Here is a 115,343-nt window from a genome sequence, read left to right as displayed (position 1 = left end):
CCGGGTGCGTGCTGTCGACCGTGCCGACCGGCTACGACTACTCGTGCGGAACGTCGATGGCGGCCCCGCACGCGGCCGGGGTGGCGGCGCTGATCGCGTCGACGCATCCCGAGGCGGACGCGGTGTCGCTGGGGCGCATGCTGAACGCGCAGGCGGAGACGCTGGCGTGCCCGGCCGACTACGACCTGAACGGCACGGGCGTGCAGGACGCGTTCTGCACCGGCTATTCGGAGTACAACTCGTTCTACGGGCACGGGCTCGTGGACGCGCTGGCCGCGGTCACGAAGTAGGCCCCGCGAACGAAGCAGGGCCCGCTTTCGCGGGCCCTGACCTCGTGCGACTCGGAGGAGCTACGGCGTGAGCGCCGGGTTCTTCACCGGCGAGCCGACACCGACCGGTGAGATCGGCAGCAGCTTGCGGCCCGTCGGACCCACCTCGATGTCCGTGCCCATCGCCGGGCAGACACCGCAGTCGAAGCACGGCGTCCAGCGGCAGTCGTCCTGCTCGCGCTCGTCGAGCGCGTCCTGCCAGTCGGCCCAGAGCCACTCCTTGTCGAGGCCCGAGTCGAGGTGGTCCCAGGGCAGGACCTCCAGCTCCTCGCGCTCGCGGGTGGTGAACCAGGCGAGGTCGACGCCGAGCGGTTCGAGCTGCTCCGCGGCCTTCGCGGTCCAGCGGTCGTAGCTGAAGTGCTCGCTCCAGCCGTCGAACCGGCCGCCGTCCCGCCACACGGCCTCGATGACCTTGCCGATGCGGCGGTCACCGCGGCTGAGCAGGCCTTCGATGAGGCTCGGCTTGCCGTCGTGGTAGCGCATGCCGATGTTGCGGCCGAGGCTGCGGTCGGCGTTGACGGCCTCGCGGAGCTTGCGCAGCCGGTCGTCGACGACGTCCGGGTCGCACTGCGGGGCCCACTGGAACGGCGTGTGCGGCTTGGGCACGAAACCGCCGATCGAGATGGTGCAGCGGACGTCGTTGCGGCCGCTGGCCTGGCGGCCGGCGCGGATGACGTTCTTCGCCATCTCCGCGATCTGCAGGACGTCCTCGTCCTCCTCGGTCGGCAGGCCGCACATGAAGTACAGCTTCACCTGCCGCCAGCCGTTGGAGAACGCGGCCGACACCGTCCTGATGAGGTCTTCTTCGGACACCATCTTGTTGATGACGCGGCGCATCCGCTCGCTGCCGCCCTCGGGCGCGAAGGTGAGGCCCGAGCGCCGCCCGTTGCGGGACAGCTCGTTCGCGAGGTCGATGTTGAACGCGTCTACGCGGGTGCTCGGCAGGCTCAGGCCCGTGTTCGTGCCCTCGTAGCGGTCGGCGAGGCCCTTGGTGATCTCGGCGATCTCGCTGTGGTCGGCGCTCGACAGCGACAGCAGGCCGACCTCTTCGAAGCCGGTCGCCTCCAGGCCCTTCTGGACCATGGCGCCGATGCCCTCGATGGACCGCTCGCGCACCGGACGGGTGATCATGCCCGCCTGGCAGAAGCGGCAGCCGCGGGTGCAGCCGCGGAAGATCTCGACGCTCATCCGCTCGTGGACGCTCTCGGCGAGCGGCACCAGGGGCTGCTTCGGGTACGGCCACGCGTCGAGGTCCATCGTGGTGCGCTTGAACACGCGGTACGGGACCCGGTCGCGGTTCGGCACGACGCGCTGGATGCGGCCGTCCGGCAGGTACTCCACGTCGTAGAAGCGCGGGATGTACACGCCGCCGGTTTCGGCGAGCCTGGTCAGCACCTCGTCGCGGCCGCCGGGGCAGCCCTCGGCCTTCCACGCGCGGACGATGTCGGTGATCTCGAGGACGGCCTCCTCGCCGTCGCCGAGCACCGCCGCGTCCACGAAGTCCGCGATCGGCTCCGGGTTGAACGCGGCGTGCCCACCGGCGACCACGATCGGGTCGTCCTCGGTGCGGTCGGCGGCGTGCAGCGGGATGCCGGCGAGGTCCAGCGCCGTCAGCATGTTCGTGTAGCCCAGCTCCGTCGCGAAGCTGATGCCCATCAGGTCGAACGCCTTCAGCGGGCGGTGCCCGTCGACCGTGAACTGCGGGACGTCGTGCTCGCGCATGAGCTTCTCGAGGTCCGGCCACACGGCGTACGTGCGCTCGGCGAGCACGTCCGGCAGCTCGTTGAGGATCTCGTAGAGGATCATCACGCCCTGGTTGGGCAGGCCGACCTCGTACGCGTCGGGGTACATCAAAGCCCAGCGCACGGACGCCGCGTCCCAGTCCTTGACGGTCGCGTTGAGCTCCCCGCCGACGTACTGCACCGGCTTGGAGATCCGCGGCAGCAGAGGCTCCAACCTGGGGAAAACAGACTCGACACTCACGCGACCAGAGTAACGGCCCCTCCGGGGAGGGGCCGAATCGCGTGCCGGGACCGGTTTTCGATCAGTCCAGCAACAGCTTCCCCAGGCGCCGTGCCGCCACGACCGTGCCCGCGGCCGCCATCACCGCGAAGTAGGCGAGGTGGCCGAGCACGCCCCAGCCGACGACGCCCAGCGTGAGGCCGCGCATCAGCTCGATGGCCTGGTAGAGCGGCGTCCACGTGACCACGGTCTGCAGCCAGCCCGGGTAGACCGACAGCGGGTAGAACGTCGTCGAGAACAGGAACAACGGCAGCACCGCGAGCTGCACGAGGTCGAAGTCCTGCCACGACCTCATGAACGTCGTGGCCGCCATGCCCACCGCCGCGAACGCGAACGCCACCAGCAGCGCCGCGGGCAGCGCCAGCAACGCCCACGGCGAGGCGATGAGCCCCATCCCGAGCATCACGCCGAGGAACCCGGCCGAGTAGAGGCCGCCCCGCAGCAGCGCCCACGAGATCTCGCCGATGGCGATGTCCATCGGCCCCATCGGGGTCGTGAGCATCGCGTCGTAGAGCTTCGCGTACTTGAACTTGAAGAACACGTTGAACGTCGCGTCGTACACGGCGCCGTTCATCGCGCTCGCCGCCAGCAGCGCGGGCGCCACGAACGCCGCGTAGCTGATCGGCTGCCCGTCCGGCCCGGCCACCGACGACACCATCTGCCCGAACCCGAGCCCCAGCGACCACAGGAACAGCAGCGGCTCGAACGCCCCGCCGATCAGCACGAACCACGCCCGCCGGTTCGCCACCGCGGACCGTTCGACGAGCATGCTCGCCTTGCGCCCGTAGAGCCCCGGCGGGATCACGCGCCACAGCAACCCCACGCCGGCGGGTTTCGCCTGGCCGGCGCGGTCGAGGGTCTGCGTCATGTCACATCGCCAACCTTCGGTGGAAGAACTTCACGCCGAGCGCGACCCCCACGGCCACCAACGCCCCGAGGTACGCGATGTGCCCCAACGCCGGCAACACACCCAACGTCCCGAACGTCGCCCCGCGCGCGAGCTCGATGCCGTGCCAAGCCGGCGTCAGCCACACCAGCGGCAGCAACCAGTCCGGCAGTTGGCTGACCGGGAAGAACGCGCCGGTGAACAACGTCATCGGCATCAGCACGAACCGGAAGATGTTGTTGAACGCGTCCGGCTTGTCCAAGGTCGCGCTGTACGCCACCAGCGGCACGCTGAACGCCAGCCCCGCCAGCGTCGCCAGCGGGATCGCCAGCAGGATCCCCGGCCCGGCCGCCGCACCGAGCAGCGCCGCGATGCCCACGAACACACCCGCCCGCAGCAGCAGCTGCGAACCGATCCACATCACCTGCGAGTAGAGCACCTGCGCCGGCGTGATCGGCGTGGCCACCATCGCCACGAACGACTTCTGCCACATGAACTGCGACATCACCGGGAACGTCGACTCGAACGCCGCCCCCTGCACCGCCGTGACCACGATCAGCGCGGGCGCGAGGTACTGCAGGTACGGCACGCCCCCGATCAACGCCGTCGACTGCACCTGCGACCCGAACCCCAGCCCGAGCGCCAGCAGGAACAGCACCGGCGTCAGGAAGCTCGACACCGCCGTGGCCCGCCAGTTGCGCCGGTACCACGTCCAGGTCTTCTCGAACCCGAACCAGGAAGCCCTCAACGTCTCCATCAGTCCACCAGCGTCCGGCCGGTGAGCCGCAGGAACACGTCCTCCAGCGAACTGCGCCGCACCAGGCTCTGCACGGGCTGAACCCCTTGCTCGTGCACCTTCGCGAGCGTCTGCTCCCCGTCCGGCGTGTACAGCAACAACCGGTCCGGCAACACCTCGACCCTGTCGGCGAACCGCGCCAGGTCCGGTTTCTCCGCCCCGGGCCGGAACCGCAGCTCCAGCACCTCCTTGGTGGAGTACCGGTTGATCAACTCGCTCGGCGACCCCTCCGCCGCGATCCGCCCGCCGTCCATGACGACGAGCCGGTCGCACAGCTGCTCGGCCTCGTCCATGTAGTGCGTCGTGATGATCAGCGTGACGCCGTCCTGCTTGAGCCGGAACAGCCTGTCCCACAGCAGGTGCCGCGCCTGCGGGTCCAACCCGGTCGTCGGCTCGTCGAGCAGCAGCAGCTCGGGGTCGTTCACCAGCGACCGCGCGATCGTCAGCCGCCGCTTCATGCCGCCGGACAACGGCTCGACCTCGTGGTCCGCCCGGTCCGACAGCTGCGCGAACTCCAGCAACTCCTCGGCCTTCTCCCGGCACCTCGCCCGCGACATCCCGAAGTACCGGCCGTAGATCTGCAGGTTCTGCCGCACCGTCAGCTCGGTGTCGAGGTTGTCGAGCTGCGGCACCACCCCCAGCCGCGCGCGGATCTTCGGCCCCTGCGTGGCGGGGTCCATGCCGAGCACCTCGAGATCCCCGCCCGTGCGCCCGGAGACGCAGGAAATCATCCGCATGGTCGACGACTTGCCCGCCCCGTTGGGCCCGAGGAACCCGAACGCCTCACCCCTGCGCACCCCGACGTCGATCCCGCGCACTGCCTCGAACGATCCGAAGTGCTTGGTCAGAGCTTTGGCCTCAACGAGGTTGTCCACCCACCCGACGTTAACGAACCCCTCCGACAATTTTCGACGCAATTACGATCGCCCCATGCCCACCCCGGAACTGCACTGGCTCACCGAAGCCGACGACCACCTCCGCGCCGAGATCCACGCGGTGGTGCATGACGTGGTGGCGGCAGGCGGTGCGGTCGGCTACCACGAGCCCCCTACCTACGACCGCATCTCCACCTGGCTCGACACGGTCCTCAAGCAGGTCCGCGACGGCGACGCAGCCTTCACCGCGGCCCTCGTGGACGGCGTCGTACGAGCAGTGGGCCTGTGGCGCCGGGGCCCGACCGCCGTGTTCCAGCACCGGGCGGAGGTCCAGCAGGTGATGGCGCACCCGTCCGCCCGCGGCCTGGGACTCGGCCGCCTGGTGGTGGAGGGCCTGGTCGACAACGCACGCGCCAGGGGCATCGAGATCGTCATGCTCGGCGTGCGCGGCAACAACCACGGCGCGATCGAGCTCTACGAGAGCATCGGCTTCCGGGAGTGGGGACGGATGCCGAACGCGATCGCCGTGGGCACCGAACGGTGGGACGACGTGCGGATGTACCTGCCGCTCGGCTACCCCGAGGGCACGATCCTCAACGGCGCCAAGGCAGGCGGCCTGGGCAGCAGCCCCCGGCGAGCCTGACCACGACGTCGCGGCCAGGTCACGCGACGCCGACGGCGAGCCGCCAGGAGAACCCGCCAGGGGGAGCCGCCAGGGGGAGCCGCCAGGGCGAGCCGCCGGCCATAGCCGCACAGGGATCACCCGCGAAGGCGACAGCCCGCGACCGCCGAAAGGCGGCACCGCAAGCTGACGCAGGCGTCCCCCCGATCCGGGAACCCCTGCATCTCAACGTACTCAGGTGGTCCGACAAGATCAGAAAGCAAAGGGGCCCCCACCGAAACCGGTGAAGGCCCCTTCGACTCCCCGACCCCACTCAGAGGTTCGGGAACCAGATCTTGATCTCGCGCTCGGCCGACTCGGCGGAGTCCGACCCGTGCACCAGGTTGTACTGGACCTCGGTGCCGAAGTCGCCGCGGATCGTGCCGGGCGTGGCCTTCTCGACGGGGTCGGTGCCACCGGCCAGCTGGCGGAAGGCCGGGATCGCCCGGACACCCTCCACGACCAGGGCGACGAGGGGGCCACCGGTGATGAAGTCGACCAGGTCGCCGTAGAACGGCTTGCCGTCGTGCTCCGCGTAGTGCTGCTCAGCGGTGGCGCGGTCGGCGGTGCGCAGCTCGAGGGCGGCGAGCTTCAGGCCCTTGCGCTCGATGCGGGCGATCACCTCGCCGACGAGACCACGGGCGACGCCATCGGGCTTAACGAGAACCAGGGTGCGCTCGGACACGACGGTGTGACTCCTTGGGGAACAGGTACGGGATGTGCGAGCAAGGGTAGCCGCGCACGGCGAGCGCAGTTCGGGAGGGCTGTGACCGGCGGTACCCCCGGCACCGGGTGCGTGACCCGCCGCGGAACCGGCCCGGCCGGTGCGTGTTCTTCACAGAACCGGCTTCGTCAAGGAGCCGGAAGCACGCAATCCCAACTTCGCAATTTTGCGCATCGATCTCGTCGCCCGCGCGAAAAACCAGACGCGATTTCGATAGGCACTCGATAAATACAGAATGCACATTGCCACACGAACTGGAATCGTTCACTCGATCGTGTGGTACCTAGCGCAGTTTTCCGACACCTCCAGGTAGGAAGTAACGGCGCCGATCGCTCTTTCGATGAGGAAGAAGTGCTCGATCGGGTGATCATTCGTCCTGATCCCGTCCTGCAAGACCGAAATAACCCGGAGTGACTTCTGCCAGGCGACCATCGAGCCGCATTCAGCGCCCTCGCCGACGCGTTGACGCAGTGCCACGCGGATCGGACCACGGGAGCGTTGTGCGTTTCCGGTAATGCGGGCGGGCTGTTCCACCTGCGACGCGGTGTGGTGATCGCGGTCGGCAGCGCCGGCTCCCCCGGGGTGGAGACGCTGCTGGTGAAGTCGGGACGGGTGAGCGCGGAGGACTGGGAAGCGGCACTCGCGGAGAGCGCCGGGCCCCGGTCGCTCGCGGCGGCGCTCGTCACCCGGTGCGGGCTCGAGGCCGCCGAGGTCCACGCCCTCGCGAGGGCCGCGCTGCGGGACGCGGCTTTCGCGGTCGCCGCCGGTGACGTCGAGAAGTGCGCCGTCGTCGGCGATTCCGGTGAGACACCCCTGCTGACCACGGGCGGAGGCGTTGCCCCCGGCCTGGTGCTGGCGGACGTGGCGGACCGGCTCCACGAGATCGCCGCGCTCCCGTTCCCGCTGTCTCCCTACCGGGACCGGGTGGTGGCCGCCGGCGGGACCGACCCGTCCGGGCTGCCCGCGCCGCGGCGGGAGATCGTCGCGCACGCGACCGGGAGGCGCAGCGCGAGGGACATCGCGTTCGCGGTCGGCAGGGGCCTGCACCCGGTCACCGTCGAGATCTCCCGGATGCTCGGTGAGGAGCTGCTGGAAATCGCTCCGCTCGCGACCGCTTTCAGTTTTTCACACCGGGGACTGCCCTCGCTGCGCCCTCGGGTCGCGGCGGGGCGGACCAGCGGAAAGGAACAACATTGGACTACGACGCCCTGGCCGCCGAACTGCGGAAGCTCCGGGAGAACGTCGCCGGGGTGACCGACACGGTACTGGCCGCGTCCGACGGGATTCCCATTCTCACCGACGTGGCGAAGAACGTCGAGCCCGCGCACATCTCCGCACTCGCCGCCGCCGATCTGGGAATCGCCCGCCAGGCATCGGAGGTGATCGGTCTGGGCAAGCTCAGCCAGACCGTCGTTTTCGGCAGCGAAGGCTACATGGCCGTGTACTCCATCAGCAGAACGGCTCTGATGGTCGTGCTCGGGGACAAAGGACTGAACCTCGGACGCCTTCTCCACGAAACACGTCCGGCGATCGAGCGGATCGGCTCGATCATGACCACCTAGCGCACCGTCCACCGAACAAAAAATGGTCGCCGCACATGTCCGCCCTTGGCTCGTTGCTCTCGTCCATGTGGAGACGTGTCCGCCCCCGGCCGGAGCCCGGCGAATCGATCACGTCGTCCCGGTCACCAGTTGACACAGAAAAGTGGAGTCTGATGAACATCGATATCGCGATGAAAGAGGCCATGTCCATCTCCGGCGCCGTCGGCGTCGCGCTGGTCGACTACGACAGCGGGATGTCGCTCGGCACCGGCGGTGGAGGCGACTGGCTGAACCTGGAGATCGCGGCGGCCGGCAACACCGAGGTCGTCCGGTCGAAGCTCCGGGTGATGCAGACCCTCGGCCTCAACGACACCATCGAGGACATCCTGATCACCCTGCACCGCCAGTACCACCTGATCCGGCTGATGAGCGGCGTGAAGGCCCGGGGGTCGCTGTTCCTGTACCTCGTGCTGGAGCGCGACCAGTCGAACCTCGCGCTGGCGCGCCACCAGCTCAAGCGCATCGAGAACGAGCTGCAGGTCTGAGCGGCTCGGGAAGGGGTGCGGGCCGGGGGAACCGGCACGCACCCCTTTCCGCGTCAGTGCACCAGAACGGGCTTGGCGTCGCGGGACACGGCGACCTGCCGCAGCACGAACACCGCGAGTGCCAGCGCCACCGCCACGAGCACGGCGGAGATCCAGAACGCCAGGTGGAAGCCCGAGGTCAGTGCCTCGAGCCGGTCGACACCCGACGCCAGCAACGACGACGTGTAGGTCGTCGAGGTCGTGGCCAGCACCGCGAGCCCCAGTGCGCCGCCGACCTGCGCGGTCGTGTTCACCAGACCGGACGCGAGCCCGGCCTCGTCGTGCGCCGCACCCGACATCGCGAGCGTCATCAGAGCCGGGAACGACAGGCCCATGCCGATGCCGATCGGCGCCACGGCGGGCAGGATGTGCGCCACGTACGAGCCGTCGACCGGCACCTGCGTGAACACCAGCATGCCGACGAGCATCAGGGACAGGCCCAGGATCAGCATGTTCCGCTCGCCGAACCGCGCGTTCAGGCGTGCCGAGAGCGACACCGAGAACACCGCGATCGCCACCGCCACGGGCATGAACGCGAGGCCGATCTGCAACGGCGTGTACTGCAGCACGAGCTGCATGTAGAGCGTGCCGAGGAAGAACAGCCCGAACATGCCGGCGACCATCGAGATCTGCACCAGGTTCGCGCCGCTGACGTTGCGGGACTTGAACACCCGCAGCGGCAGCAGCGGCTTCTGCGCGGTCCGCTGGCGCAGCACGAACCCCGCCAGCAACGCCAGTGCGACGGCACCCAGTCCGAGGGTGTGCGCGGAGCCGAAGCCGTGGTGCTCGGCCTTGACGATCGTGTAGACGCCGAGCATCACCGCGGCGACGATCAGCAGCGCGCCCAGGACGTCCGCACCCTCGCGCAGGCCCAGCCCGGCGGAGTCCGGCACCAGGCGCACGGCGGCGACGGCGGCCACGATGCCGATCGGGATGTTCACGAAGAAGATCCAGTGCCACGACATGGCGTCCGTGAGCACACCGCCGAGCAGCAGGCCGATGGACGCACCGGCCGCCGCGACGAAGCTGAACACGCCGATGGCACGCCGCTGCTCGTCGGGCTCGGGGAACATCGTCACGACCATGCCCAGCGTCACGGACGTGGCCAGCGCACCGCCCGCGCCCTGCACGAACCGCGACACGATCAGCATCTCGGAGCTCACGGCCAGGCCGCACAGCAGCGACGCGACCGTGAAGACGCCGAGGCCGATCAGGAACACCTTCTTGTGCCCGATCAGGTCACCGAGGCGACCCGCGAGCAGGAGCAGACCGCCGTAGGCGATCAGGTACGCGTTGACGACCCAGGCCAGCCCGGCCTGACCGAACTTCAGGTCCTCCTCGATCGCGGGCAGCGCGACGTTCACGATCGTCTGGTCCAGCACGATCATCAACATCCCCGCGCACAGCACGACCAGCGCGAGCCAGCGCGCGTCGGTCTTCGATCCCCCTGTAGTCATAAGAGGAACCGTAACAGATAGTTTTGTACGGGACTATCTGTTACCCGATCGCATGACGCAGAGCACGCTTGCGAGGCGGCTTTTCACACGGCATCGGGGTGCTGAGACGGCCCTCGACCAGCCTCGTGAGGCCGTTGACCATGCCGAGGCGCTCGTCTTCCGGCAACGAGCCCAGCACGCTGCCCACGACCTCCTCGTACAGGTCGTCGGCCTTCGCCACGATTTGACGGCCCAGTTCGGTCACGACCACGACACGGGCGCGGCGGTCCGTCGCCGACGGCTTGCGCTCGGCGTACCCGGCGGACTCCAGAGCGTCCATCGTGACGACCATGGTCGTCTTGTCGATGCTGACCATGTCGGCGATCTCGGTCTGCGTGAGCCCCGCGTCCAGCGCACTGGACAGAACGCAGCGGGCTCGCGGAGTCAGTCCGATCTCCGCGAACCTCGCCGTCAGTTCGGTCTCCAGCGCGTGTCCCGTCCGATGCAGCAGCATCATCAGGTCAGTACACCCCGTCGTGCCCATGGCACCACGGTACCAAACTAATCTAGAACCAAACTATTTCTTTGCGGAACTATCGCTCCAGGACAACCACCGAACGCGCCGCTCCCGCCTTCTTCTCGCTGGTCAGCGGCCTCCAGTCACCGGCGGGCAGCGTCACGGCCTTCTCGGTCGGGTACGGGTTGATCACCACGACCAGCCCGCGCCGCGCGCTGTCGACGTCCGGTCCGACCGTGTCGTCCACGTGCATGACGATCACGCCCGGCTCGGCGGCGGGGAACGAGACCTTCTGCTGCACGAGGTCGGCCGACCCGAGCGAGAACAGCGGCGAGAGCTGCCGGATCCGCAGCAGTTCCAGGGTCGCGTCCAGCGAGGCCCTCATGTCCGCGGAGGCCGGTTTCGCCAGGCCCAGCAACGGCTTCGCGTACGGCCACTTCGCCTCGTTGTCGGCCTTGGGCGGCAGCCCGCGGCCGAACCCGTTGTCGCGCAACGACGGGTCGTAGGCGTTGAACCAGTCCCCCGAGTCGTAGCTGTTGCGGTCCAACGACTTCGAACGCAGGAACTCCGTGCCCGCGTGCGCGAACGGCCGCCCCTGGCCGAGCAGCGCCGGCGCCAGCGAGACCGTCTGCATCTTCACCCGGTCGGCCATCGAGGTCTCCGGCTTCAGCTTGTACATCAACGCGTCGAACAACGCCTCGTTGTCGTGCGCGTCCACGTACGTGATCGCCTCCAGCGGCTGACCGGTGTAGCCCGCCGGGGAGCCGTTGTACCGCACGTCCCGGCCGGAGACGACCGGCCCGGCGGTCGACTGGAAGCGGTACGACGCCATGTTGCCCGCCATGCCCAGCTTCACCAGGTCGCTGTAGTTCTCCAGGCGCGCGGCGACGTCGCCGTTCGCGGGCGAGGAGTTCACGTCCCCGGCCAGACCGGAGCCGAGGCCCTGCACGCGCGGGTCGTCGTCGAACGGACCGCCACCGCGCACCGCGTCGCGGAGCCGGTCGCTGAACGTGCCGATGCCCGTTCCGGCCATGTTGGCCTGGGTGGCCTGCTCGAACCGCGCGTTGCCCGCGACCTCGCCGAAGTCCCAGCCCTCGCCGTAGACGCCGATCTTGCGGCCGTCCACGCCGTCCTTCTCGACGGTCAGCGCGTCCAGTGCCGCGCGCACCGCGAGGATGTTCGCCTTCGGGTGGTGGCCCATCAGGTCGAACCGGAACCCGTCGACCTTGTAGTTCTTCGCCCAGCGCACGACCGAGTCGACGACGAGCTTGCCCATCATGGCGTTCTCGGTCGCGGTGTTCGCGCAGCAGGTGGAGTTCGCGACCGAGCCGTCGAGGTCGAGCCGCTGGTAGTAGCCGGGCACGACCTTGTCGAGCACGGACGTCGGTGCGTCGCCGAACGCCGCCGTGTGGTTGTAGACGACGTCCACCACCACGCGGTTGCCGTTGTCGTGCAACGACTTCACCATTTCGCGGTACTGCTTCGAGCGCGCCCAGCCGTTCTGCGCGTCCGCCGTGGCGTACGAACCCTCGGGCACGTCGTAGTGGAACGGGTCGTAGCCCCAGTTGAAGCCGTCCTTCGCCGCGACCGCGCCGACGCAGGCCTGCTGCCGGTCGGAGTCCGCGGGCAGCGAGGGCAGGTCACAGGCCGGGGTGGCCTGCTCGGAGCGCTTCTCGGGAATCGTGGCGATGTCGAACGTCGGCAGCAGGTGCACGGTGTCCATGCCCGCCGCGGCCAGCGTCCTCAGGTGCTTCATGCCGGTCGAGTCGCGGTGCGTGAACGCCTTGTACGTGCCGCGGTCCACCTCCGGGACGGACTGGTCGTTGATCGAGAAGTCGCGCACGTGCAGCTCGGTGATCGCGCCGCCGATGCCCTTCGCGACGTCCTTCGACCAGCCGGCGGGCATCGTCCGGCCGTCCCGCAGGTCGGCGAACTGGGAGTGCGTCGAGTTCACCGACAGCGCGACGGAGTACGGGTCGGTGACCACGACCGTGCGCTGCCAGTCGGTGACCTCGAACTGGTAGTACCTGTTCTTCCAGTTGCCGTGCCCCGACCACGATCCCGACGCGTCGTCGCGCTCGAGCTGCACGACCTTCCGAGGCTCACCGGACGGCTCGTCGAACAGGCGCAGCTTCACGTTCCGCGCGGTCGGCGCCCACAGCCGGACCGACGCGCGGTCGCGGTGGAACTCCGGCCCGAACGTCAGCTTCGTCGCGGCGGCGGCGTAGCGGTCGTCCAGCACGCCCGCGATCTGCACGCTCGTGCGGTGCCGGATCGCCCCTCCCGCGTCGACGTGGACGGCGGAGAGCCTGTCCCGCAACGCCTCGTCGACGAACCCGCGCACGGCGAACACCGGCTTGCCCTTGAGGTGCGGGAACCGCGCCGGCACCTCCTCGGTCGTCGGCGAGAGCCGCAGCACGCGAGAGCCGTACTCGAGGCGGTAGCCGTCGGACTGCACGGACGGCACGTCCCAGACGACCCTGTCCTTGGAGATCCAGATCGCCTTGGCCTTGGTCAGGTCGTCGTCGGCGGCCGGACCGGCGTTCGGCGGGAGCAGGTAGGTCTCGTCACCCTGCAACTGCCACACCTCGTTCCCCTTCTGGCCCAGGTCGAGGAACTGGTCCGGGCCCGGGTCCTTGGTGTCGCCGCGGTGGAGGAGGTAGCTCAGGCCCGCCGCGCCGGCCGCGAGCGGCACCGACCAGTACACACCGAACTGGTCGCGTCCGTCCGGCACCCGCGACTGGTTCCACCCCGGTGAGGGTTCCGCGGAACCCGTCCAGTGGTACATCGTCCAGTCGGTGTAGTCGCCGTCCGGGCGGTGGTAGTGGATCACCGCGCGGTTCTCGGCGGCGGCCCTGGTGGCGTGCACCGCGCCGTTCGCGACCCACGCGTGACCGCTCGTGAACTTGCCCGTGGCCTCGACGGTCGTGCCGCGCACGACGGAGAAGTCCGTGGTCGGCGGGAGTTCCGCGATGCCGTTCGTGAACGGCACGTCGCCCCGTCCGGCGACGCGGACGACGGCTCCGGACGCGTCACCGGCGTAGTGCACGACCGCCTTGCCCGTGGCCGCCTGCTCGGACGGGTGCACGGCCGGGTCGCCCTGCTCCAGCCACACCTCGGGCGTGACGCTCGGGTCGACGACCCGGTCGGCGGACGTGTCCTTCTCGTCGCCCTTGTGCGCGATGATGCCGACGGACTTGGCCCCCGGCTTCAGCTTCACCCACGCGAAGCGCCCGTAGGCGTCCTCTCCCGCGAACGGCAGAGGAGCGCTCCACTCGGTGGGCGTCTCGACATCGCCCCAGACGTGCAGGCCCCAGCCGTCGTGGTTGTCGCGGGCGTAGTGCACGACCAGCCAGTCCGGGTTCTTCGTCCCGGGGTCCGGCAGCGGCGGCGCGGCCACGAGCGAGACGAACGCGCCGTCCGCGCCGATCTCGCCGGACTTCGCGACCACGCGCAGTTCGACGCGCTTGCCGGCCGCGGCACCCGGAAGCGCCGACAGGTCGGCGAAGACCCGGTACGGAGCGGCGTCGTCGGTGCCGAGCACGGTCCACTCGCGGGTGCCCTCGACGCGCGCGGCGAACGTGGCCGCCGCGTGGGGGGCGCTGATGCCGTCCGCGCGGAGCTCGACGCGCTCGTCCAGCACCGTTCCGGCGGCCGGGGCGACCAGCGTCGGCGACGGCTTGGACCGGGCGACGTCACCGGTGCCCTCGAGCACCACCGTCGACAGGGCGGGCACGGTCACCGTGACGCGACCGTTCTGGACCTGCGCGTTCTCGAAGCCCGAGGACGACACGGGAACGGTGACGGTCGCGGGCGAGGTGCCGGCGTTGGCGACGACGAGGTGCTCGCGGCCGAGGATGCGGCTGAACGCGAACACGTCCCCGTCGGCGTACCGGAGGACCTGGTTGCCGTCCCGCCACACCGGGTCCTCGTCGACCTGCGCCGCGAGGGCCTTGAGCTGCTGGTAGAGCGGATGTGCGGTGTTGAAGTTGTCCACGGCGCCCGTGCGGTCGGAGCCGACGAGCTCCTCCGCCATGTACTCCGGCGTCTTCGAGGCGAACATGTCCTGGCGCGCCAGCTTGTCACCACCCGTGCCCGCGAACCCCTGCTCGTCGCCGTAGTAGACGACCGGGTTGCCGCGCCACAGGTACATCAGGGAGTTGCCGAGCTTGAGGCGCTCCAGCAGCTCGGCGTCGGAGATGCCGGGCTTGTCGTTGCGGATCATCCACGCGATGCGGCCCATGTCGTGGTTGCCGAGGAACGTGGGCAGCGACGAGGCGTTGGAGTCGGCGTCGGTGTAGCGGTCGTCGTCCAGCAGCACCTCGCCGAGGCGCTGGGAACCCTTGCCCGACAGGAAGCTCAGGGCGCTGCTCTGGAACGGGAAGTCCAGCGTCGCCTGCATCCTGCCGGCGGTCGTGTACTTCGAGGTGTTCTCGGGCGAGGAGTCGAAGACCTCGCCGAAGACGAAGAAGTCCTTCTTGCCCTTGCGGTTCGCGTACTGCTTCACGTGCGGCGCGAGCGCCTGCCAGAACTCCAGGTTCACGTGCTTGACGGTGTCGACGCGGTAGCCGTCGATGTCGAGCGTGTCGATCCAGCTCGTGAAGATGTCCTTCATGCCCTTGACCACGCGCGGGTGCTCGGTCATCAGGTCGTCGAGGCCGGAGAAGTCGCCCTGCTCGCTCGACTCGCCGGAGAACGTCGAGTCGCCGCGGTTGTGGTAGAGCGTGGAGTCGTTGAGCCACAACGGGAACTTCGTCGGTCCCTGCTTCACCGGCGTGTACGGGAACGACTTCGCGGCATCGAGCCGCGGGAAGTCCTCGCGACCCGCGTGGTCGGCGAGGTCGAACGGCTTGCCGTCGGCGTCCAGGTACGGCTGCGCGCCGGTCGAGACGTACTGCGTCTTGCCCTCGGCGTACTTGATGACGTCGGCGGTGTGGTTCGCGACGATGTCGAAGAACACCTTGATGCCGCGGCGGTGCGCGTCGCGGATCAGGTCGCGCATCTCCTGCGTGGTGCCGAAGTGCGGGTCGAGCTTGGTGAAGTCGGTCGTCCAGTAGCCGTGGTAGCCGGCGCTGTCGCCCTGCACCCAGCGGTTGAGGAACATCGGCGTCATCCAGATCGCCGTGATGCCCATGCCGTCGAGGTAGTCGAGCTTCCCGCGCAACCCCTTGAGGTCACCGCCGTGGTAGAAGCCCTTGTCGGCGGGGTTGAACCCGTGTTCCGCGGTGTTCGAGCGGCCGCGGTCGTTGCCGGTGTCGCCGTTGGCGAACCGGTCGGGCATCACGAAGTAGAAGCGCTCACCCCGCAGGTCGTCGCGCCGGGGCGGCAAGGCGAGCCTCGCGTCCCCGTCGCGCACACCGGGCGCGACGTCCACCACCTCGCCCACGGCAAGGCGTTGCGGTGGAGCGGCAACGGCCTGGGCCGGTGTGAGGGGGAGCAGAACCAGTGCAGCGAGCGCGGCGACGACCCGACGCATCGCGACCTCCTTGTCGCAACTTCTTGCAGGGTTGCTGCACGAAACCACGACAAACAACGGGAAACAATACGTCGCGCTCTGCAAATATTTGCAGTCAGCTTGCTCAACGCCGGTAGGTGATCGCCATCTTCAACGGATGAGAGCGCCACTCGTTGACCGCGAGCCCGGCCAGCACACCGATGCCCTCGACCGACTCCGCGGTGGCGGGAGCGGTGCGGCTCGTCGCGCCCGCGAGCGGTCCCCCGGACGGCGGCGGCGAGAACTGGGCGATCACCACCTGCCGGCCCTCGTGCGGCTGCACGGCCAGGAGGACGTGCGGATCGGCCTGCTCGCCGTCGTTCTCGATCGGTTCCAGGGACAGGAACTCACCGCGTTCCGCCGCGGCACCGCACATGCGGCCCGCCCACTTGAAGGCGTCCATGACGTCGTCGTCGGAGAGCGCCGCGTCCGCCTCCTGCAGCGTGACCTGCTGCAGACGCGTGCTGTGCGCGGTCATCTGGCCGTTGGTGGTGAAGCGGTCGGGGATCATCGCGTCACCGGTCTCGACGTCGATCAGCAGCATGTCGCGGAACCGGGTCTCCGCGAGCGGCGAGCGACCCATCAGGCCGCGGCCGAGCACCTCGGCGAGCTTCGGGTCGGTCATGCGCCAGTACGTCGTCCGCTCCCCGATCCGCAGGCCGATGAAGTCCTTGACCGGCAGGCTCGGCAACGCGGTCGACAGCGTCTGGCCCGGTTCGACGGGAGGCGGCGGCGCCTGGACGCGGAACGGCGGCAGCGAGGCGAATCCCGGATCGACCTGGGCTGTGCGGACCACGTGGTGCGCCCACGCGCGCACACGCGTTAACGGGTGGTCGGGGAACCGTGGGTCGTAACGCGGGTCGTCGCCCGCGTGGAACGGCAGAACGCCTTCCAGCTCCGGCGCGTACGGGTGGGGCCTGACCCAGTTCTCGAACCCGATCTCGGCGGCCAGCACGGCCTCGCGTGCGCCGGTCATGCCGCGTTCCGGCGCCACGAGCAGCAGCACGGCGCTGCTGCGTTCCTTCGGCACCGTGAAGGAGGCGACGAACACCTGCCCGTTCGGCTGGTCCGGCAACGGCATCTTGATGATCCGCAGCAGCGCCGGCGTCCCGCCGAGCTGGACGACGTGGGCCTCGACCAGGCACCCGGTCTCGCCGTGGACCAGGGCGAGACCGTGCCTGAGCTCCGGCAGGTCGTCCAGTCCGGCGGGCAGGTCGGGGACCACGCCGTGGTAGGTCAGCCGGACCTGGTCACCGTTGCGGTGCTGCCAGGTGTTCTGGTCGATCTGGTGGAAGCCGGTGGTGTCGAACGAGATGGGCACGCGTCCGACACTACGGCTCCGGTCAGGCGGCGCTGAGCGTTTTGGACCACAGCGAGGCGCCCGTGGCGTCGCGCAGCCACACCGTGAGCTCGTGCCGCGTCGCCTCGACCTCGCCGAAGTGCTGGAACCCGTCCAGCGGCGAGGTGTTGGCGGCGGGCGGGGCGTGCACGAACACGGCCTGCGGCCCGAACGTCGGGTCGAGCGCGTTCGGGCCGAACGCGCCGGAGTGCAGCGGTCCGGAGACGAACTCCCAGAACGGGTCGAAGTCGCCCACGGCCGCGCGGTCGGGCGAGTAGTGGTGCGCGGCGGTGTAGTGCACGTCCGCGGTCAGCCACACGGTGTTCTTGACGCGGCGCCGCTTCAGCTCCCTGAGCACCCACGCGATCTCGTGCTCACGGCCGTTGGGCGCGCCCGGCAGGCCGTTCGCGACGCCCTCGACGTCGGTGCCGTCGGGGACGGTCAGGCCGATCGGCAGGTCCGCCGCGATGATCTTCCACGTGGCGGTGCTGCGGCTGAGCCCGTCGACGAGCCACTTCGCCTGCCTCGCGCCGAGGACCACGCCCGGCTGGTCCTTGGGCGAGGTGTTGCGGTCCTTGTAGGTGCGCATGTCGAGCACGAAGACCTCGACGTTGCGACCGTAGGCGAACTTCCGGTAGACGCGACCGTCGACCGCGCGCTGCCGGTCGATCGGCATCCACTCGTGGAACGCCTGGAAAGCCCGCTGGGCCAGCACGTCCACGCGCTTCTCGGTGTAGAGCGGGGAGTCGAGGATCTCGCCGGGGTACCAGTTGTTGGTGACCTCGTGGTCGTCCCACTGCACGAAGCTCGGGACCTGGGCGGCGAAGCGCTTCACGTTCTCGTCGAGCAGGTTGTAGGCGAACTGGCCGCGGTACTCGTCGAGCGTCTCGGCCACCTTGGCCTTCTCCGGCGTGACGACGTTGCGCCAGATCCGGCCGTCCGGGAGCGCCACCGACTCCTTCATCGGGTTGTCGGAGTAGACGGTGTCGCCGCTGTGGATGAAGAAGTCGGGCCTGCGGTCGGCCATCGCCTTGAAGATCGGCATGCCACCGAGGTCGGGGTTGATGCCCCAGCCCTGGCCGGCGACGTCACCGGACCACACGAACCGCACCCCGTCGCGGCCGAGCGGGGCCGTGGAGAAGCTGCCGGTGAGCGGTTCGCTGCGGGTGCGGCCGCTCAGGTCCTCGGCCGTGACGCGGTAGTAGGCGGGACGGCCCGGGAGCAGACCGGACACCCTGACCTGCCCCGTTCCGCCGGTTTCCGGCGTGAGCAACGGGCCCCGGAAGCGGTGGGAGAGGCGGAACCGCGGGTCGTTGGACACCTCGACGAGCATCCGGGACGGGCGGTCGGCGCGCGTCCACACGATGCCGCCGTCCCAGGTCACGTCGCCGGACTGCACGCCGTGGGTGAGGATCGGGCGGTCGGTCTTCGCGAGGCCGGTGCCCGAGGGCACCAGCGCCGCGGCCGTGCCCAGTGCGCCTGCCTTGAACAACGTGCGACGGTCGAAGGTCATGCGCGGTTTCTAGTCCGCCGTTCTGACCGGCGGCCGAACCCGGGGTGAACTCCAGCGGGCCCACTCCGGGCAGTGCTGGTCACGTCAGGCGCTGGAGCCAGTCGGTGATGATCTGCCGCGACGCGGGCGTGGCGTGGACCCACGTCTGGTGGTTCTCGTCGGTGTAGCGGACCACGAGCCAGCGGCCGTCCTCGAAGTCGATCGTGGTGAGGAAGGTCCTGGCCCGCTGCCTGCCCTCGGGACTGCCCTTGGCCGCGTACAGCTTCGCCGTTCCCCTGCGGGGCTGGGCGAGCAGCTGGCGCAGCGAGGTCGACGGCGACGCCTTGCCGGGCTGGTGGACGTGGAGCTCCGACGCGTGCACGTTGATCGACGCGCCCTTGCCGGGCGGGACGTCCGGCAGCTGCATCGCGAGGACCTCCGGCGCGTTCTCCGGACGGATCGGGTGCAGCTGCACGTACCCGTTGTCGTGCACGGCGAGCACGCCGTGCTGCGCGTTCGCCGCCACCACGACGGGCCTCGTCTCGTCCGGCGTGAGGGCGATCCACGCCGAATAGTCGTTGTCCGCCTTGGCGATCAGGTGCAGCGTGCCCCGGACGTCCGGGTGGTCGAGCCCGACGCGGCGCAGCTCACCGATGACGTCGCGCTCGATGAGCACCCGCTCGTCCTCGGTCTCCCCGGGCGAGTCGACCGACAGCGCGGGGTGGTACGCCCCCAGCTTCTCCTGCTTCCACAGCACGTCGAAGGCGAGGTCGGACAGTTGGACGGACGAGCGCAGCACGTCACCCCCCGATCGTCGGCGGTGCGACCATCGGCATGTCACCGATGATCTCGTTCGTGTTCTCCTCGGTGATGAGGTAGTCGGCGGACTTGTGCTCCAGGTCGTCCTCGCCCTGGCCCTTCTGGCCGTGACCACCCATCGCGCCCATGCCGGCCGCACCGGCACGGCCCGCGGCACCCGCCGCGGCGCCACCACGCGCACCGGCGTTCGGGCCCTCGCCCACGCCGCCGAACACACCGGCCTTGCCGCCGGGCTGCTGCGCGGACGTGCCGCTGCCCGTCGCGGTGCCGCTGCCGCCACCGAGACCGCCACCGCTGCCGAACCTGCCCGCGCCACCCGAGCCGCCCGCACCCCCACCGCCGAACCTGCCGGTGCCCGCTCCGGCGGGACCGCCGGGGCCACCCGCCGTCCCGCGGCCGCCGCCCCCGCCGAGACCGGGACCGACCGGCACGCCGATGGGCGGCAGGCCGGTGTTCGGCGGCCGCTCGATCACGCTGCCGACCGGCGGCTTGCCGATGCCGGGGGTGTCACCGGGCTTGCCGGTGCCACCCGTGCCGGACGTGCCCGTGCCGTCGGCCCAGCTGGCGGTGGTCTGATCGCCACCGGTGCTGCTCGGCGGCGTCCAGGCGGAGCCGGTCGGGCTCTGGGTGGAACCGGTGGAGCTCGTGCCGGTGTTCTTGCTGCCGACGCTCGAGTTGCTGACGTCGGCGCTCTTGTCGTCGCCGTTGTCGCCGCCGGTGTTGATCACCTCGACGTTGAGCGTGTCGGCCGTGACGCCGGGGAACTCCTTGGGGAGCTCACCGCGGTTGGTGTTCGAAGCGCTCTGGAACTCGCTGTAGATCCGGCGGTTGTGGGCTTCCTGCGAGTTGTAGCTGTTGACCGCGTCCTCGGTGTCGGTGTCCCAGGGCGTCACGTCGTCCCAGAAGCCCGTGTCCGGCTTCTGCTCCGGCATGTCCTTGAGCTGGTTCTTGTTGTAGTTGAACTGGTAGACCTGGTTCGACAGCGAGGTGTCGGCCTGGCGCAGCGCGTCCTGCATCTGCACCATCGCCTGGTTGATCGGGTTGCCGGCGGCCTGGGCGGCGTCCGCGCTGGCACCGGCCCACGCCTCGCCGAGGGTTTCGCCGACCCGCTTGAGCCTGGCCTCGATCGAGGCGTAGGCGGACTCCAGGGCGGCTGCGGCGTTGGCACCGGCCTGCGCGCTGCCCGTGCCGGGTCCCGTGGTCATCAGGTGGTGGATCTGGTGCCCCGAGAGGCCGTCGGCTCTCGTGTTGTCCTGGGTGTGGCAGCTGGGCGCGGGCTGGGTCATTTCGCACCTGCCTTCATGGTGGTGAGGACGAGGTTCGCGAACTCGGTGACCGCGCCGCACGGGTCCGCGAGCCGGGAACTGCCCTTGACGCTCTGGAAGTCGAAGAGAACGGCCCTGGCGTCGGACACGCCGACGACGATCGTGCAGCTGCCGCTCGGGCGCTGGTCCACGGGGAGGGTGAGGACGGCGGGGTAGCCCTGGACGTCGGGGCGCGGTTCGAACACCGCGTAGGTCCCGTTGTCCTTGTTGCCGTACACCGACTCGAGGTTCGTGCCCTCGGGGAGGATCACCAGGCCGGGTGACGCCTTCGCCGGGGTGCTCGCGCCGAGCCAGTCGCACCCCGGGCCGGGCGAGGTCGGGTTCTTCCTGCCCGCGACGCCGGGCAGGCCGTAGGCCTCCGCCTGGGCGGGCGTGAACGCGCTGCACGGGTCGGCCTCGAAGGCCTTCAGGTCCAGCGGGTTCCGCACCTCCGGCGCCCCGGCGGCGGAGCTCGGCGGAGGGGTGGCGCCGGTGGGCGTGCCGGTGGTCCCGCCGCTGGTGCCGCACCCCGTCAGCAACGCGAGTGCCGCGGCTCCGGCGACGACGGATCGGATGCGCAACTGCTCAGTCCTCACGGCTTGAAGTTCGCCTGGTTGCCCTGCTCGGTCTGCTCGTACTGGGCGAGGGTGGCCTTCAGGTTGTCGATGCGCGTGGTCAGCGTGTCCTGCAGCTGCTGGTTCGACTGCTGGTGCATCGCGCCCGCGTTGACGGCCCAGTTCGCGTAGACCTGGCTCGGCACGTCACGGCCCGCACCCTTGACGGCGATCAGCGCCTGGCCGGTCGTCTTCGCCTGGATCAGGTCGTCGCGGATGGACTCGTACTCCTTGACGGCAGCGCGCAGCGTCTCGAGATCGACCTTGGTTCCGCTCATCCCCAGTGCCCTCCCCTGCAGATTCGTGCGTCTCGGAGCATAGCGCCAGGCCACAGGCCTCGTCCCGGTTTCACAGCACGTTCGAGTGAACGGCCGGAGTGCGGTTCGCGCCGTTCTCCGGCGTCGAACAATTCGTCACCGACCGCGCGTGCGTGCTGTCTAGGGTGTGCCCGTGCGCGCACTCGCCTTCCTGCTGGCCGCGGTCCTCGCCTTCCTGGCGCTCGCCACGACGATCCGGACCACCGACGTCCTGCTCGGCGCGGTGGAGGCGCGGCAGACCGGCACCGCCGCGGTCGTGTCCTGCACCGAACACGGGCCGGTCGGCAGATGGGGCGTCGGCACGAGCCACGGCTGCGACGCGGACGTGCGGTGGGAGGACGGGAGCACTGAGCGGGTCGCGTTCCCGCCGGGGCAGCTGCAGCCCGGCGCGCGCGAGGTCGCCGTCTTCCGGTCCACCAGGGACGCCGGGGTGAACGACAGCGCGCGGTGGTTCCTCGCGGGACCGCTCCTGGCGGTGGCGCTCGGGTTGCTGGCGCTGTGGTTCGCCGTGGCCGCGGTGCTGTCCCTCGTTCCCATGCGCACGACGCCGAAGCCGGACGAGAAGTGGCCTCTGACCAAGGAGGACGTCAGGAACACGCCGGTCACGCGGCGGGTGCGCAGGTTGCGGTTGCTCGCGTGGCTCGGGCTCGCGACGGCCGCGGCCGAGGGGCTGGCGTCGATGCCGTTCTTCGACGCGCCTCGGCTGGTGGGAACGTTCGTGTCGCCGTGGCCCCAGCTCGAGGAGGCCTGGCTCGTCGACCTGCCGTCGGGGGTGCTGGCCGGGTTCGCGGTGCTGGTGGCGGCGGTGATCGGGCTGATCGCGGAGAACGTGCACAGGGACGCCGCGCGGGTCGTCCGGTATGGACAGTCCTACCTCGACGCGAAGAAGCCGGTGCCCGGCGGCGCGAGCAGCTGGGTGCCGACGGCGTTGCTCGCGGCCCTCGCCGTGTGGGCGGTGGTGGAAGTGGTGCTGGCCATGGGAGACGCGCCGCCGCTCGTGTGGCTCGCGGGCAGCCGGGACGCGCTCGTGCTGCTGGCGGTCCTCGCGGTCGTGGCCGCCACCCGGCAGTCCGCAAAGGACATGGTCGCGCAACTGGTCCGCGAGTAGCGGGAACCGGGAGGCGGTCGCGGCAGTCTCACGTGGCATGACTTCCGCAGAACTGGGTGCTGGGCAGCAGCGTCTCGAGGAGTACATGCGCCGGGTGGGCGACATCCAGCGCAGAGCCGAGGAGACGCAGGCCCAGCTCAAGGCGTTGCGCGCGGACGTGAGCAGCCCCGACCGCGCGGTCACGGTCAGGATGGCGCCGGGCGGCCGACTCGAGAAGCTGAGCCTGACGCCCGCGGCGATGCGGATGTCGCACGAGCAGCTCGCCGCCCTGATCACCGAGACGGTCGGCAGGGCGCACGCGGCCGTCGCGGGGCAGATGGAGGCGACGATGCAGCCGTTGATCGGCGGCACGTCCGCGATGGACTTCCTGCGCGACCAGGTCACCGCGGCGCAGCAGCCGGAGGAGACCGAGGAGCAGCAACCGCAGCAGCGTCAGCGTCCGGCGCGCCCGGACGACGACGAGCCGTTCGGCACGATCTACCGGTAAGGGGTCCCGGTGTCAGAATTCGCAATGGTGCCCGCCGACGTGGTGAACCACGCCGGCAACGTGCAGTCGATGGGCATGGAGCTCACGAACGCCGCCGCGCGCGGTCAGAGCGTCGACCTCGGCGTCGAGACGTACGGGATCATCGGCCAGGTCTTCAGCGTGCCGGTGCGCATCCACATCGCGGCGATCGCGAACTCGATCAACGAGCTGGCGAACGCGCTGCCCGACGTCGCCGACGCGTTGCGCGACTGCGCCGACGCCACCCGCCAAACCGACGACGACCACGCGAAGCTCTTCGCGAAGTACCAGGGGTGAGTGATGGTTCTCGACGTCAGTGCGGACAACGCGACCGACGGTGCGCGGATCGTCGACACCGTCTGGAAGTGCGCGGAAGACTTCAACAACCCCAGTGACTGGGCCTTCGACGGCGTCGCGCTGGGACTCGACGTGCTCGGCTTCGTCGCGAACCCGCTCGGCACGCTCGTCGGCGCGGGCATCGGCTGGCTGATCGAGCACGTGTCGTTCCTCAAGGAGCCGCTCGACGACCTCGCCGGCGACCCCGGCGCGATCAACGTCGTCGCGGCCGCCTGGGGCGAGGTCGCCAAGGCGTGCGCGAAGGTCGGCAACGACTACGCGCAGGCCGCGACCAGCCAGACCGGCACGTGGACCGGCCAGTCCGGCGACGGCTACCGCAAGGCGGCCGCCACCCTCGCCGAGCAGGTCAAGGCGCTGGAAGGTGCCGCGAACGCGGTCGCCACGGGCATCCGCGGCACGGGCGTCCTGGTCGCGGCGGTGCGCGGCATCATCCGCGACATCGTGGCGGACGTCGTCGCGGAGTTCATCATCGCCGCCGTGACCGCGCTCGCGACGAGCTGGTGCAGCTTCGGCGCCTCGATCGCCGCCTTCACCGGCTGGGCCGTGGCCCGCGCCGCGTCGACCGCGGGCAAGATCGCGGGCAAGGTCAGCAAGCTGCTCATGAAGCTCGCGCAGGCCGTCCGCAAGTTCGACAACCTCAAGGGCGTGTCCGACGCGCTCGCGAAGGCCGCCGTGAACATCGGCCGCAAGGCCAAGGACGTCGGCCGCGCGATCGGCAAGAACCACTCCTCGGTCAGGCAGATCGAGGACGGCTTCTCCAGCGCCAACAACGCCGTCCGCGACAAGCTGACGTTCGGCAACGACGCGGCGAAGAACGCGGCGAACCGGGTCGACGACATCATGTCGCCGCGCGGCCGTGACGGGTTCGCGGACACCATCAAGCCCATCTCGCTCGGCCGGACCGGTGCCTCCGAGGCTTTCAAGGAAGGCGCGAACTGGGACGAGAGCTACGAGAAGGGGCAGGAGGAGCTCAGCAAGAAGTAGGCGCGGGGGGCCTGGCCACGTGGGCGCGGGGTCAGGCCCCTCCAGGGGTGCGAGGAGCCGGACCGGCTCACTCGGACTTCGGCGCCTGCTCCGACTCCTGCTGCTGTTGCTGCGCCGGCAACCGCCCCTGCGCCATGCGCTTGAGCAGATCCCGCCGCAGCCACAGCAGATAGGCCCACACCAGCCCGAAGATCACGCCGATCACGCCCATGGCCGGCAACAGCAGCCACGAGGCGATCAGCAGCACGTGCAGGCCGACCACGGTCGGGATGGCCCACGGCTTGCGCACGAACGCGCACATCGCGATGAACACCGCGATGAAGCCGAACGCCACCCAGCCGACGAGCGACGTGACGCCGCCGTGCAGCTTCGCGATGACCGGCAGGGCCAGGGCCACGACGATGACCTCGAGGATCAGCGTGCCGGCCATGATGCCGCGGAACGCCTTCATCGGGTCTTTCTTCAGAGGTGCCGGGGTGGTCATGCCGGCTCCTTCCCGAACAGCGCGCGGGCCTCGCCGGCGGTGACGACCGAGCCGGTGATGATCACGCCGCCGCCGGACTGCTCGTCCTCGATGAGGTGAATGGCCTCCTCGACGGCGTCGACCAGGCGGGGACGCACCTCGAAGCGGTCCTCACCGAAGATCGGGACGGCCAGGCCCGCGAGGACGTCCGGATCCATCGCGCGCGGGGACGAGTTGGTGGTGATCACCAGTTCCTGCACCACCGGTTCCAGCGCGGACAGGATGCCCTCGGCGTCCTTGTCGGACATGACGGCCACGACGGCGACGAGCTTGCGGAAGCCGAACTCCGACTCCAGGGCTTTCGCCAGTGCGGTGGCGCCGTGCGGGTTGTGCGCGGCGTCGACGAAGACGTTGGGCGCGGAACGCACGCGCTCCAGCCTGCCCGGCGTGATCACCGAGGCGAAGCCCTCGCGGACCACCTCGATGTCGATCTTGCGCTCGGGGCCGGCGCCGAAGAACGCCTCGACGGCGGCCAGCGCCAGCGCGGCGTTCTTCGCCTGGTGCTCGCCGTGCAGCGGCAGGAAGACGTCCTCGTAGACGCCTCCGAGGCCCTGCAGCGTGATCATCTGGCCGCCCACGGCGACGGCCCTGGTCAGGACGCCGAACTCGCTGCCGAAACGGGCCACCATCGCGTCCACCTCGGCGACGCGTTCGAGGATCACCCTCATGACCTCGGGGGTCTGCTCGGCGACGATCGCGACGGAGCCCGGCTTGATGATGCCGGACTTCTCGACCGCGACGTCCTCGGGACGGTTGCCCAGGTACTCGGCGTGGTCGACGCCGATCGGGGTCAGCACGGCGACGCGGGTGTCCACGATGGACGTCGCGTCCCACGTGCCGCCCATGCCGACCTCGACCACGGCGACGTCGGCCGGCGCTTCGGCGAAAGCCGCGTAGGCCATGCCGGTGAGCACCTCGAACTTGCTCATCCGGATCTCGGACCGGGCGTCCACCATCGCGACGTACGGCTCGATGTCGCGGTAGACCTCGACGTAGCGCTCCGGCGAGATCGGCTGGTTGTCGAGGCTGATGCGCTCGGTCGCCAGCTGCAGGTGCGGGCTCGTGTACCGGCCGGTGCGCAGGCCGATGCGCGTGAAGAGCGCGTCGACCATGCGCGACGTCGACGTCTTGCCGTTCGTGCCTGTCAGCTGCACGACCGGGTACGACGTCTGCGGGTCGCCCAGCACGTGGGCCAGCGCCTTGATCCGCTCCAGCGACGGCTCGAGCTTGGTCTCGGGCCACCGCTGGTTGAGCTCGTTCTCGACGTCGAGGAACTCGTCGAGGTTGGTGTCCACCGTGCTCACGCCTCCGGCAGCGCGGCCAGGCGCTCGTTGATGCGGGCGATCTCGGCCTCGGCCACGGCCTTGCGCTCCTCGATCTTGGCCTTGACGTCGGCGGGCGCCTTGGCGAGGAACGCCTCGTTGCCGAGCTTCTTCGTCGTGCCGTCGAGCTCCTTCTGCGCCGCCGCGAGGTCCTTCGCGAGCCGCTTGCGCTCGGCCGCGACGTCGATCGCGCCGGACAGGTCCAGCTCGACCTTCACCGCGCCCTTGGGCAGGCCGACCTCGAGCGTCGCCGAGACGGTGAAGTCGTCGCCCGGCTCGGTCAGGCGCGTCAGCGAACGCACCGACGGGACCTGGTCGGTGAGGCCGACGCAGCACGCGCCGCGGACCTTGCCCGCGACCTTCTGCCCGGGCTTCAAGCCCTGCTCGGAGCGGAACCGGCGGATCTCGGTGGCGAGCTTCTTCAGGCCCTCGACCTCGGCCTTCGCGTCGAGGTCGCGCTCGGCGCCGGAGGCCTTCGGCCACTCGGCGATGACGAGCGACTCGCCGCCGGTCAGCGACGTCCACAGCGTCTCCGTGATGAACGGGATCGCCGGGTGCAGCAGGCGCAGCAGCGTGTCGAGGACGTGGCCCAGGACGGACTGCGTGGCCTCGGCGCGGCCGTCCGCGATCTGGACCTTCGCGATCTCCAGGTACCAGTCGCAGAACTCGTCCCACGTGAAGCTGTAGAGCGCCTCGCAGGCGCGCGAGAACTGGAACGCCTCGAAGTTCGTGTCCACAGTGGACACCAACGCGTCGAGCTCGTCGAGGATCCAGCGGTCGGCCGCCGTCAGCTCGTCGCGCGCGGGCAGCGGACGGGCGACCGTCGCGCCGTTGGCCAGCGCGAAACGGGTGGCGTTCCACAGCTTCGTGGTGAAGTTGCGGGACCCGGCCGCCCACTCCTCGGCGACGGCCATGTCCGAACCGGGGTTCGTGCCGCGCAGCAGCGTGAACCGGGTGGCGTCCGCGCCGTAGCGCTCCATCCAGTCCAGCGGGTCGATGCCGTTGCCCTTGGTCTTCGACATCTTCTTGCCGAACTGGTCGCGGATCAGACCGTGCAGGAAGACGTCGTTGAACGGCTGCACGCCGTCCATCGCGTACAGGCCGAGCAGCATCATCCTGGCGACCCAGAAGAAGATGATGTCGTAGCCGGTGGACAGCACCGAGGTCGGGTAGAACTTCTTCAAGTCCTCAGTGGACTCCGGCCAGCCGAGCGTCGAGAACGGCCACAGGCCCGAGGAGAACCACGTGTCGAGGACGTCCTCGTCCTGGTGCCAGCCCTCGCCGGTCGGCACCTCGTCGTCCGGTCCGACGCAGACGACCTCGCCGTCCGGACCGTAGAAGACCGGGATGCGGTGGCCCCACCACAGCTGGCGTGAGATGCACCAGTCGTGCAGGTTGTCGACCCAGTCGAAGTACCGCTTGTTCATCTCCGGCGGGTGGATCTTGGTGCGGCCGTCGCGAACGGCGGCGGAGGCCTCGGCGGCCAGCGACTCGACCTTGACCCACCACTGCAGCGACAGGCGCGGCTCGACGACCGTGTCGCACCGCGAGCAGTGGCCGACGGCGTGGACGTACGGCCGCTTCTCCGCGACGATCCGGCCTTCCGCGCGCAGTGCGGCGACGATCGCCGGGCGCGCCTCGAACCGGTCGAGACCGAGGAACGGGCCGTTCGCGGTGATGGTCGCGCGCCCGTCCATGATCGTGAGGTTCGGCAGGCCGTGGCGCTGGCCGATCTCGAAGTCGTTCGGGTCGTGCGCGGGCGTGACCTTGACGGCGCCCGTGCCGAACGCCGGGTCGACGTGGGTGTCGGCGACGATCGGGATGCGGCGGCCGGTCAGCGGCAACTCGACCTCGGTGCCGATGAGGTGCCGGTAGCGCTCGTCGTCCGGGTGGACGGCGACCGCGGTGTCGCCCAGCATCGTCTCGGCGCGGGTGGTCGCGACGACGATCGAGCCCTCCCCGTCGCCGTAGCGGATCGAGACGAGCTCGCCGTCGTCGTCGCTGTGGTTGACCTCGACGTCGGAGAGCGCCGTCTGGCAGCGCGGGCACCAGTTGATGATCCGCTCGGCCCGGTAGATCAGGCCGTCGTCGTACATCTTCTTGAAGATCGTCTGGACGGCGCGCGACAGCCCCTCGTCCATGGTGAAGCGCTCGCGCGACCAGTCGATGCCGTCGCCGAGCCGCTTCATCTGGTCGAGGATCTTGCCGCCGTACTCCTCTTTCCACTCCCAGACGCGCTCGACGAACTTCTCGCGCCCGAGGTCGTGCCGCGACAGGCCCTGCTTCGCGAGGTCGCGCTCGACGGAGTTCTGCGTCGCGATGCCGGCGTGGTCCATGCCCGGCAGCCACAGGACCTCGTAGCCCTGCATGCGGCGGCGCCGCGACAGCGCGTCCATGACGCTGTGGTTCATGGCGTGGCCCATGTGGAGGCTGCCGGTGACGTTCGGCGGGGGCAGCACGATCGTGAACGGCGGCTTGTCGCTCTTGACGTCCGCCTCGAAGTACCGCCGGTCGAGCCACCGCTGGTACAGCTCCGCCTCTACCTCCGCCGGAGTCCACGCGGCGGGGAGGTCGGGACGCTGGGGTGCGGTGTCGAGTTCAGTCACAGCGCAGAAGTCTACGGAGGGCTGGCTATCGACTTACACCGAGATACCTGCTAACGAGCCGACGGCCGCGGGTTCGGGGCGGAGCGCCTGACCGCCGCGACCGATCACTCGTTCAGAGGTGCCGGGAACGAGTGACGGCGATCACAATTGACCGTCACGGACCGTTCAACCCCTTGGGGCCCGTGGCGACGGCGCCGCCGCGTTCTTCGGGGGCGCTGGCGGCGCCGACGTCGATCGGCGTTCAATGGACGTATGAGCAGCAAGCCCCCGCAGCACGACGTCGACGAGTCCGCGATCGAAGTCAGCACCCCGAAGACCTGGGCCGCGGGGATTCCCGGTGTGCTCGTGTCGCTCGACCGCGCCGTCGAGCAGATGGGTGTCGGGCGCACGGTCAAGACGTTGCGGCTGCTCAACCAGCGCGAAGGTTTCGACTGCCCCGGCTGCGCGTGGCCCGAGCCGCAGGGCCACCGCAAGATGGCGGAGTTCTGCGAGAACGGCGCGAAGGCCGTCGCGGAGGAAGCCACGAAGCGGCGGATCGGCCGGGAGTTCTTCGCCGAGCACTCCGTCGCGAGCATGCGGACGAAGACCGACTACTGGCTCGGCCGGCAGGGCCGGCTCACCGAACCGATGGTGCTGCGGCCCGGCGCGACGCACTACGCGCCGATCGGCTGGGACGAGGCGTTCACGCTCATCGCCGACGAGCTGACAGCGTTGCCGTCCCCGGACGAGGCGATCTTCTACACCTCCGGCCGCACCAGCAACGAGGCCGCGTTCCTCTACCAGCTGCTGGTCCGCTCGTTCGGCACGAACAACCTGCCGGACTGCTCGAACATGTGCCACGAGTCGTCCGGGTCGGCGCTCAACGAGACCATCGGCATCGGCAAGGGCTCGGTGTCGATCAAGGACTTCGACCTCGCGGACCTCATCGTGGTCATCGGCCAGAACCCCGGCACGAACCACCCGCGCATGCTCAGCGCGCTCGAGGACGCCAAGAAGAACGGCGCGAAGATCATCGCGATCAACCCGCTGCCGGAAGCCGGTCTGATGCGGTTCAAGAACCCGCAGAACGTCGCCGGTGTCGTCGGGAGGGGCACCGCGCTGTCCGACGAGTTCGTGCAGATCAAGGTCGGCGGCGACCAGGCGCTGTTCCAGGCGGTCGGGCACCTGCTGCTGCGGTGGGACAAGCTCGACAAGGCGTTCATCGAGGCCAAGACGCACGGGTTCGAGGCCTACGCCGAGAGCCTGCGCGAGCTCGACTGGGACCGCGTGCTCACCGCGACCGGCCTCACCCGCGAGCAGATCACCCGCGTGGCCGGCATGTTCGTCGACTCGAAGGCCACCATCGCCTGCTGGGCCATGGGCCTCACGCAGCACAAGCACAGCGTGCCGACGATCCGCGAGATCACGAACGTCATGTTCCTGCGCGGCATGATCGGCAAGCCGGGCGCGGGCCTGTGCCCGGTGCGCGGCCACTCGAACGTGCAGGGCGACCGCACGATGGGCATCTACGAGAAGATGCCGGAGAAGTTCCTGCAGGCGCTGGAGAGCGAGTTCAGCATCTCCGTGCCGCGCAAGCACGGCTACGACACCGTCGACGCCATCAACGCGATGCGCCACGGCCGCGGCAAGGTGTTCATCGCGATGGGCGGCAACTTCGTCAGCGCCACCCCGGACACCCCGGTGACCGAGAAGGCGCTGGAGCAGTGCTCGCTCACGGTCCACGTCTCCACGAAGCTCAACCGCTCGCACGTGGTCCACGGCCGGACCGCGCTGATCCTGCCCGCACTGGGCCGCACGGAGAGCGACGTCCAGCACTCGGGCGAGCAGTTCGTGACCGTCGAGGACTCGATGTCGGTCGTGCACCGCTCCCGCGGCCGGCTCAAGCCCGCCTCGGACCAGCTGCTGTCCGAGGTCTCGATCGTCTGCCGGCTCGCGCGCAAGACGCTCGGCGCCTCGCACCCCGTGGCGTGGGAGGAGTTCGAGAAGGACTACGACGTCATCCGCGAGCACATCGCGCGCGTCGTGCCGGGCTGCGCCGACTACAACACGCGCGTGCGCCAGCCCGACGGCTTCGTGCTGCCGCACCCGCCGCGCGACTCGCAGGAGTTCGCGACGGCGACCGGCAAGGCGAACTTCACGGCGAACGAGCTGACGGTCATCGAGGTGCCGCAGGGACGTCTGCTGATGCAGACGCTGCGCAGCCACGACCAGTACAACACCACGATCTACGGCCTGGACGACCGCTACCGCGGCGTGAAGGACGGCCGTCGCGTGGTGTTCGTGAACCCCGACGACCTCAAGGAGCTCGGGTTCTCCGACGGCCAGATGGTCGACCTCGTGTCGGAGTGGGAGGACGACCCGACGGGTGTCGTCGAACGCCGCGCCGAGTCGTTCCGGATCGTCTCGTACCCGACCGCGCGCGGGTGCGCGGCGACGTACTTCCCGGAGGCGAACCCGTTGGTGCCACTGGACTCCAAGGCGGACATCTCCGGAACGCCGACCTCCAAGTCGGTGATCGTGCGCCTGGAGTCCGCGGCCTGATCAGGCGTGCCGGACCCGGACGGACAGCCGTGAGCGGCGTCGTTCGGGTTCGGCCTTGACGTCCTCCTCGATCTTCTTCACGAGCCGGCGCGCGGCCGCGTCGGCCTCGAAGTCCTGCTGCCGGTACTTCGCGATAGCAAACGCCTGGTGGTGCGGGATCACGTGGGTTCTCCTTCGGGTTGGTTTCCGCTACTCGGGCGAGACCGTGTGGCTCAGGAAGAACCGGACCGCCCGTGCCCCTTCGGGACGGAGTTCAGGGTTCAGCCGGCGCTCGTCGTACTTGTCCAGCAGCGCCTGAAGCTCCTTGACGAGGGCAACGGCCTCTTCCGCGGTGACGAACTTGACCGTGCCCTCGGTGCCGACCACCTGACGCCACTCCTCGGACAGGTGGTCGAACTGGCGCAGGCGTGACCGGATGCGTTCGAACTCCTGGTCCAGGTAGGCCATCGACGCCGCCTCGGCCGCCATCGCGGCCTCGCCCTCCAGCCCCTCCGACGAGATGGACTGGCGCTTCGGGACGACCTTCCAGGGCTTCTGCCTGCCGGGACCCTCGACCTCTTCGACGAAGCCGTACTTGGCCAGCATGTTCAGGTGGTACGAGCAGCTCGCGACGCTCTCACCGAGGGCCGCCGAGCACTGGGTCGCGGTCTGCGGCCCCTCGTCGGTGAGCAGCTGGAGCACCTTCCACCGGAACGGGTGCGACAGCGCCCGGAGCGCTTTGGGGTCGGTGATGGGAGCGTCGGTCATGACAGCACCGTACGCGTATCAATAAATCTTTAGCAAGATTCCTTGATATATAACCCCAGGTGGCGGTCACCAGTCCGGCGAGTTGCGCGCCACGGCGGTGACGAGCGGCAACGACTCGATGACCGGCACGCGCAGCAGCTCGGCGGGCACGTCGGGGTCGCGCACGGGTTCGATGAGTTCGCGCAGCAACGCGCCGACGACGTCGTCCGCGGACTGGTCGACCTCGTGGATCAGGTCGCGCAACTGGTCCGCGGCCTCGTTGAGCACACGCGGGCGTTGCGGCTCCTCCAGCATCAACGCCGCCAGCCGCAGCACACGACGGCATGTGCGCAGCCTCAGACTCCTGCTCGCGGACTCGCGGGTGCCCGCCAGGCCGAGGCGGCCGCGCGTGCGCTCGATCCACGGCTCGACGGTCTCGCGGCGCCAGATCGGGCCGGACGCGAGCTCCGCGTCCGGCTCGGGGATGCCGTGCGAGCGGCGCTTGCGCCAGACCGCCACCAGCTGACGGCTGAGCCCCATCGCGTCGGCGATCTCGGCGATTCCGTAGAAGTCCCCCACGCGCCAACTGTAACCAGAGATGACGATGAACGTCATCACACATGTCTCAGGAGCGTTCGAGCACCGCACGCGCCGCGTTGTGGCCGCCGATGCCGCTCACGCCACCGCCGCGCCGGGAACCCGCACCGCAGAGGAACACGTTGTCGACGTCGGTCTCCACGCCCCACTTGCCGATCTCGTCGTCGTTCTCGGCGAACGGCCAGTCGAGCTCCCCGTGGAAGATGTTGCCGCCCGGCAGGCCCAGCTCGGCCTCCAGGTCCAGCGGCGTGCGGGCCTCGATGCACGGCTTGCCCCGGGCGTCGACCGCCAGGCAGTCCTGGACCGGCTCGACGAGGTGGGCGTTGAGCTGCTCCAGGTAGCGCCCGACCAGCTCGTCGCGCAGCTCGTCGTTGCGGCCCTCGAAGAGCGAGGCGGGCAGGTGCAGCCCGAACAGCGTCAGCGTCTCGTGGCCCGCCAGGGACGGCCCGAGGATGGACGGGTCGGTCAGCGAGTGGCAGTACATCTCACCGGGCAGCACCGACGGCACCCGGCCGGCGGCGCTCTCCCGGTACGCGGTCTCCAGCTGGTCGTAGGACTCGTCGAGGTGGAACGTGCCGGCGAACGCCAGCCGCGCGTCCACGCCGGACTTGAGCTCCGGCAGCCTGCGCAGCAGCATGTTGATCTTCAACTGGCAGCCTGGTTCGTCGTGGACCTCGTTGCCCCGCAACCGTCCCAGCACCGACGGGGCCACGTTGGACAGCACGAACCGGGCCTCCACCGCCGTGTCGCCGTACGTGACGGACGCCGTCTTCCCGTCCGACTCGACCGACGTCACCTCGGCACCGGTGACGATCCGCGCACCGGCCTCGCGCGCGACCCGTTCGAGCTCGGCGGTGACGGCGCCCATGCCGCCGACCGGGACCTTCCACTCGCCGGTGCCGTTGCCGATCACGTGGTAGAGGAAGCACTTGTTGGCGCGCAACGACTCCAGCGACGAGTGCGTGCCGATCAACGCGTCCGTGGCGACGACCCCGCGCACCAGGTCGTTCTCGAAGAGCTCCTGCAAGGTCGCGCCGATCGGGCGTTCGAAGACCTGCTCCCACACCCGTCCGCCCGCCACGGCGTCGACGTGTGCGCGCAGGTGTTCCCGTGACACCAGCGGCTGGAGGAGGGTCGGCGCCAACACCCCCGCCATCAGCTCCAGGCCGGCGTACCAGCGCTGCCACCGCTCCCAGTCGCCGAGCGAGCCGCACACGGCCTGGAACGAGGCCTTCGTCGCCTCCCCCGGCGAGCGCTCGACCAGCAGCCCGGACGCGCCGTCCGGCGTGTAGGACGAGGCCGCGCGCGACCGGAGCGCGAGGTTCAGCCCCAGGTCCGCCACGATCCGGTCCGGCAGCAGCGACACCAGGTAGGAAAAGCGCGAGAGCCGCGCGTCGACGCCCTCCCACGGCGACGCGCTCACCGCCGCGCCGCCGGCGTGCGGCAGCTTCTCCAGCACCCTGACCGACTTGCCCGCACGGGCGAGGTAGGCGGCCGCCACGAGCCCGTTGTGGCCGCCTCCCACGATCACGACGTCGTCCATGCCCCGAGATCCCTCCCACGTAGCCTGGTCGGTGGGGAACATAGCGGTCCGAAGGAGATGTGCACATGGGCCGAGTGACGGTGCGCCGGGCGGTCGAGCGGGTGTCGCCGAGCGGCCGGCGGCGCAGGGTCGACGCGCTCGCCGCCGAGGAACCTCTGGAGCTGAGGGTCGGCGGCAAGGCGTTGGCCGTCACGATGCGCACGCCCGGCCACGACGTCGAGCTCGCCCACGGCTTCCTGCTCAGCGAGGGCGTGATCGGGTCGTCGCGGGACGTCGCGGTCGCCCGCTACTGCGACGGCACCGGCCCGGACGGCCTGAACACCTACAACGTGCTGGACCTCGCGCTGGCCGAGGGCGTGCCGCCGCCGGACACCGGCGTGGAGCGGAACTTCTACACCACGTCGTCGTGCGGGGTCTGCGGCAAGGGCGCGCTGGACGCCGTGAAGCTCAAGACCCGCTACTCCCCCGCGGCGGACGAGGTGCGCGTCACCCCCGAGGTGCTGACGGGGTTCCCCGACGCGTTGCGGGAACGGCAGAAGGTCTTCGAGAGCACCGGCGGGCTGCACGCGGCCGGGCTGTTCGTGAACGGCGAGCCGCTGGTGGTGCGCGAGGACGTCGGCCGCCACAACGCCGTCGACAAGGTGCTGGGCTGGGCGGTGCTGCAGGACCTCGTACCGGTGCGCGGCGCGGTGCTGATGGTGTCCGGGCGTGCGTCGTTCGAGCTGGTGCAGAAGGCCGCGATGGCCGGGATCCCGGTGCTCGCGGCGGTGTCGGCACCGTCGTCGCTCGCGGTCGAGCTGGCGCAGGAGCAGGGCATGACGCTCATCGGCTTCCTGCGCGGCGACTCGATGAACGTCTACACCGGTGGGGAGCGCGTGCTTGAGACCGCTTGACGGCGTCGTGGTGGTGAGCCTGGAGCAGGCCGTCGCCGTGCCGTACGCGACGCGCCTGCTGGCCGACCTCGGCGCCCGCGTCATCAAGGTCGAACGGCCCGGCACCGGCGACTTCGCCCGCCACTACGACTCGGCGTGCGGCGAGGTGTCGTCGTACTTCGCGTGGACGAACGCCGGCAAGGAGTCGGTGTCCCTCGACCTCTTCCACCCGGACGGCCGCGAGGTGCTGGACCGGCTCGTGGCCCGCGCCGACGTGCTGCTGTGCAACCTGTCACCGCGCGTGTGGGACCGGCTCGCGCTGGAGCTGCCGCCGTCGCTGATCGTCGGCGAGATGTCCGGCTACGGCTGGGACGGCCCGTACGCGGGCCGCAAGGCGTTCGACGCGCTGGTGCAGTCCGAGGCGGGGCTCGTGTCGCTGACCGGCGAGGGCGACGTGGTGGCGCGGGCCGGCATCTCGGTCGCGGACATCGCGGCGGGCGTCCAGCTGCAGGCGGCGGTCCTGGCGGCGTTGCTGCAGCGTTCCCGGACGGGCGCCGGCGTGCGGCTGCGGCTGTCGCTGTTCGAGGCGATGGCCGAGTGGATGCACCAGCCGGTGCTCTACGCCGCCGGAACGGGCGCCGCGGCTCCGCGGTCCGGCGCGCACCATCCGAGCATCGCGCCGTACGGACCGGTGGCGTGCGCGGACGGCACGGTGCACCTCGCCGTGCAGAACGACGGGCAGTGGCAACGGCTGTGCGAGCTGATCGGCCTCGCCCCGCGGGAGAGGTTCGCCACAGTGGCCTCCCGCGCCGAGCACCGCGAGGAGCTCCAGGAACTGCTCGAACAGGCCTTTTCCGGGCTCACCGCGACCGCGTCGCTGGCCGCCCTGGACCGCGCCGACGTGCCGGCCGCGCTGACCCGCCCGATCACCGACCTGCCCTCCCACCCGCAGCTCGACACGTGGGTTGACGTGCGCGTTCCCGGCGGAACGGCACGGATGCTGCCACCGCCGGTAGCCGGGTTCGAGTGGTCACCCGGTGCGGTTCCGGCGCTCGGCGAGCACAATGACGCCGTGCTGAGGTGGCTGGGGTTCTCCGACGAGGAACTGTCCTGGTTGCGCGCGCGTTCCGTCCTCTAGGGGGAAACGGGGAACGGTGCCCGCGCGATGAGGTGAGCATGGGGGAACCGAGGTACAGCCGCCGCACCCTGCTGGCGGCGATCGGCGTGGTCGTCGCCACTGCCGCGGGCGGCGCGACGTACGTGTCGTCGTCCACCACGGAGCAGCAGATCGCCACGGCGGACGGCGTCAGGACCGTTCCTGCCGTGAAGCCGACGGTCCGCTACGAGCGCGTGTACTCGGCGGCCCGCCACCGCGAGGTCACCCTCGCCTTCCACATCCCGACCGGCGCCAACCCCCGCGGCCTGCCGATGTCGATCCTGCTGCACGGCCTGCACGGCGACGCCCGGCACGCCGCCGTCGGCAACCTCCCCGAGGTGCTGACCGCCGCCGTGGCGAAGGGGTCGGTCCCGGCGTTCGGCTTCGTCGCCGTCGACGGCGGCGACAACTACTGGCACGAGAACGTCCCGGGCGACGACCCGATGACCATGCTCCTCGACGAGGTCCCGCGCTGGCTCAAGGAACGCGGCTACGGCGAACCGTTCGCGGTGACGGGCGTGTCGATGGGCGGCTTCGGGTCGTTGCTGTACGCGAGGCGGCGCGCCGAACGGGGCGACCCGGTCGCGGCCGCCGCGGCCATCTCCCCCGGTCTTCTCACCACGTGGCCCGAGATGGCCAAGCGCCGTGCTTTCAAGGACGAAGGCCAGTGGGCCTCGCTCGACCCGCTGCGCCACCCGAGGTCGACCGGCCCGACCGCGCTCGGCGTGTGGATCGGCGACCGCGACAGGTTCATCGAGGGCACCCGCCGGTTCATCCGCGAGGTGCGGCCCGAGGTGGGCACGGTGAAGCCCGGCGGTCACGACGACGGGCTGTACCGCAAGGTGACGCCCGACGTCGTGCAGTTCCTCGCCAAGTACGCCAAGCGCGCCGTCTAGACCCGGCTCGCCGCACGACCGAAGTGCAGCCACTTCACCCGGTCCAGCTCGTCACTCCCGCACAGGACGACCACCGAGTGGTAGCCGCCGTGCGCCTCGACCGCGATGAGGGCGTCCTCGCGCAACCCGGTGAACTCGCGCTCGGTTTCGTCGACCAGTCCTTTGAAGGTGTCGTCGCGGCGCTCGTACCTCAGCTTCACCCGCCCGTCGCCGCCGTCGGTGACGTGGAGGTCGACCCCCGCGGACCGGTAGACCCCGACCACCCGGTCCGCCGCGACCGGCACGGGGCTCGCGGGCGGCTTCGGGAGCGGGCGCAGGCTGACGCCCGCGTGCTCTTCCAGCACCCGTCCGAACACCTCTCTCGCCAGCGGCAGGGAGTCGCCGCCGTTGGTGAGGACGGCGACGGCGAGACCGGCGCTCGGCACGACCCTCAGGTGGGCCTGGAAGCCCCTGGTGGTCCCGTTGTGACCGAGTCCGGTGACGCCGCCGTCGTAGTCGTGCAGCGCCCAGCCGAGGCCCTGCCGGCCGCCCTGGCCGAAGTCCGGCGGCACGACCTGGGTCTCGCGCATCGCGTCGAACTCGGTCGTGCCGAGGTGCATCCGCACGAACTCGAGAAGGTCCCGCCCGCTCATCGCGAGCACCGAACCCGCCGGGGTGTCCCCCTCGGCCATCGGCTTCTCGACGGGCTCCAGCACCTCGCCGAGGTGCCCGGACGCGCACCTCCGGTGGGCGTACTCGGCGTGGCTGACGGCGGCGGTCCGCAGACCGAGCCGATCGATGAGCCGTTCGCGGAGAACGGTGGTGAAACGCCCGCCGCGCAGCACCTCCACGATCCGGCCGAGCACCACGAACCCGCTGTTGCAGTACGTGTAGAGCTCACCGGGCCGCACCCGCTGCTCGGTGTCCGCCATCCGCTCGAGGTACCTCGCGAGCATGTCGGGGCCGTTGCCGGTGTCGTGGAAGAGATCGCCGTCGAAGCCCGCGGTGTGCGTGAGGAGGTGCCGCGGCGTGATGACCCGTGCGGCCTGCTCGTCGGCGAGCCGGAACTCCGGCAGCACGTCGCGCACCGGCCGGTCGAGGTCCAGCAGGCCCTCGTTCACCAGCTCCTGGACGAGGGTGGCCGTCCAGACCTTGGTGATCGACCCGATCTGGAAGATCGAGTCCGTCGTCACCTCCTCGCCGGTGACGTTGTTCAGCACACCGGCCGCCACGTCGGTGATGGCGCCGTCGTGCAGCACGGCGACCTGAGCGCCGACAACGCCGTGTTCGGCGACCAGCGCGTCCAGTTCGATCATCTTTCCCCCAGGAGTTGTCGCTAGCGCGGCGAGAGCGGCACGGTCTTCGACCGCACCCACTTGAGCACCGCGGGCCACTCCCCGTAGCCCGCGTCGATGTTGACGTGCGCCGCCCCCGGCAGGACGTCGACCTCGATCCGCAGGGCCTCGCCGAGCTGCTTGGCGGCCTCCATCGAGCAGTGCGGGTCGCCCTCGCCCGCGACGAGGCGGGTGTCGGTGGCGGCGCGGCGCAGGTTCGCGGGGTCGAGCGGGGCCGGCAGGAACGACCTGATGGCGGGCTCGGGGTGGTCGAGGGCAGGCGGGGCCACGAGCAGCACGCGGTCGACGTGGACGATGTTCTCGCGGGCCGCGTGGTGCAGCCAGAGGTGGCAGCCGAGCGAGTGCGCCACGACGACGCGTTCGCGGTCGGTGGGCAGCGCTTCGAGGTGGGTGTCGAGCTCGCGCAGCCACGTGTCGCGGTCGGGCGCGTCCGGGTCGCTGAAGTGCGGCAGGTCGGCGAGACCGCCGTGCTCGGACACGGTCTGGGCGAGCCAGCGCTGCCAGTGGCCGGGGCCGGAACCGGTGTAGCCGTGGAGCAGGAGCACGTGGGGCAGCGACATGGCTCCACCCTAGTGGCGTGACGCGAGGAGCCGCCGGTCCCCGAACGCCGAAAGGGGCGCCGGTGAGATCACCGGCGCCCCTTGTCGAGCGTGGAACCTAAGCCGACTTCTCCCGCCGTTCGCGGCGCGACGGCTGCCGGGCGACGATCGTCGGGTTCACGTTCTCCTTCACCGTCTGCTCGGTGATGACGACCTTGGCGACGTCCGTGCGGCTCGGGATGTCGTACATCACCGGGAGCAGGACCTCCTCCATGATCGCGCGCAGGCCTCGGGCACCGGTACCGCGCAGGATCGCCTGGTCGGCGACCGCTTCGAGCGCGGTCTTGGTGAACTCGAGCTCGACGCCGTCCATCTCGAAGAGCTTCTGGTACTGCTTCACCAGGGCGTTCTTCGGCTCGGTGAGGATCATCACCAGCGACGGCTTGTCGAGGTTCGTGACGGAGGCGACCATCGGCAGACGCCCGATGAACTCGGGGATCAGGCCGAACTTGATCAGGTCCTCCGGCATGGAGTCGGCGAAGTAGTCCGCCGCGTCCACCTCGGCCTTGGAACGGACCTCGGCGCCGAAGCCCAGGCCTCGCTTGCCGACCCGGTCCTGGATGATCTTCTCGAGACCCGCGAACGCACCGGCCACGATGAACAGCACGTTCGTCGTGTCGATCTGGATGAACTCCTGGTGCGGGTGCTTGCGGCCGCCCTGCGGGGGCACCGATGCGGTGGTGCCTTCCAGGATCTTCAGCAGCGCCTGCTGCACGCCCTCGCCGGAGACGTCGCGCGTGATCGACGGGTTTTCACTCTTCCGAGCGATCTTGTCGACCTCGTCGATGTAGATGATGCCCGTCTCGGCGCGCTTGACGTCGTAGTCGGCGGCCTGGATGAGCTTCAGGAGGATGTTCTCGACGTCCTCACCGACGTACCCGGCCTCCGTCAGCGCCGTCGCGTCGGCGATGGCGAACGGCACGTTCAGCATCTTCGCGAGCGTCTGCGCGAGGTAGGTCTTGCCGCAGCCCGTCGGGCCGAGCATGAGGATGTTCGACTTCGCCAGCTCGACGCCGTCGTCACGACCCTCGCGCCCGCGGTCGCCCGCCTGGATGCGCTTGTAGTGGTTGTAGACAGCGACCGAGAGGGTCCGCTTCGCCTCGGACTGGCCGATGACGTACTGGTCGAGGAACTCGTGGATCTCGGCGGGCTTCGGCAGCTCGTCGAGCTTCACGTCGCCGGCTTCGGCCAGCTCCTCCTCGATGATCTCGTTGCAGAGATCGATGCACTCATCGCAGATGTAGACGCCGGGGCCGGCGATGAGTTTCTTCACCTGCTTCTGGCTCTTTCCGCAGAAAGAGCACTTCAGCAAGTCGCCGCCGTCACCGATACGCGCCATGACCGCTGACCTATGTCCCCTCCGGCGCACACCTGCTGTAGTGCGCCTGCTGACTTGCTGTGGCAGTCCCACTGGCTGTGGGTGCTGAGCCCGTTGCACTGACGGTACCTGGCCCACCCCGTTTCAGGGGAGGACCAGCGTCCCCCCGACGCGCCGATCAGGCCAGACACCTGGTCTTCCCGGGCGTGTCGGTACGCGTTCTCCCGAGGGCCGGGCCTTCCCAGCCCTCGGGAACACGCGTGTCAGGACTTGGCGGAAAGCTTGCGGTAGGGCAGCACCGAGTCGACGATGCCGTACTCCTTGGCCTCCTCGGCCGTGAGGATGCGGTCGCGCTCGATGCTCTCGCGAACCTCCTCCGCCGTCCGGTTCGTGTGCCGCGCGAGGGTGGTCTCCATCAGGCGGCGCACGCGCTGGATCTCGTTCGACTGGATCTCCAGGTCGGACACCTGACCGTACGCGCCCTCCATGGAGGGCTGGTGGATCAGGATTCGCGCGTTCGGCAGCGCGTGGCGCTTGCCGGGGGTGCCGGCGGCCAGCAGCACCGCGGCGGCCGAGGCGGCCTGGCCGAGGCAGTACGTCTGGATGTCCGGGCGGACGAACTGCATGGTGTCGTAGATGGCCATCAGCGAGGTGAACGAGCCACCCGGCGAGTTGATGTACATCAGGATGTCGCGGTCCGGGTCCTCGGACTCGAGGACCAGCAGCTGCGCCATGACGTCGTTGGCCGAAGCGTCGTCAACCTGCACGCCGAGGAAGATGATGCGCTCCTCGAACAGCTTGTTGTACGGGTTCGACTCCTTCATGCCGTAGCTGGTGCGCTCGACGAACGACGGCAGCACGTACCGCGACTGAGGCATGTGGAACTGGCTCACTTGAGGTCTCCTAGCTGACGTCAGTTGTTCGAGTCGCCGACGGGCTGGGCCCGGGTGACGACCTTGTCGACGAAGCCGTACTCGAGCGCTTCCTGCGCCGTGAACCAGCGGTCGCGGTCGGAGTCACGGGTGATGGTCTCCACCGACTGCCCGGTGTGCTCGGCGATGAGCTCGGCCATCTCGCGCTTGGTGCGCGTCAGCATGTCCGCCTGGATCGCGATGTCCGCGGCCGTACCGCCGACACCGGCCGACGGCTGGTGCATCAGGATGCGGGCGTGCGGGAGCGCGTGGCGCTTGCCGGGCGCGCCCGCGGAGAGCAGGAACTGCCCCATCGAGGCCGCGAGGCCCATCGCGTACGTGGCCACGTCCGGCTGGATGAGCTGCATCGTGTCGTAGATGGCCATGCCCGCCGTGACGGAGCCACCCGGCGAGTTGATGTAGAGCGTGATGTCCTTCTCGGGGTCCTCAGCGGCGAGAAGCAGCAGCTGAGCGGTGATCTGGTTGGCGATGCCCTCTTCGACCTGCGATCCCAGGACGATGATCCGCTCGCGGAGCAGCCGCTCGTACACCGAGTCGTTGAGGTTCATCCCGGCGGTGGCCGACCGCATCTCGGGGGTCGGGAAGGAGTGCTGCGTCACGTCTGCCTGCCTAACTCCAGGTGGAACGAATCTGGAAGCGAAAAACTCTCTGCGATCGACCTTAACGAAGGCGGGCGGCGTCAGATGCCCGACACCGCCCGCGTTCGCTATGAGCTGTATTTCCGGAGCTCGCCCGCTCGCGGGGAAAGGGCGAGCGACTCGGTCGCTACTCCTGGCCGTCCTCATCGGACTTGGTCTCGCCGAAGAGCTCGTCGAGGTCCAGCTTGGCGCCGCTCGTGTCGGACACCTCGGCCTGGCGCACGACGCTCGCGAGCGCCTTGCCCCGGCGGACGTCGGCGAAGATCGCGCCGAGCTGGCCGGACTGCTGCGCGCGCTTGACGTACTCGTCCGGGCTGATGCCGAAGCGCTGGGCCTGGTAGATGATCCGCTCGGTCAGCTCGCCGTCGGACACCGTGACCTGCTCGGCGTCGGCGATCGAGTCGAGCACCAGCTGCGTCTTGACGGCCTGCTCGGCGGCCTTGCGCAGCTCGGTGTCGAACTCCTCCTCCGTCTGACCCTGCTCGGTCAGCCACGCGGCGAACTTCTCGTCGTCGTGGTCGAAGGCGTGCACGGCGTCGTGCTTGCGCGCGTCGACCTCGCCCTGGACGATGCCCTCGGGCAGGGGGACCTCGGTGGTCTCCAGCAGCGCCTCGAGGACCTTGTCGCGCGCCTGCACGCCCTGCTGCATCTTCTTGACGCGGCCCAGGCGGGTCTGCAGGTCGGCCTTGAGCTCGTCGAGCGTGTCGAACTCGCTGGCGAGCTGCGCGAACTCGTCGTCGAGCTCGGGGAGCTGGCGCTCCTTGACGGTGCTCAGCACGACGGTGACCTCGGCCTCGCGGCCCTCGTGCTCACCGGCGACGAGCGTGGTGGTGAAGGTCTTGGTCTCGCCCTCGGAGGCGCCGACGAGCGCCTCGTCGATGCCCTCGACGAGCTGGCCGGAGCCGACCTCGTAGGACAGGCCGCTGGTGCGGGCCTCCTCGACCTCTTCGCCGTCGACGGTCGCGGACAGGTCGACGATCACGAAGTCGCCGGTCTGCACCGGGCGGGAGACGCCGGTCAGCGTGCCGAAGCGGGCGCGGAGCTCGTCGAGCTGGGTGGTCACGTCCTCGTCGGTGACCTCCTGCTCGTCGACGGTCACGGCGAGCTCGCCGAACGCGGGCACGGTGATCTCGGGGCGGACGTCGACCTCGGCGGTGAACTCGAGCGTCTGGCCGTCCTCGATCTTGGTGACCTCGAAGTCCGGGCGACCGAGCGTGCGCACCTCACCGGCGTTGACCGCCTCCAGGTACTTGGCCGGGATGGCCTCCTGGATGACCTCGTCCAGCACCGGAGCGCGGCCGATGCGGTTCTCCAGGACCTTGGCGGGGGCCTTGCCCGGGCGGAAACCGGGGATGCGGACCTGCTTCGCGAGCTTCCGGTACGCCTGGTCGAAGTTCGACTTGAGCTCGTCGAACGGCACCTCGACGTTGATCCGGACCCTCGTCGGGCTCAGGTGCTCGACGGTGCTCTTCAACGTGGACTCCTCGATACGAACAAGAACGTGCAAGACAGCCGGTACCGCCACTCGGGACGCCCGGATTCCCAGCGAGTCTAGGCGAGACCCGCGCTGTGACCGCCGCCACCCCGCTCCAGCGACGTGACAGCGCTCCCGAGGTCTCGTTGCGCACGGCGCACGAACGCTCCAGCGCGCGTGGCGGGAGAGCTCCACAAGAGCCGGGCGGTGGTTCCCGCGGACGGGTTCGCACCGCCAGGAACCACCGTCCGCCGGCGCGCGTCCAAGCGATCTCCCGCTGGTCCGCAGCCGCCGTGCCCTCCGCCCCTTTTGTTCGCCTCGCGAAAGTCTTCACAGAAAGAAGTCAGCCCGCTACAACCCGTAAAAACGGTCACCACAATTTCACTCGTTCGGCGGAAACAGCCTTTCCGGGGCAGATCGAGATGACTCCATAAGCACCAATCACGCAGCCTCGGCGGACAGGTAGCGTTACTGCGCCCGCACCATCCGTAACAGGACCACGGGAACAAACGAGAAAAAGTCGTCGCACCGTTTTAGCCCGAGGATCCGCCTGATGGAGACACGCCAGCTTCTCGCGTTCACGACCGTGGTTCAGACAGGGAGCTTCACCAAGGCCGCTGCCACGCTCAACTGCTCGCAGCCGACCATCACCACCCGCATCAAGGCACTGGAGGAAGGCCTCGGCGTCGTGCTTTTCCGGCGCCTCCCCAGAGGTATCCAGATGACGTCCGCGGGTGTCGAACTGCTCCCGTTCGCGCGTAACATCATCAACCTCACCGAAAAGGCTCGAAAAGCCATAACGATGAACGGCGAGCCGCACGGCAAACTCGTCATCGGTTCCGCACAGAGCCTGACCGACTACCGTCTGCTACCGCTCATCGAATACATGTGCTGGCGCTACCCGTCAGTTCAACTCTCGCTGCACTCGCGCAACGCCCTGAACAACCTGAACTCGGTGCGCGACGGCCAACTCGACTGCGCCTTCTTCATCGGGGCGATAGAACCGCGCGAGGGCCTCGAGACAACGGTCCTGTGCCCCGAACCCCTCGTGATGGTCGCGGGCCCGAACCACGCGCTGACCCAGCGCCAGAGCCTCACCGAGGACGACCTGACGAGCAACACCCTGATCCGCGCGGAGAACGGCGCCTCCTACCACGAGCTCTTCGAACACTCCCTCGGTTACGACGACACCCGCGCCCCGGTCCTGGAACTCGACTCGGTGGACGCCGCCAAACGAGCGGTCGCCTCGGGCCTCGGCATCGCCCTCATGCCGGAGGTCACCGTGTCCTCGGAGCTCGCCGACGGCAGGTTGGTCCGCTTGCCCTGGTCGCCGGCCTTCCGCGTCTACACGCAGTTCGGCTGGCGCCAGGACAACTCGACGAACCCGGCGGTGACGGCACTGGTGTCGGCGGCGGCGCAGGTGGTGAGCGACCAGGTCGCCTCGCTGACCTGACCACCGCACCCGCACCGTCGCGACGGCGAGGCCGAGCCGCCCTGAACGCGGGGTTCGGTGGGGTGGTCCCGTCACCCCACCCGAACCGCACCGCCTACGCGACGGGCGCGCGCCCGGTGCTCCCCCGGACCACCAGCTCGGGCAGCACGTCCTCCTCGTCGGTGGGCGACGCACCCCCGATCACCGAGACCAGCGCCCTGGCCGCCCGGGCCCCGAACGCGAACGTGTCCCGGGACAGCGCGGTCAGCCCCAGTTGCTGGCACAGGACCGAGTCGTCCCAAGCCACCACCGACAGCTCGGACGGCACGGCGACCCCCAGGGCGGCAGCCGCGGAGGCCCCGGCCACAGCCATGACGTCGTTGTCGTACACGATCGCGGTGGGCGGAGACCCCAACGCCAGCAACGACCGCGTGGCGGAAGCCCCGGCCTCAGCCGTGTAGTCGCCGGCCACCACCAGACCGTCCTCACAGGAGGCGGCGAACGCGGCATCCCGCCGAACGGTGTGCAACAACGAGGGCAACCCCGTCACGCGGGCGATCCGCCGGTGCCCCAACGTCTTCAGGTGCTCCACCGCGGAGGTCATCGCCGCGTAGTCGTCGGCCCACACCGAAGCGAGCTCCCCGTGGTGCCCGGCGCCGCCCACCACGACGGCCGGCAGCCCGAGCGACGACATCAGCTCGACCCGCGGATCCGACACCAGCAGGTCGACGAGGAACACCCCGTCGACCCGGTGCTCGGCCCACCAGCGCCGGTACAGCGAGATCTCGTCCTCCCGCGACGACACCACCTGCAGCAGCAGCGCCGACGACATCTCGGACTGCATCCCGGCGATCAGCTGGAAGAAGAACGCCTCGTCCCCCAGCGCGCGGGGCGGCCGCACCAGCACCAGCCCCACGGCGTCGGCGGAGGCCGAGGACAGCGCCCTGGCCGTCACGGACGGCCGGTACCCCAGCGACGAGGCCACCTCCAGCACGCGGGCGCGGGTCGCCTCCGAGACGCCGGCGCGGCCGTTCAGCGCCAGCGAGACAGCACCCTTGGACACCCCGGCCCCCGCCGCGATGTCCTTGATCGTCGGTCTCTTCACCACGCGCTCACCGCACCGCACCTGTCCGGAACAAGACAACAAGACGGTCGGAGGCTAGCCGGAGATAAACCGGTTTAGCTAGGGTCCGCGAGCAAGGAGGTGGGTGTCAATGAAGAGGCGCACGTTCCTCGCGGGCCTGGCGGCGGTGCCCGTGGCGGGCTGTGGACTGTCCGGCACGTCCAGCACGGGCTCGTCGGCGACGGGACAGGTCACGGGCGAGATCACGTTCCAGACCTGGTCCCTCAAGCCCAAGTACACCGACTACGTCAACGGTGTCATCGACGCGTTCCAGAAGAAGCACCAGGGCACCGCGGTGAAGTGGGTCGACCAGCCGGCGGACGGGTACCTGGCGAAGGTCATGGCGGACGCGAGCGCGGGCAGCCTGCCCGACGTCGTCAACGTGCCGCCGGACCTCAGCTTCCCGCTGGCCGAGGCCGGGCAGCTGGTCGACCTCGACGAATCACTCGAGGACGCCAAGCCCGACTACCTCGAGAACGCCTGGCAGGCGTTCGAGATCCCCGGCAAGGGCGGCTGCTACGGCTTCCCCTGGTACCTCAACACCGGACCGGTCTTCTACAACAAAGCCCTGTTCCAGCAGGCCGGCCTGGACCCGGCCAAGCCGCCGACGAACTTCAAGGAGCTCGAGGAGCAAGCTCTGAAGCTCGCCGAGAAGAAGATCGCCATGCTCGGCCAGACCCCGAGCATCGCCGACTTCGGGCTCTACGGCGTCAAGCTGTTCGAAAACGACGAGTTCACGTTCAACGAGCCCAAGGGCGTCGAGCTCGTCGAGGTCTACAAGCGGATGTACGACGCGGGCGCGCTGGTCCCCGAGGCGCTCACGCAGAACTACACGGGCGCCGGCACGAAGTTCATGGCGCAGCAGACCGCGCTCAACCCCGGCAGCGCGTACGACCTCGGCAAGTTCAAGACGGACGCGCCGAGCCTCTACGCGAACGTCGGCATCACCAAGCCCATCACGAACACGGGCAGCGCCAACATGTTCCTGCACGGCGTGAGCGTGCCGAAGAGCAGCAAGAACCAGGCCACGGCGCTCGCGTTCGGGCGGTTCCTCACCAACGCCGAGAACCAGGTCGCGTTCGCCAAGCTCGCCTCGATCTTCCCGAGCACGTCCCGGGGCGGCGACGACCCGTACTTCACCACGGAGGACGGCACCGACGAGGCCCGCGTGCGGGTCGCGGCGGCCAAGCAGCTCAAGACGGCGGTGAACTACACGCCGGTGCAGTTCAGCGACCAGATGCGGGAGGCGCTGCTGCAGCAGCTCGCCGACGCCATGCTCGGCAAGAAGTCCGCGAAGCAGGCGTTGGACGACGCCGTGAACGAGTGCAACAGGCTGCTCAAGTGACGCACCGGCCCTACACGCCGTGGCTGTTCCTGGCCCCGGGGCTGGCCATCTGCCTGATGTTCACGATCTTCCCGTTCGTGAACATGGTCGTGCTCGCGTTCACCGACGCGAGCGCGCTGGGCGGCGGCCGGTTCACCGGCGTGGACAACTTCGTGCGGATGGCGGAGGACCCGAAGTTCTGGGTGGCGGCCCGCAACAGCGCGCTCTACATGGTCGGCGTGGTGCCGCCGCTGGTGCTGTTGCCGTTGCTGATCGCGGTGCTCGCGCAGAAGGTCGTGCCGGGCATCGGGATCTTCCGCACGGCGTTCTTCACGCCCGTGATCGCGTCCACGGTCGTGGTCGGGCTCATCTGGACGTGGCTGCTCGACAGCCGCGGCCTGGTGAACAACGTCGTGGAGGCCTTGGGCGGGGCCAGGATCCCGTTCCTGACCGACTCGACGCTGCTGCTGGTCAGCTCGATGGTCGTCACGGTCTGGCGCGGCCTGGGCTACTACATGGTGATCTACCTGGCCGCGCTCGCGAACGTGCCGAAGGACCTGCACGAGGCCGCGATGGTCGACGGCGCGGGGCCGGTCAGGCGGTTCTGGTCGGTCACCGTGCCCGCGCTGCGGCCGACCATGGTGCTGGTCGCGGCGTTGAGCGCGGTCAACGGGTTCCGGGTGTTCTCCGAGATCTACCTGCTGTCCGGCGGCACCGGCGGGCCCGGCGGGGCGAGCACCACGATGGTGCTGCTCATCCAGTCCGTCGGCCGCGGTCTCACCGGTGAGGTCGGGTACGCGTCCGCGCTGAGCCTCGTGCTGTTCGTGGTCCTGCTGGGGCTGCTGCTGGTCACCCTCAAGCTCAACCGCGGGGAGGAGCAGCTGTGAAGCTCGCACTGCGGTACAGCGCACTCCTCGCCGTCCTCGCGATCAGCATCGGACCGTTCCTGTGGCAGTTCGCGACCAGCGTCAAGGGGCCGAACGAGGACGTCTTCGTGCCCGACTTCATCCCGGACGACCCGACCCTCGGCAACTACGCGGCCGTGGCCGACGTGGTGCCGGTCTGGACGTTCGCGCTCAACTCGCTGGGCGTGGCGAGCGTCAACGTCACCACGAACTGCCTCGGCGCGGCGATGGCCGGCTACGCGTTGGCACGGTTGGAGTTCAAGGGACGCAGGTTCGCCGCGGTGATCTTCGCCAGCAGCATCCTGGTGCCGTTCGAGGCGATCCTCATCTCGCTGTTCCTGGTGATGCGCGGGCTCGGCCTCACCGGCACCCTGACCGCGGTCGTGCTGCCCGGCGCGATCGCCGCGCTCAACGTCCTGTTGCTGCGCAACGCCTTCCTCGCACTTCCCGCCGAAGTCGAGGAAGCCGCGATCATCGACGGCGCCAACGCGTGGCAGCGCTTCACCCGCCTCGCGCTGCCGTCGGTGAAGGGCACGCTGGTCGTGGTGGCGCTGTTCTCGTTCATGTTCAGCTGGGACGACTTCCTGTGGCCGCTCGTGGTGCTGAGCGACCAGGAGAAGTACACGCTCACCATCGGCCTGGCGTACCTCCAGGGCACGTTCGTGCAGAACCAGCGGCTGGTGGCGGCGGGCACGATCATCGCCGTCCTCCCGCTGATCCTGTTGTTCCTGTTGCTGCAGAAGCACTTCTTCCGCGGAGTGGGAGAAGGCGCGATCAAGGGATGAACCATTGCGTTTCGGCGTGAACTACACCCCGTCCACCGGTTGGTTCCACCACTGGCTCGACTTCTCGCTGGACGACGTCAAAGCCGACTTCGAGGCGATCGCCGGGCTGGGACTAGACCACGTGCGGGTGTTCCCGCTGTGGCCGGTGTTCCAGCCCAACCGCGGCCTCGTCCGGCCGAAGGCGGTCGAGCAGCTCGGGCACGTGCTCGACGCGGCGCACGAGTTCGGCCTGGACGTGCAGGTCGACGTGCTGCAGGGGCACCTGTCGAGCTTCGACTTCTACCCGTCGTGGGTGCAGACCTGGCACCGCGCCAACATCTTCACCAACCTCGACGTGATCAGCGGGCAGAAGCTCTACATCCGCACGCTCGCGCAGGAGCTGGGGGAACGGCCGAACTTCCTCGGCTTCACCCTCGGCAACGAGGTCAACCTGCTCACCGAGTCCCACCCGTGCACGCCCGAGCAGGCCGCCGAGTGGATCGACACCTTGCTCGCCGAGTGCGCGGAAGCAGCGCCGCACCAGCCGCACGTGCACTCCGAGTACGACGCCGTCTGGTACGAGAGCGAACATTCGTTCCTACCCGAGCACGCGGCGAACAAGGGCGCGATGACGACCGTGCACTCGTGGGTCTTCAACGGCACTGCGCAGCGCTACGGCCCGATGTCGCCGGAGAGCGTCCACCACGCCGAGTACCTCGTCGAGCTCGCGAAGGCCCACGCGAAGGACCCGCGGCGGCAGGTGTGGCTGCAGGAGGTGGGCGCCGCGCAGCCCGAGATCAGCGCCGAGCAGGCGCCCGACTTCGCCGAGCAAACGCTTGCGAACGTGCTGACGTGCGCCAACCTCTGGGGCGTCACGTGGTGGTGCTCGTTCGACGTCGACCGTGCGCTGGTGGACTTCCCCGAACGCGAGTACGAGTTGGGGCTGATGACCACCGAACGCAAGGTCAAGCCGCTCGGCGAGGTGATCGCCCGGATCGCTCGGACGACGCCGCCCGCGCCGGCCGAGCGCACGCCGATCACGCTGCACGGCGACCGGCCCTCGTGGGGCCCCGGTGGCGCCTTCTTCGACGAGTGGATGGCCCTCGCGCGCACGGGTGTGCGTGCCTCGATCGAACTGGGGTAGACGACATGCACGACGAACGCGCGTTGCTGGAAGAACGGCTCAACCGCACGCTGAAGGAACGCATCCGCCCGGCCGTCTACGGCGAGACCGCACCGCTCGAACTCGCCGTCTGGACGGTGCCGGACGAGCCCGTCCCGGTCGCCGAAGCCCTCGAAGCCACCTACCTCCCGGCGGCGGTCGGCGACGCGTGGGGCGCGCCCTGGAGCACGAGCTGGTTCCGCCTCAGCGGCACCGTCCCGGAGTCGTGGCAGGGCGAGCAGGTCGAGGTCGTGCTGGACCTCGGCTTCACCCACCCCGGTCCCGGTTTCCAGTCCGAGGGCCTCGCCTACAACGCCCGGGGCGAGCCGATCAAGGGCATCGAGCCGCGCAACACCCACCTGCCCGTCGACGGCCGCGAGGTGCTGTTCTACCTGGAGGCCGCCGGCAACCCGACGATCCTCGACTTCCACCCGTTCCTGCCGACCCCGCTGGGCGACAAGCGGACGGCGGGCACCGAGCCGCTGTACAGGATCCTCAAGGCCGAGCTCGCGGTGTTCCGGCCGCAGGTGTGGCACCTGATGCTCGACATCGAGGTGCTGCAGTCGCTGATGGGGGAACTGCCCGGCCACGACCCGCGCCGGCACAAGGTCCTGCACGCGCTGGACCGGGCGATGGACGTGCTCGACCTGAACGAGGTCGCCGCCACCGCCGGCCTCGCCCGCGCGGAGCTGGCCGGTGTCCTCGCGCTGCCCGCGAACGCCTCCGCGCACAAGGTCTCCGCGATCGGTCACGCGCACATCGACTCCGCGTGGCTCTGGCCGTTGCGCGAGACCGTCCGCAAGTGCGCCCGCACGTTCTCGAACGTCACGAAGCTGATGGACGAGTACCCGGACTTCTACTTCGCGTGCTCGCAGGCCCAGCAGTACGCGTGGATGAAGGAGCACCACCCGCACGTGTGGGAGCGCGTTCGCGAGAAGGTCCGCGGTGGACAGTTCGTGCCCGTCGGCGGCATGTGGGTCGAGTCCGACACGAACATGCCCGGCGGCGAGGCGATGGCGCGCCAGCTCGTGCACGGCAAGCGCTTCTTCCTCGACAACTTCGGCGTCGAGACCGAGGAGGTGTGGCTGCCGGACTCGTTCGGCTACAGCGCCGCGCTCCCCCAGCTGATCAAGCTGAGCGGCTCGCGGTGGTTCCTCACCCAGAAGCTGTCGTGGAACCAGATCAACAGGTTCCCGCACCACACGTTCTGGTGGGAGGGCATCGACGGCACGCGGATCTTCACGCACTTCCCGCCCGTCGACACCTACAACTCGTCGCTGTCCGGCGAGGAGCTGGCGCGCGCGTCCAGGCAGTTCGCCGAGCACGCCAAGGCCTCGCGGTCGCTGGTGCCGTTCGGCTACGGCGACGGCGGTGGCGGCCCCACCCGCGAGATGATGGAGACCGCGCACCGCGTCGCGAACCTCGAAGGCTCGCCGACCGTGCGCGTCGAACCTCCCCGCGACTTCTTCCAGGCGGCACAGGACGAGTACCCGGACGCGCCGGTGTGGGCGGGCGAGCTGTACCTGGAGAAGCACCGCGCCACCTACACCACCCAGGCCAGGACCAAGCAGGGCAACCGCCGCAGCGAACACCTGCTGCGCGAGGCCGAGCACTGGTCGGCGGCCGCTGCCCTCGCGGGTGCCGAGTACCCGTACGACGACCTCGACCGGCTGTGGAAGACCGTGCTGCTGCACCAGTTCCACGACATCCTGCCCGGCAGCTCGATCGCCTGGGTGCACCGCGAGGCCGAGGCCACCTACGCCCGCGTGGCGTCCGAGCTCGAGGCGCTGACCGCCCGGGCCGTCGACGCGCTGAAGGGCGAGGGCGACGACGAGCTGACGTTCGACGTGCTCGGCGGCGACGCCCCGCGGCCGTTCGTGGCACCGGCGGACGGCGTGCTCGACAACGGCAGGCTGCGCGTCACGATCGACGCCGACGGCATCGTGACCTCGGTCCTCGACCTCGAAGAGGGCCGCGAGGTGCTGCCGCCGCACGGCTTCGCCGGCATGCCGCAACTGCACCGCGACAACCCGAACCAGTGGGACGCCTGGGACATCGACCCCTTCTACCGCAACTGGAAGGCCGACCTGATCCCGTCCGAACGCGTCGACACCTCCGACGGCGTGGTCGTGCGGGCGGAGTTCGGCGACTCGGTGCTCACCCAGACCATCCGCCTGCGCGAGGGCGCGAAGCAGGTCGACTTCACCACCGAGGTCGACTGGCAGGAGCGCGAGAAGCTGCTCAAGATCGCGTTCCCGCTCGACCTGCGCGCCGAGGTCTCCACGGCCGAGACCCAGTTCGGCCACCTGCACCGCCCGGTGCACACCAACACCTCGTGGGAGGCGGCGAAGTTCGAGATCTGCGCCCACCGCTTCCTGCACGTCGGCGAACCCGGCTACGGCGTCGCGGTGGTCAACGACTCGACCTACGGCCACGAGGTCACCCGCACCACCCGTGAGGACGGCGGCACCACCACGACCGTGCGCCTGTCCCTGCTGCGCGCACCCCGCTTCCCCGACCCGGAAACCGACCAGGGCGAGCACCGCTTCCGCTACGCCCTGGTGGTCGGCGACCTGCCGGCGGCCATCGACGCCGGCTACCGCATCAACCTGCCGCCGCGGTCCGTCCGCGGCTCCGCGGCACCGCGACCCCTGGTGCGCACGGACAACCCCGCGGTCAGGGTCGAGGCCGTGAAGCTGGCCGACGACAGGTCGGGCGACGTCGTCGTCCGGCTCTACGAGGCGCACGGCGGTCGTGCGCGCGCCTCGATCAGCACCTCCTTCGCCCACCGGCGGATCCAGGAGACCGACCTGCTCGAACGGCCACTGGCCGACGCGTCGGCCGAGGTGGTGCTCCGCCCCTTCCAAGTGATCACCCTGCGATTCACGAGGTGACCTCTCCTCCGCTGCCGGAGACGGGAGGCTCCGGCCCTCGCGGGCCGGGTTTCCCGTTTCACCGGCGACGGCCTCGCCGGGTTGGTCCCACACCGCCTGGAGCAGGCAGCGACCGCCTGCCCGGCGGTGAAGAACTTCGCAGGTCGCGCGGGCAGGTGGACGGGGGCGTCGATCGCGGCCCCTTACCCCGGCCGCGGGGATCCGCTGTTCCGGCCGCGGGAGGGCGGCGTAAGGGGTTCTGCGGCGCGACCATGGGTGATCGTCCGATGCCGGGGTTCACCCCTCAGGAGCAATCTCATCCTCGTCGGAGAACGAACTGAGGAGTGAGTCGGATGGAATGGACGCCCGAGGCGATCAAGGCGGAGATGGACTACCGGCAGGAGGCGCTGCGCGAGGACGCACGCCGTGCGCGGGAGTACTACCGCAACGGTGGCAAGGAGCGGTCGTGGTGGCACCGCATGACACACCGCCACGAGCCTGAGGTTCCCGCCGGACCACAGGCTGCGTGATGCCGGGGGTGGCCGTGGGGGTGGCCCTGTTCCTCTCGTCCGGGAACGGGAACCACCCCCACGGCCGGAGCGCTCCTAGGCCTTGGCCGGCAGCCACGCCTTGACCTTGTCGGCGTTGGCGTCCGCCCACTTCCCGGCGGCGTCCTCGGGCTTCATCTTGTCCTCGGCGATGTACTTCGCCACGGTGTTCTGGTCCTCGTTGGTCCACTGGAAGTTCTTGACCAGCTGGAAGGCCGGGCCGCCCGCGTCGGCGAACTTCTTGGACACGATCTTGTCGAGGTCGTAGTCCGGGTAGTCGCAGGCGACCTTCTCGGCGTCGGCGTCACAGCCGGGCTTGTACTCGGGCAGCTTCACCTTCTCGAGCTTGATCTCGTTGAGCAGCCACTGCGGCGAGTAGAAGTAGCCGATGACCCACTTCTTGTCCTTCTCCGCCTGGCGGAAGGCCTGGATCAGCGCGGTCTCGCTGCCGCCGTAGACGACCTTGTAGTCGAGGTTCAGGTTCTTCACCAGGGCCTCGTCGTTGGTCACGAACGACGGGTCGCCGTCGAGCAGCTGGCCCTTGTCACCGGACTCGGACGTCTTGAACCTGTCCGCGTACTTGTTGAGGTTGTTCCAGTCGAGGATGTCGGGGTGCTCCTTGGCGAGCCACGGCGGCACGTACCAGCCGATCTGCCCCTTCACACCGGTGGACCCCGCGCTGACGGCGGTCTTCTGCTCGTCGATGTACTTCTTGCGCAGGTCGTCGTGGCCCCAGTTCTCCACGACGGCGTCGACCTCGCCGGTGCCGAAGCCCTGCCAGGCCACCTCTTCCTTGAGCTCCTTCTTCGTGACCTTGCAGCCCAGCTCCTTCTCGGCCACGTGAGCGAGCACGGCGGCGTTCGCCTCGTAGCCGACCCACGGGTTGATCGCGAGGTTGAACGTGCCGCAGTCGCCGGTCGCACCCGAGGAGGTGTCACCGACCTTGGCGCCACCGCAACCGGCCAAAGCGAGCGCTCCCACCAGCACCGCTCCCAGCACGCTGTGCCTACCCACTTCCCAGACCTCCTAGTTGGTCCACCGCTGGGCGGCCGCCCGGGTGAGGCGGTCGAGCATCACGCCCAGCACGACGATCGCGACACCGGCCGCGAGCCCCTTGCCGTACAACTGGCCCTGCGAGAACCCGGCCACCACGTCGTAGCCGAGCGCGCCGGCGCCGACGAGCCCGCCGACGACGACCATCGAGAGCACGTAGACCAATCCCTGGTTGGCGGCGAGGGTCAACGCCCCGCGCGCCATGGGCAGCTGGACCTTCACGATCGTCTGCCACGAGCTCGACCCCAGCGCCGTGGACGCCTCGACCGCCGCGGGCGGCACGGCGCGGACGCCGTCGGCGATGATCTTGATGGCGACCGGGGCCGCGAACACCACGGCCGCGATGATCGCCGTGAAGCGCGAGGCGGAGAACAACGCCAGGAACGGCACCAGGTAGACGAACGCCGGCATGACCTGCGCGGCGTCGAGGACCGGCCGGACGATCCGGTCCGCGCGCCTGCTGCGCCCCATCCAGACACCGACGACAACGCCCAGGACCATCACCATGATCGTGGCGACCAGCGTGGACGCCAGCGTGATCATCGAGTCCTGCCACAGCCCCGTCGCGACGAGCAGGCCGAGGCACACGGCGGAGACGATCGCGGGCCTCAGGCCGCCGACCAGGAACGACAGCGCCACGACCACGAGCGCCACGAGGAACCACGGCGACTCGGCGAGCAACGCCTGCAACGGGTTGATCAGCGCGAACGTCACGAAGTCCTTGAAGCCGTTCGTCAGCGCCGGCAGCGAGTCCTGCGCCCACTCCGTGGCGGCGGTCGCGCCCCGGGTGATCGAACTGCCGATCTCCACGTCGGCCTGGAACTCCGCCGCCCAGAGGTAGGTGTGGGAGAGGTACGCGCAGACGCCCGTGACGCCGAGCCCGCCGAACAGCGCCCAGCGCGGGAGCCCGCGGCGCTCGGTGGCGGCGGTCGTCACGCGGTCCAGCACGATCGCCAGCACCACGATCGCGAGGCCCGCGTTGAACGCCGTGCCGACGTCGAGCGTCTGCAACGCCTTCACGACCGTCTTGCCGAGACCGGGCGCGTCGATCAGCGCGGCGATCGTGACCATCGACAGCGCGGCCATGATCGTCTGGTTGACGCCGAGCACGATGGTCTTGCGCGCGGACGGCAGCAGCACCTTCACCAAGGTCTGCGTCTGCGTCGCACCGAGGGACTCCGACGCCTCGACGGTGTCGCGCGGTACCGAGCGGATGGCGTGCGCGGTGATCCGGATCGCGGGCGGTGCCGCGTAGATCAGCGTCGCGATCGTCGCCGAGGCCGGTCCGATCAGGAAGAACAGCGTCAGCGGCGCCAGGTAGACGAAGGTCGGCATCGTCTGCATGAAGTCGAGCACCGGTGTCATGACCCGGTGGGCCCGGTCGGACAGACCCGCCCAGATCCCCAGCGGGATGCCGAAGAGCAACGAGATCACGACCGCCGAGAGCGTCAGCGAGAGCGTGTCCATGCTCTCCTGCCACAACCCCTGCAGGCCCAGGAACACGAAGCCCGCCACGGCGAGCAGCGCGACCCGCCAGCCGGCGACCGCGAGGCTGACGAAGCCCGCGATCGCGACCACGCCGAGCCAGCCGATCACCGGCACCGGCCGGCCGGACGACGGCTGCGCGATCAACGCCTGGACGAACGTCACGAACTCGTCGATGACGAGCCGGATCTCGTTGAAGAAGTGCAGGAAGACGGGGCTGGAGTTCCTGGACGCGCCGACGGCGTCGTTGACGTCGTTGACCCACCGGTGCAGCGGCGTCAGCTCGGAGGCGTCGAGCGGCAACGTGCCGACGTTGCGCAGCGCCACCCACAGCACGACCCAGGCGAGCACGATCCCGCCGAGGACCAGCGCCTTCTTGTGCCGCAGCAGCCGAGGGGGTCGTTTGGGGGCGGCGACGGCGACCATCACGCCTCCCCGGCCACGACCCCGAGGATCTCCTCGTCGGCCACGACCCCGAGCAGTTCGCCGTCGCGCACGACCTTCACCGGCTTGCCGGCGCCGAGCACGCCGCGAACGGCCTCGCGCACCACGGTCTCCGGCGCGAGCTCCGGTCCGTCCAGGTCGTCGCCGGGACGCGGCGGACGCATGATCCACTTGAGCGTCAGCACGTCCGGGCGCGACACGTCCCGCACGAAGTCGCGCACGTAGTCGTCCGCGGGCGCGCCGACCAGCTCGTCGCCGGTGCCGACCTGCACGACCCGGCCGTCGCGCATGATCAGGACGCGGTCGCCGAGCTTGAGCGCCTCGCTCAGGTCGTGGGTGATGAAGACCATCGTCTTGCCGACCTCGCGGTGCAGCCTGACGACCTCGGACTGCATGTCGCGCCGGATCAGCGGGTCGAGCGCCGAGAAAGGTTCATCGAAGAACAAAACATCGGGATCGCCGGCGAGTGCTCTCGCGAGGCCGACGCGTTGCTGCATACCACCGGAGAGTTGATCCGGATACGACTTCTCGTATCCGGTCAGCCCCACCAGATCGATCACTTCCCGGGAGCGCTCCCCGCGTTTCGCGCGCGGTACCCCGCGGATTTCCAGACCGTAACCGACGTTGTCGGCGACGGTGCGGTGCGGGAGCAGTCCGAAGTGCTGGAACACCATGGAGAACTTGTTCCTACGCAGTTCGCGCAAACGCTTGGCGTCCGCCTCGAGAATGTTCTCGCCCTCGAACGTGATCGCGCCCGCGGTCGGTTCCACGAGCCTCGTGAGGCAGCGGACCAAAGTGGACTTGCCGGACCCGGACAGGCCCATGACCACGAACATCTCCCCTGGAGCGACCTCGAAGTCCACTCCCCGCACGGCCGCGACGGACCCCGTCCGGTCCATCAGTTCCGATCGCGGCAAAGCCCTGAGCTCGTCCGAACCCACCACTTGCGACGCCTTGGGTCCGAACACCTTCCACAGGTCCCTGACCGAAATCACGGGATCCACGCCAAACCACTCCGACCTGTTGCGGACTGCGCACACCGTTTCTCGATGCGCGACAGCATTGACCTGTCGCACGGGTACGGTCAAGGCCCGAAACGAATCCGCTCCTTTTTGGACAACCAATCATCCTATGACTTGACTCTGTCTGATCGTTGGGGAAAAGGTGAACTCGCCGGTCTCCTGAACCGCTCGTTCCCCCCGACGAGGAGCTGTTCGTGCAAGCCCCCAGAATTGCTCTGGCAATGACGTTCGTGGTGACGATCGCCGGTTGTGGCAGCGGATCGACGGCGTCACCCCGCTCCAGTCCGGCAACACCGACCGAGCCCTGCGACTCCCTCACCATCGCGGTCAACCCGTGGGTCGGCTACGAGGCGAACGCGGCCGTGATCGCGCACCTCGCCGAGACGCGGCTGGGCTGCGAGGTCACGAAGAAGGAGGTCGACGAGCAGACCGCCTGGCAGGGCCTCGACTCCGGCGAGATCGACGTGATCCTCGAGAACTGGGGCCACGAGGACCTGAAGCAGAAGTACGTCGAGGAGAAGCGCACCGCCGTGCGGGTCGGCCCGACCGGCAACAAGGGCGTGATCGGCTGGTACGTGCCGCCGTGGATGAAGAAGGAATTCCCGGACATCACGAACTGGCAGAACCTCAACAAGTACGCGGACAGGTTCAAGACCCCGCAGTCCGACGGCAAGGGCCAGGTGCTCGACGGCGACCCCTCGTACGTGACGAACGACGAGGCGCTGGTCAGGAACCTCGGCCTCGACTACAAGGTCGTCTACGCGGGCAGCGAGCAGGCGCTCATCAAGGCGTTCCGCCAGGCCGAGGAGAAGAAGACCCCGCTGATCGGCTACTTCTTCGAGCCGCAGTGGCTGCACCTCGACATCGAACTGGTCAAGATCGACCTGCCCGCGTACACGGCGGGCTGCGACGCGGACCCGGCCGAGGTCGCCTGCGACTACCCGCGCTACGAGCTCGACAAGATCGCCTCGAAGAAGTTCGTCGAGAAGGGCGGGCCCGCGGCACGGCTGGTCCAGAACTTCCAGTGGAGCAACGACGAGCAGGACACGGTCGCGTCGTTCATCGCCAAGTACAAGATGTCGCCGGACGAGGCGGCGAAGCGGTGGGTCGAGGCGAACCCGGACCGCGTCGAGGACTGGCTCACGAGGGCCAAGCCGTAACTTCCGTCCTCAGTTCCGGCCGCGCGACCACCACTTCTCGTCGGGGCCGGAGATGTCCTCGACGCTGAGCCTGCGCACCGATCCCGTGCGCTTGAGCCGGGCCACCAACTGGTCCTCCCGCTGCGCGAGCCGGCGGTAGATCTCCACGGCGGAGGTCTCCTGCCGGCCCTGCCGCCGTTCGACGGTCCGCCAGTTGCCGAGGAACTCGAGCGTCAGGTCCGCGACGGCCTGCCCGGCGTGGGCCGTGAGCGTGTCGGCAGGGGAGGCGAACCGCCCGGCGTGGAACGCGAGGTTGCGGGTGACGTAGAGCCACTCCAGCAACGCGGCGGCGGTGTCCTCCTGCTCGCGCAGCCAGGCCGCGAGGACCTTCGAGTCGGCGAGCCGGTCGCGCCACAGCCCCGCCAGGTCGTGGACCAGCCCGCCCTCGTTCTCCGCCAGCGCGGTGACGGCCCGCTGCGCGGCCGCGAGCCGTTCGTCCGGGCGGTTGTGCTCGACCAACACCTCCAGCCAGGCGTCCACGGACCTCAGGTGGTGCTTCACCCCGGTCGTCGGCACGTGCGCGTCGAGCGGTTTGCGCAGTTCGGTGTCGTGGTTGGTGAGCACGACGTGCAGGCTGACCAGGTGCTGCCGCAACACCTGCAGCGCGCACGCCTTCGCCAGCCACGCGATCTTGCCCGGGTCGAGCCCCGTCGCCTCCAGCGCGCTCCACGCGAGCCCCGCGCTGGCCATCGGCGCGTCGACCTGACGTGCGAGGTTCGCCACCCGCATCGCGCTGCGCAGCTCGGCGGGCCAGTACGCGGTGAGCGGGTAGGCGTTGTTCACGGTCCGCCGGTGCTCGGTGCCGCGCGTGACGCGGCCGCCCGGCCCGCTGACCTGCCAGACCGGTGCGATGGTCAGCTCGGTGAGCCGCTCCCCCGCGGCGTACTGGTCGAGCACCTCGCTGAGGATCCGGCGCCCCTTCAGCGCGGCCGTGTGCACGTCCGCCGCCTCGACCGGCAGCCGCACCAGCACCGACGACCCGTCCACCGCGTCCTTGAGGAAGTCGTCCTTCGGCAACCTGTTGCGGTGCAACGGCTCCTGACGCGCCTGCGGCAGCAGCCCGTCGAGGTGCCGCAGCACGCGGGCCCCCCGCACCACGAACGCCACGACGTGCCGGCGCGGCTCCGGCCACAGCACGCGGCCGAGGTCGCCGGGCTTCTTGAGCCACCGCAGCAGATCGGCCCGCAACTCCCTGCCGTCTCTGCCGTGCACCGCCACGACGACCGCGATCTCGGCGGTCATCCTGGTGCGCGACGAAAGCCCGACGCCGTTCCACAGTGGAGCGAGCCAGCTCCGCACGGCCTTCTCCAGCGCTCCCGGGTCGAGCTTCGCCGCCGCCGCGGCCGTGACCACCGGGTCGAGCCTCTGCCCGTCGGCCGCGATGGCGGCTTCGACCCCGAGGAGGACCTTGCGCGCCGCGGCGAGCTCCTTCGCGCCACCGTGGGCGTACGCGGGCCTGGCGGCGTCCATGCACGCCAGCGAGGTGGTGATGACGCGCCGCAGCAGGTTCCACCGCGGCTGGTCCTCGGCGGCGTGGCTCTCCAGCGCGGTCTTCGCCCGCGTGACGGCGAGGAACGCGCTGTTCAGCCCCGCCACGTGCTCCCCCAGATGCGCGTCGGGATCGAGCGCGCGCAGCACCCCCTGCAGGAACGCCCGCTGCCCGCGGTCGAGCCCGGCGTCGTCGAAGGCCTGCCGCAGCCGGGCGTCGAGGTACTGGTAGCGCACGTGACGCACCATAGAGGGCATGGACAACCGGAAAGCGGTCTTCGCGGGCGCCCACGGCCAGGCACTGGCGGGCCGGCTCGAACTGCCCGCCGGCGACGTCACGGCGACGGCCGTGTTCGCGCACTGCTTCACCTGCGGCAAGGACTCGGTGGCCGCGACCCGCATCGCCCGCGAGCTCGCCTCCCACGGCGTCGCGGTGCTGCGCTTCGACTTCACCGGCCTCGGCCAGTCCGACGGCGACTTCGCGAACACGACGTTCACGTCCAACGTCGACGACCTCGTCTGCGCCGCCGACCACCTGCGCGACACCATCGGCGCCCCGAGCGTCCTCATCGGACACTCGCTCGGCGGCGCGGCCGTCCTCGCCGCCGCACACCGGATCCCGGAGGTCAGGGCGGTCGCCACGATCGGCGCCCCCGCCGACACCGCCCACGTCGAACACCTGCTCGGCTCGTCGCGGGAGCAGATCGAGGCGGACGGCGTGGCCGAGGTGCTGCTCGCCGGGCGCCCGTTCCGGATCAGCAACGACTTCCTGCTCGACATCAAGCAGCAGAACCAGACCGCGTGCATCGCGGGCCTCGACCGCGCACTGCTCGTGATGCACTCCCCGCAGGACGACACGGTGGGCGTCGACAACGCCAGGGTGATCTTCGACGCAGCCCGCCACCCCAAGTCGTTCGTCTCGCTCGACGGGGGCGACCACCTGCTGACCGACCGCGCGGACGCCGCCTACGTGGCACGGGTGCTGGCGGCGTGGGCGAGCCGCTACCTAGCCGAGGACATGGCCTAGATGCGAAAACCCGCAGCGGCGAGGTCGCTGCGGGTTTCGTCAACCGTCGGGGCGACAGGATTTGAACCTGCGACCCCCCGCTCCCAAAGCGGGTGCGCTACCAAACTGCGCCACGCCCCGGTTGCACCAAGCTTACCGCCACCCGCTAAGGTATTAACCGCAGCCCCTCAGGGGCGGCAATGCGGGCGTAGCTCAATGGTAGAGCCCTAGTCTTCCAAACTAGCTACGCGGGTTCGATTCCCGTCGCCCGCTCGCGGCCGAGGCCGACCTGTGTCTGCGAAAGCGCAGACCGGGTCGGCCTCTCGCATTTTCCCTGGGGGCCGAGCCCCCAGACCCCTGCCGGGGCGGTCCCCGGACCCCCGTCTGTGTCGTGCGGCTCACGCCGACGCGATGCCCACCTGCGTGCGGCGGTGCGCGGGACGGTCGATCTCGTCCACGACGGCCAGCGCGAAGTCCTCGTAGGTCAGTTCGCCGGCCGGGTCGACCGAGCCGATCCGGTACGTGCCCGTCGCGGTGCCGCCGAAGTCGCCGACGGGGCTCATCACCAGCCAGTCGGCCTCGGAGGCCGCGAGCACCTCGACGCCCGCCGCGTGGCCCAGGCAGAACGGCCGGTGCTCGGCCGGGAAGTCCGGGCCGTCGACCAGGCGGAGCCCCGGCGCCGTCTCCAGCAGCGGGTAGATGCCGACCACGATGATCCGGCCGGCGCCGGAGGCCACCAGTGCGCGGGCCGCCTCCGCGTAGAACTCCGCCGGGTCGCGGGAGAGGTCCACCACCGCGCTCACCGCCACGTCGTGCGCGGCGGCCACCTCCGCCGCGGCCTGCACCCCGGGAGTGCGGCCGACCTCCGTCACCTCGTGACCGCGGGCGCGCGCCACCTGCGTGATCCGGCGTCCCGCCTGGCCGGACGCCCCGAAAACAACGATCTTCGCCATGAGCGCGAAGGTAGGGTGCGGGGGTCCGGTTCCCGCAACGACATCGGGGGTGACCAGGTGGAATGCGCGCACGGGGAACTGCCGTACCGCATCGGTGACAAGTGGACCGCGCACGTGCTGCGGGCGTTGCAGGGCGGGCGGCGGCGGTTCACCGAACTGCGGGCCGGGCTGCCGGGCGTGACGGCCAAGGTGCTCACCGAGACGCTGCGGGCGATGGAGCGCGACGGGGCGGTTTCGCGCGAGGCGTTCGCGGAGAACCCGCCGCGGGTCGAGTACGAGCTGACGGCCCGCGGGCGCGACCTGCTCGGCCTGCTCGACCTGTGTTGTGACTGGGCACGAGAGAAGCTGGTGGAGAAGTGAGGCTCGAACAGATCGTCATCGACAGCAACGACCCCGGCAAGCTCGTCCGGTTCTGGGCGGAGCTGCTCGGCGGTGAGCCGGTGAACCGCGCGCACGGCTGGGCGCACGTCGAGCCGCCCGGTGGTGTGCGGATGTCGTTCCAGCCGGTGCCGGAGCGCAAGGACGTGAAGAACCGGCTGCACCTCGACTTCGAGGTCGACGACATCGAGGCGTCGGTCGTGAAGGCGGTCAGCCTGGGCGCCACCCGCGAGGGCGTCGTGCACACCGACGAGCAGGGCAGCTTCCAGGTCATGCGCGACCCCGAGGGCAACGAGTTCTGCTTCGTCCACTGAGGAACTACTGGACGGCGCGCCAGAGCGCCTCACCGAAGCGGATCGCGAGGAGCAGGAGCAGCAGGCCGATCGCGAAACTGATGAGGCACCGCACGACGACCAGCAGCTTGGTGCCCTTCACCCGGCCATGCTCCACCGCGGGCGGGCACGGGCGACAGAGGCCATCGGGCCCAATGCCCGTTGCCAATACCATGCCGGTGTGACCGACTGCCTGTTCTGCCGCATCGTCGCGGGCGAGATCCCGGCGACCGTCGTGGCGGAGACCGACACGACCCTCGCGTTCCGCGACATCGACCCCAAGGCGCCCACGCACGTCCTGGTGATCCCCAAGGAGCACCACCGGGAGATCGGCGACGTCGACCCGGCGCTCGCGGGGCAGGTCCTCGCCACCGCGCACCAGGTCGCGAAGTCGGAGGGCATCGACTCCTCCGGCTACCGGCTGGTGTTCAACACGGGCCGCGACGGCGGCCAGACCGTTTTCCACGTGCACTGCCACGTCCTCGGCGGGCGCGGCCTCACGTGGCCTCCGGGATAGCCATCTCCCGCACGAACGCCGCGTCGACCGGGTCCCCGTGACCCGGCACGACGATCCGCGGGTCCAGCCGGAGCAGCAGGTCGAGGACGTGGCGCCAGTTCGACGGCGTCGCGTCCGGGCCCGCCTGCGCGGGAGCGCCCTGCTCGACCAGGTCGCCCGCGAACACCACCCCGGCGTCCGGCACGTGCACGACGACGTCGTGCGAGGTGTGCGCGGGCCCGAAGTGGTGCAGGTCGACCCGCCGGCCGCCGACGTCGAGCGTGACGGTGTCGCGGAACGTGTGCGTGGGCGCGACCAGCCTGCCCTCGAACGGGTCGCGGTAGTACTTCGCCCGGTCGTCGAGCAGCCTCTCGTCGACCACGCAGTCCTCGTGCGCCCACACCTCGCACGGCAGGAACGCCTCGGTGGCCAGCACGTGGTCGAAGTGGTTGTGCGTCAACACGATCCGCGACGGGCTGATCTCGCGCGCCAGGGCGGGGTCCATCCCGGCGTCCACGAGCAGCGAGTCACCGGAACCGGTGACGTGGCCGAGCGTCAGGTCCAGCTCGGTGTGCCGTCGGACGAACACGCCGTCCGCGATCTCGATCACCGCAGCACCCCGCCGACCAGCACCGGTGCGGTGTCGCTCACGCCGAGCTCGACCGCGAGCTCCACGTCCGCGGCGTGCCCGTTGCCGATCAGCTCCCTCCCCGACCCGCACTCCCGGACCGCGGCGGCGACGTCGGTGCCCCGGAACGCCGTGACGGCGAGCCGCGCCTCCGGTGAGGCCTTCCCGGTCAGCGCGGCCAGCACCGCGCCCGCCCCCAGGTAGTCCTCGACGCACGGCCGCAACGGCCCGAACTCGCGCGGCCCGCCCCTCGTCGACATGTCGAGCCCCCAGCGTTCGCCGCCCGGGACCAGTCCGATGGTCTCCCCCAGCTCCTGAGCGCGCCGCGCGACCGCCTCCGCGTTGCGCAGGCAGGCCGCCAGCACGTGGGCGCCCGTCCGCGCCGCCAGCTCGCAGAGGTTCGACCCGTTCGGCGACGGCAGGTCGACCACACCGGTGGCGCCGACGAGTGATGCCGGTCGCGGCGTCCTGCCCGATGCCGGTCCCCACCGCGACGGCCGCACCCGGCCACCGCCCGAGACCACGAGGTCGACGGACGTGGTGAACGACAGCACGTCGACGACGACCAGCACGTCACAGCCCCGCAGGGCCTCGACGCCCTCGGGCCCCCACTCCAGCCTCAGCTGGTACCCCTCCTGGCTGAACACACCCACCAGCGTGTCAGACTCCGTGACGTGCGCGTTTATCTGGCAGCAGACCACGCTGGCTTCGAGCTGAAGTCCCACCTGACCACGGCCCTCACCGAGCAGGGCTACGAGGTCGTCGACGTCGGTGCCCACACCTACGACGCCCAGGACGACTACGTGTCGTTCTGCGTCGACGCCGCGGAGAAGGTCGTCGCGGATCCCGGCAGCCTCGGCGTCGTCATCGGCGGTTCGGGCAACGGCGAGCAGATCGCCGCGAACAAGGTGAAGGGCGCCCGCGCCGCGCTGGCGTGGAACGTCGACACCGCCCAGCTCGCCCGCCAGCACAACGACGCCCTGCTCGTCGGCATCGGCGCCCGCCAGCACTCGGCGGAGGAGGCGACCGAGATCGTGTCGGCGTTCCTCAGGACGCCGTTCTCGGGCGAGCCGCGCCACCAGCGCCGCATCGACCAGGTGAGCGCTTACGAGACCAACCCCGCCGAGAACAAGGCCTGATGCCCGAGGGCCACACGCTGCACCGCCTCGCGCGGCTGCACCAGCGCCGGTACGCGGGCAGGCCCGTGTCCGTCAGCAGTCCGCAGGGACGCTTCGCGGCGTCCCTTGTGGACGGACGGACGCTGGTCCGCGCCGAGGCGCACGGCAAGCACCTGTTCCACGTGTACGGTCCGGACGCGATCGTGCACGTGCATCTAGGGCTGTACGGGACGTTCACCGAGTCGCCGCTGCCGGTCCTGCTGCCCGTCGGCCAGGTCCGCATGCGGATGGTCGGCGAGACGCACTGGACCGACCTGCGCGGGCCCACGGCGTGCGAGGTGCTGAACAAGGCCGAGGCCAAGGCGATCCGCGACCGGCTCGGGCCCGACCCGTTGCGCCGCGACGCCGACCCCGGCCTCGCCTTCGAGCGGATCACGCGGTCCAGGCAGTCGCTCGCCGTGCTGCTGATGGACCAGCGGGTCCTCGCGGGTGTCGGCAACGTCTACCGCGCCGAGGTGCTGTTCCGGCACAACGTGAACCCGCTGCTGACCGGCGACAAGGTGAGCCGCGAGCTGTGGGACGCCATCTGGGCCGACCTGGTCGTGCTGATGAAGGACGGCGTGAAGGTCGGCCGGATCGACACCGTCCGCAAGGAGCACCTGCCGAAGGCGATGGGCCGGGCGCCGCGCGTGGACCGGCACGGCGGTGAGGTCTACGTCTACCGCCGCGCCGGAGAGCCGTGCTTCCTCTGCGGTACCGAGGTCCTGACCACGGAACTGGCAGGCCGGAACCTCTTCTGGTGTCCCGTCTGCCAGTCCTGACCCGAGGTCGGGCCGGTTTTCCCGGGGTGCGGCCGGACGGTGCTCGACCGACGGGCACTCAGAAGTCGAACCCGCCCATGTCGCCGAAGTCGAAGCCACCGGCGTCGCCCATGTCGGCGGCGCCGCCCATGTCCCCCATGCCCATGTCGCCCATGCCGTAGTCGCCGACACCGTGCATGCCGGAGAACATGGCGTCCATCAGCAGGAACGTGCCCACGCCCCAAGCGCCGGCCACGAGCGCGGGCTTCCACCACGGCTCGGAGTACCAGCCGCGCGGCACCGGACGGCCCGCGACCACGCCCCCGGGGTAGTAGTACGGCGTGCCCGAACCGGAGTTCGGCGAGGCGGCGTACCGGTGGCCCTCGACGCTGACCTGCCGGCTCTCGCTGACGGCACCCGCCTGCCTCTGCGCGGCGCTCTCGGGCAGCGCGGGTCCGGGGTCCATGCCCATGGCCTCCCGGGCCGCGCGCACGTAGTGCAGGCCCTCCATCGCCGTCTCGGTGACGAGCCGCGCCTGCGGGATCGTGCGGGCCTGCTCCATCTGCGACCCGGCGGCGGTGAAGCGCTCGGACGCGTCCGCCATCGCCTGCGTCGCCGCGGCGTTGCTGCCGGTGAGGCTCATCACCTGCCCGCCCAGCCGTTCGACCCAGCGGCGTGCTTCCGCCTTGGCGTCGTCGAGCTCCCGCGCCTTGCGCGCGTTGCTCTGGCTGACCAGGTAGAACACGCCCGCGACCAGCAGTACCAGCACAACGACCCACACGATGGTGCCCACGGCATTACCTCCCACGCCAGGTAATCCGGCAACGTGTGAACGCCATTGGTAGTTCCGTCAGAACACCTCGGGGCAATGCGGCTCACGTTCGCCGAGGAAGGCCAACGAGAGCGCGTTGACGTGTCCGGCCGTGTGCTCCACCACGCGGTGTGCCCGCGCGAGCACGGAAAGCCGGGCGCCGCCGAGGAAAGCGCTGCCGAGCGCGGCGACGTCGAGCGACACGTCCGCCGGGTCCTCGGTGCGCGTGACGACGGCCTCGCCGTCCTTCGCGGTGAAGCGCCACCGGCCGGAGTTCCACGGGCAGAACCGGTCCTCGACCTCCAGCACACTGTCCACATCGGACGAGTACCGGCGCAGCGGCAGCGCCTTCTCGACGTCGACGACCCGCAGCCACAGGGCGTCGGTCAGCTCCCGCATCACCTTCCGCGGGTTGTCGACCATGTGCAGGACCGGGTCGTCCGCCGCCGTGAAGAACGAGATGCTGCCGGCGAGGTCGAGGTCCAGCAGGAACCGGTAGAGGTCCGCGTAGGCCTGGTCGGTCTCGCACACCAGCTCGCGCACGTGCAGCTCGTGCTTCGGGCCGCCGCTGTCGGAGTTGTGCTTCACGCGGAACACCACGTACCCCTCGGGGTGCAGGCAGTAGCGGTAGGACGTGAGGCCGCCGCGGTCGCCCTCGGCGTCGGCGAGGTGGACCTCCCACGACTTCTCCACCCGGCTCAGCCAGCCGGTCTTCACGCGGCGCACGCGGTCGTGGACCTCGCGCATGAACGGCATCGCTTCCTCGCGCGCCACCTGCCGGATCCGCGCCGGGCTCACGGACACGCCGGGGTGGAACGGCATCCGCGTCGGCATCGTGAGCTTCGCCAGGCTCGACGCGTACTCGCCGTAGCCGAACCGCCGGTAGATCGAGCCCTCCGACGCCCAGAGGACCGCGATCGACTCCCCGGCCCGGCGGATGTCGTCCAGTTGCGTCCTCATCAGCAGCGAGGCCATGCCGCGGCGGCGGTGGCCCGGTTTGACGCCGACCACGGTCACCGCGCCGACCCCCGCCTGGACGCCGCCGGGCAGGGTGAGCTCGCGGGTGAGGACGCCGCCGGTGCCGATCATCTCGTCGCCGTCGAACACGGCGTGGGTCCGTTCCAGTTCGAGCACCTTGAGCCAGCGGTGGTCCTCCGCAGGTTCGTCGAGGAACGACCACGCGAACACCCGGTGGAAGTCCGGGAGGTCGGTGCTGTCGATGGTCCTGATGCTCAGCGCCGAGTCAGCCATAGCGGCAGTGATACGCCGCCACGGCGACTCCCGCAGCTCAATTACCGCTGGACCGACTTGAGCTCGCAGAACTCGTCGAGGCCGAACCTGCCGAACTCGCGCCCGTTGCCCGACTGCCGGTAGCCGCCGAACGGCGCGCTGGTGTTGAACGCGGCGGCGTTGATGTCGACCTGCCCGGTGCGCAGCCGCCTGGCGACGCGCAGGGCCCGGTCGGTGTCGGCGGAGAACACGCCACCCGCCAGCCCGTAGATGGTCGAGTTCGCGATGCGCACCGCGTCGTCCTCGTCGGTGTACGGCATGACCGACAGCACCGGCCCGAAGATCTCCTCCTGCGCGATCGTCATCTCCGGCGTGACGCCGCCGAACACCGTCGGCGTGACGTAGAAGCCCTGCGGGAGCGGCGCTTCGGGCCCGCCGGCGGCGAGCCGCGCGCCCTCCTCGACCCCCTTGCGGATGTAGCCGACGACCCGGTCGCGCTGCGCCTTCGACACGGCCGGCCCGATCCGCGTCCGCGGGTCACCCGGATCGGCCGGGACGTACTTCGCGGCGGCCTGCGCGGCGAGCTCCACGGCCTCGTCGTGCCGGTCGGCCGGCACGAGCAGCCGCGTCCACGCGCTGCACGCCTGGCCGTTGTTCATGAACGAGTTCGCCACGGCGATCTTCACCGCACGCCCGAGATCGGCGTCGTCGAGCACGATGCACGCCGACTTCCCGCCGAGCTCCAGCGCGACCCGCTTCACCGTCTCCGCGGCCACCGCCGACACGCGCCGCCCGGCCTTGGTCGACCCGGTGAACGACACCATGTCGACGCCGGGGTGCGCGGCCAGTGCCTCGCCGACCACCGGCCCGGTGCCGTGCACGAGCTGGAACACGCCCTCGGGAGTCGCCCCGGCGACGATCTCGGCGAGCAGGTCCGCAGTGCCCGGCGCGAGCTCGCTCGGCTTGAGCACCACGGTGTTGCCCGCGGCGAGCGCCGGAACGACCTTCGCGACCATCTGCTGCAACGGGAAGTTCCACGGCGTGATGGCCGCGACGACCCCGACCGGCTCGCGGAAGACCAGCGAGTTGCCGATCTCCTCCGGCTCGAAGTACCCGTCCTCCAGCACGTCCGCGACACCCTCCGCGATGGCGACGGGGTTCGTGACCTGCACCTTCTGGCTGAAGGTGAGCGGCGTGCCCATCTCCCGCGTCATGGTCGCGGCAAGCTCCCCGGACCGCGCCCTCAGCCCGTCGATGATCGTCCGGACCACCTCGGCGCGCTCGCCGACCGAGGTCCGCGACCACGCCGGGAAGGCGGCGACGGCGGCGGACACGGCCGCGTCGACGTCAGCCGGCGTGCCTTCGGCGACGGTGCCGACGACTTCCTCGGTGGCGGGGTTGACTACCTCGATCACGGGAGCCCTCCAGGCGGGGTGTGACACTTGCGACGCAGACGGGCTCCAGGGTGTCACATCCGCCCGCCGGGGTCACGCCGGCCCCGCGTGGTCGCCGGTGCTCACCCGTCGATCTTCTGCGCGGTCAGCAGGATCTTCGTGTCGCAGTCGACGACCGCGCCCGGCGCCACGTTCTGCGCGGTGGTCTTCCAGTTGCGGTCGTTGACGAGCAGACGGCCCTGGCCGCTCGCGTCCTCCTCGGTGAGGAAGAACAGGCCGGCCTTCTGCATGGTGTCCTGCGCGGTCTGGTGGATCATGCCGACGACGTTCGGCACGGTGCAGGTCTTCACCTCGGACGCGGCCGCGGTCGTCGGGGGCTGGGACGTCCGGGAGGTGGACGCGGCGGACGGCGTGGGTGCGTTCGACGACGAAGTGGTGGTGGTCGGCGTGCACGCGGCGGTCAGGAACAACAGCGAGGCGGCGGTGAGGGCGGTGCGCATGACCGGCCTGTCGCGGAAGGCACCGGCTCCCGTTACCGAGCGTCACCCGTACGCGTGAACGGCGATGGCGCCGCACCGGGTCGCGAAGACCTCGGCACGGCGCCATCCACCGCCGACCGGTACCGGAGCGGCTCAGCTGAAGTCGAGCTCGCCCGTCCGGGTGCGCTTGAGCTCGAAGAAGTACGGGAAGCCGGCCAGCATCCGCGCACCGTCGAAGATCGTGCCCGCCTCCTCGCCGCGGGGGATCTTCGTCAGCACCGGGCCGAAGAACGCGACGCCGTCGATGTGGATCGTCGGCGTGCCGACGTCCATGCCGACCGGGTCCATGCCGCGGTGGTGCGAGGCGCGCAGGGCCTCGTCGTACTCGGTCGAGGTGGCGGCCTCGGCGAGCTCGGCGGGCAGGTCGGCGTCCGCGAGGGCGAGCTCGATGACCTCCGCGAAGTCCTGGTTGCCCTCGTTGTGGATGCGCGTGCCCATCGCGGCGTACAGCTTCGGCAGCACCTCGTTGCCGAACTTCTGCTCCGCGGCGATGGCGACGCGGACCGGACCCCAGCCCTTGGTCATGAGCTCCCGGTACTGCTCGGGCAGGTCGCGGCCCTCGTTCAGCACGGCGAGACTCATCACGTGGAAGCTCAGGTCGATGTCGCGGACCTTCTCCACCTCGAGGATCCACCGGGAGGAGATCCAGGCGAACGGGCAAAGTGGGTCGAAGTAGAAGTCGACCTTCGCCTTGTCGGTCATGCGTGCCCCTTTAGTGACGGTAGGTGGCGTTATCGCCCCATCAGCCCAACCAGATCACCCCGTCATCTCTTCCCGTGCGCCGGTTCCGTGATTGGATGCGGGAGTCATAACCATTCCCGACGACGTCAGCGCGTAACCAAACGCGTGGCAGACGAGGTGACCAGTGGCCGCGCCCAACCTCACCCGCGACCAGGCTCAGGAACGTGCTGAGCTGCTGGAAGTGGAGTCCTACCGGATCGAGCTGGACCTGACCGACGGCGGCGGAAAGCCGGGTTCGGACACGTTCCGCTCCACCACCACCGTGGTGTTCCGCAGCCGGACTCCGGGTGCTTCCTCGTGGATCGACCTCGTGGCGGCGACCGTGCACCGCGCTGTGCTCAACGGCAGCGAGCTCGACGTCTCCGACTACCGCGAGGAGGACGGCGTCAAGCTGCCGGACCTCGCGGAGACCAACGAGCTGACGATCGAGGCCGACTGCCGGTACATGAACACCGGCGAGGGCCTGCACCGGTTCGTCGACCCGGTCGACGGCGGCGTGTACCTGTACTCGCAGTTCGAGACCGCGGACGCCAAGCGCATGTTCGCTTGCTTCGACCAGCCCGACCTCAAGTCCGTGTACTCCATGAAGGTGACGGCGCCGCACGACTGGAAGGTCATCTCGAACAGCGAGATCATCGCCACCGAGGCCGGCGAGGGCGGCGCGGACGTGCACACGTTCGCCACCACCAAGCCGATGTCGACCTACATCGTGGCGCTGGTCGCCGGTCCGTACGCCGAGTGGCGCGACGAGTTCGCCGAGGGCGACTTCAAGATCCCGCTCGGCATCTACTGCCGCGCCTCGCTCGCCCCGCACATGGACCACGAGCGGCTGTTCACCGAGACCAAGCAGGGCTTCGGGTTCTTCCACAAGGCGTTCGGGGTGCAGTACCCGTTCGGCAAGTACGACCAGTGCTTCGTGCCGGAGTTCAACGCGGGCGCGATGGAGAACGCGGGCTGCGTCACGTTCCTCGAGGACTACGTCTTCCGCAGCCGCGTCACCCGCTACCTCTACGAGCGCCGCGCCGAGACCGTGCTGCACGAGATGGCGCACATGTGGTTCGGCGACCTGGTCACCATGCGCTGGTGGGACGACCTGTGGCTGAACGAGTCGTTCGCCACCTGGGCGTCCGTGCTCGCGCAGGCCGAGGCCACCGAGTACCGCCAGGCGTGGACGACGTTCGCCAAGATCGAGAAGTCGTGGGCCTACCGGCAAGACCAGCTGCCCTCGACGCACCCGGTCGCCGCGGACATCCCGGACGTGCAGGCGGTCGAGGTCAACTTCGACGGCATCACCTACGCCAAGGGCGCTTCCGTTCTGAAGCAGCTCGTCGCGTACGTCGGGCTGGAGAACTTCCTGGCGGGCCTGCGGGTCTACTTCGCCAAGCACGCCTGGGGCAACGCGACGCTCGCGGACCTGCTCGGCGCGCTGGAGGAGGCGTCGGGCCGCGACCTGTCGTGGTGGAGCGCGCAGTGGCTGGAGACGACGGGCCTGAACCTGTTGCGCCCCAAGTTCACCGTGGACGCCGACGGGAAGTTCACCGAGTTCGCCGTGCTGCAGGGCGGCGCACGTCCGGGTGCCGGTGAGCTGCGCACGCACCGCATCGCGATCGGCGTCTACGACGACGACGGCTCCGGCAAGCTCGTCCGCACGCACCGCCACGAGCTGGACGTGACGGGCGACCGCACCGAGGTCCCCGAACTGGTCGGCGTGCACCGCGGCAAGATCGTGCTGGTCAACGACGACGACCTCACGTACTGCACGATGCGCCTCGACCCGGACTCGCTGGCCGCGCTGATCGACCACATCTCCGACATCGCCGAGCCGCTGCCGCGCACGCTGTGCTGGTCGGCCGCGTGGGAGATGACCCGCGAGGCCGAGCTCAAGGCCCGCGACTTCGTGAACCTGGTCCTCGGCGGCCTGGGCTCCGAGACCGAGGTCGGCGTGGTGCAACGGCTCCTGCTGCAGGCGCAGACCTCGCTGTCGTCCTACGCGGACGACTCGTGGCGCGCCGAGGGCTGGCGCCGGTTCGTCGCGAAGGCGCTGGAGCTGGCGCGGGCAGCCGAGCCGGGCTCCGACCACCAGCTGGCGTTCGTCAACGCGCTGACCTCGTCGGTGCTCGACGACTCCACTGTGGACGTCCTGCGCGGCTGGTACGACGGCAGCGCCGTGCTGGAGGGCCTGGACGTCGACACGGACCTGCGCTGGCGCCTGCTGCAGGCCCTCGTCGCGCACGGCAAGGCGGACCTGGCGGAGATCAACGCCGAGGAGGAGCGCGACCCGACCTCCACCGGTCACCGCCGCGCCCAGTCGGCCCGCGCCCTGCGCCCGACCACCGAGGCCAAGGACGAGGCGTGGGACCGCGCCGTGAACGACGACGACCTGCCGAACGCGGTCAGCGAGGCGATCATCGCGGGCATCTCGCACCCCGGCCAGAAGGAACTGCTCGCCCCGTACGTCGAGCGCTACTTCGCCGACGTGAAGGGCGTGTGGGACCGCCGCTCCTCGGAGCGCGCGCAGTCCGTGGTGGTCGGCATGTTCCCGGCGTGGGCCATCTCGAAGTCCACTGTGGAGGCAGCCGACGCGTGGCTGGCCGACGAGCACCCGCCGGCCCTGCGCCGCCTGGTGTCCGAGGGCCGGGCGGGCATCGTGCGGGCCCTTGCGGCACAGGAGTTCGACCGCTCCTGACGCTCGTGGCGAAGCCCCGCACCGTGTTCGCGCGGTGCGGGGCTTTCGCATAACGTCACGAGCATGATCGGCGAACTGGTGGAGCGCTGGCACCGCGGCTGGACCGCGGCCGAAGGGCTGACGTCCGAGCACCGCGACGGCTACCTGGTCGTGCACGTGAACCGGCCGCACCGGGTGTACGAGTGGATCGCCACGGACGACGCGCAGACCGCCGCGATGGCCCGGGTCGTGGCCGCTTCGCGGGAACCGAACTGGCTGAGCGTGCCCACGCACGCACCGGCGAGGGTGATCGCGGAGATCGAAGCGGCCGGGCTGGTCGTCGCGCGGCCGGACGAGACGTTCATGCGGCGCGCGCTGGCGGGCCACCCGGCACCGGAACCACCGCCGGGCTACGCGGTCGAGGTGACCGGTGGTCCGGTGATCGGCGTGCGGGTGCTGGCGGACGGCGAGGTGGCGGCGAGCGGGTTGATGGCCGTCGTCGGCGAGGACGCCGTCGCCCACCGCATCGAGACGGCGCAGGCGCACCGGCGGCGGGGGCTCGGCAGCGTCGTGATGGGCGCGCTGACCGGCGAGGCGGTGGCGGGCGGGGCGCGGACCGGGCTGCTGTTCGCCTCGGCCGACGGCGTGCACCTCTACCGGAAGCTGGGCTGGGAGAAGATCTCCGGTCTGGTGGTGGCGCGCAACGCCGTCGAGCCCTAGACACGCGAACGCCCCCGGCGCGGGGCCGGGGGCGTCGCTCGGACGTTCGTCAGGAACGCGGCGCGTGGCCCGCCTGGTCGGTCAGCATGCGCAGGCCCGACACGAGGCCGCCCGCGAGGTCGCCCTCCTTGAAGGACGCCACCATGCTCATCACCGCGAGCTTGGCGCCGCGGTCGGCGAGCCGGCGGTGCGACTCCTCGCCCGTCACGACCTCGACGACGCGCTCGCCCGGCGACACGGCCACGAGGACGTGGTGCGACGGGCGCTCGGTGGAGGCGTGCAGCTCCTGGGCGCGCTCGTGGGCGTTGCTGCCCAGCTCGCCGAGGTAGACGCTGAAGTCCAGGCCGGTCGTGCGGCTGGAGAGCGTCAGCGCCTCGTCCAGCTGCGCGAGCTGGGTCGGCGTGAACGGCAGCTCCGGCGCGTGCGGCTCGTACATCTTCGCCGCGGACACCCGGCCGCTGTTCGTCACGACGGCTCCGAGGGGCAGCGTCGACGGGTCGACGGCCTCGATCGCCTTACCAGTTGCCACGGGCACCTCCCTTGGCGGTCGAACCCGAAGCAGCGGGCTCGGCGGCGCTGTGGTGCTCCGCGCTCAGCCCAGCCGGGTTCGCACTCCACCACACCGGGGCGTAGCCCCACTCCTGGCCGGGCCGGTACCGGGGGATCCGGGTGGCCTTTGGCCTCACCGTCAGCAGCGTGATCACGCCGTAGATCGCCAGCGGGATCAACGCGAAGACGAGAACGGTCTCCACGATGGTCACGGCGGGTACGGTAGCCGAACTCAGGAGCGCGCGAGCGGCCGGGCCAGCAAGATCGCGGTCAGTCCCACGACCGAGCCCGCCACGACGTAGACCGCGCCGAGGGACGTCGCCGCGGCGAGCGGGCCCGCCAGCCCCGCACCGAGCGGGGACAACCCCCAGGCCAGCACCCGGTACGCGCTGGTCACGCGGCCCATCATCGGCCCCGGCGTGAGCCGTTGGCGCCGGGTCGCGGACAGCACGTTCCAGCCGGCGGACGCCACGCCGAACAGCACGCACGCGACCACGGCCACCGCCAGCCACGGCGTGAGCCCGAACAGCGCGAACGCCGCGCCGAGCAGAGCGAGGAACCCGACCATGACCCGGCCGGCACCCCAGCGCGACGCGAGCCGCGACGATACCCGCGCCCCTAGCAGAGCACCGGCCGCCATGCACACGACGAGCACCGGAACCACCGGTTCGGCAAGGCCGAGCACCTGGATGGAGTAGAGCGCCAACATGGCGTTGACGGCGGCCGCGGCGAAAGCCGTGATTGCAACGGCAACTACCAGTGACCGCAGGCCGGGAGTCCGCAGGAGGAACCCGGCACCTTCGGCGAGCTGACCGCGGAGATCACCGCGCGAGCGGTCGGGGGCGACGTCCGGCACGCGGGACACGAGCACCGCGGCGGCCACGAAGGAGATCGCGTCGAGCGCGAAGCAGGCCGCCGGGGCCCACCAGAACAGCGCCGCGGCGGCCAGCGGGCCCGCGAGGTCCATGCCGACGGTCTCGACCGTCACGAACCTGCCGTTGGCCGCCTCCAGGTCCGGTCCTGCCAGCTCGACGAGCAGCACCTGCGACGCCGAGTCCGCGAACGTCTCGGCGGAGGTCAGCACGAAAGCCGTGGCGCACAAGACGACGACCGTCGCGTGTCCGGTGTGGACCGCCAGCGCGAGCACTCCGGTCACCCCGGCGCGCAGCCAATGCGCGACCACGACAACGGTTCTCGGCCTCCAGCGGTCCACGAGAGCGCCGGCGGGCAGCGCCACGAGCAACCAGGGCAGGGTCAGGGCGACCGCGACGGCGGACACGGCGAGCGGACTCCGCGTGCTCGCGGCGGTGAACAAGGGCAGCGCGACCACGCGCACGCCGTCGCCCACGAGCGACACGGCCCAGGCCGCGGTGAGCGCTCGGAAACCACGTTCATGCACGCCTTTCACGGTATGACGCACATCACGATCCATCAGTCTGAACGCTACAGAGCGTGTCCATACCGGCCAGTAAGGGCAATGAGTGCTCTCGTGCGGCGCAGCGGTTACACCCGGTCAGTCCTCACCCGGTCGGCGGCGAACGGGTGCCGGTTTGGGGTCTTGTTCCCGGAACACCCACCTCCTAGCTTTTCACCTATACGGGTCTTGCGCACCCGCCCCAGACGAGTTGGAGGACACAAAATGTTCACGATGACCCGCCCGCAGGCCGTGACCTTCACTCTTCCGAGCTACAAGGACGATTCGGTACGCATTACCGCAAGTGACTCCGTCCGGATCACGATGGACGACTCCGTTCGGATCACCGCCCACGATTCAGTGCGCATCACGGCCCGCGACTCCGTGCGCATCACCATGGACGACAGCGTCCGCATCACCGCGAGCGATTCGGTCAGGATCACGATGGCCGATTCGGCCCGCATCACCGCCCGTGAGGACTCCGTTCGGATCACCGCGCGGCAGGACTCGGTCAGGATCACTGCGCGTGAGGACTCGGTCCGGATCACCATGGACGATTCGGTCCGGATCACGGCGCACGACGACAGCGTCCGCATCACTGCTCAGGACGACTCGGTCCGCATCACGATGGACGACTCCGTGCGCATCACGGCGCACGACGACTCGGTCCGCATCACGGCACACGACGACAGCGTGCGGATCACCGCACTCGACGACTCCGTGCGCATCACGGCGCGCCGCGACGACTTCTCCCTCGCGGCCTGACCCACCCCAACGGCGGCTCAGGCCGCGGGTTCACCCAGGTACGGCAACCACTGCGGATCAGCCTCGGCCACGCCGGCGAGCAACCGCCAGTGCGGGCCGCGCGGCGCCGCCGGAACGACGCGCAGCCGCCAGCCCAGTTCGGACAGCAGCTTGTCCGCCTTGCGGTGGTTGCACTTCGCACAGCAGGCGACGCAGTTGGTCCAGGTGTGAGGTCCGCCACGCGAGCGGGGCACCACGTGGTCGATCGTCTCGGCCCGCCCGCCGCAGTAGGCGCAGCGGTACCGGTCGCGGTGCATGAGCCCGGCTCGGGTCATCGGCACACGGCCGCGATAGGGAACACGGACATATGTGCTCAGCCTGATCACGGACGGCACGAGCACCTCGGACTTCGACGAGTGCAGCACGAGCCCCGAGGCGTCGCCGTGCACGACTTCGGCCTTCCCGCACACCACGAGGACGACCGCGCGGCGCAGCGACAACGCCGTGAGCGGCTCGAACGTGGCGTTCAGCAGCAGGACCTTGCGTCTTCCCCAGGGGAAGACCGCCGGCGTCGGACCGGAACCTCCCCCGCCCCGATCCCCGTCCGGCACCGACCGCAGCTCGGGCTGATTTCGGCATGGGGGGACCGTCGGCGCCGTCTCGCCTGGCAGCGAGGTGCCGATAGGGGTCGGTTGTCGGTCTGGCACGCGACCACCTCCACCGGTTCAGCCATAGGAGACCACACTTACCAGGAAAAAATCACGTGTGATAAGTGACGCGTCACGGATGTGTGATCGAACCCGGGGTGAACCACGTCCCTATCGGGGATCGTTTTCATCAACCGCTACCCTGGACAAGGTGACAGAAGCCCCTTCCACGCCCCTGCCTGCGACGATCACCTACCCTGCCGCCGAGCGGCTGGACCTCGCCGAGCAGATCCACGGCCGAGCAGTCGCCGATCCGTACCGCTGGCTCGAGGACGTCGCGGACCCGCGCACCGAGCAGTGGTCACGAGCCCAGGACGCGCTGGCGCGCTCCTGGCTGGACGCGATGCCCGGCCGCGAGCGGCTCGACGCCAGGCTGAGGGAGCTGATGCGCACGGGATCGGTGTCCACCCCGACCTGGCGCGCCGGCAGGGCGTTCTTCACCCGCCGCGGCCCCGAGCAGGACCACCCCGTCGTCCTGGTGCGCGAGGCCGACGGCACCGAACGCGTGCTGCTCGACGTGAGCGCGCTCGACCCGTCCGGCAGCACCACCCTGGACGGCTGGTCCCCCAGCCTCGAGGGCACGCGGCTCGCCTACCAGGTGTCCGTCGGCGGCAACGAGCACTCGCTGCTGCACGTCGTCGACGTCGAGACCGGCGAGTTGATCGAGGGCCCCATCGACCGCTGCCGCTACTCCGCGATCGGCTGGCTGCCCGGCGGCGAGGAGTTCTTCTACGTCCGCCAGCTCGACCCGGCGCTGCTGCCCGAGGACGAAAAGCTGTTCCACCGCCGCGTGTGGCGCCACCGCGTCGGCACGGACCCGGCGACCGACCTCAACGTGCACGGCGACGACCAGGCGCCCACCTTCTACTACACGCTCAACGTCTCGCACGACGGCCGCTGGCTGGTCGTGAGCGGTGCGCCCAGCACCCTGAAGCACGACTCGGTGTGGATCGCGGACCTGCACGGCGACGCCGAGCTCAAGGCCGTGGTCCTGTCCGAGGCGGGGGTGCAGTGCTCCGCGTCCGTCGGCCGCGACGGCAGGCTCTACCTGCACACGAACCACGGCGCGCCCCGCCAGCGCCTCTGCGTCGCCGACCCCGCGAACCCGACCGAGTGGACCGAGCTGATCGGCGAGGAGCCCGACTCGGTGCTCGACGGCGTGCGCCTGCTCGACGGCGACCTGGTCGTCCTGCGCACCCGGCACGCGGTGTCCGAGCTGCACCTGCACGACGCCACGACCGGTGAGCACAAGCGCGAGATCCCGCTGCCCGGCACGGGGTCGGTGCACGGCATGTCCGTCGTGGACGTCCACACCGGCCACGACCGGGACGCGCTGTGGTTCGGGTGGACTGACTTCGTCACGCCGCAGTCGGTGTACCGGTACTCGAAGTCCACCGGCGAGACGGTCCTGCACGAGGCCGCGCCGGGCCGGGTCGAGCTGCCGGCCGTGACGACGCAGCAGATCGCGTACGCGTCCAAGGACGGCACGACGGTGCGGATGTTCGTCGTCAGCGGCGAGCAGAAGCCCGACCTGCCCCGTCCCGCGCTGCTCACGGGCTACGGCGGCTTCGCGATCGGCCGCGGCCCCGGCTACAGCGCCACCACGCTCGCGTGGGTCGAAGCGGGCGGCGTGTGGGTGCACGTGTCGTTGCGCGGCGGCGACGAGGAGGGCGAGGACTGGCACGTCGCCGGCATGCGCGGCAACAAGCAGAACGTGTTCGACGACTTCCACGCGGCGGCGGAGCACCTGATCCGCGAAGGGTGGACCACGCCGCAGCAGCTGTCGATCATGGGAGGCTCCAACGGCGGCCTGCTCGTGGGCGCCGCGCTGACCCAGCGGCCGGAGCTCTACGCGGCCGTGGTGTGCTCAGCGCCACTGCTCGACATGGTGCGCTACGAGAAGTTCCTGCTCGGACGGTTGTGGGCCGACGAGTACGGCAGCGCGAGCGTTGCCGAGGAACTGGACTGGCTGCTTTCCTACTCGCCGTATCACCAAGTGGTAACGGACGTTGAGTACCCTTCGGTCTTGTTCACGGTGTTCGAGTCGGATTCTCGTGTGGATCCCAACCACGCCAGGAAGATGTGTGCCGCGCTGCAGCACGCATCGTCGAGCGATCCGACCAAGCACCCGGTGCTGATCCGCCGCGAGACCGAGGTCGGTCACGCGGGCCGGTCGGTCAGCCGGACGGTGTCTCTCGCCGTGGACCAGCTGACGTTTCTCGCGAATGCCACCGGCATGGAGTTGTAGGAGGGCACGACCACGTGATGGCGACGAGTCCCGTGGATGACATCGAGAACAGGACCGCGCAGGCGGTCGGCTTCTTCGAGAAGTACGGCCCGGACATCATCGCGGGTGGCATCAAGATCCTTCTGATCCTGATCGCCGCGTTCGTGATCAGGGCCATGCTGCGCAAGGTCATCGACCGGATCACCACGCCCGGCAAGGAAGGCAGGAAGCCGGGCCTGCTCAAGCCGTTGCGGGAACGCGCTCCGCAGGCGCTCGGGAACCTGATGTCCGAGCGCCGCGAGCAGCGCGCCAGGACGATCGGCTCGGTGCTGAAGTCGATCGTCACGATCATGATCTTCGGAATAGCGTTCCTGGAGATCCTGATCGTGGTCAAGCTCGACATCACGCCCGTGCTGACCTCGGCGGGCATCCTGGGCGTCGCGATCGGCTTCGGCGCCCAGAACCTGGTCAAGGACTTCCTGGCCGGCATGTTCATGCTGCTGGAGGACCAGTACGGCGTGGGCGACGTCGTCGACCTCGGCCCGGCCACGGGCACCGTCGAGGCCGTCGCCCTGCGCACCACGACGATCCGCGACACGAACGGCACCGTCTGGTACGTCCGCAACGGCGAGATCCTGCGCGTCGGCAACTCGTCGCAGGGCTTCGCGGTCGCGGTCGTCGACCTGCCGCTGAGCTACGGCGCGAACCTCGCCGAGGCCACCCAGGTGCTCGAGCGCAAGGTCTCCGAGGTGGCCGACAAGGACCCGCTGAAGGCCGACATCACGGCCAAGCCCGAGGTCCTCGGCGTCGAGAAGTTCACGCCGGAGGGCATCACGCTGCGGGTCACGGCCAAGACGCGTCCCGGCCGCCAGTGGGCGGTCCAGCGCAACCTCCGCGCTCAGCTCATGCCCGCACTGGAAGAAGCGGGCTTCACCGCCAAGTAGCGAGGGCCTGTCCTCCAAACCAGGAGGCCGGGTGAGGTGGAACACCCATTCGAGACGGTGATCATCCGGCGTCCTGCCAGTTCACACCCCTATGGCACAGCCAACACCGGGGCGGCCTGCGCCCACTTGCCCGCGTGAGTCAGGATGGGTGGGTGGGCAACCCCGTGAGCTTCTTCGAACAGGTCGGTGGCGAGGAGACGTTCCACCGCATCGTCGCGCGCTTCTACGAAGAGGTGAAGTCCGACGACGTCCTCCTCCCCCTGTACCCGGAAGAAGACCTCGGACCTGCGGAAGAGCGGCTGCGGCTGTTCCTCGTGCAGTACTGGGGCGGCCCCCACACCTACTCGGACAACCGGGGCCACCCGAGGCTGCGGATGCGCCACGTGCCGTTCAAGATCGGCCCGATCGAACGCGACGCGTGGTTGCGCTGCATGAGGATCGCCGTCGACGAGGCCGGCTTGGACGAGGCCCACCGCAAGCAGCTCTGGGACTACATGGAGATGGCCGCGAACAGCTTGATGAACAGCTGGTCGTGACCAGCCATCACCCGTTCGGGTCCTTTGGCAGCGAGACGAATGGCAGGATGACCCCTCGTGCGACGATCCTCCGACCTCACCCCTGAGATCGCCGAAGAGGCCGCTTGGTGGCGTGACTCCGTCTTCTACCAGGTGTACGTGCGCTCTTTCGCCGACTCCGACGGCGACGGCGTCGGCGACCTCGAAGGCATCCGGTCCCGCCTCGGCTACCTGGAGCTGCTCGGGGTCGACGCCCTCTGGCTCACCCCGTTCTACCGCTCCCCCATGGCCGACCACGGCTACGACGTCGCCGACCCGCGCGACGTCGACCCGCTGTTCGGCGACCTGGCCGCGTTCGACCGGCTGGTGGCGGACGCGCACGAGCACAACATCCGCGTGACGGTCGACCTGGTCCCGAACCACACGAGCGACCTGCACGAGTGGTTCCAGGAGGCCTTGCAGGCCGGTCCCGGCAGCATGGAGCGCTCCCGCTACATCTTCCGCGAGGGCCGCGGCTTCGACGGCTCGCAGCCGCCGAACAACTGGACGTCGGTCTTCGGCGGCCCCGCCTGGACCCGCGTGCCGGACGGCCAGTGGTACCTGCACCTGTTCGCGCCGGAGCAGCCCGACCTCAACTGGGAGCACCCGGAGGTCCGCGCCGACCTGGAGCGCACGCTGCGGTTCTGGCTCGACCGCGGGGTCGACGGCTTCCGCATCGACGTGGCGCACGGCATGGCCAAGCCCGACGGCCTGCCGGACATGGAGATCCGCCACCAGGCCCCCGGCGTGCTCAGCGACGACGCGCACGACCCGCGCTTCGACAACGACGGCGTGCACGAGATCCACCGCATGATCCGCAAGGTCATGGACGGCTACCCCGGCACGATGGCCGTCGGCGAGATCTGGGTGAAGGACGACGAGCGGTTCGCCGCCTACGTCCGTCCCGACGAGCTGCACCTGGGCTTCAACTTCCGGCTGGTCGAGGCCGGCTTCGACGCGGACGCCGTCCGTTCGGCGATCGAGCACTCGCTGGCCGCCGTCGCGCCGTCCGGCACGCCGGCGACGTGGACGCTGTCGAACCACGACGTCGTGCGCCACGTGACCCGCTACGGCGGTGGCGCGCTGGGCGAGCAGCGGGCCCGCGCGATGACGCTGGTCGAGCTGGCGCTGCCGGGCGTGATCTACCTCTACAACGGCGAAGAGCTCGGCCTGCCGAACGTGGAGCTGCCGGACTGGGCGCTGCAGGACCCGACCTGGGAGCGGTCCGGGCACACCGAGCGCGGCCGTGACGGCTGCCGCGTGCCGATCCCGTGGGAGGGCACCGCGCCCCCGTTCGGGTTCTCCACGGCCGTCAGCACGTGGCTGCCGCAGCCGAACGAGTGGGGCCACCTCACCGCCGAGGCGCAGCTGGAGGACCCGGGCTCGATGCTCTCGCTCTACCGCGAGGCGCTGGAGCACCGGAAGTCCAACGCGGGCTTCGCGGGCGACGAGCTCGAGTGGTACGGAGCCCCGGCGGGCTGCTTCGCGTTCCGGCGCAAGGGCGGCGGGCTCATCTGCGCGCTGAACACCTCGGGCGCGTCCGTGCCGCTGCCGCCCGGCCAGGTGCTGCTGTCGTCCGGCCCGATGGACGGTGACCAGCTGCCGCCGGACACCGCCGTCTGGCTCGTCTAGAGCGTCAGGGTGACCGGGAGGCGCGGTTCGCGCGCCTCCCGGTTGCCGTACCGGCGGAAGATCGCCAGAGCCTCGCCCCACTGCTCCTCGCCGGACTCCCCGGAGGCGTCCAGGACGGCCGCGAGGTCGCGCAGGGTCCGCGCCCGCCAGACGGTCAGCGCCAGCGCGTCCCACCACCGCAGGGCGTGCTCCAGCCGTCGCCGGGCCTCCGCCAGGTCGCCTTCCGCGAGTTCGAGCTCCCCGAGCGTGCGCAGCACCAGGGCCTGCCCGAACCCGTCCTGCATCTCGTTGCACGTCTCCAACGCCTCGACCAGCGCCTCGCGCACCTCGGCACCACGTCCCTGCCGCACCCGCACCTTGGCGAGCGACTGCACGGCGTAGGCCGACGCGAGCTTGTTGTCCAGCCGCGCCAGCAGGGTCACCGCGTCCGAGCACCACCGGTCCGCCTCGTCCAGCCTCCCGGCCGCGCGGTGGACGATGCCGACGGACCGCATCGCGATGGCGAGGTCGCGGGCGTTGCCCAGTTCGCGGTAGTGCGCGACCGCGTCGGTGCAGTACCGCACCGCCTCGTCGAGGTCCCCCTGCTCGCACAGCACCCGGCCCAGGCCGTGGATCGCCTGCGCCAGCGCCTTCGGTTCGTCGAGCGTGCGCAGACCGGCGAGCGACAGGTCGAGCGCGGTGCGGGCCTCGGCCAGCCGTCCCTGCTCGCGGTGCACGGTGCTCAGCGACAGCCTCGTCAGCGCCTGGAACCGGACGCCGTCGCTCAGCTCCAGCGCCTGCTCGTAGTACGACGCGGCCTCGTCCAGCCGGTCCTGCTCGAACCTCAGCCAGCCGAGGCCGGCGAGCAACCGTGCCTCCGCCAGCTTGTCACCGACGCGCCGTGCGGCCTCCAGGGCGGCGTTGTGCGTGCGGTACCACTGGCTGAAGAGGTTGCGGACGGCGAACCGCGACGAGCTGAGCGCCGCGGCGAGCTTCGAGGCGGCCTCGGTCAGGTCGAGCTCGCTGATGCGTTCGACGAAGCCGACGAGCTCGGTCTGCTCGGCGTCGAACCACTCCTCGGGGTCGTCGAGGATCTCGTCGATCTTGGCCCGGTCGAGGAACGACACCGACGTCTCGACCCAGTCGAAGTCGGCGCGCGGCATCCGCGCCCCGGCGGCCTCGACCAGCGCCAGCAGGCAGCGCGCGACCCGGTTCGCGACGGCGGGGAACCCCGTCTCCTCGGCCTCACCGCGTTCCCGCGCGAACGCCCGCGTCAGGTCGTGCAGCTTGTACCGGGCACCCACCGGGTCGAGCAGCTGGGCGTCGACGAGCCGTTCCACGACCTCGTCTGCCGTGTAGGCGTCGCAGCCGAGCAGGGGTGCGACGATCCAGCCGCCGAACGACGACACGTCCAGCAAGCCCAGGCGCCGCAGCGCGGTCCGCTCCAGCTCCCCCAGCTCGTCGAAGCTCAGCGCGAGGCTGCCGCGCACCTCCAGGTCGCCGATCATCAGCTCCTGCAACACCCTGTGCTGCACCTTGAGGCGGTCCGCGAGGCGTGCCAGCGGCCACTGCACGCGTGCCGCGAGCCGGGCGCCCGCGATCCGCAGCGCCAGCGGCAGGTGCCCGCACAGCCGGACGATCTCCTGGGCGTCCTCGGCCTCCCGCCGCGCCCGGCCGCCCCCGACGACCCTGTCCAGCAGTTGCAACGCCTCGGCGTCGTCGAACACGTGCAGGTCGAGCTGGTGCGCGCCTCCCAGCGCACCGAGGCGTTCGCGGCTCGTCACGAGAACGGCGCACGTGGGCGCGCCGGGTAGCAGCGGCCGGATCTGGCGCTCGTCGGAGGCGTCGTCGAGCACGATCAGCACGCGTCTGTCAGCCAGCAACGTGCGGTAGAGCTGCGCACGTTCGTCGAGTTCAACGGGAATCGCCGCATCGGCGGCACCCAACGCGCGCAAGAACCCGACGAGCACCTCGGCCGGGTCGGAGCGCACGGTCTGCACTCCCCGTAACGAGGCGTAGAGCTGACCGTCCGGGAAGTGCGCGCGCACGCGGTGAGCGACGTGCAACGCCAACGTGCTCTTGCCCGATCCCGGCTTGCCCGAGAGCGCGCACAACCGGTAGCCCGAGGTGTCCACGAGCCGGCGCGAGAGCGCGGCGACCTCGCTCGCGCGTCCGGTGAAGTCGGCGATGTCGAACGGCAGCTGTCCCGGCGGCGTGACCGGCGCGGGTTCCGGTACCGGCGGGGCCAGGGGTTCGGCGAGCACCTCGCCGTGGGCCTGCCGCAGCAACGGCCCGGGGTCCACGCCGAGCTCCTCGACCAGCGCCCGATGGCCCTCCTGGTAGCAGGCGAGCGCGTCGGCCTGCCGGCCCGCCTGGTGCAGGGCGCGCATCAGCTGGGCCCGCAGCCGTTCCCGCAACGGGTGCTGCGCCACGGCTTCGGTGAGCTCGCCGATCAGGTCGGCGCCCTGCCCGGTCGTGAGCCCGGCCTCGGCGAGGTCTTCGAGGACCCCCAGCCGCAGTTCCTCGAGCCGGGCCCGTTCGTTCTCCGCCCAGCTGCCCTGCGCGCCGCCGAGCGCGGGACCGCGCCAGTGCCGCAGAGCCGCGCGGAAGTGGTCGACGGCCTGGTCAGGAACGGCGCGCGCCCCGGCGTCGGCCTCCCTGCGGAACGCCGTCAGGTCCACCTCTTCGGCGTCGAGCCGGTAGCCGCCCGCGTCGCGGGAGATGACCTCCGCGTCGACCGCCTTGCGGATCGCGGAGACGTACGTGTGCACCAACGCCCGCGCGGTGTCCGGCGGGTCCTCGCCCCAGATCGCGTCGATGAGGTGCTCGGCGGACACGACGCGTCCGGGCCTGGTGGCGAGCAGCGCCAGCAGCGTGCGCGGCTTCGGGCCGCCCACCGGCACCTGTCTGCCGTCGACGACGACGCAGACCGGTCCCAACACGCGAAACTCCACAAGCCCCCCAGCCGTGATCCCTCCGAGCCGCCAACGTAGCGCGCCTCGGCCACGGCGTCACTCCACCGCGAGCAGCAGACCGACGTCGCGGGGCTGCGTGGTGGTGAAGACGAGGACCAGGTCGAAGAAGAGCCCGATCCGGGCTCGGCCCGGGTTCAGACGATCAGCGGCAGCATCGAGTGGCGGCGGCGGACGACCGCGCCGTACCGGGCGTCGATCCGCAGCCACGAATCGGTCGCCGTCACCCGGACGTCACCGTCGTCGCCGAGGAAACCCATGCCCGACAAGGCGAACAGGACCCGCAGCGGGACCTTCACGTCCAACCCGGACCCGGTCACGGTGAGCACCGTCTGGTCCAGCAGCGATGCCGGCGGCGTCCCCTGGGGACCGGTGTTCTCCCGCGCCACCTCGACGCCCTCGTCCGCGATCTCCGCGACGACCGCGACGGGCAGCCGGTCGACCACGAGCCAGCCCTCCGCGGGCGGCAGGGCCGAGCGCCACATCAGGTCCTTGGCCGGTCCCGGGTCGATGCGCTCGTCGCGCATGACCGCGAGACCCGTCAGCAGCTCCGATCCGGACACCGTGACGTCGGCGGGATTCGCCTGTCCCGCAACGGTTCGCGTCGCGAGGGTGTCGAACGGCGTGGCGACCCACGCGTCGAGCAGCTCCTCGTTGCGGTTGCGCAGCCGCACCACCGTCTGGGCGTCGAGGCGCACCGCGCGTGCGGCGAACGCCCCGAGGTCGTCTCTCTCGGCCGCGTCGGCCAACACCAGATCAGGCACCGTTTCCCCCTGCCCGCCACCCGGCGAGAAAATCGCGCTCGGCCTCGGTCAGCCGCCGCGGACGTGCTGTCGTCACGTTGAAGGGCGCCATCAGCGTCTCCGCCTTGACGACCACCGGGCTGTTCACGTCGCGGCTGCCGCGCACCACGTAGTCGAGCGTCAGCGACGCGGACTTCAGCTCCCGCACCGACATCTCCACGATGATGTCCTCACCGGTGAAGACGATCGGCGCGAGGTACTCGACCACGAGCTTCGCGACGACCATGCCCTCGGCGAGTTCCTTGACGCCGTGGCGGGCCGCCTCCGTGAACAGCAGCTCGATCCGGGCGTCTTCGAGCAACGTCACCGTTTTGGCGTGGTTGACGTGGCCGAACGCATCCATGTCCGACCACCGCGGCCGCACACCCGTGACGAAGACACCCATGCAGGGACCCTACCGCTCACGACCGCACGAACCTTCACAGGACCTCCACACGCAGCGATTGAAAGTCGATAGGCAACTCTCGATACTCGATCCATGTCTCGTGTCTGGTGACCTTCCTGCAGGCCCTGCTCGCCATCGCGTTCCTCGGCGGGCTGTTCGCGCAGGTCGCGGTGATCCCGGCGACCGCGGCGAACGAGGTCGAGCTGTTCCCGCCCTACGAGGCCGTGAGAACGCCGTTCGTGGTGTCCGCGATCGTCTTCGTCGCGTGTCTGCAGGTGCTGGCGGTGGCGCTGGGAGGGGTGCTGCACCGCGCGGGAGAGGGCACCTTGTTCGAGCCGGGCTCGGTCAGGTGGACGAACGTCGCGATCGGGGCCGTCGCCGCCGGCGCGCTGGTCCTCGCGTGGTTGTTCGTCTTCGTCACGTTCGCCGACATCCCGTCGCCCGCCGACGGCATGGAGGTCCTGGGGCTGTGGATGGGATCGGGCGCCGGGACGGTCGCGGCGGCCGGCGTCGCGCTGCTGGTCGTGGTCGGGCGGCAGTGGCTCCGCCGGGCGGTCGACCAGCGCGGGGAACTCGACCAGGTCGTCTGACGTTCAACTGGCACCGGGGCGCCGCGAAGGGGATTTCGCGGCGCCCCGGTTCGTGCTCGGTGCGTACTACCTGACCATGCTCCGCACCTGGCGGGCGGCGACGGACAGGGTCGCCAGGTCCAGCTGGCGGACCCGGTTGATCTCCTCCAGCGCACCGCGCGAGCGGGCCAGGCGGGAAGCGTTGGCCTGCTCCCACTTGGAGATCTTCTCGCTCGCCGTGTCGCCCTCGTCGCTCGCCCTCAGCACGTCGAGGGAGATCGCCCGCAGCGACGAGTAGAAGTCGTCGCGCAGGGCCAGGCGGGCCAGGGCGTGCCAGCGGTTGCCGCGCTCCAGGCTCGTCACCGAGTCCAGCATGTGGTCGATGTCGAGGTGGTCGGACAGCGCGAAGTACAGCTCGGCCGTCTCGCGGTGCGTGCGCTCCGGACCCGCGCCGCCGGTCGGGCCGAACTCGCGCTCGGCCAGCTCGGCGATCTCGGTGACGTCGAGCAGCCCGTACATGTAGAGCAGCGCGGCCACCTTGCGGGCCAGCTCGGCCGGGACGCCCTGCTCGACGTACCGGTCCGCCTTGTCCGCGACCACGGCCAGTTCCTTGCCCTGCAACAGGTCGAAGGCGTACGGGCTCAGCTCCTCGACCACGCCGCGGAAGCGGTTGATCGTGGAGCCGACCGCGAGCGGCTGCGGGCGGTTCGACAGCAGCCAGCGGGACGCGCGGTCGAGCAGCCGGCGGGTCTCCAGGACCATGCTGTCCTGCACGTCCGTCGGCACCACCGTGTCCAGCGCCTCGATCTCCCGCCAGATCGACGGCAGGTCGAAGACCTGGGTGACGACGGCGTACGCGCGGACCGCGTCCGTCGCCGACGCGCTCATCTCCTCGGCCAGGCGGAAGGCGTAGGAGATGCCACCACCGTCGACGACCTCGTTCACCACGACGGTCGTGATGATCTGCCGCGCCAGCGGGTGGTTCGGGATCTCCGCGCCGAACCGCTCGCGCAGCAGGCTCGGGAAGTAGTCCGGGAGCTTGCGGGTGAAGGTGTCGATCGTCGGGATGTCGCTCGCGAGCAGCTCTTCCTTCAGGGTGAGCTTGGTGAACGCGAGGAGCGTGGCGAGCTCCGGCGAGGTGAGGCCCTCGCCGTTCTTCTCCAGCGCCTTGAACTCCGCGACGCTCGGCAGGGCCTCCAGCTTGCGGTTGAGGGCCCCGCGCGCCTCCAGGTCGGCCGTGAGACGCGCGTGCACCGACAGCATCGGAGCGGCGTGCGCCCGGCTGACGCCGAGGACGCTGTTCTGCGAGTAGTTGTCCGCCAGCACGAGCTCGCCGACCTCGTCGGTCATCTCGGCGAGGACCTCGTTGCGCTGCTGCTGCTCCACCGAGCCCTCGCGGACCAGGTGGTCCAGCAGGATCTTGATGTTGACCTCGTGGTCGGAGCAGTCGACGCCCGCGGAGTTGTCGAGCGCGTCGGTGTTGACCTTGCCGCCGCCGCGCGCGAACTCGATGCGGCCCCGCTGGGTGAGGCCCAGGTTGCCGCCCTCGCCGATGACCTTGACGCGCAGCTCGTTGCCGTCGACGCGGATCGAGTCGTTCGCCTTGTCGCCGACGTCGGCGTGCGACTCGGTCGACGCCTTGACGTACGTGCCGATGCCGCCGTTCCAGAGCAGGTCGACCGGCGCGAGCAGGATCGCCTTCTTGAGCTCCGGCGGGGACAGCTTCTCGACGCCCTCGGGCAGGCCCAGCGCGACGCGGGCCTGCTCGGAGACCGGGATCGACTTGGCCGTCAGCGGGAAGACGCCGCCGCCCTCGCTGATCAGCGAGCGGTCGTAGTCGTCCCACGACGAGCGCGGGACGTTGAACAACCGCACCCGCTCGGCGAACGAGGTGGCCGCGACCGGGTTCGGGTCGATGAAGATGTGCCGGTGGTCGAACGCGGCCACGAGCCGGATGTGCTCGGACAGCATCATGCCGTTGCCGAACACGTCACCGGACATGTCGCCGATGCCGACGACGGTGAACTCCTCGGTCTGCGTGTCCACGCCGAGCTCGCGGAACGAGCGCTTCACGCTCTCCCACGCGCCCTTGGCCGTGATGCCCATGGCCTTGTGGTCGTAGCCGATCGAGCCACCGGACGCGAACGCGTCGCCCAGCCAGAAGCCGTAGCTCTGGCTCACGCCGTTCGCGATGTCGGAGAACGTCGCGGTGCCCTTGTCCGCCGCCACGACCAGGTAGGTGTCGTCGCCGTCGTAACGCACGACCTGCGACGCGGGCACGACCTCGTTGTTGATCAGGTTGTCGGTGAGGTCGAGCAGGCCCGAGATGAACATCTTGTAGCAGGCGATGCCCTCGGACATGAAGTTCTCGCGGTCGATGCCGGGGTCGCCGGTCGCCGGGATCGGGCGCTTGACGACGAAGCCGCCCTTGGCGCCGACCGGCACGATCACCGCGTTCTTCACGGCCTGCGCCTTGACCAGGCCGAGGATCTCCGTGCGGAAGTCCTCGCGGCGGTCGGACCACCGCAGGCCACCGCGCGCGACGCTGCCGAAGCGCAGGTGCACGCCCTCGACCCGGGGCGAGTACACGAAGATCTCGAACTTCGGCCGCGGCTGCGGCAGGTCCGGGATCGCCTGCGGGTCGAGCTTGACCGACAGGTACGGCCGGGCGTTGCCCTCGGCGTCGCGGAAGAAGTAGTTCGTCCGCAGCGTGGCGTTGATCAGCGTGAGCAGGCTGCGCAGGATCCGGTCCGCGTCGAGGCTCGTCACGTCGTCGATCAGCTTGCCGGTCTCGACGACCATCGTCTCGGTGCGGTCGGCGCGCGTCGCGTCGTCCAGGCGCGGGTCGAACCGGGACTCGAACAGCGCCACCAGCGCGATCGCCACGCTCGTGTGGCCGAGCACGGCGTCCTCGATGTAGTCCTGCGAGTACGGCGTGCCGGCCTGGCGCAGGTACTTCGCGTACGCGCGCAGCATCGCGGCCTGCTGCCAGGTGAGCCCGGCCTGCAGCACCAGCGAGTTGAACCGGTCGACCTCGGCCTCGCCCCGCCAGACCGCGGCGAACGCGTCCTGGAAGCGCACCCGCACGTTGTCGAGGTCTTCCTCGGACAGCTGCGCGAGCGCGGCCTTGTCGATGCGCAGGCCGAAGTCGTAGATCCAGCACTGCACGCCGTCTTCGCGGGCGATCTCGTACGGCCGCTCGTCGACCACGATGACACCCATGCGCTGCAGCATCGGCAGCACGTCGGACAGGGTGATGCCCTCACCGGTCACGAACAGCTTGAAGCGCCGCTCCCCCGGCTCGGCGTTGTCCGGCACGTAGAACACCATGTCGAGGTCGCCCTCGGCGAGCCGCTCGATGCGGCGGTAGTCCTCGAGACCGGTGGAGGCCGGGAAGTCCTCCTTGTAGGCCTCCGGGAAGACCGCGGCGAACCGCTGGCCCTGCTCCGTGGCCGACTCGGCGCCGTCGCCGCCGACCGCCTCGACCATGCGGTCGTCCCAGCTGCGGACGGCCTCGGCGAGCTTGGCCTGGATCGCGTGGACGTCCGGCTCCAGCGTGCGCGCCGGGTCCGTGTGCACCATGAAGTGCACGCGGGCCAGGGCGGACTCGCCGATGCGCGCGCTGTACTCGAGGTTCAGGCCGCCGAGCTCGGCGAGCAGCACCTCCTGCATCGCGAGGCGGCTCGTCGTCGTGTAGCGGTCGCGCGGCAGGTAGACCAGGCACGAGAAGAAGCGGCCGAACGGGTCGCGGCGCAGGAACAGCCGCAGCCGGCGGCGTTCCGCGAGCGCGATGACGCCCGTGGTCGTCTGGTAGAGCGTGTCCGCGTCGACCGAGAACAGCTCGGTGCGCGGGTAGTTCTGGATCACCTCGAGCATCCGCTGGCCCGAGTAGGACTGCAGCGGGAAGCCCGCGCGGTGGATGACCTCGCGCACGCGGCGCTCGATCACCGGGATGTCGAGCACGTCCTCGTGCAGCGCGGTGGTGCTGAAGATGCCCAGGAAGCGGTGCTCGCCGGAGACGTTGCCCTCGGCGTCGAACGTCTTCACGCCGACGTAGTACGGGTAGACGCTGCGGTGCACGCTGCTCTGCGCACTCGCCTGCGTGAGCACCAGCAGGTCGGGGCTGAGCGCCTGCGCGCCGTTGTCCGGGCCGGCGGTGAGGCTGCGCGCGGCGAGGCTGTCCTGGCGCAGCACGCCCAAGCCGCTCGCGAGCACGGCCCGCAGAGCCGGTTCGCCGTCCTCGTGCACCAGCTCGTACTGCCGGTAGCCCATGAACGTGAAGTGCCCGTCCGCCAGCCACTGGAGCAGCTTCGCTCCGTCGGTGGTGGACTCGGACGCGTCCTTCTCGAGCTCGCCGGCCAGCTGCAGCGCCGTGGCGACCATGCGGTCGGTGTCCTCGACGACCTCGCGGACGTCGGTCAGCACCGCCTGCAGCCGGGTCTCCAGCTCGCGGGCGCGGCCGGGGTCGGTGATGAGGTCGACCTCGATGTTCATCCACGACTCGGCCAGCGCGTCCGCGGGTGGATCCGCCGGGTCGGCCGTCGGCAGCACCTCCGTGCGCTCACCGGTGACCGGGTCGCGCCGCACCACGACGATGGGGTGCACGACGCGCTGCACCTGCACGCCCGCCCGCGTGAGCTCGGACGCCACCGAGTCCACGAGGTACGGCATGTCGTCGGTGACGACCTGCACGACGGTGACAGGGCACTGCCACCCGTCGGCGCTGCGCGTCGGGTTGAGAATGCGCACCGCGGCGCGTCCGGGGACGCGGCTCTCGGCGAGCTGGTAGTTCGACCGCACCGCTCCGACCAGGTCCACCGGGTCGTCGTCGTTGACTTCCTCGGCGGGCACGTGGCGGTAGAAAAGGCGGATCAGGTCTGCGAGTTCGGGGGCATTGGCGGCGGCCCGTTCGATCAGCTCGTCACGGACCTGCTCAGGACTGGCCGTTCGACTGCCATCAGCCGCGGCGGGGGCCGCGGAGACGTCATCGGTTCGGGTCGGGGCTCCAGTCGAGGTCATCTTCAGGCGACTCCACGCTATCCGGCACCTCTGTGTGCCGGGTCCGACCCCACCCTAGATGGGGCGGCGGCCGTCAACGGCAACGGGAGGGGCTCTGACGGACCACTGAATCGAGGCTGAATCGAGTCACATCCTCAGTGGCGGCAACACTTTCAGGCACCACCGCCCCGTCGGCCCGCCACCGGCTCAACCCCGAGAGCCGGCTCGCGCGAACCGCCGATCCGGTGACGCACAACCGATCATCGGCCGGTGGGGGCCCGGCCTCCGACCACCTACCCGCCCGCGGCGGGCCGCTAAGCCCACCGCGGACGAGTTGGGCAAGGCTTGAGGTGTGGCGCTGGCCACCCTCACGCCCCGGGCAACGTCCAGCCGGGACCTTGCGCCCCGAAGCGCCGGATCGGACCCGTGGTCTCGTTGTCCGGTGCGACACCGCCCGGCACGATCGGCCCGGTCTTCTCCTGCTCGGACTCCGGCGCGCTCCCGAACGCCTGCGCCGACCCGAACGCCTGCGGTGACCCGAACGCCTGCGGTGACCCGGAGGAGGGCGTGACCGGGGTGGCTGAGCCGGGACTCGTCCCCGTGTCCGCCACCGGCTGCGTGCCGAAGGAGGGGCTGGACGGGAAGGCGTCCGGGACGGGTGTCTCCGGCACGGGCCTGCGCCGCCTGCCGGAGGCGAGGTCCGCTCCGAAAGCCCCGTCCGGCGACGGCGCTTCCGGGTTCGGCGACGTGCCGGTCTCCTGCGAGCCGAGGTACCGGCCCGGCTGGAAGTAGCTGTCCGAGCCCGGCGCGGCCTCCGACCCGAACGGCTTCTCCTGCCCGAACGCGGCCGAGCCGGGCAGCGTCCGGACCGCGGCGTCCTGCTGCACACCGAACCCCGTGACCGGCTCGGCCTCCGGCTTCGGCTCCACTCCGGACGCCTCCTCCGACGGCTGCCCCGCGGGAGGTTCCGCGGCCGACCAGCCGGCCGGGCTCAGGTCCGACGCCTCGAGCTGCTCCTCGTCGGACCGGCGGCCCGTCTCGTACGCGACCAGCGCTTCGGCCAGCAGGTCGGCGAGGCTCATCTCGCTCGGACGGCGACGGCTGCTCGGCGGGCCCGTCCTGTCTCCCGCTTCGGCGGGCGAGGCGCCCGCACCGGTCCCGTGGCCCGCGTCCGGCTCGGCCGGCGAGCCGGGTTCGGTGGCGAAGAAGTCGTACTCCACGGCGGGCTCCGGCTCACTAGCCGTCGCGGGGGCGGATCCGGCCGCTGATCTCTCACCGGTCTGCGGGTCGAAGTCCGGCCGCGCGTTGAACGACGACGGCGTGGCGAAGGCCGACTGGGTGCCGAAACCGCTCTGCGTGCCGAAGGTCTGCGTGCCGAAGCTCGGCTGCGTGCCGAAGTCAGTCTGGGTGCCGAAACCCGCCCGGGTCCCGAAGCCGGTCTGGGTGCCGGAGGCCGGCGGGGGCTGGTCGGGCTTGCGCACCGGGACGGTCGGGACGTCACCGGAGTCGTCCTCCACGTCCGCCGAGCTCAGGAAGGTGCTCGTCATCAGGTCCGGTTGCGGGGACGGCGGGACCTCCTCCGGTTCCGGCACGGCCGGAACCGGGTCGGGGGCCGGGAGCAGCGGCGCGGGGTCCGGCTCCGACTGCTGGGCCGGGTGCTCCGGCGCGGCGGCGAGGGACGCCTCCGGCTTCGGCGCGTTGAGGTCCAGCAAGCTGAAGTCGAGGTCCGGGAGCCTGCGCTCGTCCGGATCGGGGACCGCGGGGAAGCCGTCCGCCGGGGTGTGCTGCGGGTACGCCGGCTCGTCGAGGTGGGGACCGAAGTCCGCAGCCGCCGGGGCCCGGGAGAACGCGGCCGACAGCCCGGGGCGCGCGTGGTGGTCCGACGAGTCCGGGGTCGCGGAGCGGTCCTGCAACGGGGACTCCGCGGACGGCTCGTCCCGGCGCGGGCTCGTCGGCGGCTCGACGCCCCACGACGGGGTCGCGGCCCGCGACTCGGACCGGGATTCCGGCTCGGCCTCGCGGGCCCGCCTCCGGCCGCCTGCCCGCAGGCCCTGCGCCTTGAGCATGTCCAGCACGCTTTCCTGCTGCGGCTGGGCGGCCTCGTCGCGGGCCGGGGCCTCCGCACGGGCGGCCTGCCGTTCGCCGGCGCGGCGCGCAACCTCCTGGTGCGCCGCCTCCTGGCGGGCGACGTCGCGGCGAACCGCTTCCAGTCGTGCGGCCTCGCGCCTGGCCTCCTCCTGACGGGCGGCTTCCTGACGTTCGGCCTCCTGCCGGGCGAGTTCCTGCCGGGCGAGTTCCTGGCGGGCGGCCTCTTGACGTTCAGCCTCCAGGCGAGCGGCCTCCTGCCGGGCCGCCTCTTGGCGGGCGAGTTCTTGGCGGGCGGCCTCCTGGCGTTCAGCCTCCAGGCGGGCGGCCTCTTGGCGCGCTGCCTCCAAGCGGGCAGCCTCCTGCCGGGCCGCCTCCTGACGTTCGGCCTCCAGGCGGGCAGCTTCCTGCCGGGCCGCCTCCTGGCGAAGGGCTTCCTGCCGGGCGGCCTCCCGGCGCGCGGCCTCCTGCTCGGCCGCTTCCTTGCGCGCCGCCTCGAGCCGGGCGGCTTCCTGGCGTTCGGCCTCCTGGCGCGCTGCCTCCTCGGCGGCACGGGCCTCGCGTTCGGCCTGGGCGCGCTGTTCGGCGCGAGCCTGCCGTTCCTCCTCGATCTGACGGCGGGCCTCGCGTTGCAGCTCCATGAGCTGCTGCTCGACCTTGCGCTTGCGTTGCTGCTCGACGGTCAGCTGCTCCTGCGGTGCGGGCGGCTGCGGTGCGGGCTGTTCGGGAGCGGGCGGCTCGGAGGCCGGCGATGCGGCGGGGGGCAGGTCGGTCGCGACGGGGATCTCGGCGATGGTGGTCGGGCGGTCGTCGATCTCGCCGGCGGCCACGCGGGCGGCGCGGCGGCGGCCGCTCACCATGGCACCGGCGGAGGCGATCAGGCCGGAGGCGGGGACCGTGCGCTCCGAGGACGACGGGGAGGCAGGGGTGGGGGAGGGAGAGGAAGGCAAGGATGCGGGTGGCGGTTCCACGGGTTCCGGGGTCTTGTCATCGGGCTCGCCGAACGGCTGGACCATGCGCCACCGGTCGGCGGCGTGTTGTCGTGCCGCGGACAAACCCTCCACGGTCATGTCTTCGGCAGCGCGCCGGGCGCGCTTGGCCTTCAGCCCATCGCCCTTGCGGACCTGGACCGGGCGCCACTGCCGGAGTTGTTGCTTCAGGGCGGCGGGCAGAACGCCGTCGGTGGCCACCTGCGCGCCCTCGACCGGGCGGAGCAGACCGGCCAGCTGCTGGTGCAGGTCGGCCGGCTGGCGGTGCACACCGGAGAACTCGGCGGCGAGCCGGGCGCGCACCGCGTAGACGGCGCGGGCACGGCGGCGTTCGGCGGCGTGGGCGGAGCGCAGGTTGGTCAGCGCGTCGGCCAGGTCGCCGGACACCTCGTTCACGTGGGCCAGCGCGAGCAGGCTCTCGGCCAGCAACATGTCGAGCTGGTGGCGTTCGGCGCTCACCGCGGCCTCGCGCACCATCTCGCGGGCCAGTGCGACGCGGCCTGCCGGGAGGTGCACGCGCGTCGCCAGGGCCAGGCGCAACCAGCCCGTCGTGGACGCCGACGGAGCGCGCACCGGGAGGTGGAGCAGCGGGTCGCCGGCCTCGCTCGCGTCGTGCAGGCGGTTCGCGTCCATCAACGCGAGCGCCAACTCGAGCGTGAGGTGGCCGACGCCCTGGCCGCTGTCCGCGGCCGGGTCGGAGAACCTGCTCAACAGGTCCAATCCTTCGCGTGCGGCACCGATGGCGGCGGCGATGTCGCCCCACCGCCGGTGCTGCGCGGCCTGCACCGCGCGGATCAGCCCGCGCAGCAGCAGGCGCGTGTCCTCGTCGAGCGTCGTGTCGGCGACGTAGAGCTGGTCCGCCTCGGCGAGAGCCCGCGCGGGCTCGTCGCCGCGGCCGACCGTGACGAGGCATTCGCTGGCCTGCACCAGAGCGGAGGCCCGCAGTTCGGCGGGCACGTCCGGCGCTTCCAGCACCGGCGTGACCGCCGCGAACCCCGTCAGCGGCGCGCCCACGGAGCGCGCGCACGCCGCCAGCTCGACCCGCAGCAGCCACCCGGTCTCGTGCTCACCGGCGGCCTCGGCCGCCTTCAGGGCGTCGAGCGCCCGGTCGGCGAAGCGGACGCCGCGGCCCACGCGGTTGCCCGCGAAGACCACGAGCGCCTCCGCCCGCAGGCGGTCGGCCTCGTCGCGGCGGGTCGAGGCGAGCGCGACCGCGCGCTCGCCCAGCACCAGAGCGAGCTCCGGTGCGCGCCAACGCAGCATCCAGGCGGGCACGACCAGCGTGCTCACCTCGACGTTCGCCTGCGTCTCGCCCCTCGCCGCCACGACGTCGCCGTTGCCCTCTCAGTCCCGTGTCAGCTTGCGGTACGTGACACGGTGCGGCCTCGCGGCGTCCGCACCCAGGCGTTCGAGCTTGTTCTTCTCGTAGCCCTCGAAGTTGCCCTCGAACCAGTACCACTTCGAGGGGTCCTCGTCCGTGCCCTCCCACGCGAGGATGTGCGTGGCGACGCGGTCGAGGAACCACCGGTCGTGGGAGATCACGACGGCGCAGCCGGGGAACTGCTCGAGAGCGTTCTCCAGCGAGCCCAGGGTCTCGACGTCCAGGTCGTTGGTCGGCTCGTCCAGCAGGATCAGGTTGCCGCCGAGCTTGAGCGTGAGCGCGAGGTTGAGGCGGTTGCGCTCGCCACCGGACAGCACGCCCGCGGGCTTCTGCTGGTCCGGACCCTTGAACCCGAACGCGCTGACGTACGCGCGGGACGGCATCTCGACGTTGCCGACGTGGATGTAGTCGAGCCCGCCGGACACGACCTCCCACACCGTCTTCTTCGGGTCGATGCCGCCGCGGTTCTGGTCGACGTAGGACAGCAGGACCGTGTCGCCGACCTTGACGTCGCCCTCGTCCGGCTTCTCGAGCCCGACGATGGTCTTGAACAGCGTCGTCTTGCCGACGCCGTTCGGGCCGATGACTCCGACGATGCCGTTGCGCGGCAACGTGAACGACAGGTCGTTGATCAGGACCCGGTCGCCGAAGCCCTTCTTGAGCTTGTCGACCTCGACCACGACGTTGCCCAGACGCGGGCCCGGCGGGATCTGGATCTCCTCGAAGTCGAGCTTGCGGGTCTTCTCGGCCTCGGCCGCCATCTCCTCGTAGCGGTCGAGACGCGCCTTGGACTTGGCCTGGCGGGCCTTGGCGCCGGAGCGCACCCACTCGAGCTCGTCCTTGAGGCGCTTCTGCAGCTTCTGGTCCTTCTTGCCCTGAACCGCGAGACGCTCGGCCTTCTTCTCCAGGTAGGTGGAGTAGTTGCCCTCGTACGGGTGGGTGCGGCCGCGGTCGATCTCGAGGATCCACTCGGCCAGGTTGTCGAGGAAGTACCGGTCGTGGGTCACGGCGAGCACGGCGCCGGCGTACTGCGCGAGGTGCTGCTCCAGCCACAGGACGCTCTCCGCGTCCAGGTGGTTGGTGGGCTCGTCGAGCAGCAGCAGGTCGGGCTTGCTCAGCAGCAGCTTGCACAGCGCGACGCGGCGGCGCTCACCACCGGAGAGCTTGGTGACGTCGGCGTCCGGCGGCGGGCAGCGCAGGGCGTCCATCGCCTGCTCCAGCTGGGAGTCGAGGTCCCACGCGTCGGCGTGGTCGAGCTCCTCCTGGAGCTTGCCCATCTCCTCCATCAGCTCGTCGGAGTAGTCGGTCGCCATCAGCTCGGCGATCTCGTTGAAGCGGTCCAGCTTCACCTTGATCTCGCCCAGGCCCTCCTGGACGTTGCCGAGGACGGTCTTCTCCTCGTTGAGCGGCGGCTCCTGCTGCAGGATCCCGACGGTGTAGCCGGGCGACAGGTACGCCTCGCCGTTGTTGGGCGTGTCCAACCCCGCCATGATCTTGAGCACGCTCGACTTGCCGGCGCCGTTGGGACCGACCACACCGATCTTCGCGCCGGGGTAGAACATGATCGTGACGTCATCGAGGATGACCTTGTCACCGTGCGCCTTGCGCACCTTTTTCATGGTGTAGATGAACTCGGCCATGGCGGCGATCGTAGAGCGGTGCCCGGAGGCTCCTGACCTCGGTCGCCGAGTAGCCCGCGTCCGGCCTCGGACAGAGGGTCACGCGACTCGGTGACCTGCTCGTTCCGTTCGAACGTGAACGACCCTCAGCGATCGGGGCTCGGTGGTCCCGACCTACGAGCTTCCCTCCTTCTTCGTGGTTCGCGGTACGCACATCTTGTCCGGCGGTGGTGCCCGATCGGGTGGGTTCCCGAACTACCGCCGCTCGTTTGCCCCGAACGGCTCAAGCCCGCTCAGAACGGGATCGGCTCCTCGGCCGGGTCGTCGGCGACGCGCGGTTCAACGAGCGGGGCGGCGCCCAGTGACTGCACGCGGCTCAAATCCAGCCCGACGTGTGCCGCGTCGACGTTGAACGACTGCCGTTTCACGTCGTCCTTCTCGTAGGTGCGGATGCGCAGCTTGCCCTGGACGATCACGGGATCACCTTTGGACAGCGTGGTCTTCACGCTGTCGGCCAGCTTGCGCCAGCACCACACCCCGAGCCACAAGGTCTCGCCGTCCTCCCACTCGCCGAGCGCCGTGTTGTACCGGCGTTCGGTCGAGCTGATCCGGAAGAACGCGTTCGTCTTGCCGTCCTCGCCGTGCTTGTACGTGACGTCGCTGACGACAGTGCCAACAACGGTGATCACGGTGGAATTCCAGGACATCGGGCTCGCCTCCAGGTCGCGGGTTCCGGTCCAGGGTGCTCCGGAGGGCGGTGGGGCGGCTCGGGCGTGCGCGGATCTGTGGATTACTCGCCGGTTGTGGACAGGTCGAGATCTTGGAGCGCCTCGAACAGCGGAATTGTCGGGGTCGCGTGCTAGTGCGGCGTTGGAGTCGCGCGAGTGAGTGAGCGCCCACTCATTGACATGAGTGAGTGCTCACTCATAAGGTGGTGGACGTGCCAGAGGAACCACGCCGCCGCCGCGCCCCCGCGATGAGCCCGGAAGACCGCCGCGAAGCGATCGTCCAGGCCGCGCTTCCGCTCGTCGTGAAGGCCGGCGCGAACGTCACCACCAGCCAGATCGCCGCCGCGGCCGGGATCGCGGAAGGCACGGTGTTCCGCGTCTTCAAGGACAAGGCGGAGCTGCTCGACGCGTGCATCCAGCGCGCGCTGCACTCCGACGAGGAGGTCGCCCGCCTCGGGGCGATCCCGGCGGACGTGCCGCTGGAGGAACGGCTGACCGCGGGCGTGGCGGCGTTCAGCGGCTACCTCGACCGCATGTGGGGCGTCATCGGCGCGCTGCGCGAGTCCGGCTACCACCCGCGCGACGAGGACCACCGCAAGCACAAGGGGCCGCCGGTCGGCATGCAGCAGCTGACCGACGCCGTCGCCGGCCTGTTCGGCGACGCGGACCTGCGCGTCAGTCCCGACCTCGCCGGGCGGATGTTGCTCGGCGCCGTCTTCACGAACCGCATGGGCGCGGGCTTCGGCGAGAGCACCGCCGAGCCCGCCGCCATCGTGGAGCTGTTCCTGCACGGAGCACTCCGACCAGGGGGAACAGATGACTGAGCTCATGATCGAAGCCCACGAGGTGGGCAAGAAGTTCGGCGACGTGAACGCGCTCGACGGCGTGAGCGTCACCGCGAAGAAGGGCTCGGTTCTCGGCCTGCTCGGCCACAACGGAGCCGGCAAGACGACGTTGGTCAACGTCCTCACCACGATGCTGCCGCCGTCCGGTGGCAGCGCGAGGGTCGCCGGGTTCGACGTGGTGAAGCAGAGCCACGAGGTCCGCAGCCGCATCGGCCTCACCGGCCAGTTCGCCGCCGTCGACGAGCAGCTCAGCGGTCACGACAACCTCGTGCTGATCGCGCGGCTGCTCGGAGCGAGCCGCCGGCAGGCCCACCGGCGCGCGGACGACCTGCTGGAGCAGTTCGACCTCACCGACGCCGCGAAGCGCAACGCCAAGACCTACTCCGGCGGCATGCGGCGGCGCCTCGACCTGGCCGCGTCGCTCGTCGGCAACCCCGAGGTGCTGTTCCTGGACGAGCCGACCACGGGTCTCGACCCGGCGAGCCGCCTCGCGATGTGGGAGATCGTCGAGAAGCTCGTCGCGGACGGCACGACCGTGCTGCTCACGACCCAGTACCTCGACGAGGCCGACCGGCTCGCCGACTCGATCACCGTGCTGTCCCACGGCAAGGTCGTCGCGTCCGGCACCTCGGCCGAGCTGAAGGCCCAGGTCGGCCAGCGCACGGTGACGGTCACGCTCGACACCGCGTCCGATGTGGACACCGCGGTGCGGGCCATCTCCGCCGTGGGGCTCACGCCTGTCGCGGAAGGCCTCACGCTCACGACCCCCGTCAGCGCGTCACGCGACCTTGCGACGGTCGTGCGCGCGTTGGACGACAACGGCTTGGAGGCGCACGAAATCGGCCTCAAAGAGCCCACTCTGGACGATGTCTACCTCACGCTCGCCGCGAACTAGGGGGAATCATGGCGACTTTGACCTGGCACGGCAGCAGTTATCCGACCCAAGTCCTCGTGCTGACCGGGCGCTCTCTGCGTGCGTTGCTGCGCACGCCCGCACTGGTGTTCTTCAGCATCCTGCAGCCGTTGATCATGCTGACGCTGTTCAGCCAGATCTTCGGCAGCATCACGTCCACGGCGAACTTCCCGCCCGGCATGAGCTACATCAACTTCCTGCTGCCCGCGATCCTCGTGAACACCGCGATGCAGTCCTCTCTCGCGTCCGGCATCGGGCTCGTGCAGGACATGTCGAACGGTGTGCTCGCACGGTTCCGTTCGCTGCCCATCCGCCCGAGCACGGTTCTGCTGGCGCGCAACCTGTCCGACGCGGTCCGCACCGCGTTCCAGCTCGTGCTGATGATCGCGTTCGGCGTCCTGGTGTTCGGCTTCCGCCCGGACGGCGGCATGCTCGGCACCCTGGCCGCCCTGGGCCTCGCGCTGGTCGTCGGGTGGGCGTTGAGCTGGGTGTTCATCGCGATCGCCGCGTGGGTCCGCAAGGCGGAGCTGATGCAGACCGTCGGCTTCCTGGCGATGTTCCCGCTGATGTTCGCGTCCAGCGCGTTCGTGCCGGTCACCGGTCTGCCCGGCTGGCTGCAGGCGATCGCGAAGGTCAACCCGCTGACCTACGCGGTCGACGCCGCCCGCAGCCTGGCGCTCGCCCACCCGGTCACCGGGGTGGCCGGGGCGCTGGTCACGAGCGGCGTGATCGCCCTGGTGGGCGCGTTCTTCGCGGTCCGCGGCTTCCGCCGGCCGCTGTCGGTCTAGTCCTTCCCGGCCATCTTGCGCAGCATCGCGTTGTAGGCCTCGAGGTCGGCGTCGCCATCGGCGTCGGCCTTGCGGTCCAGCCGTTTCGCGTCCCGGCCGTCCTGCCGCGCCCACTGCGTGAGCAGGGCGACCATGACCACCAGCAGCGGGATCTCCCCCGCCGCCCAGGCGATGCCGCCGCCGAGCCGCTGGTCCTCCAGCAGGTTCTGCACCCACGGCAACGCCAGGCCGCGGTAGAACTGTTCGCCGATGACGGTCGCGGAGCTCATCAGCACGACGCCGAAGAACGCGTGGAACGGGATCGACGCGAACAACAGCCCCAACCGCCCGAGCGGCGGCAGCTTGTTCGGTGACGGGTCCACGCCGATCACGGGCCAGTAGAAGACGTAGCCGGCGAGGATGAAGTGGGCGTTCATCGCGAGGTGCGCCCAGTGGAACGGCAGCGCGGCCTCGAACAGCCCCGAGAAGTAGAGCGCGTAGAAGGACCCGACGAACAGCGCCAGCGCCACGAACGGGTTCGTCAGCAGGCGCGCGACCGGTGAGTGCACGAAGGCCAGCACCCACTCGCGCGGTCCCGGCACCTCCTTGTTGACCGGCAGCGCGCGCAACGCCAGCGTGACCGGCCCGCCCAGGACGAACAGGATCGGGGTCAGCATGGACAGCACCATGTGGGCTTCCATGTGCACGCTGAACATCGCCGGCGAGTACCGGCCCATGCCCGACGACGTCGCGAACAGCAGCGTGAAGCAGCCGCACAGCCACGCGACCGTGCGTCCGACGGGCCACCTGTCACCGCGCTTGGTCAGCCTGCGCACGCCCAGGACGTAGAGCAGCGCGAGCGTCAGGGCGGCGGTGCCGAAGACCAGGTCGAAGCGCCAGTCGAAGAGGATGCTCGCCAAGGTCGGCGGGCCGTCGAGGTCGTAGCCGATCGCGATCTCCACGCGGCTGGGCAGTTCGACGCTGCCGCCGGGCGGAGGCGTGCGGGCCAGCGCCACGGCCAGGCCGATCGTGAACATCATCAGCAGGAACTCGACGCCGGCGAGCTTGAGCAGCGCGTGCGGCTTGCCGTCGACCACGCCCTTGACGCCGCGTTCGCGCTGGAAGTAGCCGAACACGCCGAGCAGCAGCAGGCAGGCGAGTTTGCCCAGCGTCAGCCAGCCGTAGGTGGACGTCACGAGGTCGGCCGGCGTGATGCGCACGAGGGCGTTCACGACGCCCGAGACGGCCATCACGATCCAGCTGACCAGCGCGATCTTCGAGAACCTCGTCGTGGCCAGCGGGAGGTGAGCGCCGCCACGCCTGCCGTGCGCCAGCAACGCGACGAGGCCGCCCACCCACAGCACTGCAGCGATGAGGTGGAACAACAGGCTGTTCGTCGCCATGTCGTGCGACCCGCCCGACGACGAGTGGCCGGTGACCGCGACCGGGACGAGCGCGAAGATCGCGCCGAACAACAGGACCGTCGTCCATCCCCACGAGAGCACCAGACGGCAGCCGAGTGCGAGCAACGCCACGATGATCGCCGTCAGCATCCACGCCTTCGACTGCTCCAGCAGCATCGCCGTCGCCATCATCTGGCTGAAGCTGAACGAGCTCACGGGACGGTCGATCGCGGCCGCTGTGTTGAACGGCACGGACAACAAGGCGCCAACGAGCCACACCAGTGCGAACCACCCGGCTGTGCGCATCGCGGCGTAACCGTCCGCTGCGAGAGTGCCGGACTTCTGCGGTGGTACGAGGAAAGCCGCCAACAACAACGAGCCGATGGTCACCACCGCACCCGTCTCGGTCAGCACGCGCACGATGAGCAGCCCTGCCGGAGGGTTGCTCTCGAACGAGCTGAGCGCGACGGCGGCGAGGGCCGCCACCGCGAAGCCGATGACGACGAGGGGCACCAAACCCGTTCTGGTGGAGCGTTCGATTGGCACGTCACGGAGCCTACGACCCTCTAGTGTTGCCCCGTGTGAGCCGTTCTCTCCTGCTGCTGCTCGTGGCGCTGTCCGTGGCCGGCTGCGCCTACCGCGTCCAGGGCGAACCCATCGCGGCGCCGCTGCCGCCGCTGGCCATCGAGAAGCCGCGCAAGACCGCGGGCGTCGACCCGTGCGCGCTGGTGACGGAGAAGGACCTCAAGCCGGTCGGGACGCTCAGGTTCAACCCCGTGCCGCGCCCGGAGATGGCGAACTCGTGCCTCTACACGCTCAAGGAAAACGCATACGTGCTGGTCGCGGTGCCGTACCGGTCGTTCGACGAGTCGAAGAGGATCCAGAAGGACGGCCGCGCGGTCGAGACGGGCAAGCACGCCACGTGGCTGAGCTGCGGCCAGGAGGCCAAGGACATGGTGTGCACCGCCACCATCGCCGTGACGCGCGACGAGTCGCTGCTGGTCGCCATCGGCATCGGCGGCGGCGCCACGGAGGCCAAGGCGCGCGACTCGCTGGCGCCGATCGCCCAGGAAGCGCTCAAACGGATGCCTTCCGCCTAGCCGCACGCCTGGCCAGCAAGGTCGCCGGGATGATCAGCGCGGTGACGAGCGCCACGAACCCGAGCGACACCACGAGAGAGCTGACGTGGGCAAGGCCACCCACGATCGGCGGCCCGGCGAGGAACCCGGTGTAGGCGATGGTCGTCACCAGCCCGAGCTGACGCTCGCCACCGCTGCCGTCCGCACGCTTGCCGGTCTCGCTGGCCAGGTCCATGACGACCGGGAACGAGAACGCGAGCCCCAGGCCGGCCAGGCCGAACCCGGCGTACCCGGCGGCGGGGTGCGGGACGAGCACCGCGAGCGCCAGTCCCGTCGCGGCGAGGCCACCACCCGCGGCGAGCAGGCGGTGAGGGCCGAGCTTGCGCTGGATCGGTTCGCCGAACCACCGTGCGAGCCCCATCGTGACCGAGAAGCCGGCATAGGCGTATGCACCCGCTGCGTCGCCCATGCCCCGCTCACGGACCATGAACAGCGCCGACCAGTCCGCCGCCGCTCCCTCCGCGATAGCGCTGCACAGCGCGACGCTCGCCAACAGCCAGAGGACCGGGCTCTTGAGCACGTTCACCCGTTCGGAGACTTCTTCCCTGTGCCGCTCCCCTACGCCACCGGGAATGCTCTTCGCGATGAGCGCGGTCACCACGAGGCCGACGAACGCCGCGAGAAGGAAGTGCCTCATAGGCGTCCAATGCGCCTGAGCAGCGGCGGCGCTGCCCAACGACCCGATCAACCCGCCGACGCTGAACCCGGCGTGGAACTGCGGCATCAACGGCCGTTGCAGGCTGCGAACGACCACAACCGCCGCGACGTTCATGGACACGTCCATCGCGGCGATGCTCGCGCCCAGTGCGACCAAGCTCAGCCCAAGTTGCAGCGGTGACTCCGACAGCGCGAGCACGGGCAGAAGCAACGGACTGAGGAGGCTGCTCGCTATCAGCACGCCACGCGACCCGTAGACCGCGCAAATCCGTGCCGCCAGCGGCGCCGTCACCGCGAGCCCGACGCTCGCCCCGAGCAGCGCGAGCCCGAGACTGCCCACCTCCGCGCCGACCTGCTCGGCGAGCGCGGGCACACGGGCGGCCCACGTGCCGAAGACAGCGCCGTTCAAGAGGAACACGACGAACGTGGCCAGACGTGGAGACATGCGTTCCAGCATGACTGAAGCGCTTAAGTGTCGCCAACGGTGGAGGTGCGACCTCTCGCATACGATGCGTCCGTGGACTCCGACCGCCGACGCAGGCCGACGCTGGACACCGTCGCCGCGGCCGTGGGGGTCTCGAGGGCAACGGTGTCGAACGCGTACAACCGCCCGGACCAGCTCTCGTCGTCGCTGCGCGAACGCATCCTGGAAACGGCGCGCTCCCTGGGCTACGCGGGCCCCGACCCGGTCGCCCGCTCCCTGGCCACCCGCTCGTCCGCGGCCGTCGGCTTCATGCTGCCCCAGGGCCTGTCCGGAGCCTTCTCCGATCCGGCGCTGTCGATCGTGCTCGACGGCCTGGCCTCCACCGTCGACGGCCACGACCACAGCCTGGTCCTGATGCCGGGCAACTCCACCGGCGGCCCGCGCCCGTCGATCGTCGCGCGGGCCCAGGCCGACGTGATGGTCGCCTACTCGCTCCCGGACTCCGCCCCGGCACTCGACGCCGTGGCGGCTCGCGGCCTGCCGCTGGTCGTGATCGACCAGCCCGTCCTGCCGGACTCAGCGCGGGTGGAGGTCCAGGACTACGCCGGCACGTGCGCCGCGGCCTCACACCTGCTCCACCTCGGCCACACCCGCTTCGGCATCCTGAGCTTCGCCCTGCACCCGGACGGAGCATCGGGCCCGGTCTCGCAGGAGCGCCGTTCGGACGTGCCGTTCCGCGTGAGCCGGGACCGCCTGGGCGGCTACCTCGACACTTTGGAAAAAGCCGGGGTGGAACCGGACAATGTTCCGGTGTGGGAGGCCCGCGGCAGTGATCGCGAACTCGGACGGCTGGGCGCGCGGTGGTTGCTCACCCGCGAGCCACGCCCGAGCGCCTTGCTGTGCACGTCGGACCAACTGGCCTTCGGCGCCCTGCAAGCGGCCAGGGACCTGAGCCTCACCGTCCCGGACGACATCTCCGTCGTCGGCTTCGACGACGTCCCCGAAGCGGCCTACAGCGATCCACCGCTGACTACCGTGCGTCAACCCCTGGCTGACAAGGGCCGCCGAGCCGGCGAACTGGCCCTGAAATTACTGGCCGGCGGCAGACCGCCCCGGCCGACGAGACTCGACGTTTCCCTCGTGGAGAGAGCCTCAACGGCCCCTCGGACGTGATCCGCGTCACGTTTAGACCGTTTTCGTCACCCATTTGGTCCTAGGGCGGAAACAGACGATCGACTCCGGACGATGTGTCCGGTGGGGGCATCGACGGCCACGGTTCGTGGCCGTCTGCGCACCCCTCCAGCCTCTGTAGCTCAGTGGAGAGAGCGAGGGACTTCTAATCCCGAGGTCGCAGGTTCGAATCCTGCCAGGGGCGCTGGAAGAAGTGGCCGCTGACCTGTACAGACAGGTCAGCGGCCTTCTTCGTTCTTGATCTTAGGCCGCTTCGATGGAGCCACATGTGGAGCCAACGTGCCCTACCGTGGCTCTATGGCCCCTCGTAAGACGCCCTCGAAGCCCAAGCAGCGGGGCGAGATCCTCCCGCTTCCCAGCGGCTCGCTCAAGGTGCGGGTCTACGCCGGGAAGGACCCGCTCACGGGCAAGAAGAACTTCCTGACGGAGACCATCCCGCACACGCACCCAGAGCTGGAGAAGGAAGCTGAGCGGGTTCGCACGAGGTTTCTGAACCAGGTAGACGAACAGCGCAGCCCGCGGACGAACGCGACCGTTGACGTGCTCCTGGACGAGTACCTGGCGAAAATCAACGTCGACAAGAGCACGCGCATCGGTTACGAGGGGAAGATCCGGAACCACATCCGGCCTCTGCTCGGCCATCTGAAGGTCTCGAAGGTCGACTCTCACGTCATTGACACCTTCTACGCCAAGTTGCGCGCGTGCCGTGCCCACTGCGGCGGCAAGGGAAAGTTCATCGAGCACCGCACGAAGCGGCAGCACGTCTGCGACGCTAGGTGCAAGCAGCACGAATGCCGCGGCTTGGACGTCTCGACCATCCGACAGATTCATTCGATCCTCGGTGGCGCTTTGAAACGGGCCGTCAAGTGGGACTGGATCAGGATCAACCCGCTGAACCAGGCGGAGACTCCCCCGACTCCCACGCCCAACCCTCATCCACCGGAGCCCGAAGAGGCGGCCGCCGTAGTCAACGCGGCCTTCCGTGATTTCTCGTGGGGCGTGTTCGTCTGGCTCACGATGGTCACGGGTGCACGGCGCGGCGAGATGTGCGCACTCCGGTGGGACCTTCTCGACTTGAACAGAGCCGTCCTCCAGATCAAGACGAGCATCGGGCAAGAGGGCAAGGAAACCTGGGAGAAGGACACCAAGACGCACCAGCAACGCCGGATCGCGCTGGACGAGGAAACGGTGGCTTTGCTCCGCGCGTACCGCCAGCAGTGCGAGGACAAGGCGAAGGAGTTCGCGCAGAAGATCCAGCGAGATGGACGGATCTTCTCGAACTCGATCGACCACAGCACCTATTGGAAGCCCGACACCGTGTCGCAACGCTTCTCGCGCCTGTGCGCCAAGCTGGAGATCGATACGGACCTTCACTCACTGCGCCACTACTCGGCCACCGAACTCATCAGTGCTGGCGTGGACCCGCGCACGGTGGCCGGACGCCTGGGACACGGCGGCGGCGGTGCGACAACGCTGAAGGTGTACTCGGCCTGGGTCTCGGAAGCCGATCAGCGCGCGGCCGGAAACCTCCGCGGTCGCATGCCGATCATGCCGGTTTCCATCGATGTGGACGGCTCCGCGACCACGACCGCGGAGCCCGAAATGCGCGGCCCGTACCAACAAATCGCCGCAGACCTGCGGGGCGCGATCGTGTGCGGCGCGCTGAAGCCGGGCGACAACCTTCCGACCGTGGTCGAACTCTGCCAGCGGTACAACGTGGCGGCGGGTACCGCGAATCGCGCTGTGGCTGAGCTCAAGGCCGCTGGACTGGTCACGGCAAGCCGAGGAAAGCGCGCGGTCGTCGCCCCGTTGAGTGAGTCGAGCTTCGCGAATGTCTTGAGCTTGAAGAGCAAGCGCGCGGACAAGTGAGGAGCCAGCGCAACTTACCTGCGGTACCACGATCGCTGTGGCGAGCGTCCACAGTTCTCCCTGGCGCATGGTCGCGCCATACGAGCGCAGAGAACCGCAAGCAGGTCGGCGACAGACACTTACGTTCAGTAACGTTCACCATCCTCACTTCGATGTTTCGGTGAGCTTCCACCACAGTCGACAACACGAGGGATCATGCCGCGCGCCCTGCTTATCAGCATTGCTGGCCTTGGGCTGATCGTCCTGCTGTCCGGCATCGTTTGGCTCTATCTGCGGAAAAAGAGGAAGGCCGAAGCGGGTGTGGCGCTCGCCGCGGTAGCGCTGATGGTGTCGGCAACCCTTCCACTGTTGTCGAAGCCGGTGGAAGATGCCTGGGGGCCCGTTACCGCTCCTAGTGGGCAGACCGGTACAAGTTCAGTGGCACCGTCGGCAGTTCCGCCACCCGACGATGCGAAGAAGGTTCTGGGCGCAGGGTGGGACCCTTCCCGGGAGATGTTCTCCATCAACAAGCCAGCACCTTACGTAACACTGAACTCAATATCAGATAACCCAAACATCGGCGATGAGCGATGGTTCTACGGCGTGCGCAAGGTCGATTCGAATTGCAACGGGCCGAAACCGAATATATGGCAGCGCCATGAGAAGGTCGACGACGGCGACTACCTGAGGTTCCGCATCTATGTCGAGAACTCGGCAGCCGACAGCCTGGATGCAGACGGATCACACACAGCCCATGGTTTGCGAGTGAGGGTCATCCTGCCGTCTGTGATCGGCGACCCAACCACTGGTTCAGCAGGTCAAGTTGAGTCGAGCGCCATCCTCACGGCGGACAACACGATACCAAAGAAGTACTGGTACACACTCCTGTTGTCATCCGAACGGTCTGTGCGCCTTGAAATACTGGCAGGAACAATCACCCTGTCAAGCAACCACTTTAAAGACGACGGACTCCAGCTGTCAGATTCATTCTTCTATGAACCCGGCATGCTGCTCGGTTACGACAAGCTTGATGGCAACTTGCGAGCCGGCTACCAATACGCCCTATATATGGGTTTCTGCGCGAAGGCAACCGCAGCCCGAACCTAGCTTTCTTCTTCCAGCCTTGAAAATGACAGGCCGCCGCTTATTCCCGTCCATTCTGAGCGACAACAGGGTTTCCAAGACCAACGACAGCTTTACCCCGAATGCTAGACCTGCAGATCCAAGGCTTTCAGCACCGGCCGATAGATGCGTTCGGCAGGGATGAGGCCGACCAGACTCGACTTATCCACCCACATCACGTCCGCGTTCTCGAAGGCGTCGACGTTCTTCGCCACGCCGGCGACGTAGTCACAAAGCACGTAGTCACAGAGAACTCTCGTAGCGGGGTGCAGTCGCGTCCCCAGCCCTCCTCGGACGACGCAGTGAACATCCGTCTCGCTGAGCGTCTCGCGTACGGCAATCGTTTCTGACGCTGCACCCGGCTTGACCATTCCGGCCGGAAACTGCCACGAGGTCGATCCAAGATCGTCTCCGCGGCGGCGCACGACGAGTACCTCGGACCCTCTCAAGACCACCGCGATGGCGACTCGCAACGGGTGGCCGTCAGCGTGCCCGCCCGGCCGTTCAGGCGGTGACAGCAGTTGGGAGATCGGTAGGTCGAAGATGCGTTCTAGCAGTCGAGCGTTCGCCGGACGCATCGAGCCCAGCGGCGTCCCGTCCTTCCGGACGCCAGCGACCAGCCGCAGCAAGTGACGCACGCTGAGCGTGCCTGGCTCATCGTGGCTACGCGCGAAGTCCATCGCGTACTCCACGAATTCCTCGTAGGTCATCTTCAGACCGGTCTTGATCCGTTCTTCGAGCACCGTGCGTGCAGGCGTCTCCGTCAACGTCGTCCCGGTCATCCGGACCTCCCCGCCATCGTGGCGCCCAAAAGGCGCGCATATGGCACCCGCGTGTCATGTTCATCGGCCTGGGTCAACGTCAGGCTTGATTTCAGTCTGGCACAGACCCGTTCCAACCGGGTCTCACGACTACCTCTTTCACGCGGACAGAGGCGGGTGGATGACGGTGTGGAGCGAACTGGCTAAGGACGCGGGCGGAATCGCACTCTTCGTGCTCTGGCTCGTGCTGCCACTGGCTTACGTGGTGGTGCTCGGTCGTCGGTACGTCCGACTGGCCAGAGAGGCAGCGCAGGAAGCCACGTGGGCAAACGAAGAGATTCACGATGTCTTGGAAGACCTCCAATTCACCGACGGACCTCACGAGAGCGACCCACCCACGGTGCCGACGGCTCGAACGGAAGGCGTCTGGGAACTCCCTCAGGCCGAACCACCCGAACGAGTCGGCAAGCACCGGCGCGACCGTTCCGGGATCGCGCCATGCCTGAAGTGAATCCCCCGGTCCTCCTCGTGCGCCTACGCCGTGGCGTTGTGGGCGAGACGCAGCGAACTTGTCACCTGGTCCCAGCACCGTCCGACGAGACGATGCCGACTTCTCTTGTCGCGTACTGCGGTCTGGTGATCCAGCCAGGTACAGCGGATCTGCTCAGTGCGCCGGACGGGATGCCGTGTGTGGGCTGCCTCTTCCGCAGCCCGTTCGCTTCGGTCAAGGAGATCCAATGATCGAGCGACAGTTCAGGCTCGCGCCGTTCACCGACGACCTGCTGATGCGCGTTCAGCGGTACGCGAACCTCTCGCCCGACGAGGCACTGGCGGTCTTGGTGAAGTACGGCTTCGTCGCCTACCGCATGACGGTGTTGCACCAGTTCGGCGTGGACCCGAGCGCCGTTGCACTACTCGATCTGCCGGAACACCCGGACCACAGCCATCAGCCCGAATGAGGCTCGGTACTGCTCTTCTGTGAACGAGTGCAAGGAAAGTTGGTATGCCAAAGAGGATCTCCACCGTGCGTGGCCGCGAGTTCGGCGCCGGTCTGAGAGCAGTGATCACAGGTACGGGCCTCACCTCGCGTGCGGTCGCCGATATCGTCGGATGGCACGAGGCCAAGCTCTCGGACGTGGTGAACGGCAAGGGCGGCGCCACTCTTGTCGAAATCGCCACGCTGCTCGGTGTCTGCCGGGCTAACGCCGCAGAAACCGCTCATCTGCTGGCTCTGTGCCCCGAGATGCACATCAGGGGCTGGTGGCAGCAGCACGGCATGTACCCGCCGATCCAGCTCCGGACGGTCTTTGAAGAACTGAAGGCGGCCAAGACGCTGATCAGCTGGCACACGCACATGGTGCCGCTCTTCCTCCAGACCGCGGACTACATGCGTGAGGTCGTGCGCGCGTCCTCCACGACGCCGGCGGACGAACTGCAGGATCGGGTGAAGGCGCAGCTCGGGATGCAGGAGTTGCTCAGGTGCGGTGTGAAGTGCACCTTCCTCATCCACGAGTTGGCGCTGCACCTGCCCGTTGGCGGTGCCGAGGTGCACACCGGACAGTTGCTACACCTCCTGCACATGGCGAACCGGCCGAGAATCACGATCCGGATCGTGCCTACCGCACACGGATCGCACGCTGGTTTGGCTGGACCGTTCACGTACCTGGACTTCCCGAAGTACGAACCGCTGGTGTGGACGGATACCGAGAACTCCAGCCTGTTCGTTGAGGCACCGGAAGCGATCAAGGGCTACGAGAAGGTCATTCGCGCGCTCGATGAGAGCAGCCTCGACGAGGTCGAGTCCAAGGGGCTGATCGTCCGGTTGTGCGATGCCTCGCGGACGGACGTTCACGATGCCTAAAGGGTTCAAGTCCAGCCTCCAGAACCGCGCCGTTGCGCGTGCGCTTGCGTTGTGGCGCATGGAAAGCGGCTTGAGCCTCACCGAAGTAACCGAGCGCGTGAACTGGTCGACGGGCAAGACTTCGATGATGCAGAACGGGCTGGTCCCGATCACCGACGCCGACGTGGTGGCGCTTGCCCTGGTCTACCGGATCGACGATGCGCGGTGGAAGCCTGTCTACTGGGGCGCGCAGCGGGCACGTAATCCGCACACGTTCGATCTGGTGACCAACGGCGCGATGCCGTGTGTGGACTGGACGTACTCCGAGGTCGAGGCTGAGGCGAGCCACATGCGCGTGGTGACCCTGGACGTCTTGCCTCCGATGGTCTGGACGCCCGAGTACTTGGCCGCGGTTCGAGGCGGAAGTGACCGCGATTACGACGACCTACACCGTGCGCGGATCCTGGGCCAGCTAGATCCAGATCCGACGCTGCAAGTGGATCTGGTTGTTGCACAGGCGGTCTTGAGACGACCTGTCGGTGGTGCGCTGGTGATGGCGGACCAGTTGTTTCAGCTGGCGTTGTTCGCTCAGCTTCCCGGCGTGCGCGTCTACCTCGTACCGGACAGTGCGGGTGTCGTAGCGGGGATGACCTCGTTCACGTTGCTGTCGTTCCGTGAGCCGCAGTTCGACGATGTGGTGTACCTCGACTGCCCTCACTGCGGTGTTTGGCTTGAGCGTGAGACTGACCGGCTGCCGTACCTGGAGTTGTACGGGCGGTTGATGTCCACGACGCTCACGGACGCCGAGACGGTCGAGCACCTTCACAGGGCGGCACAGGACCTCAAAGACGGCGCACGCTGACAACGCTCACGTAGTGACGGGTCAGCCGTGTGTCGCGCCTCTGTCGAGATGGCGCGGCACACGGCCTTTTCCCACGGTTGTGACGGGTCATCCGTCACGCGTCACACCCGTCACGGCGGGCCGTTTCCGCTGCTTAGCGGCGGTTTGGTACCCGTCACAAGGCGTGTGACACGTGACGGGTCCAATGGGACGGGTTGTGACGGGTCACCGGTCATCGTCGATCACCTCTGCGTCGATCACGGCGGCGTCGCGGGCGCGCTGGATCGCCACACGGATGTCAGCAATCGCGTAGCCGCGGACTTGCTTCACGCCGTCCTCAGTGGGCACACGGTCACGGGTCGGGCTACAGCCGAACTCGGCCATGTCGAGTCCGAACCCCTTGGGTTCGACGCCCAACGCCTCCACCAGCTCGGCCGTGGGCACGAAGTCCCGACCGTCGTCGCCGTCGAGATCATCGGCGAGATAACCCGCAACGGACGCCAGGGGTTCGGGCAACTCGATCTCGTCCACGCGTTGGGCTTCGGCGGGTGCGGATGGGCCTCCACCGATGGCCTTGGCGACGGCCGCGTGATCGAGCACCGGTTGCGAGGCTTGCCCGGCGGCGTGTCCGGTGAGCGTGCCTTCCGCCTCACGCAATGCGCGCCCACGCTGGCAGATCTCCCTCCAGTCCTCGTTGGGCATGTAGAACGTGCGCACGGTCAGCGCGAGTACGTCCGCACCGGCCTGGGTCTCGCCGTCCGGTCGCAGGATGCCCACGCCCTTGTGAGAAGGCAGCAGACGGCTGGAGTCGTAGCCTCGGGTGTTCATCTGCTCGCCCAGGATGATGTTGCTGTCGCGCCAGTCCATCACCCGCAACGCGAACCGCGACCCGAGCACCGCGCGCAAGCTGGACGGGATGGTCTTGCTGTCCGGCCGCTGCGTCGCCAGCACGAGGATTACACCGGCCGCCGGCGCCTTCTTCGCCAACCACGTCAGCAACTCGCCGATGTACTCGCCCGCCGTGAGCTTCTTTCCTTGCACCTCAACGGGAGTACGGTCCTCCAGCGGGATCTGCACCTCGTCCACGACCAGCGCCGTGATCGGCATGTCCAGCGCCGGATCACGGGACATTTCCGGCGTCACCTTCGACTCCGGGCACGTCAGGTCATCAAGGTCCTGCATCCTGCGGTAGCGGCCCTGGACATCGGCGACCAGTTCCACGAGCCAGTCCACGAACGCCAGCACGTGCTCGCTGTCGTCGCCGGACATGAACCGGTGCGCCACCTGCTCGGCTGCCTTCCAGTCCTTGCCGTTCTTGAAGTCCGCCACGTACAACCTGGTGTGCGGGTCCAAGATCAAGCCTGCGGCCGCCAGCCGTTCGGCCATTGTCTTGCCCTGCCTGGGAATCGCACCGATCAGGACCGACGTCCACACCATCGGAAGGTCGATCCGACGTCCGCGCGCGTCGGTACCGAACGGCACCGGCCGCCACGCGTCCCACCGATGCACCCCGAGCAATGGCGTCCGGATGGGCGGCTTGGCGTACGGGTCCTCATCAGCCACCCACATCGCTACCCGCCCGGCGTGCCCGCCGTTGCCTCGCACTCGCTCCACGCTGAGTTGGATCTCGTCCACCGCAAGTGCAGAGGCGAGCGCTTCGCGATGCTTGACGACGTCGGCCGCCTTACGCGTGGCGGGCAGATCGACAGTGACCGCCCACCCTTCGCCCCTGCGCGTGGCCCGGTCGACCAGCCGCAGCGTTTCGTCCTTCCCGATGAGCTTGGCGTCTCGGAACGCGTCCACGAGCACCTGAGGGTCCATCGTCCACGTCAGGGTGCGCGGTCCGGCGAGCACGGCCTTACGTCCAGGGCTGCCGTCCTTGCGCCTGCCGAGGATCGC

103 protein-coding genes and 3 tRNA genes (2 of these 106 cut by a window edge) are annotated in these 115,343 nt (G+C 69.7%); 49 read left to right on the top strand and 57 right to left on the bottom strand.

Annotation, left to right across the window (positions count from 1 at the left end; all coding sequences use genetic code 11):
- Window positions 1-290 carry the final stretch of a S8 family serine peptidase gene (locus L6E10_RS28045; protein WP_236222964.1) on the top strand. 1,141 nt of this gene lie to the left of the window's left edge, so 290 of the gene's 1,431 nt are visible here — the last part of the coding sequence; its start codon lies beyond the left edge, outside the window; its stop codon occupies window positions 288-290.
- A gap of 60 nt (window positions 291-350) precedes the next feature.
- Here L6E10_RS28045 and L6E10_RS28040 read toward each other — a convergent pair whose 3' ends face one another.
- The 4 genes from L6E10_RS28040 to L6E10_RS28025 all read right to left on the bottom strand — a co-directional run bounded on the left by L6E10_RS28040 (window position 351) and on the right by L6E10_RS28025 (window position 4,908).
- Window positions 351-2,312, bottom strand: a complete 1,962-nt coding sequence (locus tag L6E10_RS28040) for a TIGR03960 family B12-binding radical SAM protein (RefSeq protein ID WP_090100110.1) — start codon at window positions 2,310-2,312, stop codon at window positions 351-353.
- Between the two features lie 61 nt (window positions 2,313-2,373).
- Window positions 2,374-3,219: an ABC transporter permease gene (locus tag L6E10_RS28035; RefSeq protein ID WP_236222963.1), complete on the bottom strand. Its 846-nt coding sequence runs from the start codon at window positions 3,217-3,219 to the stop codon at window positions 2,374-2,376.
- Window position 3,220: 1 nt separating this feature from the next.
- Window positions 3,221-3,994, bottom strand: coding sequence for an ABC transporter permease (locus L6E10_RS28030; RefSeq protein WP_236222961.1), 774 nt, complete (start codon window positions 3,992-3,994; stop codon window positions 3,221-3,223).
- A complete protein-coding gene (locus L6E10_RS28025) occupies window positions 3,994-4,908 on the bottom strand; it encodes an ABC transporter ATP-binding protein (protein WP_236222959.1) in 915 nt (304 codons plus the stop codon). The genes L6E10_RS28030 and L6E10_RS28025 overlap by 1 nt, the downstream gene beginning before the upstream one ends.
- A 55-nt stretch (window positions 4,909-4,963) precedes the next feature.
- Between L6E10_RS28025 and L6E10_RS28020 the strand changes: the two genes are divergently transcribed.
- Window positions 4,964-5,551, top strand: coding sequence for a GNAT family N-acetyltransferase (locus L6E10_RS28020; RefSeq protein ID WP_236222957.1), 588 nt, complete (start codon window positions 4,964-4,966; stop codon window positions 5,549-5,551).
- Window positions 5,552-5,843: 292 nt separating this feature from the next.
- On the opposite strand, the gene ndk is transcribed toward L6E10_RS28020, so the two are convergent.
- Together ndk and L6E10_RS28010 are read right to left on the bottom strand one after the other, a co-directional pair.
- Window positions 5,844-6,254 (bottom strand): nucleoside-diphosphate kinase, encoded by a 411-nt coding sequence (gene ndk, locus L6E10_RS28015; RefSeq protein ID WP_089928249.1) that lies wholly within the window; start codon window positions 6,252-6,254, stop codon window positions 5,844-5,846.
- A 303-nt stretch (window positions 6,255-6,557) separates the two neighbouring features.
- Window positions 6,558-6,827 carry a hypothetical protein gene (locus L6E10_RS28010; RefSeq protein ID WP_236222955.1) on the bottom strand — a complete coding sequence of 90 codons (270 nt, stop codon included), beginning with the start codon at window positions 6,825-6,827 and terminating at the stop codon, window positions 6,558-6,560.
- Window positions 6,828-6,842: 15 nt separating this feature from the next.
- Between L6E10_RS28010 and L6E10_RS28005 the strand changes: the two genes are divergently transcribed.
- The 3 genes from L6E10_RS28005 (at window position 6,843) to L6E10_RS27995 (ending at window position 8,379) form a co-directional block, all read left to right on the top strand.
- Window positions 6,843-7,547: a hypothetical protein gene (locus L6E10_RS28005; RefSeq protein WP_236222954.1), complete on the top strand. Its 705-nt coding sequence runs from the start codon at window positions 6,843-6,845 to the stop codon at window positions 7,545-7,547.
- Window positions 7,487-7,855 carry a roadblock/LC7 domain-containing protein gene (locus tag L6E10_RS28000; protein WP_236222952.1) on the top strand — a complete coding sequence of 123 codons (369 nt, stop codon included), beginning with the start codon at window positions 7,487-7,489 and terminating at the stop codon, window positions 7,853-7,855. The genes L6E10_RS28005 and L6E10_RS28000 overlap by 61 nt, the downstream gene beginning before the upstream one ends.
- A 152-nt stretch (window positions 7,856-8,007) precedes the next feature.
- The gene (locus L6E10_RS27995; RefSeq protein WP_236222950.1) at window positions 8,008-8,379 is read left to right on the top strand and encodes a hypothetical protein; all 372 of its coding nucleotides are present in this window, start codon (window positions 8,008-8,010) and stop codon (window positions 8,377-8,379) included.
- A gap of 53 nt (window positions 8,380-8,432) precedes the next feature.
- Here the strand turns inward: L6E10_RS27995 and L6E10_RS27990 are convergent, their stop codons facing one another.
- From L6E10_RS27990 to L6E10_RS27950, 9 genes are all read right to left on the bottom strand, one after another.
- Window positions 8,433-9,875 carry a DHA2 family efflux MFS transporter permease subunit gene (locus L6E10_RS27990; protein ID WP_236222948.1) on the bottom strand — a complete coding sequence of 481 codons (1,443 nt, stop codon included), beginning with the start codon at window positions 9,873-9,875 and terminating at the stop codon, window positions 8,433-8,435.
- A 40-nt stretch (window positions 9,876-9,915) separates the two neighbouring features.
- A complete protein-coding gene (locus L6E10_RS27985) occupies window positions 9,916-10,398 on the bottom strand; it encodes a MarR family winged helix-turn-helix transcriptional regulator (protein ID WP_236222946.1) in 483 nt (160 codons plus the stop codon).
- 49 nt (window positions 10,399-10,447) lie between these two features.
- Window positions 10,448-15,847 carry a pullulanase-type alpha-1,6-glucosidase gene (gene pulA, locus L6E10_RS27980; RefSeq protein ID WP_236222945.1) on the bottom strand — a complete coding sequence of 1,800 codons (5,400 nt, stop codon included), beginning with the start codon at window positions 15,845-15,847 and terminating at the stop codon, window positions 10,448-10,450.
- A gap of 103 nt (window positions 15,848-15,950) precedes the next feature.
- Entirely contained in the window at window positions 15,951-17,186 is a 1,236-nt protein-coding gene (locus tag L6E10_RS27975) for a hypothetical protein (protein ID WP_236222943.1), read from the bottom strand.
- Between the two features lie 22 nt (window positions 17,187-17,208).
- Window positions 17,209-18,717, bottom strand: coding sequence for an alkaline phosphatase (locus L6E10_RS27970; protein ID WP_236222941.1), 1,509 nt, complete (start codon window positions 18,715-18,717; stop codon window positions 17,209-17,211).
- Between the two features lie 79 nt (window positions 18,718-18,796).
- Window positions 18,797-19,495 carry an ESX secretion-associated protein EspG gene (locus L6E10_RS27965; RefSeq protein ID WP_236222939.1) on the bottom strand — a complete coding sequence of 233 codons (699 nt, stop codon included), beginning with the start codon at window positions 19,493-19,495 and terminating at the stop codon, window positions 18,797-18,799.
- A gap of 1 nt (window position 19,496) precedes the next feature.
- Entirely contained in the window at window positions 19,497-20,801 is a 1,305-nt protein-coding gene (locus L6E10_RS27960; RefSeq protein ID WP_236222937.1) for a hypothetical protein, read from the bottom strand.
- Window positions 20,798-21,415, bottom strand: a complete 618-nt coding sequence (locus tag L6E10_RS27955; RefSeq protein ID WP_236222935.1) for a DUF3558 domain-containing protein — start codon at window positions 21,413-21,415, stop codon at window positions 20,798-20,800. Before L6E10_RS27955 ends, L6E10_RS27960 begins: the two co-directional genes overlap by 4 nt.
- Window positions 21,412-21,711 (bottom strand): PE domain-containing protein, encoded by a 300-nt coding sequence (locus L6E10_RS27950; RefSeq protein ID WP_236222933.1) that lies wholly within the window; start codon window positions 21,709-21,711, stop codon window positions 21,412-21,414. The genes L6E10_RS27955 and L6E10_RS27950 overlap by 4 nt, the downstream gene beginning before the upstream one ends.
- A gap of 172 nt (window positions 21,712-21,883) precedes the next feature.
- Between L6E10_RS27950 and L6E10_RS27945 the strand changes: the two genes are divergently transcribed.
- From L6E10_RS27945 to L6E10_RS27930, 4 genes are read left to right on the top strand one after another with little or no spacing between them, the layout of a single operon-like run.
- Window positions 21,884-22,858, top strand: coding sequence for a DUF6346 domain-containing protein (locus L6E10_RS27945; RefSeq protein WP_236222932.1), 975 nt, complete (start codon window positions 21,884-21,886; stop codon window positions 22,856-22,858).
- A 37-nt stretch (window positions 22,859-22,895) separates the two neighbouring features.
- Window positions 22,896-23,345, top strand: coding sequence for a YbaB/EbfC family nucleoid-associated protein (locus L6E10_RS27940; protein WP_236222931.1), 450 nt, complete (start codon window positions 22,896-22,898; stop codon window positions 23,343-23,345).
- 9 nt (window positions 23,346-23,354) lie between these two features.
- Window positions 23,355-23,660, top strand: a complete 306-nt coding sequence (locus L6E10_RS27935; RefSeq protein WP_236222929.1) for a hypothetical protein — start codon at window positions 23,355-23,357, stop codon at window positions 23,658-23,660.
- A gap of 3 nt (window positions 23,661-23,663) precedes the next feature.
- Window positions 23,664-24,704, top strand: coding sequence for a hypothetical protein (locus L6E10_RS27930; RefSeq protein WP_236222927.1), 1,041 nt, complete (start codon window positions 23,664-23,666; stop codon window positions 24,702-24,704).
- Between the two features lie 67 nt (window positions 24,705-24,771).
- On the opposite strand, the gene L6E10_RS27925 is transcribed toward L6E10_RS27930, so the two are convergent.
- The 3 genes from L6E10_RS27925 to L6E10_RS27915 are packed head-to-tail and all read right to left on the bottom strand — an operon-like array spanning window position 24,772 to window position 29,155.
- Complete coding sequence (locus L6E10_RS27925) at window positions 24,772-25,188, bottom strand: DUF4233 domain-containing protein (RefSeq protein WP_236222925.1); 417 nt, start codon at window positions 25,186-25,188, stop codon at window positions 24,772-24,774.
- Window positions 25,185-26,531: a folylpolyglutamate synthase/dihydrofolate synthase family protein gene (locus tag L6E10_RS27920; RefSeq protein WP_236222924.1), complete on the bottom strand. Its 1,347-nt coding sequence runs from the start codon at window positions 26,529-26,531 to the stop codon at window positions 25,185-25,187. The genes L6E10_RS27925 and L6E10_RS27920 overlap by 4 nt, the downstream gene beginning before the upstream one ends.
- Window positions 26,528-29,155, bottom strand: coding sequence for a valine--tRNA ligase (locus L6E10_RS27915; protein ID WP_236222922.1), 2,628 nt, complete (start codon window positions 29,153-29,155; stop codon window positions 26,528-26,530). Before L6E10_RS27915 ends, L6E10_RS27920 begins: the two co-directional genes overlap by 4 nt.
- A 252-nt stretch (window positions 29,156-29,407) precedes the next feature.
- On the opposite strand from L6E10_RS27915, the gene L6E10_RS27910 reads away from it, so the two are divergent.
- A complete protein-coding gene (locus L6E10_RS27910; protein ID WP_236222920.1) occupies window positions 29,408-31,696 on the top strand; it encodes an FdhF/YdeP family oxidoreductase in 2,289 nt (762 codons plus the stop codon).
- Here L6E10_RS27910 and L6E10_RS27905 read toward each other — a convergent pair whose 3' ends face one another.
- The 4 genes from L6E10_RS27905 to L6E10_RS27890 all read right to left on the bottom strand — a co-directional run bounded on the left by L6E10_RS27905 (window position 31,697) and on the right by L6E10_RS27890 (window position 34,562).
- On the bottom strand, window positions 31,697-31,858 hold the full coding sequence (locus L6E10_RS27905; protein ID WP_236222919.1) for a hypothetical protein: 162 nt from the start codon (window positions 31,856-31,858) through the stop codon (window positions 31,697-31,699). It lies immediately after the preceding gene.
- 27 nt (window positions 31,859-31,885) lie between these two features.
- Window positions 31,886-32,443, bottom strand: a complete 558-nt coding sequence (locus L6E10_RS27900) for a helix-turn-helix domain-containing protein (protein WP_236222918.1) — start codon at window positions 32,441-32,443, stop codon at window positions 31,886-31,888.
- Between the two features lie 66 nt (window positions 32,444-32,509).
- Window positions 32,510-33,001, bottom strand: coding sequence for a hypothetical protein (locus tag L6E10_RS27895; protein WP_089922227.1), 492 nt, complete (start codon window positions 32,999-33,001; stop codon window positions 32,510-32,512).
- 46 nt (window positions 33,002-33,047) lie between these two features.
- Window positions 33,048-34,562: an NAD(P)/FAD-dependent oxidoreductase gene (locus tag L6E10_RS27890; RefSeq protein ID WP_236222916.1), complete on the bottom strand. Its 1,515-nt coding sequence runs from the start codon at window positions 34,560-34,562 to the stop codon at window positions 33,048-33,050.
- A gap of 65 nt (window positions 34,563-34,627) precedes the next feature.
- On the opposite strand from L6E10_RS27890, the gene fdhD reads away from it, so the two are divergent.
- The 3 genes from fdhD to L6E10_RS27875 are packed head-to-tail and all read left to right on the top strand — an operon-like array spanning window position 34,628 to window position 37,486.
- Window positions 34,628-35,455: a formate dehydrogenase accessory sulfurtransferase FdhD gene (gene fdhD / locus L6E10_RS27885; RefSeq protein WP_236222914.1), complete on the top strand. Its 828-nt coding sequence runs from the start codon at window positions 34,628-34,630 to the stop codon at window positions 35,453-35,455.
- Window positions 35,442-36,572, top strand: coding sequence for a CaiB/BaiF CoA-transferase family protein (locus tag L6E10_RS27880; RefSeq protein ID WP_236222912.1), 1,131 nt, complete (start codon window positions 35,442-35,444; stop codon window positions 36,570-36,572). The genes fdhD and L6E10_RS27880 overlap by 14 nt, the downstream gene beginning before the upstream one ends.
- 38 nt (window positions 36,573-36,610) lie before the next feature.
- Complete coding sequence (locus tag L6E10_RS27875; RefSeq protein ID WP_236222910.1) at window positions 36,611-37,486, top strand: alpha/beta hydrolase family protein; 876 nt, start codon at window positions 36,611-36,613, stop codon at window positions 37,484-37,486.
- Here the strand turns inward: L6E10_RS27875 and L6E10_RS27870 are convergent.
- The 6 genes from L6E10_RS27870 to tig form a co-directional block, all read right to left on the bottom strand.
- Window positions 37,483-38,781, bottom strand: a complete 1,299-nt coding sequence (locus L6E10_RS27870) for a serine hydrolase (RefSeq protein WP_236222908.1) — start codon at window positions 38,779-38,781, stop codon at window positions 37,483-37,485. The genes L6E10_RS27875 and L6E10_RS27870 overlap by 4 nt on opposite strands.
- Window positions 38,782-38,801: 20 nt before the next feature.
- Window positions 38,802-39,380 carry an alpha/beta hydrolase gene (locus tag L6E10_RS27865; protein WP_236222907.1) on the bottom strand — a complete coding sequence of 193 codons (579 nt, stop codon included), beginning with the start codon at window positions 39,378-39,380 and terminating at the stop codon, window positions 38,802-38,804.
- Window positions 39,381-39,477: 97 nt separating this feature from the next.
- Window positions 39,478-40,758 carry an ATP-dependent Clp protease ATP-binding subunit ClpX gene (gene clpX / locus L6E10_RS27860; protein ID WP_090100149.1) on the bottom strand — a complete coding sequence of 427 codons (1,281 nt, stop codon included), beginning with the start codon at window positions 40,756-40,758 and terminating at the stop codon, window positions 39,478-39,480.
- A 242-nt stretch (window positions 40,759-41,000) separates the two neighbouring features.
- Complete coding sequence (locus L6E10_RS27855) at window positions 41,001-41,615, bottom strand: ATP-dependent Clp protease proteolytic subunit (protein WP_236223015.1); 615 nt, start codon at window positions 41,613-41,615, stop codon at window positions 41,001-41,003.
- Between the two features lie 35 nt (window positions 41,616-41,650).
- Entirely contained in the window at window positions 41,651-42,238 is a 588-nt protein-coding gene (locus tag L6E10_RS27850; protein WP_236223014.1) for an ATP-dependent Clp protease proteolytic subunit, read from the bottom strand.
- Between the two features lie 196 nt (window positions 42,239-42,434).
- Window positions 42,435-43,781 carry a trigger factor gene (tig, locus tag L6E10_RS27845; RefSeq protein ID WP_236222905.1) on the bottom strand — a complete coding sequence of 449 codons (1,347 nt, stop codon included), beginning with the start codon at window positions 43,779-43,781 and terminating at the stop codon, window positions 42,435-42,437.
- A 553-nt stretch (window positions 43,782-44,334) separates the two neighbouring features.
- On the opposite strand from tig, the gene L6E10_RS27840 reads away from it, so the two are divergent.
- Entirely contained in the window at window positions 44,335-45,234 is a 900-nt protein-coding gene (locus L6E10_RS27840; RefSeq protein WP_236222903.1) for a LysR family transcriptional regulator, read from the top strand.
- Window positions 45,235-45,328: 94 nt separating this feature from the next.
- On the opposite strand, the gene L6E10_RS27835 is transcribed toward L6E10_RS27840, so the two are convergent.
- Entirely contained in the window at window positions 45,329-46,321 is a 993-nt protein-coding gene (locus L6E10_RS27835) for a LacI family DNA-binding transcriptional regulator (protein ID WP_236222901.1), read from the bottom strand.
- 106 nt (window positions 46,322-46,427) lie between these two features.
- Between L6E10_RS27835 and L6E10_RS27830 the strand changes: the two genes are divergently transcribed.
- From L6E10_RS27830 to L6E10_RS27805, 6 genes are all read left to right on the top strand, one after another.
- Window positions 46,428-47,681 (top strand): sugar ABC transporter substrate-binding protein, encoded by a 1,254-nt coding sequence (locus L6E10_RS27830; protein WP_236222899.1) that lies wholly within the window; start codon window positions 46,428-46,430, stop codon window positions 47,679-47,681.
- Window positions 47,678-48,547 (top strand): carbohydrate ABC transporter permease, encoded by an 870-nt coding sequence (locus L6E10_RS27825; protein WP_236222897.1) that lies wholly within the window; start codon window positions 47,678-47,680, stop codon window positions 48,545-48,547. The genes L6E10_RS27830 and L6E10_RS27825 overlap by 4 nt, the downstream gene beginning before the upstream one ends.
- Window positions 48,544-49,350 carry a carbohydrate ABC transporter permease gene (locus L6E10_RS27820; RefSeq protein WP_236222895.1) on the top strand — a complete coding sequence of 269 codons (807 nt, stop codon included), beginning with the start codon at window positions 48,544-48,546 and terminating at the stop codon, window positions 49,348-49,350. Before L6E10_RS27825 ends, L6E10_RS27820 begins: the two co-directional genes overlap by 4 nt.
- A gap of 16 nt (window positions 49,351-49,366) precedes the next feature.
- On the top strand, window positions 49,367-50,473 hold the full coding sequence (locus tag L6E10_RS27815; RefSeq protein ID WP_236222894.1) for a glycosyl hydrolase: 1,107 nt from the start codon (window positions 49,367-49,369) through the stop codon (window positions 50,471-50,473).
- A 5-nt stretch (window positions 50,474-50,478) separates the two neighbouring features.
- Window positions 50,479-53,385, top strand: a complete 2,907-nt coding sequence (locus L6E10_RS27810; protein ID WP_236222892.1) for a glycoside hydrolase family 38 C-terminal domain-containing protein — start codon at window positions 50,479-50,481, stop codon at window positions 53,383-53,385.
- A 332-nt stretch (window positions 53,386-53,717) separates the two neighbouring features.
- Window positions 53,718-53,894, top strand: coding sequence for a hypothetical protein (locus L6E10_RS27805; protein WP_236222890.1), 177 nt, complete (start codon window positions 53,718-53,720; stop codon window positions 53,892-53,894).
- A 75-nt stretch (window positions 53,895-53,969) separates the two neighbouring features.
- Here L6E10_RS27805 and L6E10_RS27800 read toward each other — a convergent pair whose 3' ends face one another.
- From L6E10_RS27800 to L6E10_RS27790, 3 genes are read right to left on the bottom strand one after another with little or no spacing between them, the layout of a single operon-like run.
- Window positions 53,970-54,926: an ABC transporter substrate-binding protein gene (locus tag L6E10_RS27800; RefSeq protein ID WP_236222888.1), complete on the bottom strand. Its 957-nt coding sequence runs from the start codon at window positions 54,924-54,926 to the stop codon at window positions 53,970-53,972.
- A gap of 12 nt (window positions 54,927-54,938) precedes the next feature.
- On the bottom strand, window positions 54,939-56,876 hold the full coding sequence (locus L6E10_RS27795) for a proline/glycine betaine ABC transporter permease (protein WP_236222887.1): 1,938 nt from the start codon (window positions 56,874-56,876) through the stop codon (window positions 54,939-54,941).
- A complete protein-coding gene (locus L6E10_RS27790) occupies window positions 56,876-57,889 on the bottom strand; it encodes a glycine betaine/L-proline ABC transporter ATP-binding protein (RefSeq protein ID WP_236222886.1) in 1,014 nt (337 codons plus the stop codon). Before L6E10_RS27790 ends, L6E10_RS27795 begins: the two co-directional genes overlap by 1 nt.
- Before the next feature lie 248 nt (window positions 57,890-58,137).
- Between L6E10_RS27790 and L6E10_RS27785 the strand changes: the two genes are divergently transcribed.
- On the top strand, window positions 58,138-59,076 hold the full coding sequence (locus tag L6E10_RS27785; RefSeq protein WP_236222884.1) for an ABC transporter substrate-binding protein: 939 nt from the start codon (window positions 58,138-58,140) through the stop codon (window positions 59,074-59,076).
- A gap of 9 nt (window positions 59,077-59,085) precedes the next feature.
- Here the strand turns inward: L6E10_RS27785 and L6E10_RS27780 are convergent, their stop codons facing one another.
- The gene (locus tag L6E10_RS27780; protein ID WP_236222883.1) at window positions 59,086-60,840 is read right to left on the bottom strand and encodes a hypothetical protein; all 1,755 of its coding nucleotides are present in this window, start codon (window positions 60,838-60,840) and stop codon (window positions 59,086-59,088) included.
- 19 nt (window positions 60,841-60,859) lie between these two features.
- On the opposite strand from L6E10_RS27780, the gene L6E10_RS27775 reads away from it, so the two are divergent.
- Window positions 60,860-61,630 (top strand): S9 family peptidase, encoded by a 771-nt coding sequence (locus tag L6E10_RS27775; RefSeq protein WP_236222881.1) that lies wholly within the window; start codon window positions 60,860-60,862, stop codon window positions 61,628-61,630.
- Window positions 61,631-61,676: 46 nt separating this feature from the next.
- Here the strand turns inward: L6E10_RS27775 and L6E10_RS27770 are convergent.
- Window positions 61,677-61,750 (bottom strand) — tRNA-Pro (locus L6E10_RS27770).
- 61 nt (window positions 61,751-61,811) lie between these two features.
- Between L6E10_RS27770 and L6E10_RS27765 the strand changes: the two genes are divergently transcribed.
- Window positions 61,812-61,882: transfer RNA gene (locus L6E10_RS27765), tRNA-Gly, on the top strand.
- Window positions 61,883-62,007: 125 nt separating this feature from the next.
- Here the strand turns inward: L6E10_RS27765 and L6E10_RS27760 are convergent.
- The gene (locus L6E10_RS27760) at window positions 62,008-62,562 is read right to left on the bottom strand and encodes an NAD(P)-dependent oxidoreductase (protein ID WP_236222879.1); all 555 of its coding nucleotides are present in this window, start codon (window positions 62,560-62,562) and stop codon (window positions 62,008-62,010) included.
- A 57-nt stretch (window positions 62,563-62,619) separates the two neighbouring features.
- Here L6E10_RS27760 and L6E10_RS27755 point away from each other — a divergent pair, with 57 nt between their 5' ends.
- The 3 genes from L6E10_RS27755 (at window position 62,620) to L6E10_RS27745 (ending at window position 63,789) form a co-directional block, all read left to right on the top strand.
- Window positions 62,620-62,922, top strand: coding sequence for a helix-turn-helix domain-containing protein (locus tag L6E10_RS27755; protein WP_236222877.1), 303 nt, complete (start codon window positions 62,620-62,622; stop codon window positions 62,920-62,922).
- Window positions 62,919-63,254 carry a VOC family protein gene (locus L6E10_RS27750; protein WP_236222876.1) on the top strand — a complete coding sequence of 112 codons (336 nt, stop codon included), beginning with the start codon at window positions 62,919-62,921 and terminating at the stop codon, window positions 63,252-63,254. The genes L6E10_RS27755 and L6E10_RS27750 overlap by 4 nt, the downstream gene beginning before the upstream one ends.
- Window positions 63,255-63,453: 199 nt before the next feature.
- Entirely contained in the window at window positions 63,454-63,789 is a 336-nt protein-coding gene (locus L6E10_RS27745) for a histidine triad nucleotide-binding protein (protein ID WP_236222874.1), read from the top strand.
- On the opposite strand, the gene L6E10_RS27740 is transcribed toward L6E10_RS27745, so the two are convergent.
- Together L6E10_RS27740 and L6E10_RS27735 are read right to left on the bottom strand one after the other, a co-directional pair.
- Complete coding sequence (locus tag L6E10_RS27740) at window positions 63,770-64,378, bottom strand: MBL fold metallo-hydrolase (protein ID WP_236222872.1); 609 nt, start codon at window positions 64,376-64,378, stop codon at window positions 63,770-63,772. The two genes, L6E10_RS27745 and L6E10_RS27740, sit on opposite strands and share 20 nt — an antisense overlap.
- Complete coding sequence (locus tag L6E10_RS27735; RefSeq protein ID WP_236222870.1) at window positions 64,375-65,049, bottom strand: 2-phosphosulfolactate phosphatase; 675 nt, start codon at window positions 65,047-65,049, stop codon at window positions 64,375-64,377. The genes L6E10_RS27740 and L6E10_RS27735 overlap by 4 nt, the downstream gene beginning before the upstream one ends.
- 21 nt (window positions 65,050-65,070) lie before the next feature.
- Here L6E10_RS27735 and L6E10_RS27730 point away from each other — a divergent pair, with 21 nt between their 5' ends.
- Both L6E10_RS27730 and L6E10_RS27725 read left to right on the top strand, forming a co-directional pair.
- On the top strand, window positions 65,071-65,535 hold the full coding sequence (locus tag L6E10_RS27730) for a ribose-5-phosphate isomerase (RefSeq protein WP_236222869.1): 465 nt from the start codon (window positions 65,071-65,073) through the stop codon (window positions 65,533-65,535).
- Window positions 65,535-66,335 (top strand): Fpg/Nei family DNA glycosylase, encoded by an 801-nt coding sequence (locus tag L6E10_RS27725; RefSeq protein ID WP_236222867.1) that lies wholly within the window; start codon window positions 65,535-65,537, stop codon window positions 66,333-66,335. Before L6E10_RS27730 ends, L6E10_RS27725 begins: the two co-directional genes overlap by 1 nt.
- A 58-nt stretch (window positions 66,336-66,393) precedes the next feature.
- On the opposite strand, the gene L6E10_RS27720 is transcribed toward L6E10_RS27725, so the two are convergent.
- The 4 genes from L6E10_RS27720 to L6E10_RS27705 all read right to left on the bottom strand — a co-directional run bounded on the left by L6E10_RS27720 (window position 66,394) and on the right by L6E10_RS27705 (window position 70,066).
- Window positions 66,394-67,107 carry a hypothetical protein gene (locus L6E10_RS27720; protein ID WP_236222865.1) on the bottom strand — a complete coding sequence of 238 codons (714 nt, stop codon included), beginning with the start codon at window positions 67,105-67,107 and terminating at the stop codon, window positions 66,394-66,396.
- Window positions 67,108-67,164: 57 nt separating this feature from the next.
- A complete protein-coding gene (locus tag L6E10_RS27715) occupies window positions 67,165-68,376 on the bottom strand; it encodes a GNAT family N-acetyltransferase (RefSeq protein WP_236222864.1) in 1,212 nt (403 codons plus the stop codon).
- Between the two features lie 41 nt (window positions 68,377-68,417).
- Window positions 68,418-69,770: an aldehyde dehydrogenase family protein gene (locus L6E10_RS27710; RefSeq protein WP_236222862.1), complete on the bottom strand. Its 1,353-nt coding sequence runs from the start codon at window positions 69,768-69,770 to the stop codon at window positions 68,418-68,420.
- 101 nt (window positions 69,771-69,871) lie between these two features.
- Window positions 69,872-70,066 carry a hypothetical protein gene (locus L6E10_RS27705; protein ID WP_236222861.1) on the bottom strand — a complete coding sequence of 65 codons (195 nt, stop codon included), beginning with the start codon at window positions 70,064-70,066 and terminating at the stop codon, window positions 69,872-69,874.
- On the opposite strand from L6E10_RS27705, the gene L6E10_RS27700 reads away from it, so the two are divergent.
- The gene (locus L6E10_RS27700; protein ID WP_236222859.1) at window positions 70,065-70,307 is read left to right on the top strand and encodes a hypothetical protein; all 243 of its coding nucleotides are present in this window, start codon (window positions 70,065-70,067) and stop codon (window positions 70,305-70,307) included. The genes L6E10_RS27705 and L6E10_RS27700 overlap by 2 nt on opposite strands.
- Before the next feature lie 74 nt (window positions 70,308-70,381).
- Here L6E10_RS27700 and L6E10_RS27695 read toward each other — a convergent pair whose 3' ends face one another.
- Complete coding sequence (locus L6E10_RS27695; RefSeq protein WP_236222858.1) at window positions 70,382-70,990, bottom strand: disulfide bond formation protein DsbA; 609 nt, start codon at window positions 70,988-70,990, stop codon at window positions 70,382-70,384.
- A gap of 163 nt (window positions 70,991-71,153) precedes the next feature.
- Here L6E10_RS27695 and pepN point away from each other — a divergent pair, with 163 nt between their 5' ends.
- Window positions 71,154-73,715, top strand: coding sequence for an aminopeptidase N (gene pepN, locus L6E10_RS27690; protein WP_236222856.1), 2,562 nt, complete (start codon window positions 71,154-71,156; stop codon window positions 73,713-73,715).
- Window positions 73,716-73,778: 63 nt separating this feature from the next.
- Window positions 73,779-74,414, top strand: a complete 636-nt coding sequence (locus tag L6E10_RS27685; protein ID WP_236222854.1) for a GNAT family N-acetyltransferase — start codon at window positions 73,779-73,781, stop codon at window positions 74,412-74,414.
- 49 nt (window positions 74,415-74,463) lie between these two features.
- On the opposite strand, the gene L6E10_RS27680 is transcribed toward L6E10_RS27685, so the two are convergent.
- Genes L6E10_RS27680 through L6E10_RS27670 form a run of 3 tightly spaced genes read right to left on the bottom strand, consistent with a single transcriptional unit; the run spans window position 74,464 to window position 76,362 of the window.
- Window positions 74,464-74,943, bottom strand: a complete 480-nt coding sequence (locus L6E10_RS27680; protein WP_236222852.1) for a DUF5130 family protein — start codon at window positions 74,941-74,943, stop codon at window positions 74,464-74,466.
- Entirely contained in the window at window positions 74,930-75,175 is a 246-nt protein-coding gene (locus L6E10_RS27675) for a hypothetical protein (protein ID WP_236222851.1), read from the bottom strand. Before L6E10_RS27675 ends, L6E10_RS27680 begins: the two co-directional genes overlap by 14 nt.
- A 20-nt stretch (window positions 75,176-75,195) precedes the next feature.
- Window positions 75,196-76,362, bottom strand: coding sequence for an MFS transporter (locus L6E10_RS27670; RefSeq protein WP_236222850.1), 1,167 nt, complete (start codon window positions 76,360-76,362; stop codon window positions 75,196-75,198).
- 339 nt (window positions 76,363-76,701) lie between these two features.
- Between L6E10_RS27670 and L6E10_RS27665 the strand changes: the two genes are divergently transcribed.
- Window positions 76,702-77,142, top strand: a complete 441-nt coding sequence (locus L6E10_RS27665; RefSeq protein WP_236222848.1) for a DUF2345 domain-containing protein — start codon at window positions 76,702-76,704, stop codon at window positions 77,140-77,142.
- Window positions 77,143-77,159: 17 nt separating this feature from the next.
- On the opposite strand, the gene L6E10_RS27660 is transcribed toward L6E10_RS27665, so the two are convergent.
- The gene (locus L6E10_RS27660; RefSeq protein ID WP_176959939.1) at window positions 77,160-77,828 is read right to left on the bottom strand and encodes an HNH endonuclease; all 669 of its coding nucleotides are present in this window, start codon (window positions 77,826-77,828) and stop codon (window positions 77,160-77,162) included.
- 151 nt (window positions 77,829-77,979) lie between these two features.
- On the opposite strand from L6E10_RS27660, the gene L6E10_RS27655 reads away from it, so the two are divergent.
- The 4 genes from L6E10_RS27655 (at window position 77,980) to L6E10_RS27640 (ending at window position 83,185) form a co-directional block, all read left to right on the top strand.
- On the top strand, window positions 77,980-80,076 hold the full coding sequence (locus tag L6E10_RS27655; protein WP_236222847.1) for a prolyl oligopeptidase family protein: 2,097 nt from the start codon (window positions 77,980-77,982) through the stop codon (window positions 80,074-80,076).
- Window positions 80,077-80,117: 41 nt separating this feature from the next.
- The gene (locus L6E10_RS27650) at window positions 80,118-80,999 is read left to right on the top strand and encodes a mechanosensitive ion channel family protein (RefSeq protein ID WP_236223012.1); all 882 of its coding nucleotides are present in this window, start codon (window positions 80,118-80,120) and stop codon (window positions 80,997-80,999) included.
- 152 nt (window positions 81,000-81,151) lie between these two features.
- Window positions 81,152-81,535: a globin gene (locus L6E10_RS27645; protein WP_236222845.1), complete on the top strand. Its 384-nt coding sequence runs from the start codon at window positions 81,152-81,154 to the stop codon at window positions 81,533-81,535.
- 57 nt (window positions 81,536-81,592) lie between these two features.
- Complete coding sequence (locus L6E10_RS27640; RefSeq protein WP_236222844.1) at window positions 81,593-83,185, top strand: alpha-amylase family glycosyl hydrolase; 1,593 nt, start codon at window positions 81,593-81,595, stop codon at window positions 83,183-83,185.
- Here the strand turns inward: L6E10_RS27640 and L6E10_RS27635 are convergent.
- The 3 genes from L6E10_RS27635 to L6E10_RS27625 all read right to left on the bottom strand — a co-directional run bounded on the left by L6E10_RS27635 (window position 83,182) and on the right by L6E10_RS27625 (window position 87,324).
- Window positions 83,182-86,106, bottom strand: a complete 2,925-nt coding sequence (locus L6E10_RS27635) for a BTAD domain-containing putative transcriptional regulator (protein ID WP_236222842.1) — start codon at window positions 86,104-86,106, stop codon at window positions 83,182-83,184. The genes L6E10_RS27640 and L6E10_RS27635 overlap by 4 nt on opposite strands.
- Before the next feature lie 167 nt (window positions 86,107-86,273).
- Complete coding sequence (locus tag L6E10_RS27630) at window positions 86,274-86,900, bottom strand: hypothetical protein (RefSeq protein WP_236222840.1); 627 nt, start codon at window positions 86,898-86,900, stop codon at window positions 86,274-86,276.
- Complete coding sequence (locus tag L6E10_RS27625) at window positions 86,893-87,324, bottom strand: thioesterase family protein (RefSeq protein ID WP_236222838.1); 432 nt, start codon at window positions 87,322-87,324, stop codon at window positions 86,893-86,895. The genes L6E10_RS27630 and L6E10_RS27625 overlap by 8 nt, the downstream gene beginning before the upstream one ends.
- Before the next feature lie 107 nt (window positions 87,325-87,431).
- Here L6E10_RS27625 and L6E10_RS27620 point away from each other — a divergent pair, with 107 nt between their 5' ends.
- Window positions 87,432-87,914 carry a DUF2975 domain-containing protein gene (locus tag L6E10_RS27620; RefSeq protein WP_236222836.1) on the top strand — a complete coding sequence of 161 codons (483 nt, stop codon included), beginning with the start codon at window positions 87,432-87,434 and terminating at the stop codon, window positions 87,912-87,914.
- Between the two features lie 66 nt (window positions 87,915-87,980).
- Here the strand turns inward: L6E10_RS27620 and L6E10_RS27615 are convergent, their stop codons facing one another.
- The 4 genes from L6E10_RS27615 to ssb form a co-directional block, all read right to left on the bottom strand.
- Window positions 87,981-92,912: an NAD-glutamate dehydrogenase gene (locus L6E10_RS27615; protein WP_236222835.1), complete on the bottom strand. Its 4,932-nt coding sequence runs from the start codon at window positions 92,910-92,912 to the stop codon at window positions 87,981-87,983.
- Window positions 92,913-93,259: 347 nt separating this feature from the next.
- The gene (locus L6E10_RS27610) at window positions 93,260-97,291 is read right to left on the bottom strand and encodes a hypothetical protein (RefSeq protein ID WP_236222833.1); all 4,032 of its coding nucleotides are present in this window, start codon (window positions 97,289-97,291) and stop codon (window positions 93,260-93,262) included.
- Window positions 97,292-97,309: 18 nt separating this feature from the next.
- A complete protein-coding gene (gene ettA, locus L6E10_RS27605; RefSeq protein WP_236222831.1) occupies window positions 97,310-98,986 on the bottom strand; it encodes an energy-dependent translational throttle protein EttA in 1,677 nt (558 codons plus the stop codon).
- Between the two features lie 272 nt (window positions 98,987-99,258).
- Entirely contained in the window at window positions 99,259-99,654 is a 396-nt protein-coding gene (gene ssb, locus L6E10_RS27600) for a single-stranded DNA-binding protein (RefSeq protein WP_236222829.1), read from the bottom strand.
- 251 nt (window positions 99,655-99,905) lie between these two features.
- On the opposite strand from ssb, the gene L6E10_RS27595 reads away from it, so the two are divergent.
- Genes L6E10_RS27595 through L6E10_RS27585 form a run of 3 tightly spaced genes read left to right on the top strand, consistent with a single transcriptional unit; the run spans window position 99,906 to window position 102,239 of the window.
- Window positions 99,906-100,517 (top strand): TetR/AcrR family transcriptional regulator, encoded by a 612-nt coding sequence (locus tag L6E10_RS27595; protein WP_236222828.1) that lies wholly within the window; start codon window positions 99,906-99,908, stop codon window positions 100,515-100,517.
- Window positions 100,510-101,433, top strand: coding sequence for an ATP-binding cassette domain-containing protein (locus tag L6E10_RS27590; RefSeq protein ID WP_236222827.1), 924 nt, complete (start codon window positions 100,510-100,512; stop codon window positions 101,431-101,433). Before L6E10_RS27595 ends, L6E10_RS27590 begins: the two co-directional genes overlap by 8 nt.
- Before the next feature lie 8 nt (window positions 101,434-101,441).
- Window positions 101,442-102,239, top strand: coding sequence for an ABC transporter permease (locus L6E10_RS27585; protein ID WP_236222825.1), 798 nt, complete (start codon window positions 101,442-101,444; stop codon window positions 102,237-102,239).
- Here L6E10_RS27585 and L6E10_RS27580 read toward each other — a convergent pair.
- Entirely contained in the window at window positions 102,236-104,167 is a 1,932-nt protein-coding gene (locus tag L6E10_RS27580) for a cytochrome c oxidase assembly protein (RefSeq protein ID WP_236222824.1), read from the bottom strand. The genes L6E10_RS27585 and L6E10_RS27580 overlap by 4 nt on opposite strands.
- A gap of 35 nt (window positions 104,168-104,202) precedes the next feature.
- Between L6E10_RS27580 and L6E10_RS27575 the strand changes: the two genes are divergently transcribed.
- Entirely contained in the window at window positions 104,203-104,721 is a 519-nt protein-coding gene (locus L6E10_RS27575; RefSeq protein ID WP_236222822.1) for a hypothetical protein, read from the top strand.
- Here the strand turns inward: L6E10_RS27575 and L6E10_RS27570 are convergent.
- Window positions 104,699-105,862 (bottom strand): MFS transporter, encoded by a 1,164-nt coding sequence (locus tag L6E10_RS27570; protein ID WP_236222820.1) that lies wholly within the window; start codon window positions 105,860-105,862, stop codon window positions 104,699-104,701. The genes L6E10_RS27575 and L6E10_RS27570 overlap by 23 nt on opposite strands.
- 72 nt (window positions 105,863-105,934) lie before the next feature.
- On the opposite strand from L6E10_RS27570, the gene L6E10_RS27565 reads away from it, so the two are divergent.
- The 4 genes from L6E10_RS27565 to L6E10_RS27550 all read left to right on the top strand — a co-directional run bounded on the left by L6E10_RS27565 (window position 105,935) and on the right by L6E10_RS27550 (window position 109,987).
- Window positions 105,935-107,014, top strand: coding sequence for a LacI family DNA-binding transcriptional regulator (locus L6E10_RS27565; RefSeq protein ID WP_236222818.1), 1,080 nt, complete (start codon window positions 105,935-105,937; stop codon window positions 107,012-107,014).
- A 129-nt stretch (window positions 107,015-107,143) separates the two neighbouring features.
- Window positions 107,144-107,216: transfer RNA gene (locus tag L6E10_RS27560), tRNA-Arg, on the top strand.
- A 113-nt stretch (window positions 107,217-107,329) separates the two neighbouring features.
- Complete coding sequence (locus L6E10_RS27555; protein ID WP_236222816.1) at window positions 107,330-108,901, top strand: tyrosine-type recombinase/integrase; 1,572 nt, start codon at window positions 107,330-107,332, stop codon at window positions 108,899-108,901.
- A 195-nt stretch (window positions 108,902-109,096) separates the two neighbouring features.
- Window positions 109,097-109,987 (top strand): hypothetical protein, encoded by an 891-nt coding sequence (locus tag L6E10_RS27550; protein ID WP_236222815.1) that lies wholly within the window; start codon window positions 109,097-109,099, stop codon window positions 109,985-109,987.
- A gap of 101 nt (window positions 109,988-110,088) precedes the next feature.
- On the opposite strand, the gene L6E10_RS27545 is transcribed toward L6E10_RS27550, so the two are convergent.
- Window positions 110,089-110,784 carry an NUDIX hydrolase gene (locus tag L6E10_RS27545; protein WP_236222813.1) on the bottom strand — a complete coding sequence of 232 codons (696 nt, stop codon included), beginning with the start codon at window positions 110,782-110,784 and terminating at the stop codon, window positions 110,089-110,091.
- A gap of 160 nt (window positions 110,785-110,944) precedes the next feature.
- Here L6E10_RS27545 and L6E10_RS27540 point away from each other — a divergent pair, with 160 nt between their 5' ends.
- The 4 genes from L6E10_RS27540 (at window position 110,945) to L6E10_RS27520 (ending at window position 113,465) form a co-directional block, all read left to right on the top strand.
- The gene (locus tag L6E10_RS27540) at window positions 110,945-111,274 is read left to right on the top strand and encodes a hypothetical protein (protein WP_236222811.1); all 330 of its coding nucleotides are present in this window, start codon (window positions 110,945-110,947) and stop codon (window positions 111,272-111,274) included.
- Window positions 111,275-111,500: 226 nt separating this feature from the next.
- On the top strand, window positions 111,501-111,722 hold the full coding sequence (locus tag L6E10_RS27530) for a hypothetical protein (protein ID WP_236222808.1): 222 nt from the start codon (window positions 111,501-111,503) through the stop codon (window positions 111,720-111,722).
- Window positions 111,723-111,766: 44 nt separating this feature from the next.
- Complete coding sequence (locus L6E10_RS27525; RefSeq protein WP_236222807.1) at window positions 111,767-112,624, top strand: helix-turn-helix transcriptional regulator; 858 nt, start codon at window positions 111,767-111,769, stop codon at window positions 112,622-112,624.
- Window positions 112,617-113,465: a DUF5753 domain-containing protein gene (locus tag L6E10_RS27520; protein WP_236222805.1), complete on the top strand. Its 849-nt coding sequence runs from the start codon at window positions 112,617-112,619 to the stop codon at window positions 113,463-113,465. The genes L6E10_RS27525 and L6E10_RS27520 overlap by 8 nt, the downstream gene beginning before the upstream one ends.
- 204 nt (window positions 113,466-113,669) lie before the next feature.
- Here L6E10_RS27520 and L6E10_RS27515 read toward each other — a convergent pair whose 3' ends face one another.
- Window positions 113,670-115,343, bottom strand: the 3' portion of a protein-coding gene (locus tag L6E10_RS27515; RefSeq protein ID WP_236222803.1) for an FtsK/SpoIIIE domain-containing protein. Its footprint extends 495 nt past the window's final position; 1,674 of the gene's 2,169 nt are visible here — the last part of the coding sequence; the start codon falls outside the window, past its right edge; it ends in the stop codon at window positions 113,670-113,672.

It is taken from the genome of Lentzea sp. CC55, from assembly GCF_021056325.1.
GTDB lineage: Bacteria > Actinomycetota > Actinomycetes > Mycobacteriales > Pseudonocardiaceae > Lentzea > Lentzea jiangxiensis.
The sequence above is the reverse complement of the archived record's forward strand: the minus strand, read 5'-3'. Positions and strand labels throughout refer to the sequence as shown.

Bases quoted from the DNA above. Each gene is read 5' to 3' on its own strand.
- L6E10_RS28035 (WP_236222963.1), bottom strand. From the start codon at position 3,219: ATGACGCAGACCCTCGACCGCGCCGGCCAGGCGAAACCCGCCGGCGTG.
- L6E10_RS28030 (WP_236222961.1), bottom strand. From the start codon at position 3,994: ATGGAGACGTTGAGGGCTTCCTGGTTCGGGTTCGAGAAGACCTGGACG.
- L6E10_RS28020 (WP_236222957.1), top strand. From the start codon at position 4,964: ATGCCCACCCCGGAACTGCACTGGCTCACCGAAGCCGACGACCACCTC.
- L6E10_RS27995 (WP_236222950.1), top strand. From the start codon at position 8,008: ATGAACATCGATATCGCGATGAAAGAGGCCATGTCCATCTCCGGCGCC.
- L6E10_RS27990 (WP_236222948.1), bottom strand. From the start codon at position 9,875: ATGACTACAGGGGGATCGAAGACCGACGCGCGCTGGCTCGCGCTGGTC.
- L6E10_RS27985 (WP_236222946.1), bottom strand. From the start codon at position 10,398: ATGGGCACGACGGGGTGTACTGACCTGATGATGCTGCTGCATCGGACG.
- pulA (WP_236222945.1), bottom strand. From the start codon at position 15,847: ATGCGTCGGGTCGTCGCCGCGCTCGCTGCACTGGTTCTGCTCCCCCTC.
- L6E10_RS27970 (WP_236222941.1), bottom strand. From the start codon at position 18,717: ATGACCTTCGACCGTCGCACGTTGTTCAAGGCAGGCGCACTGGGCACG.
- L6E10_RS27960 (WP_236222937.1), bottom strand. From the start codon at position 20,801: ATGACCCAGCCCGCGCCCAGCTGCCACACCCAGGACAACACGAGAGCC.
- L6E10_RS27950 (WP_236222933.1), bottom strand. From the start codon at position 21,711: ATGAGCGGAACCAAGGTCGATCTCGAGACGCTGCGCGCTGCCGTCAAG.
- L6E10_RS27940 (WP_236222931.1), top strand. From the start codon at position 22,896: ATGACTTCCGCAGAACTGGGTGCTGGGCAGCAGCGTCTCGAGGAGTAC.
- L6E10_RS27930 (WP_236222927.1), top strand. From the start codon at position 23,664: ATGGTTCTCGACGTCAGTGCGGACAACGCGACCGACGGTGCGCGGATC.
- L6E10_RS27925 (WP_236222925.1), bottom strand. From the start codon at position 25,188: ATGACCACCCCGGCACCTCTGAAGAAAGACCCGATGAAGGCGTTCCGC.
- L6E10_RS27910 (WP_236222920.1), top strand. From the start codon at position 29,408: ATGAGCAGCAAGCCCCCGCAGCACGACGTCGACGAGTCCGCGATCGAA.
- L6E10_RS27900 (WP_236222918.1), bottom strand. From the start codon at position 32,443: ATGACCGACGCTCCCATCACCGACCCCAAAGCGCTCCGGGCGCTGTCG.
- L6E10_RS27890 (WP_236222916.1), bottom strand. From the start codon at position 34,562: ATGGACGACGTCGTGATCGTGGGAGGCGGCCACAACGGGCTCGTGGCG.
- fdhD (WP_236222914.1), top strand. From the start codon at position 34,628: ATGGGCCGAGTGACGGTGCGCCGGGCGGTCGAGCGGGTGTCGCCGAGC.
- L6E10_RS27875 (WP_236222910.1), top strand. From the start codon at position 36,611: ATGGGGGAACCGAGGTACAGCCGCCGCACCCTGCTGGCGGCGATCGGC.
- L6E10_RS27870 (WP_236222908.1), bottom strand. From the start codon at position 38,781: ATGATCGAACTGGACGCGCTGGTCGCCGAACACGGCGTTGTCGGCGCT.
- L6E10_RS27865 (WP_236222907.1), bottom strand. From the start codon at position 39,380: ATGTCGCTGCCCCACGTGCTCCTGCTCCACGGCTACACCGGTTCCGGC.
- clpX (WP_090100149.1), bottom strand. From the start codon at position 40,758: ATGGCGCGTATCGGTGACGGCGGCGACTTGCTGAAGTGCTCTTTCTGC.
- L6E10_RS27855 (WP_236223015.1), bottom strand. From the start codon at position 41,615: ATGCCTCAGTCGCGGTACGTGCTGCCGTCGTTCGTCGAGCGCACCAGC.
- L6E10_RS27850 (WP_236223014.1), bottom strand. From the start codon at position 42,238: ATGCGGTCGGCCACCGCCGGGATGAACCTCAACGACTCGGTGTACGAG.
- L6E10_RS27840 (WP_236222903.1), top strand. From the start codon at position 44,335: ATGGAGACACGCCAGCTTCTCGCGTTCACGACCGTGGTTCAGACAGGG.
- L6E10_RS27830 (WP_236222899.1), top strand. From the start codon at position 46,428: ATGAAGAGGCGCACGTTCCTCGCGGGCCTGGCGGCGGTGCCCGTGGCG.
- L6E10_RS27810 (WP_236222892.1), top strand. From the start codon at position 50,479: ATGCACGACGAACGCGCGTTGCTGGAAGAACGGCTCAACCGCACGCTG.
- L6E10_RS27805 (WP_236222890.1), top strand. From the start codon at position 53,718: ATGGAATGGACGCCCGAGGCGATCAAGGCGGAGATGGACTACCGGCAG.
- L6E10_RS27795 (WP_236222887.1), bottom strand. From the start codon at position 56,876: ATGGTCGCCGTCGCCGCCCCCAAACGACCCCCTCGGCTGCTGCGGCAC.
- L6E10_RS27785 (WP_236222884.1), top strand. From the start codon at position 58,138: ATGACGTTCGTGGTGACGATCGCCGGTTGTGGCAGCGGATCGACGGCG.
- L6E10_RS27775 (WP_236222881.1), top strand. From the start codon at position 60,860: ATGGACAACCGGAAAGCGGTCTTCGCGGGCGCCCACGGCCAGGCACTG.
- L6E10_RS27760 (WP_236222879.1), bottom strand. From the start codon at position 62,562: ATGGCGAAGATCGTTGTTTTCGGGGCGTCCGGCCAGGCGGGACGCCGG.
- L6E10_RS27725 (WP_236222867.1), top strand. From the start codon at position 65,535: ATGCCCGAGGGCCACACGCTGCACCGCCTCGCGCGGCTGCACCAGCGC.
- L6E10_RS27715 (WP_236222864.1), bottom strand. From the start codon at position 68,376: ATGGCTGACTCGGCGCTGAGCATCAGGACCATCGACAGCACCGACCTC.
- L6E10_RS27700 (WP_236222859.1), top strand. From the start codon at position 70,065: ATGCCGACGACGTTCGGCACGGTGCAGGTCTTCACCTCGGACGCGGCC.
- L6E10_RS27705 (WP_236222861.1), bottom strand. From the start codon at position 70,066: ATGATCCACCAGACCGCGCAGGACACCATGCAGAAGGCCGGCCTGTTC.
- L6E10_RS27695 (WP_236222858.1), bottom strand. From the start codon at position 70,990: ATGACCGACAAGGCGAAGGTCGACTTCTACTTCGACCCACTTTGCCCG.
- L6E10_RS27685 (WP_236222854.1), top strand. From the start codon at position 73,779: ATGATCGGCGAACTGGTGGAGCGCTGGCACCGCGGCTGGACCGCGGCC.
- L6E10_RS27665 (WP_236222848.1), top strand. From the start codon at position 76,702: ATGGACGACTCCGTTCGGATCACCGCCCACGATTCAGTGCGCATCACG.
- L6E10_RS27625 (WP_236222838.1), bottom strand. From the start codon at position 87,324: ATGGGTGTCTTCGTCACGGGTGTGCGGCCGCGGTGGTCGGACATGGAT.
- L6E10_RS27615 (WP_236222835.1), bottom strand. From the start codon at position 92,912: ATGACCTCGACTGGAGCCCCGACCCGAACCGATGACGTCTCCGCGGCC.
- ettA (WP_236222831.1), bottom strand. From the start codon at position 98,986: ATGGCCGAGTTCATCTACACCATGAAAAAGGTGCGCAAGGCGCACGGT.
- L6E10_RS27590 (WP_236222827.1), top strand. From the start codon at position 100,510: ATGACTGAGCTCATGATCGAAGCCCACGAGGTGGGCAAGAAGTTCGGC.
- L6E10_RS27585 (WP_236222825.1), top strand. From the start codon at position 101,442: ATGGCGACTTTGACCTGGCACGGCAGCAGTTATCCGACCCAAGTCCTC.
- L6E10_RS27570 (WP_236222820.1), bottom strand. From the start codon at position 105,862: ATGTCTCCACGTCTGGCCACGTTCGTCGTGTTCCTCTTGAACGGCGCT.
- L6E10_RS27555 (WP_236222816.1), top strand. From the start codon at position 107,330: ATGGCCCCTCGTAAGACGCCCTCGAAGCCCAAGCAGCGGGGCGAGATC.
- L6E10_RS27550 (WP_236222815.1), top strand. From the start codon at position 109,097: ATGCCGCGCGCCCTGCTTATCAGCATTGCTGGCCTTGGGCTGATCGTC.
- L6E10_RS27545 (WP_236222813.1), bottom strand. From the start codon at position 110,784: ATGACCGGGACGACGTTGACGGAGACGCCTGCACGCACGGTGCTCGAA.
- L6E10_RS27540 (WP_236222811.1), top strand. From the start codon at position 110,945: ATGACGGTGTGGAGCGAACTGGCTAAGGACGCGGGCGGAATCGCACTC.
- L6E10_RS27530 (WP_236222808.1), top strand. From the start codon at position 111,501: ATGATCGAGCGACAGTTCAGGCTCGCGCCGTTCACCGACGACCTGCTG.
- L6E10_RS27525 (WP_236222807.1), top strand. From the start codon at position 111,767: ATGCCAAAGAGGATCTCCACCGTGCGTGGCCGCGAGTTCGGCGCCGGT.
- L6E10_RS27520 (WP_236222805.1), top strand. From the start codon at position 112,617: ATGCCTAAAGGGTTCAAGTCCAGCCTCCAGAACCGCGCCGTTGCGCGT.